This is a genomic window from Hydrogenophaga pseudoflava (assembly GCF_031020795.1).
GTDB lineage: Bacteria > Pseudomonadota > Gammaproteobacteria > Burkholderiales > Burkholderiaceae_C > Hydrogenophaga > Hydrogenophaga pseudoflava_A.
Window position 1 is genome coordinate 296,170 of record NZ_JAVHJP010000004.1, and the last position, 109,425, is coordinate 405,594.

Annotated in this window: 112 protein-coding genes, 1 other RNA gene and 2 pseudogenes (2 of these 115 cut by a window edge); 62 read left to right on the top strand and 53 right to left on the bottom strand. The window is 66.9% G+C overall.

Translation table 11 applies throughout. From position 1 onward, the window contains the following. Positions 1–2,239: the 5' portion of a DNA gyrase subunit A gene (gene gyrA / locus RCO38_RS14940; protein WP_308329134.1), read on the bottom strand. The gene continues 398 nt to the left of window position 1, outside the view; only the first 2,239 of its 2,637 coding nucleotides appear in the window; its start codon is at positions 2,237–2,239; the stop codon falls past the left edge of the window. Between the two features lie 250 nt (positions 2,240–2,489). Between gyrA and ompA the strand changes: the two genes are divergently transcribed. The 8 genes from ompA (at position 2,490) to RCO38_RS14980 (ending at position 9,079) form a co-directional block, all read left to right on the top strand. After that, complete coding sequence (gene ompA, locus RCO38_RS14945) at positions 2,490–3,161, top strand: outer membrane protein OmpA (protein WP_308329135.1); 672 nt, start codon at positions 2,490–2,492, stop codon at positions 3,159–3,161. 168 nt (positions 3,162–3,329) lie between these two features. After that, a complete protein-coding gene (locus RCO38_RS14950; protein WP_308329136.1) occupies positions 3,330–3,722 on the top strand; it encodes a hypothetical protein in 393 nt (130 codons plus the stop codon). After that, entirely contained in the window at positions 3,719–4,921 is a 1,203-nt protein-coding gene (locus RCO38_RS14955) for a hypothetical protein (RefSeq protein ID WP_308329137.1), read from the top strand. The genes RCO38_RS14950 and RCO38_RS14955 overlap by 4 nt, the downstream gene beginning before the upstream one ends. Positions 4,922–4,942: 21 nt before the next feature. Further along, positions 4,943–5,647, top strand: coding sequence for a bifunctional 2-polyprenyl-6-hydroxyphenol methylase/3-demethylubiquinol 3-O-methyltransferase UbiG (gene ubiG / locus RCO38_RS14960; protein ID WP_308329138.1), 705 nt, complete (start codon positions 4,943–4,945; stop codon positions 5,645–5,647). Continuing rightward, positions 5,644–6,315: an HAD-IA family hydrolase gene (locus RCO38_RS14965; protein ID WP_308329139.1), complete on the top strand. Its 672-nt coding sequence runs from the start codon at positions 5,644–5,646 to the stop codon at positions 6,313–6,315. Before ubiG ends, RCO38_RS14965 begins: the two co-directional genes overlap by 4 nt. 14 nt (positions 6,316–6,329) lie before the next feature. Then, positions 6,330–6,718, top strand: a transfer-messenger RNA (tmRNA) gene (ssrA, locus tag RCO38_RS14970). A gap of 195 nt (positions 6,719–6,913) precedes the next feature. Continuing rightward, entirely contained in the window at positions 6,914–8,164 is a 1,251-nt protein-coding gene (locus tag RCO38_RS14975; protein ID WP_308329140.1) for a tyrosine-type recombinase/integrase, read from the top strand. 384 nt (positions 8,165–8,548) lie between these two features. Beyond that, positions 8,549–9,079: a hypothetical protein gene (locus RCO38_RS14980; RefSeq protein ID WP_308329141.1), complete on the top strand. Its 531-nt coding sequence runs from the start codon at positions 8,549–8,551 to the stop codon at positions 9,077–9,079. Positions 9,080–9,194: 115 nt separating this feature from the next. Here RCO38_RS14980 and RCO38_RS14985 read toward each other — a convergent pair whose 3' ends face one another. Next, positions 9,195–9,677 (bottom strand): hypothetical protein, encoded by a 483-nt coding sequence (locus RCO38_RS14985; protein WP_308329142.1) that lies wholly within the window; start codon positions 9,675–9,677, stop codon positions 9,195–9,197. Positions 9,678–9,692: 15 nt separating this feature from the next. After that, the gene (locus RCO38_RS14990) at positions 9,693–10,742 is read right to left on the bottom strand and encodes a hypothetical protein (protein WP_308329143.1); all 1,050 of its coding nucleotides are present in this window, start codon (positions 10,740–10,742) and stop codon (positions 9,693–9,695) included. 387 nt (positions 10,743–11,129) lie between these two features. Between RCO38_RS14990 and RCO38_RS14995 the strand changes: the two genes are divergently transcribed. The 13 genes from RCO38_RS14995 (at position 11,130) to RCO38_RS15055 (ending at position 21,280) form a co-directional block, all read left to right on the top strand. Further along, positions 11,130–11,369: a hypothetical protein gene (locus RCO38_RS14995; RefSeq protein WP_308329144.1), complete on the top strand. Its 240-nt coding sequence runs from the start codon at positions 11,130–11,132 to the stop codon at positions 11,367–11,369. A gap of 3 nt (positions 11,370–11,372) precedes the next feature. Continuing rightward, entirely contained in the window at positions 11,373–11,681 is a 309-nt protein-coding gene (locus RCO38_RS15000) for a hypothetical protein (protein ID WP_308329145.1), read from the top strand. 3 nt (positions 11,682–11,684) lie between these two features. Continuing rightward, the gene (locus RCO38_RS15005) at positions 11,685–12,023 is read left to right on the top strand and encodes a hypothetical protein (protein WP_079365230.1); all 339 of its coding nucleotides are present in this window, start codon (positions 11,685–11,687) and stop codon (positions 12,021–12,023) included. After that, a complete protein-coding gene (locus RCO38_RS15010) occupies positions 12,020–12,337 on the top strand; it encodes a hypothetical protein (RefSeq protein ID WP_308329146.1) in 318 nt (105 codons plus the stop codon). The genes RCO38_RS15005 and RCO38_RS15010 overlap by 4 nt, the downstream gene beginning before the upstream one ends. A gap of 32 nt (positions 12,338–12,369) precedes the next feature. Beyond that, on the top strand, positions 12,370–13,131 hold the full coding sequence (locus RCO38_RS15015) for a hypothetical protein (RefSeq protein ID WP_308329147.1): 762 nt from the start codon (positions 12,370–12,372) through the stop codon (positions 13,129–13,131). 215 nt (positions 13,132–13,346) lie between these two features. Continuing rightward, positions 13,347–13,625 carry a helix-turn-helix transcriptional regulator gene (locus tag RCO38_RS15020; RefSeq protein WP_308329148.1) on the top strand — a complete coding sequence of 93 codons (279 nt, stop codon included), beginning with the start codon at positions 13,347–13,349 and terminating at the stop codon, positions 13,623–13,625. Beyond that, on the top strand, positions 13,622–13,966 hold the full coding sequence (locus RCO38_RS15025; protein ID WP_308329149.1) for a hypothetical protein: 345 nt from the start codon (positions 13,622–13,624) through the stop codon (positions 13,964–13,966). Before RCO38_RS15020 ends, RCO38_RS15025 begins: the two co-directional genes overlap by 4 nt. Continuing rightward, positions 13,963–14,295, top strand: a complete 333-nt coding sequence (locus tag RCO38_RS15030; RefSeq protein ID WP_308329150.1) for a hypothetical protein — start codon at positions 13,963–13,965, stop codon at positions 14,293–14,295. Before RCO38_RS15025 ends, RCO38_RS15030 begins: the two co-directional genes overlap by 4 nt. Beyond that, the gene (locus RCO38_RS15035; RefSeq protein ID WP_308329151.1) at positions 14,288–14,644 is read left to right on the top strand and encodes a hypothetical protein; all 357 of its coding nucleotides are present in this window, start codon (positions 14,288–14,290) and stop codon (positions 14,642–14,644) included. The genes RCO38_RS15030 and RCO38_RS15035 overlap by 8 nt, the downstream gene beginning before the upstream one ends. A gap of 198 nt (positions 14,645–14,842) precedes the next feature. After that, on the top strand, positions 14,843–16,054 hold the full coding sequence (locus RCO38_RS15040; RefSeq protein ID WP_308329152.1) for a S49 family peptidase: 1,212 nt from the start codon (positions 14,843–14,845) through the stop codon (positions 16,052–16,054). 42 nt (positions 16,055–16,096) lie between these two features. Then, positions 16,097–17,218 carry a hypothetical protein gene (locus RCO38_RS15045; protein WP_308329153.1) on the top strand — a complete coding sequence of 374 codons (1,122 nt, stop codon included), beginning with the start codon at positions 16,097–16,099 and terminating at the stop codon, positions 17,216–17,218. A gap of 217 nt (positions 17,219–17,435) precedes the next feature. Beyond that, positions 17,436–20,393 (top strand): DUF927 domain-containing protein, encoded by a 2,958-nt coding sequence (locus RCO38_RS15050; RefSeq protein WP_308329154.1) that lies wholly within the window; start codon positions 17,436–17,438, stop codon positions 20,391–20,393. A gap of 368 nt (positions 20,394–20,761) precedes the next feature. After that, complete coding sequence (locus tag RCO38_RS15055) at positions 20,762–21,280, top strand: hypothetical protein (RefSeq protein WP_308329155.1); 519 nt, start codon at positions 20,762–20,764, stop codon at positions 21,278–21,280. 46 nt (positions 21,281–21,326) lie between these two features. Here RCO38_RS15055 and RCO38_RS15060 read toward each other — a convergent pair whose 3' ends face one another. Then, the gene (locus RCO38_RS15060; RefSeq protein WP_308329156.1) at positions 21,327–21,455 is read right to left on the bottom strand and encodes a hypothetical protein; all 129 of its coding nucleotides are present in this window, start codon (positions 21,453–21,455) and stop codon (positions 21,327–21,329) included. Positions 21,456–22,382: 927 nt separating this feature from the next. On the opposite strand from RCO38_RS15060, the gene RCO38_RS15065 reads away from it, so the two are divergent. Then, positions 22,383–23,117, top strand: coding sequence for a 16S rRNA pseudouridine(516) synthase (locus tag RCO38_RS15065; protein WP_308329157.1), 735 nt, complete (start codon positions 22,383–22,385; stop codon positions 23,115–23,117). Between the two features lie 21 nt (positions 23,118–23,138). On the opposite strand, the gene RCO38_RS15070 is transcribed toward RCO38_RS15065, so the two are convergent. Beyond that, a complete protein-coding gene (locus RCO38_RS15070) occupies positions 23,139–23,870 on the bottom strand; it encodes a DUF2726 domain-containing protein (protein ID WP_308329158.1) in 732 nt (243 codons plus the stop codon). 222 nt (positions 23,871–24,092) lie between these two features. Further along, positions 24,093–24,908, bottom strand: a complete 816-nt coding sequence (locus tag RCO38_RS15075; protein ID WP_308329159.1) for an alpha/beta fold hydrolase — start codon at positions 24,906–24,908, stop codon at positions 24,093–24,095. A gap of 55 nt (positions 24,909–24,963) precedes the next feature. Here RCO38_RS15075 and RCO38_RS15080 point away from each other — a divergent pair, with 55 nt between their 5' ends. The 6 genes from RCO38_RS15080 to ntrC all read left to right on the top strand — a co-directional run bounded on the left by RCO38_RS15080 (position 24,964) and on the right by ntrC (position 31,839). Further along, positions 24,964–25,854, top strand: a complete 891-nt coding sequence (locus RCO38_RS15080) for an EI24 domain-containing protein (protein ID WP_308329160.1) — start codon at positions 24,964–24,966, stop codon at positions 25,852–25,854. A 3-nt stretch (positions 25,855–25,857) separates the two neighbouring features. Beyond that, a complete protein-coding gene (locus tag RCO38_RS15085) occupies positions 25,858–26,688 on the top strand; it encodes a competence/damage-inducible protein A (protein ID WP_308329161.1) in 831 nt (276 codons plus the stop codon). A gap of 246 nt (positions 26,689–26,934) precedes the next feature. After that, the gene (glnA, locus tag RCO38_RS15090) at positions 26,935–28,350 is read left to right on the top strand and encodes a type I glutamate--ammonia ligase (RefSeq protein ID WP_308329162.1); all 1,416 of its coding nucleotides are present in this window, start codon (positions 26,935–26,937) and stop codon (positions 28,348–28,350) included. Positions 28,351–28,523: 173 nt separating this feature from the next. Beyond that, complete coding sequence (locus RCO38_RS15095; protein ID WP_308329163.1) at positions 28,524–29,114, top strand: hypothetical protein; 591 nt, start codon at positions 28,524–28,526, stop codon at positions 29,112–29,114. A 53-nt stretch (positions 29,115–29,167) separates the two neighbouring features. Further along, positions 29,168–30,256, top strand: coding sequence for a nitrogen regulation protein NR(II) (glnL, locus tag RCO38_RS15100; RefSeq protein WP_308329388.1), 1,089 nt, complete (start codon positions 29,168–29,170; stop codon positions 30,254–30,256). A gap of 38 nt (positions 30,257–30,294) precedes the next feature. Then, entirely contained in the window at positions 30,295–31,839 is a 1,545-nt protein-coding gene (gene ntrC, locus RCO38_RS15105) for a nitrogen regulation protein NR(I) (protein ID WP_308329164.1), read from the top strand. A gap of 6 nt (positions 31,840–31,845) precedes the next feature. Here ntrC and xth read toward each other — a convergent pair whose 3' ends face one another. Next, the gene (gene xth, locus RCO38_RS15110; RefSeq protein WP_308329165.1) at positions 31,846–32,610 is read right to left on the bottom strand and encodes an exodeoxyribonuclease III; all 765 of its coding nucleotides are present in this window, start codon (positions 32,608–32,610) and stop codon (positions 31,846–31,848) included. A gap of 133 nt (positions 32,611–32,743) precedes the next feature. Between xth and RCO38_RS15115 the strand changes: the two genes are divergently transcribed. The 5 genes from RCO38_RS15115 to RCO38_RS15135 are packed head-to-tail and all read left to right on the top strand — an operon-like array spanning position 32,744 to position 37,077. Next, on the top strand, positions 32,744–33,391 hold the full coding sequence (locus RCO38_RS15115; protein ID WP_308329166.1) for a thermostable hemolysin: 648 nt from the start codon (positions 32,744–32,746) through the stop codon (positions 33,389–33,391). Further along, on the top strand, positions 33,388–34,842 hold the full coding sequence (locus RCO38_RS15120) for an AMP-binding protein (RefSeq protein WP_308329167.1): 1,455 nt from the start codon (positions 33,388–33,390) through the stop codon (positions 34,840–34,842). The genes RCO38_RS15115 and RCO38_RS15120 overlap by 4 nt, the downstream gene beginning before the upstream one ends. A gap of 20 nt (positions 34,843–34,862) precedes the next feature. Beyond that, complete coding sequence (locus RCO38_RS15125; protein ID WP_308329168.1) at positions 34,863–35,555, top strand: TenA family transcriptional regulator; 693 nt, start codon at positions 34,863–34,865, stop codon at positions 35,553–35,555. Then, a complete protein-coding gene (locus RCO38_RS15130; RefSeq protein WP_308329169.1) occupies positions 35,552–36,373 on the top strand; it encodes an SDR family oxidoreductase in 822 nt (273 codons plus the stop codon). Before RCO38_RS15125 ends, RCO38_RS15130 begins: the two co-directional genes overlap by 4 nt. Positions 36,374–36,396: 23 nt before the next feature. Continuing rightward, on the top strand, positions 36,397–37,077 hold the full coding sequence (locus RCO38_RS15135; RefSeq protein WP_308329170.1) for a tetratricopeptide repeat protein: 681 nt from the start codon (positions 36,397–36,399) through the stop codon (positions 37,075–37,077). A 21-nt stretch (positions 37,078–37,098) separates the two neighbouring features. Here RCO38_RS15135 and RCO38_RS15140 read toward each other — a convergent pair whose 3' ends face one another. Genes RCO38_RS15140 through RCO38_RS15150 form a run of 3 tightly spaced genes read right to left on the bottom strand, consistent with a single transcriptional unit; the run spans position 37,099 to position 39,371 of the window. Then, complete coding sequence (locus RCO38_RS15140; protein WP_308329171.1) at positions 37,099–37,611, bottom strand: dihydrofolate reductase; 513 nt, start codon at positions 37,609–37,611, stop codon at positions 37,099–37,101. Then, positions 37,604–38,518, bottom strand: a complete 915-nt coding sequence (locus tag RCO38_RS15145; protein ID WP_308329172.1) for a DMT family transporter — start codon at positions 38,516–38,518, stop codon at positions 37,604–37,606. Before RCO38_RS15145 ends, RCO38_RS15140 begins: the two co-directional genes overlap by 8 nt. Positions 38,519–38,528: 10 nt before the next feature. Beyond that, positions 38,529–39,371 carry a thymidylate synthase gene (locus RCO38_RS15150; RefSeq protein WP_308329173.1) on the bottom strand — a complete coding sequence of 281 codons (843 nt, stop codon included), beginning with the start codon at positions 39,369–39,371 and terminating at the stop codon, positions 38,529–38,531. A gap of 84 nt (positions 39,372–39,455) precedes the next feature. Between RCO38_RS15150 and RCO38_RS15155 the strand changes: the two genes are divergently transcribed. Both RCO38_RS15155 and RCO38_RS15160 read left to right on the top strand, forming a co-directional pair. Beyond that, positions 39,456–40,085, top strand: coding sequence for a glutathione S-transferase family protein (locus tag RCO38_RS15155; protein WP_308329174.1), 630 nt, complete (start codon positions 39,456–39,458; stop codon positions 40,083–40,085). A 64-nt stretch (positions 40,086–40,149) separates the two neighbouring features. Beyond that, complete coding sequence (locus tag RCO38_RS15160; RefSeq protein WP_308329175.1) at positions 40,150–42,006, top strand: O-linked N-acetylglucosamine transferase, SPINDLY family protein; 1,857 nt, start codon at positions 40,150–40,152, stop codon at positions 42,004–42,006. 10 nt (positions 42,007–42,016) lie between these two features. Here the strand turns inward: RCO38_RS15160 and RCO38_RS15165 are convergent, their stop codons facing one another. After that, complete coding sequence (locus RCO38_RS15165; protein WP_308329176.1) at positions 42,017–43,438, bottom strand: FAD-binding oxidoreductase; 1,422 nt, start codon at positions 43,436–43,438, stop codon at positions 42,017–42,019. Next, the gene (locus RCO38_RS15170) at positions 43,435–43,923 is read right to left on the bottom strand and encodes a DUF2069 domain-containing protein (protein WP_308329177.1); all 489 of its coding nucleotides are present in this window, start codon (positions 43,921–43,923) and stop codon (positions 43,435–43,437) included. Before RCO38_RS15170 ends, RCO38_RS15165 begins: the two co-directional genes overlap by 4 nt. 21 nt (positions 43,924–43,944) lie before the next feature. Between RCO38_RS15170 and RCO38_RS15175 the strand changes: the two genes are divergently transcribed. Both RCO38_RS15175 and RCO38_RS15180 read left to right on the top strand, forming a co-directional pair. Beyond that, positions 43,945–45,177: a YihY family inner membrane protein gene (locus tag RCO38_RS15175; protein WP_308329178.1), complete on the top strand. Its 1,233-nt coding sequence runs from the start codon at positions 43,945–43,947 to the stop codon at positions 45,175–45,177. Between the two features lie 49 nt (positions 45,178–45,226). Further along, positions 45,227–46,090 (top strand): hypothetical protein, encoded by an 864-nt coding sequence (locus tag RCO38_RS15180; RefSeq protein WP_308329179.1) that lies wholly within the window; start codon positions 45,227–45,229, stop codon positions 46,088–46,090. A gap of 21 nt (positions 46,091–46,111) precedes the next feature. On the opposite strand, the gene RCO38_RS15185 is transcribed toward RCO38_RS15180, so the two are convergent. Then, a complete protein-coding gene (locus RCO38_RS15185; RefSeq protein WP_308329180.1) occupies positions 46,112–47,398 on the bottom strand; it encodes a cytochrome P450 in 1,287 nt (428 codons plus the stop codon). Between the two features lie 32 nt (positions 47,399–47,430). Further along, positions 47,431–48,939, bottom strand: coding sequence for an aminotransferase-like domain-containing protein (locus tag RCO38_RS15190; protein WP_308329181.1), 1,509 nt, complete (start codon positions 48,937–48,939; stop codon positions 47,431–47,433). Positions 48,940–49,134: 195 nt separating this feature from the next. Here RCO38_RS15190 and RCO38_RS15195 point away from each other — a divergent pair, with 195 nt between their 5' ends. Next, complete coding sequence (locus RCO38_RS15195; protein WP_308329182.1) at positions 49,135–49,503, top strand: DUF2917 domain-containing protein; 369 nt, start codon at positions 49,135–49,137, stop codon at positions 49,501–49,503. On the opposite strand, the gene RCO38_RS15200 is transcribed toward RCO38_RS15195, so the two are convergent. From RCO38_RS15200 to RCO38_RS15210, 3 genes are all read right to left on the bottom strand, one after another. Continuing rightward, entirely contained in the window at positions 49,487–52,807 is a 3,321-nt protein-coding gene (locus RCO38_RS15200) for a two-component regulator propeller domain-containing protein (protein WP_308329183.1), read from the bottom strand. The genes RCO38_RS15195 and RCO38_RS15200 overlap by 17 nt on opposite strands. Before the next feature lie 130 nt (positions 52,808–52,937). Next, complete coding sequence (locus RCO38_RS15205; RefSeq protein WP_308329184.1) at positions 52,938–53,762, bottom strand: alpha/beta fold hydrolase; 825 nt, start codon at positions 53,760–53,762, stop codon at positions 52,938–52,940. Beyond that, positions 53,762–55,072, bottom strand: a complete 1,311-nt coding sequence (locus RCO38_RS15210; protein WP_308329185.1) for an O-acetylhomoserine aminocarboxypropyltransferase — start codon at positions 55,070–55,072, stop codon at positions 53,762–53,764. The genes RCO38_RS15205 and RCO38_RS15210 overlap by 1 nt, the downstream gene beginning before the upstream one ends. 122 nt (positions 55,073–55,194) lie before the next feature. Here RCO38_RS15210 and RCO38_RS15215 point away from each other — a divergent pair, with 122 nt between their 5' ends. Next, the gene (locus RCO38_RS15215; protein WP_308329186.1) at positions 55,195–55,665 is read left to right on the top strand and encodes a CBS domain-containing protein; all 471 of its coding nucleotides are present in this window, start codon (positions 55,195–55,197) and stop codon (positions 55,663–55,665) included. A gap of 61 nt (positions 55,666–55,726) precedes the next feature. On the opposite strand, the gene RCO38_RS15220 is transcribed toward RCO38_RS15215, so the two are convergent. Next, positions 55,727–56,944: a polyhydroxyalkanoate depolymerase gene (locus RCO38_RS15220; RefSeq protein WP_308329187.1), complete on the bottom strand. Its 1,218-nt coding sequence runs from the start codon at positions 56,942–56,944 to the stop codon at positions 55,727–55,729. Between the two features lie 130 nt (positions 56,945–57,074). On the opposite strand from RCO38_RS15220, the gene RCO38_RS15225 reads away from it, so the two are divergent. Further along, positions 57,075–57,731, top strand: a complete 657-nt coding sequence (locus RCO38_RS15225) for a glutathione S-transferase (RefSeq protein WP_308329188.1) — start codon at positions 57,075–57,077, stop codon at positions 57,729–57,731. 1 nt (position 57,732) lies between these two features. Here RCO38_RS15225 and RCO38_RS15230 read toward each other — a convergent pair whose 3' ends face one another. After that, positions 57,733–58,167 carry a cupin domain-containing protein gene (locus RCO38_RS15230; protein WP_308329189.1) on the bottom strand — a complete coding sequence of 145 codons (435 nt, stop codon included), beginning with the start codon at positions 58,165–58,167 and terminating at the stop codon, positions 57,733–57,735. A gap of 101 nt (positions 58,168–58,268) precedes the next feature. Here RCO38_RS15230 and aroC point away from each other — a divergent pair, with 101 nt between their 5' ends. Beyond that, positions 58,269–59,369, top strand: a complete 1,101-nt coding sequence (aroC, locus tag RCO38_RS15235) for a chorismate synthase (RefSeq protein WP_308329190.1) — start codon at positions 58,269–58,271, stop codon at positions 59,367–59,369. Further along, a complete protein-coding gene (locus RCO38_RS15240) occupies positions 59,323–60,531 on the top strand; it encodes an MFS transporter (protein ID WP_308329191.1) in 1,209 nt (402 codons plus the stop codon). Before aroC ends, RCO38_RS15240 begins: the two co-directional genes overlap by 47 nt. On the opposite strand, the gene RCO38_RS15245 is transcribed toward RCO38_RS15240, so the two are convergent. Next, on the bottom strand, positions 60,528–61,316 hold the full coding sequence (locus RCO38_RS15245) for an IclR family transcriptional regulator domain-containing protein (RefSeq protein WP_308329192.1): 789 nt from the start codon (positions 61,314–61,316) through the stop codon (positions 60,528–60,530). The genes RCO38_RS15240 and RCO38_RS15245 overlap by 4 nt on opposite strands. 163 nt (positions 61,317–61,479) lie before the next feature. Here RCO38_RS15245 and RCO38_RS15250 point away from each other — a divergent pair, with 163 nt between their 5' ends. Both RCO38_RS15250 and RCO38_RS15255 read left to right on the top strand, forming a co-directional pair. After that, complete coding sequence (locus RCO38_RS15250; RefSeq protein WP_308329193.1) at positions 61,480–62,400, top strand: 4-hydroxyphenylpyruvate dioxygenase; 921 nt, start codon at positions 61,480–61,482, stop codon at positions 62,398–62,400. A gap of 3 nt (positions 62,401–62,403) precedes the next feature. Continuing rightward, a complete protein-coding gene (locus RCO38_RS15255; RefSeq protein WP_308329194.1) occupies positions 62,404–63,315 on the top strand; it encodes a sugar phosphate isomerase/epimerase family protein in 912 nt (303 codons plus the stop codon). 15 nt (positions 63,316–63,330) lie between these two features. On the opposite strand, the gene RCO38_RS15260 is transcribed toward RCO38_RS15255, so the two are convergent. From RCO38_RS15260 to RCO38_RS15275, 4 genes are all read right to left on the bottom strand, one after another. Beyond that, complete coding sequence (locus RCO38_RS15260) at positions 63,331–63,672, bottom strand: rhodanese-like domain-containing protein (protein ID WP_308329195.1); 342 nt, start codon at positions 63,670–63,672, stop codon at positions 63,331–63,333. A 15-nt stretch (positions 63,673–63,687) separates the two neighbouring features. After that, a complete protein-coding gene (chrA, locus tag RCO38_RS15265; RefSeq protein ID WP_308329196.1) occupies positions 63,688–65,052 on the bottom strand; it encodes a chromate efflux transporter in 1,365 nt (454 codons plus the stop codon). A gap of 90 nt (positions 65,053–65,142) precedes the next feature. Continuing rightward, the gene (locus RCO38_RS15270; RefSeq protein WP_308329197.1) at positions 65,143–66,720 is read right to left on the bottom strand and encodes a methyl-accepting chemotaxis protein; all 1,578 of its coding nucleotides are present in this window, start codon (positions 66,718–66,720) and stop codon (positions 65,143–65,145) included. Positions 66,721–66,902: 182 nt separating this feature from the next. Then, positions 66,903–68,159, bottom strand: a complete 1,257-nt coding sequence (locus RCO38_RS15275; protein WP_308329198.1) for an Hsp70 family protein — start codon at positions 68,157–68,159, stop codon at positions 66,903–66,905. A gap of 185 nt (positions 68,160–68,344) precedes the next feature. Here RCO38_RS15275 and RCO38_RS15280 point away from each other — a divergent pair, with 185 nt between their 5' ends. Both RCO38_RS15280 and RCO38_RS15285 read left to right on the top strand, forming a co-directional pair. Then, positions 68,345–68,809, top strand: a complete 465-nt coding sequence (locus RCO38_RS15280) for a (2Fe-2S)-binding protein (protein ID WP_308329199.1) — start codon at positions 68,345–68,347, stop codon at positions 68,807–68,809. A gap of 2 nt (positions 68,810–68,811) precedes the next feature. Continuing rightward, complete coding sequence (locus RCO38_RS15285; RefSeq protein ID WP_308329200.1) at positions 68,812–70,962, top strand: xanthine dehydrogenase family protein molybdopterin-binding subunit; 2,151 nt, start codon at positions 68,812–68,814, stop codon at positions 70,960–70,962. A 32-nt stretch (positions 70,963–70,994) separates the two neighbouring features. Here the strand turns inward: RCO38_RS15285 and RCO38_RS15290 are convergent, their stop codons facing one another. The 4 genes from RCO38_RS15290 to RCO38_RS15305 all read right to left on the bottom strand — a co-directional run bounded on the left by RCO38_RS15290 (position 70,995) and on the right by RCO38_RS15305 (position 75,096). Then, positions 70,995–72,053 (bottom strand): 3-keto-5-aminohexanoate cleavage protein, encoded by a 1,059-nt coding sequence (locus RCO38_RS15290; protein ID WP_308329201.1) that lies wholly within the window; start codon positions 72,051–72,053, stop codon positions 70,995–70,997. A 30-nt stretch (positions 72,054–72,083) separates the two neighbouring features. After that, positions 72,084–72,932, bottom strand: a complete 849-nt coding sequence (locus tag RCO38_RS15295; protein WP_308329202.1) for a TauD/TfdA dioxygenase family protein — start codon at positions 72,930–72,932, stop codon at positions 72,084–72,086. A 23-nt stretch (positions 72,933–72,955) separates the two neighbouring features. Continuing rightward, a complete protein-coding gene (locus RCO38_RS15300) occupies positions 72,956–73,936 on the bottom strand; it encodes a quinone oxidoreductase family protein (RefSeq protein WP_308329203.1) in 981 nt (326 codons plus the stop codon). A 119-nt stretch (positions 73,937–74,055) separates the two neighbouring features. Then, positions 74,056–75,096 carry an AraC family transcriptional regulator gene (locus RCO38_RS15305; protein WP_308329204.1) on the bottom strand — a complete coding sequence of 347 codons (1,041 nt, stop codon included), beginning with the start codon at positions 75,094–75,096 and terminating at the stop codon, positions 74,056–74,058. Between the two features lie 138 nt (positions 75,097–75,234). On the opposite strand from RCO38_RS15305, the gene RCO38_RS15310 reads away from it, so the two are divergent. From RCO38_RS15310 to RCO38_RS15325, 4 genes are read left to right on the top strand one after another with little or no spacing between them, the layout of a single operon-like run. Further along, positions 75,235–76,215, top strand: coding sequence for a tripartite tricarboxylate transporter substrate binding protein (locus RCO38_RS15310; RefSeq protein WP_308329205.1), 981 nt, complete (start codon positions 75,235–75,237; stop codon positions 76,213–76,215). Between the two features lie 17 nt (positions 76,216–76,232). Next, complete coding sequence (locus RCO38_RS15315; protein WP_308329206.1) at positions 76,233–77,267, top strand: YeiH family protein; 1,035 nt, start codon at positions 76,233–76,235, stop codon at positions 77,265–77,267. Positions 77,268–77,324: 57 nt separating this feature from the next. Further along, positions 77,325–78,038, top strand: a complete 714-nt coding sequence (locus tag RCO38_RS15320; protein ID WP_308329207.1) for a YebC/PmpR family DNA-binding transcriptional regulator — start codon at positions 77,325–77,327, stop codon at positions 78,036–78,038. Beyond that, positions 78,038–79,468: a phospholipase D-like domain-containing protein gene (locus tag RCO38_RS15325; RefSeq protein WP_308329208.1), complete on the top strand. Its 1,431-nt coding sequence runs from the start codon at positions 78,038–78,040 to the stop codon at positions 79,466–79,468. Before RCO38_RS15320 ends, RCO38_RS15325 begins: the two co-directional genes overlap by 1 nt. Before the next feature lie 7 nt (positions 79,469–79,475). Here RCO38_RS15325 and RCO38_RS15330 read toward each other — a convergent pair whose 3' ends face one another. Beyond that, positions 79,476–80,360 carry a pirin family protein gene (locus tag RCO38_RS15330; RefSeq protein WP_308329209.1) on the bottom strand — a complete coding sequence of 295 codons (885 nt, stop codon included), beginning with the start codon at positions 80,358–80,360 and terminating at the stop codon, positions 79,476–79,478. 67 nt (positions 80,361–80,427) lie between these two features. Next, entirely contained in the window at positions 80,428–81,027 is a 600-nt protein-coding gene (locus RCO38_RS15335) for an FMN-dependent NADH-azoreductase (protein ID WP_308329210.1), read from the bottom strand. Between the two features lie 95 nt (positions 81,028–81,122). Between RCO38_RS15335 and RCO38_RS15340 the strand changes: the two genes are divergently transcribed. Next, positions 81,123–82,091 carry a LysR family transcriptional regulator gene (locus RCO38_RS15340; protein WP_308329211.1) on the top strand — a complete coding sequence of 323 codons (969 nt, stop codon included), beginning with the start codon at positions 81,123–81,125 and terminating at the stop codon, positions 82,089–82,091. 18 nt (positions 82,092–82,109) lie between these two features. Here RCO38_RS15340 and RCO38_RS15345 read toward each other — a convergent pair whose 3' ends face one another. Continuing rightward, positions 82,110–82,901: an IclR family transcriptional regulator gene (locus tag RCO38_RS15345; RefSeq protein ID WP_308329212.1), complete on the bottom strand. Its 792-nt coding sequence runs from the start codon at positions 82,899–82,901 to the stop codon at positions 82,110–82,112. A 111-nt stretch (positions 82,902–83,012) separates the two neighbouring features. Here RCO38_RS15345 and RCO38_RS15350 point away from each other — a divergent pair, with 111 nt between their 5' ends. Genes RCO38_RS15350 through RCO38_RS15360 form a run of 3 tightly spaced genes read left to right on the top strand, consistent with a single transcriptional unit; the run spans position 83,013 to position 85,191 of the window. Beyond that, positions 83,013–84,017, top strand: coding sequence for a TRAP transporter substrate-binding protein (locus RCO38_RS15350; RefSeq protein ID WP_308329213.1), 1,005 nt, complete (start codon positions 83,013–83,015; stop codon positions 84,015–84,017). Positions 84,018–84,032: 15 nt separating this feature from the next. Beyond that, positions 84,033–84,479 (top strand): type II 3-dehydroquinate dehydratase, encoded by a 447-nt coding sequence (locus RCO38_RS15355; protein WP_308329214.1) that lies wholly within the window; start codon positions 84,033–84,035, stop codon positions 84,477–84,479. A 22-nt stretch (positions 84,480–84,501) separates the two neighbouring features. Then, positions 84,502–85,191 (top strand): DUF4286 family protein, encoded by a 690-nt coding sequence (locus RCO38_RS15360; protein ID WP_308329215.1) that lies wholly within the window; start codon positions 84,502–84,504, stop codon positions 85,189–85,191. Positions 85,192–85,197: 6 nt separating this feature from the next. Here RCO38_RS15360 and RCO38_RS15365 read toward each other — a convergent pair whose 3' ends face one another. The 6 genes from RCO38_RS15365 to RCO38_RS15390 form a co-directional block, all read right to left on the bottom strand. Then, the gene (locus RCO38_RS15365) at positions 85,198–86,028 is read right to left on the bottom strand and encodes a DUF3047 domain-containing protein (protein ID WP_308329216.1); all 831 of its coding nucleotides are present in this window, start codon (positions 86,026–86,028) and stop codon (positions 85,198–85,200) included. 107 nt (positions 86,029–86,135) lie between these two features. Beyond that, positions 86,136–86,693, bottom strand: a complete 558-nt coding sequence (locus RCO38_RS15370; protein ID WP_308329217.1) for a dihydrofolate reductase family protein — start codon at positions 86,691–86,693, stop codon at positions 86,136–86,138. Positions 86,694–86,721: 28 nt separating this feature from the next. Next, positions 86,722–87,147 (bottom strand): GFA family protein, encoded by a 426-nt coding sequence (locus RCO38_RS15375; protein WP_308329218.1) that lies wholly within the window; start codon positions 87,145–87,147, stop codon positions 86,722–86,724. Positions 87,148–87,175: 28 nt separating this feature from the next. After that, positions 87,176–87,628, bottom strand: a complete 453-nt coding sequence (locus RCO38_RS15380; protein WP_308329219.1) for a hypothetical protein — start codon at positions 87,626–87,628, stop codon at positions 87,176–87,178. A gap of 160 nt (positions 87,629–87,788) precedes the next feature. Next, a complete protein-coding gene (locus RCO38_RS15385) occupies positions 87,789–88,613 on the bottom strand; it encodes a DUF6602 domain-containing protein (RefSeq protein WP_308329220.1) in 825 nt (274 codons plus the stop codon). 107 nt (positions 88,614–88,720) lie between these two features. Continuing rightward, on the bottom strand, positions 88,721–89,593 hold the full coding sequence (locus tag RCO38_RS15390) for a LysR family transcriptional regulator (protein ID WP_308329221.1): 873 nt from the start codon (positions 89,591–89,593) through the stop codon (positions 88,721–88,723). A gap of 71 nt (positions 89,594–89,664) precedes the next feature. Here RCO38_RS15390 and RCO38_RS15395 point away from each other — a divergent pair, with 71 nt between their 5' ends. From RCO38_RS15395 to RCO38_RS15420, 6 genes are all read left to right on the top strand, one after another. Then, positions 89,665–90,360, top strand: a complete 696-nt coding sequence (locus RCO38_RS15395; RefSeq protein WP_308329222.1) for a class I SAM-dependent methyltransferase — start codon at positions 89,665–89,667, stop codon at positions 90,358–90,360. Between the two features lie 112 nt (positions 90,361–90,472). Beyond that, positions 90,473–91,027 carry a hypothetical protein gene (locus RCO38_RS15400; RefSeq protein ID WP_308329223.1) on the top strand — a complete coding sequence of 185 codons (555 nt, stop codon included), beginning with the start codon at positions 90,473–90,475 and terminating at the stop codon, positions 91,025–91,027. Between the two features lie 25 nt (positions 91,028–91,052). Next, positions 91,053–91,433 carry a hypothetical protein gene (locus RCO38_RS15405; RefSeq protein WP_308329224.1) on the top strand — a complete coding sequence of 127 codons (381 nt, stop codon included), beginning with the start codon at positions 91,053–91,055 and terminating at the stop codon, positions 91,431–91,433. Between the two features lie 20 nt (positions 91,434–91,453). Continuing rightward, the gene (locus RCO38_RS15410) at positions 91,454–91,747 is read left to right on the top strand and encodes a hypothetical protein (RefSeq protein ID WP_308329225.1); all 294 of its coding nucleotides are present in this window, start codon (positions 91,454–91,456) and stop codon (positions 91,745–91,747) included. A 20-nt stretch (positions 91,748–91,767) separates the two neighbouring features. Further along, positions 91,768–92,175 carry a DUF2141 domain-containing protein gene (locus RCO38_RS15415; protein WP_308329226.1) on the top strand — a complete coding sequence of 136 codons (408 nt, stop codon included), beginning with the start codon at positions 91,768–91,770 and terminating at the stop codon, positions 92,173–92,175. 11 nt (positions 92,176–92,186) lie between these two features. Beyond that, entirely contained in the window at positions 92,187–93,746 is a 1,560-nt protein-coding gene (locus tag RCO38_RS15420) for a carotenoid oxygenase family protein (protein WP_308329227.1), read from the top strand. Between the two features lie 245 nt (positions 93,747–93,991). Here RCO38_RS15420 and RCO38_RS15425 read toward each other — a convergent pair. Continuing rightward, positions 93,992–94,639, bottom strand: a pseudogene (locus RCO38_RS15425) (patatin-like phospholipase family protein); the annotation flags it as partial. Next, positions 94,639–95,424: an SDR family oxidoreductase gene (locus RCO38_RS15430; protein WP_308329228.1), complete on the bottom strand. Its 786-nt coding sequence runs from the start codon at positions 95,422–95,424 to the stop codon at positions 94,639–94,641. The gene RCO38_RS15430 and the pseudogene RCO38_RS15425, both read right to left, overlap by 1 nt. A 104-nt stretch (positions 95,425–95,528) precedes the next feature. Between RCO38_RS15430 and RCO38_RS15435 the strand changes: the two are divergent. Continuing rightward, positions 95,529–96,444, top strand: a pseudogene (locus RCO38_RS15435) (AraC family transcriptional regulator). Between the two features lies 1 nt (position 96,445). On the opposite strand, the gene RCO38_RS15440 reads toward RCO38_RS15435, so the two are convergent. From RCO38_RS15440 to RCO38_RS15495, 12 genes are all read right to left on the bottom strand, one after another. Continuing rightward, on the bottom strand, positions 96,446–97,306 hold the full coding sequence (locus tag RCO38_RS15440) for a DMT family transporter (protein ID WP_308329229.1): 861 nt from the start codon (positions 97,304–97,306) through the stop codon (positions 96,446–96,448). 25 nt (positions 97,307–97,331) lie between these two features. Continuing rightward, positions 97,332–98,165: a shikimate dehydrogenase family protein gene (locus tag RCO38_RS15445; protein ID WP_308329230.1), complete on the bottom strand. Its 834-nt coding sequence runs from the start codon at positions 98,163–98,165 to the stop codon at positions 97,332–97,334. A 164-nt stretch (positions 98,166–98,329) separates the two neighbouring features. Then, positions 98,330–98,806 (bottom strand): type II 3-dehydroquinate dehydratase, encoded by a 477-nt coding sequence (gene aroQ / locus RCO38_RS15450; RefSeq protein WP_308329231.1) that lies wholly within the window; start codon positions 98,804–98,806, stop codon positions 98,330–98,332. A gap of 66 nt (positions 98,807–98,872) precedes the next feature. Continuing rightward, positions 98,873–99,871: a TRAP transporter substrate-binding protein gene (locus RCO38_RS15455; RefSeq protein WP_308329232.1), complete on the bottom strand. Its 999-nt coding sequence runs from the start codon at positions 99,869–99,871 to the stop codon at positions 98,873–98,875. A 95-nt stretch (positions 99,872–99,966) separates the two neighbouring features. Then, entirely contained in the window at positions 99,967–101,247 is a 1,281-nt protein-coding gene (locus RCO38_RS15460) for a TRAP transporter large permease subunit (RefSeq protein WP_308329233.1), read from the bottom strand. A 24-nt stretch (positions 101,248–101,271) separates the two neighbouring features. Further along, positions 101,272–101,805, bottom strand: a complete 534-nt coding sequence (locus RCO38_RS15465) for a TRAP transporter small permease (protein WP_308329234.1) — start codon at positions 101,803–101,805, stop codon at positions 101,272–101,274. Positions 101,806–101,896: 91 nt separating this feature from the next. After that, positions 101,897–102,580, bottom strand: a complete 684-nt coding sequence (locus RCO38_RS15470) for a TetR/AcrR family transcriptional regulator (protein WP_308329235.1) — start codon at positions 102,578–102,580, stop codon at positions 101,897–101,899. Positions 102,581–102,659: 79 nt separating this feature from the next. Next, complete coding sequence (aroE, locus tag RCO38_RS15475) at positions 102,660–103,481, bottom strand: shikimate dehydrogenase (RefSeq protein ID WP_308329236.1); 822 nt, start codon at positions 103,479–103,481, stop codon at positions 102,660–102,662. A 9-nt stretch (positions 103,482–103,490) separates the two neighbouring features. Next, positions 103,491–104,717, bottom strand: a complete 1,227-nt coding sequence (locus RCO38_RS15480; RefSeq protein ID WP_308329237.1) for a CaiB/BaiF CoA transferase family protein — start codon at positions 104,715–104,717, stop codon at positions 103,491–103,493. A gap of 18 nt (positions 104,718–104,735) precedes the next feature. Next, positions 104,736–105,203, bottom strand: a complete 468-nt coding sequence (locus tag RCO38_RS15485) for a MaoC family dehydratase (RefSeq protein WP_308329238.1) — start codon at positions 105,201–105,203, stop codon at positions 104,736–104,738. Positions 105,204–105,206: 3 nt separating this feature from the next. After that, positions 105,207–105,617, bottom strand: coding sequence for a VOC family protein (locus RCO38_RS15490; protein ID WP_308329239.1), 411 nt, complete (start codon positions 105,615–105,617; stop codon positions 105,207–105,209). 13 nt (positions 105,618–105,630) lie between these two features. Continuing rightward, positions 105,631–106,560, bottom strand: coding sequence for a ketopantoate reductase family protein (locus tag RCO38_RS15495; RefSeq protein ID WP_308329240.1), 930 nt, complete (start codon positions 106,558–106,560; stop codon positions 105,631–105,633). Positions 106,561–106,667: 107 nt separating this feature from the next. Between RCO38_RS15495 and RCO38_RS15500 the strand changes: the two genes are divergently transcribed. Continuing rightward, positions 106,668–107,618, top strand: a complete 951-nt coding sequence (locus tag RCO38_RS15500; RefSeq protein WP_308329241.1) for a LysR family transcriptional regulator — start codon at positions 106,668–106,670, stop codon at positions 107,616–107,618. On the opposite strand, the gene RCO38_RS15505 is transcribed toward RCO38_RS15500, so the two are convergent. Together RCO38_RS15505 and RCO38_RS15510 are read right to left on the bottom strand one after the other, a co-directional pair. After that, positions 107,587–109,167: an acyl CoA:acetate/3-ketoacid CoA transferase gene (locus RCO38_RS15505; protein ID WP_308329242.1), complete on the bottom strand. Its 1,581-nt coding sequence runs from the start codon at positions 109,165–109,167 to the stop codon at positions 107,587–107,589. The two genes, RCO38_RS15500 and RCO38_RS15505, sit on opposite strands and share 32 nt — an antisense overlap. Before the next feature lie 13 nt (positions 109,168–109,180). Further along, a protein-coding gene (locus RCO38_RS15510; protein ID WP_308329243.1) for an acyl-CoA dehydrogenase family protein crosses the window boundary here: on the bottom strand, positions 109,181–109,425 show its end. The gene runs 919 nt beyond the window's last position; only the last 245 of its 1,164 coding nucleotides appear in the window; its start codon lies beyond the right edge, outside the window; it ends in the stop codon at positions 109,181–109,183.

The window sequence follows — 109,425 nt, forward strand, 5'->3', positions numbered from 1 at the left end:
TCTGGCCGTCTTCGATCATCATGCCGCGGACGCCGCGAGCATTTCGGCCCATCGGGCGCACATCGTTCTCGTCGAAGCGCACGGCCTTGCCGCCATCGCTGAACAGCATGACATCGTGCTGGCCATCGGTCAGTGCGGCACCGATCAGGAAGTCCCCTTCGTCCAGGTCCACGGCAATGATGCCGGCCTTGCGCGGGTTGCTGAACTCGTCCAGCGCCGTCTTCTTCACCGTGCCCATGCTGGTCGCCATGAACACGTAGTGGTCGGCAGGGAAGCTGCGGAACTCGCCGGTCAGCGGCAGAACCACGTTGATCTTCTCGCCTTCCTGCAGCGGGAACATGTTCACGATGGGGCGGCCGCGCGAACCGCGGGAGCCGGCAGGCACTTCCCACACCTTGAGCCAGTACAGGCGGCCGCGGTTGGAGAAGCACAGGATGTAGTCGTGCGTGTTGGCGATGAAGAGCTGGTCGATCCAGTCGTCTTCCTTGGTGGCCGTGGCCTGCTTGCCGCGGCCGCCGCGCTTCTGGGCGCGGTATTCGGACAGCGGCTGGCTCTTGATGTAACCACTGTGGGACAGTGTCACCACCATGTCGGTCGGCGTGATCAGGTCTTCGGTCGACAGGTCCTGGGCGCTGTGTTCGATCTCGCTGCGGCGGGCTCCCAGCTTGGTCTGCCCGAACTCGGTCTTCACCGCCACCAGTTCCTCGCTGATGATGGTGGACACGCGCTCGGGCTTGGCCAGGATGTCCAGCAGATCGTCGATCTCGGCCATCACGTCCTTGTATTCCGCGACGATCTTGTCCTGCTCCAGGCCGGTCAGGCGCTGCAGGCGCATCTGCAGGATTTCCTGGGCCTGGGTTTCGCTCAGGCGGTAAAGGCCATCACCCTGCATGCCGAACTCGCGTTCCAGACCTTCGGGGCGGTAGTCGTCGGCGTTGACGGTTCCGCCGTCGACTTTTGCGCGGGTGAGCATCTCGCGCACCAGCTGACTGTCCCAACTGCGCGTCATCAGCTCGGCCTTGGCCACCGGGGGGGTGGGACTCTCGCGGATGATCTTGATGAACTCGTCGATGTTGGCCAGTGCGACGGCCAGGCCTTCGAGCACATGGCCGCGGTCGCGCGCCTTGCGCAGGTTGAACACCGTGCGGCGGGTGACGACCTCGCGGCGGTGCTCCAGGAAGACGGTGATCAGGTCCTTGAGGTTGCACAGCTTGGGCTGACCGTCGATCAGCGCCACCATGTTGATGCCGAAGGTGTCCTGCAGCTGCGTCTGCTTGTACAGGTTGTTGAGCACCACCTCGGGCACTTCACCGCGCTTGAGCTCGATCACCAGGCGCATGCCGGATTTGTCCGACTCGTCCTGGATGTGGCTGATGCCTTCCAGCTTCTTTTCATGCACCAGCTCGGCGATGCGTTCCTGCAGCGTCTTCTTGTTGACCTGGTAGGGGATCTCGTCAACGATGATCGCCTGGCGCTGGCCCTTGTCGATGTCCTCGAAGTGCACCTTGGCGCGCATCACCACGCGGCCGCGGCCGGTGCGGTAGCCGTCCTTGACGCCGTTGATGCCGTAGATGATGCCTCCGGTGGGGAAGTCCGGCGCGGGAATGATCTCCATCAGCTCGTCGATCGAACAGTCAGGGTTCTTCAGCGAATGCAGGCAGGCGTCCACCACCTCGTTGAGGTTGTGCGGCGGGATGTTGGTGGCCATGCCCACGGCGATGCCGCCCGAGCCGTTGACCAGCAGGTTGGGCAGGCGGGTCGGCAGCACCAGCGGCTCTTTCTCCGAGCCGTCGTAGTTGGGACCGAAGTCCACCGTTTCCTTGTCGATGTCCGCGAGCATCTCGTGCGCAATCTTGGACATGCGGATTTCGGTGTAGCGCATGGCGGCGGCGTTGTCGCCGTCGACCGAGCCGAAGTTGCCCTGGCCGTCCACCAGCATGTGGCGCAGAGAGAAATCCTGCGCCATACGCACGATGGTGTCGTACACCGCACTGTCGCCGTGCGGGTGGTATTTACCGATCACGTCGCCGACGATGCGGGCCGACTTCTTGTACGGCCGGTTCCAGTCGTTGTTCAGCTCGTGCATCGCGTACAGCACACGGCGGTGCACCGGCTTGAGGCCGTCCCGCGCATCCGGCAGGGCGCGCCCCACGATCACGCTCATCGCGTAGTCGAGATAGCTGCGGCGCATTTCCTCTTCAAGGCTGATCGGCAGGGTTTCTTTGGCGAACTGGGTCATGAGCGTTGAAGGGGTCCGTGACGGAGAGGGAAATCGGACAATTTTAGTGGACGGGTCGGTCGCCGCTCCCGGCGCTGCCATGTTGTGCGTGGGCAACGTGCAGGCGGCCCTGGCGGGCGGGCTTGTCCCCGCGCCGACCTTGGTATTCCAGAGGCTTGTGGCACAATGATTTGAGCATTGCGGATGGTGGTCATTCGCAACGCGCTCAATCAAAAATCGGCCGTCTGCGGCTTACTCCAAGAGGAAAACCATGAAAAAACTGAACTCAGTGGCAATGCTGTTCGCAACCGCCGCCATGGCATCGGCTGCTTTCGCTGCTCCCTCGAGCGGGACTGCGACGAACGACAACTGGCGCAGCGGCCATGGCAACCTCCAGTGGAAGAACGGCGATGGCACCCTGTGCTGGCGCGATGCCAACTGGACGCCTGCCACTGCAGCCAAGGGGTGCGATGGCGCCATCGTCCCGGCTCCTGCACCGGCTCCTGCCCCGGCTCCCGCACCGGCCGCAGCACCTGCTCCGGCTCCCGCACCGGCCCCCGCTCCTGCCCCGGCTGCTCCTGCCGCCACCAAGGTGACCTACGCCGCCGATGCCTTCTTCGATTTCGACAAGGCTGTGCTCAAGCCCGAAGGCAAGGCCAAGCTGGATGATCTGGCCGACAAGGTCAAGGGCATCAACCTGGAAGTGGTGATCGCCGTTGGTCACACCGACGCCACCGGTTCTGACGGCTACAACCAGAAGCTGTCTGTCCGTCGCGCCGAAGCCGTCAAGGCCTACCTGGTGAGCAAAGGCATCGAAAGCAACCGCGTTTACACCGAAGGCAAGGGCGAAGGCCAGCCTGTGGCCGACAACGGCACCAAGGAAGGCCGCGCCAAGAACCGTCGCGTTGAAGTGGAAGTGGTGGGCACCCGCGCCAACAAGTAAGACTTGCCCGCCTCGTCTGTTCTCCAAAGCCCCAGGCATGCAAATGCCTGGGGCTTTTTGCTGGGCGGCGTTCGCTCCGCCCTCCTGGTCTTCGCCTGGCTCCCGGCAGCTCCGTTGCAGGCGGGGGGCGCTGACGCTCTGCCACAGGCGTGCCTTGAGGCGGTGCAGATGCCCGGGGGCAGTCGACCGACGGTGGTGGTGGTGTTGTCTCCCCACATGGTGTACAGCGTGACCGAGTGGCCACGGATGAAGTCGGCCGCGGAGGCAGACGGTTTCGAGGTCGTCGCCTGGTGGTTGCCGGACCTCACCGACGACGAGCGCACAGGGGCTGCAGAAAGGGCCGGTTGGCCGGTCGCAGAAAGAAGCCGAGTCCATCGGGTGCCCCCCGAGTGCGCCGCGTGGGTGGGGCGTCCCAACCACTATCCCTACACCCGGGTGCTGGACCAGGGCCGGCTGCATGGCTGGCCGATCTGGGGGGTGATGTCGAACCAGGCTTGGCTGGACTCCTTGCGCTCGCGCTTGCATGCGCTGCGGCAGCCCACAGAGCGACGTTCGCCATGACCAAGATCGCGAGGGAGCCTCTGGCCGCATGGGCATTGGTCTGGTTCACGGGCCTGGCGTGGTCCGCGGACGCCTCGGAGACCTCCTGCATTCCTGCGGTCAGCTACCTGCCATTGGATGCAGCGGTCGTGGGCACTGACTCTAACGGCCTGGCCGCCCTGGGAGCCTATGAGCGCATCAGCCCGGACGGGCGGTTTGTGCTGCGCTCGTTTTCAGGTCGGCGCCTGGGTGAGGTGTCGCTGATGGAGCTGCCGTCCGGGCCGGGCGGCCGGATTCGCGCCTACCGGACACCCCTGCGCAACGAAGCCTTTCCTGTGCAGGGGAGCTGGCGGTATCTGGTGGATGTGGACGGACGCCACTTCCGGTTGCGCGACGTGCTGGCGTCCGAGGCGGGGGCCCAACCGCTGTTCCAGGGCGGGATGCGTGGTTTCTATGCGGCGGCGTCCGAACTGGATGCTGATGGAGCGCCGGATCCGTCCCTGGTCTGGATCCGGTCCATGAGCTGGCCGCAAGGGGACCGTTCCGGCCAGGGCACGGGGCCGTTGCAGGTCCGGACCATCGCGGTCCGTGATGATGGTCGAAACGCAGACCTCGTGTCCGACACCGGTCCCCAGTTCATCTGTGGCTCGCGACGGGCTGTCGACGGTGGCGTGTACACGCTGCCCATGATTTCGGTGGACGGGCGGGAGTTTTCGGCCATCCCCATCAATCCGAAGGTCGGCCAGCCCTCCATGCGCGTGTATGGGTTGTCAAGCGGGACGCCCGGGGCGGATCATGGATGCAGTCTGAGCATGGACCTCAGGGCATCCCCGGGCAAGGCGGTGTTCGCGTTCCCGGGCCGTGCTTCCGGCATGCTCGCCTACACCGACAACGCCAGTGTGTTCTTCGTTGACCGACGCTCCCTGCTGCAGGACCAGGTGTTCCGCATCGACGATGAACGTTCGCAGGTGTTGGCCAGCGCGTTCCCTGGATTCACGCGCGACGGGCGCATCGTGTTTGCCGCCAGCTGGCGTGACTGCTCGGTCGAGGGTGTGTGTCAAAGCCAGGCCGGCTATGTGGTGGCCGATCCCTACCAGAACGCCGACTATCGGCAGCAGGTCCAGCGTCTCGGTCTGCCGCAGGAAAAAGTCTGCATCACGCACGCCGATGTACTGAGGGAGCGCCGGATCTTCGCGTCCGAGCGCGGGCTCGCGCCCTGAGCGCGTGGGACAATCAAAAGCATGAACAACGTCAATGCCGACCCGGCCGAACTGGCCAAATTCTCCGATCTGGCGCATCGCTGGTGGGACCCTGAGAGCGAGTTCAAGCCCCTGCACCAGATCAACCCCCTGCGTCTGGGCTGGATCGATGGACTGGTTCCGCTGGCAGGTCAGCGGGTGCTGGACATCGGATGTGGTGGTGGCATCCTGTCCGACTCCATGGCGCGCAAAGGTGCCGACGTGACGGGCATCGATCTGTCGAGCAAGGCGCTGAAGGTGGCCCAGTTGCACGCGCTGGAAGCGGGCACCCGGAATGTCTCGTACCGCGAGGTCAGCGCCGAAGCGCTGGCAGGGGAGCAACCGGCCAGTTTTGACGTCGTAACCTGCATGGAAATGCTCGAGCACGTACCGGACCCCGCATCGGTGGTTCGTGCATGCTCCGCCCTCGTGAAGCCTGGCGGATGGGTGTTTTTCTCGACCATCAACCGCAATGCCAAGTCGTTCCTGTTCGCGATCGTCGGCGCCGAGTATCTGCTGCGCATGCTGCCCAAAGGCACCCACGAGTACGCCAAGATGATCCGCCCCAGCGAGTTGGCGGCGCACTGCCGCGCTGCCGGCCTGTCGCTGGAGCAAACCCGGGGCATGGAATACAACCCCTTGACCCAGCGCTACTGGCTCAGCAGCGACACCAGCGTGAATTACCTGGTGGCCAGCCGCAAGCCATGACGGCTTTCGCAGGTGTCCGGGCGGTGCTGTTCGACCTGGATGGCACCCTGGTCGACAGTGCACCTGACCTTGCAGGGGCAGCCAATGCCATGCGCCTTGGCCGCCAGCTCGCGCCTCTCCCCCTGGAGCACTACCGGGCGCACTCGGGCTCCGGAGCGCGCGGCATGCTGGGGGTCGCATTTGGCGTCGCGCCGGGGGATGAGTGCTATGAAGTCCTCCGGCAGGAGTTTTTCAGCCACTACCAGGATCGGTTGCTGCAGCATACCCGTCCTTTCGACGGTGTTGAGAGGTTGCTGGAGGTGCTGGTGGCCAGCGGGGTTTTCTGGGGAGTGGTGACCAACAAGGGGCAGCGCTTCACCCTGCCGCTGACCATGGCCCTGCCGCTGTTTGCAGGGGCTGCCACGGTCATCAGCGGAGACACCACGCCCCACAGCAAGCCCCATCCTGCTCCGCTGCTCGAAGCCGCCCGCCGCATCGGGATTTCCCCGGCGGAGTGTCTCTATGTGGGCGATGACCTTCGCGACATCCAGGCGGGGCGCGCCGCCGGCATGCGCACCGTCGCAGCTATGTACGGTTACCTCGGTCCTGGGGCCGACGTTTCGAGCTGGGGCGCCGACAAACTCATTGAAACGCCTGTCGGGCTCTTGAAATGGCTGGGTCTGCCTTAAACTACGTGATCCTTGGGGCTGCACTGGTTTCGACGTGGGTTCGGACACGCAGCAGGGCATGTCGAGGTTCTGTCACCTCGTAAAACAGCAGAAAAAAACTAACTGCAAACGACGAACGTTTCGCACTCGCCGCTTAATTGCCGGTGAGCTTTGCAACAGCAGGCCTATGGGCTGGGCAAGGGTCCGATCAGCGCAAGCTGTGAAGGTCCAGGCTGCAAAGTTATTGACATAGGCTGGTCGCGCGACGGGCAACTTGTCTCGCGGTGAGATCCAAGGTTGCTGGCGTCCTGGGCAGCGTGCCGCTGCGCGGTCCAGGAGGCGAGATCCAAAACAGACGGCTACACATGTAGAACTGCTCGAAGAAGGCTTGCGGACGGGGGTTCAAATCCCCCCAGCTCCACCATAAAGTCGATCAAGGGCATGCATCCGCATACGGTGCATGCCCTTTTTCATTGGAGAATCAAGGCGTTTCGGTACAGGGCCATCCATACGCATCCACCCCGAGCCAGCCGGTCTAGGGGGTACAAATGGGGGTACATCCCCCCTTTCGTCCGCAAATGGTGGTGCTTGTACCCCCACTTTCTGAGGGACGCCCCCCATGCTGACCGATCTGCAGTGCAAGAACGCTACCTGTCCCCCCGACAAGAAGCACGCCCGTTTCTATGACTCCGGGGGGATGTATCTCCAGGTGAGCCCGGCCGGTTCCAAGCGCTGGTTTTGGAAGTACCGCATCGGCGACAAGGAAAAGCAGCTGGCACTTGGCAGCTATCCGGCCGTGGGGTTGATGGCTGCTCGCAAGGCCAGGGACGCGGCCAAGGTGCTCAAGGACTCCGGGCAAGACCCGGTTTCCGTCCGCCAGGCGGAGCGTAACCCGCCGCCACCGGTTCCCGATGGGGGCGACAGCTTCCGCCTGGTGGCCCTGGAGTGGTACCGCATCAAGTCCGGCCAGTGGAGCGACGTTCACGCCGAACGCATGCACCGCCAGTTCGAACGCGACCTGTTCCCCTGGATCGGTGACAGGGGAATCGCCAGCATCACCCGCGTCGAGCTGCTGGCCTGCCTTCGCAAGATCGAGGAGCGGGGCGCCATCGAGACCGCCGACCGGGCGTTGATGCTGTGCGGCCAGGTGTGGCGCTACGCGATGGCCACCGGCCGTACCGACAAGGATGTGACCATCGGCGTCAAGGATGCGCTGACGCCCTACCGTGGCAAGCACTTTGCCGCCATCACGGAGCCCGCCGACCTGGGCACGCTGTTGCGAGCTATCCAAGCCTATCGGGGCGGCCCCATCGTGCGTGCGGCCCTGCAGCTCGCCCCCATGCTGTTCCAGCGCCCGGGCGAGCTGCGCGGCGCTGCCTGGGGGGAAATGGACCTGGACGGGGCTCTGTGGACGATCCCCGCCATGCGGATGAAGCGGAACAAGGAGGGCAAGGAACACGGGGAGGCCCACTTGGTGCCTCTGCCCCGCCAGGCGGTGGAGATCCTGCGCGAGCTGCACCGCTACACCGGTCACCATGCGCTGGTGTTCCCCGGGGAGCGGGCCAGGGGGCGACCCATATCCGAAAACTCGGTGCGCACAGCCCTGATCTCCATGGGCTACACGCCCGACAAACAGACCTGGCACGGCTTCCGGGCGACGGCACGCACCATGCTGGCGGAGCGCCTTGAGTTCGACCCGCTGGTGATCGAGGCGCAGCTCGCCCACGGGGTGCGCGATGCCAACGGCCGGGCCTACAACCGCACCACCTACCTGGCCCAGCGCACAGCCATGATGCAGGCGTGGGCGGACTACCTGGACAAGCTCAAGGCCGGCGCCGACGTGGTGAAGATGGCCCGTCGCGCCCGTTGAACAGACCGTCCACAGTCCTTCGGCGGTGATTTTTCTGGGAAACCACCGGGGCACCGGGGCAAAACTTCAGAAAGTGAGGATTCGTGCGGGGTTGCGGCGGGGCAGAGCACCGGGGCAAGACCGGGGATAAACCGGGGCGGAATAGGGGCAAACATAGAAGGAAGAGGGAGGTCCTCACTCAGAGGGAGAGGGGTTTCAGCGTCTGTTCTGTGCCCTGGCAGATGCCCTTGCACACCTTTGGCGGTCTGCGCAACGCCGCGGAAAAAGGAATCTCCGGGCCACCCCCTCTTTGGGCGCTGTCTTCCGGATTTGCGCATAGCGTGGATACGCGTCCTGTCATTGCGGCACACTGTTGAGATTCAGCGGCCGTTCCGCAGGAGCGCAATGTCAACAGAATCCAAACAACAGAGTGGCGCCCTCGATCTTGCCGAGCTGCACAGCTCAGCGGCCGCTGCCTTCAGTTACGAAGGGGTGAAGGAAGCTCGGCAACGTGCAGCGACGTTGCTGGGCCTACTGATCGGAGGAGGAGGTGCCCTGGGCGGCTTTGGCCTTTCCCAATGGGATCAGAACAAGACAGTGGCCATCGCCGCCTTGGTCGCAGCCGTGTACTGGTTTTGCCTCGCTGCCAATCTCGCCTATTGCGCACTTCGAACCGCAACCGTTCGTTCTTGGCACACCGTCGGACTGGTGGACGATCTTCCGAGGTGGGAGCGGTACGCGTCGGAGTTGGCCGCAGAAGGAGAGAGCGCGAACGGCTTGGACGAGTTGAGAAAGAGTGCCGTCAGAAACATGGAGCGCGCCGCAGCAGAGTACCGAGGCGTCAGCACTGACGCGTTCAGGGCTATCGACTGGGTCTATCTCTTGATGGCTCTCACACCCGTTGTGTCCCTCGCTGCTGCTCTGCTGTCAGCTTAGGACGTGAGGCGCTTCGGTGCCGGCCTGGGCTGATCTCTGAACGGCTGTCTGTCTCTCCGTTCGACTGGAGACGGTTGATCATCTGGTCGGGTTGCCATCTATAGACTCCAGCTAGTCACGCGCCAAGCTTTGCGAGTTCCTCGGCTCGCCTCTGCCGATCAACTACCCGATCATGAGCGTTTGCGACAAAGTCGTGAATCTCACTGAGCCAAAACGGCGCCAGTGCGATGTAGGAGAGGCAGATCCCGACCAAAAATCCAGCCGCAGCTGCATAAACAGGCGACTGAACCGGCAGACCAAGCATCGCAAGCGCCCAAAGCACCAGGATGGCGACCAGGCTAACCGCGCACATGTAGTAGATCCGATGCTTGGCGTCAGTGATCTTCATGCGCAGATAGTCTCTCTCCTTCGTGTCGAGTCCATTGACCGAATGCAGATCAGTGACCTTTTGGAACAGATAGGCTTCGACACCCGCAAAGATCACCATGAGTCCGATCAGCCAAAGAATTGCTTCTTTGCCGATCAGTTCAGGCGTGGCGTACCACGCTGCCCAAGAAAGCAGCGGGGAAACCACAAGGAAAAAAAGCCGGAGGAACACTCGCACTTGAAAACTTCAGGGGTCTACGGTTCCGTTCTGAATCTGAGTGGTCAGCCAGTTGACCATGGACTCGTACAGCTTGCTCTCGTCGGGGAGATTGTGCTGCAGGACAGCCACTTCGACACTACCGCTTATCTTGAGTTCCTTGCCTTCAACCTTGTTGCCGTCTGACAGCTCAAGCGAAACCTGATCTCCCTCGATGTCACGCAAGGCGAGCCCCAAGGTGTCCATGAGCTTCACTGAGTCCTCTGGACGGGAGCGAATGCGTTTTGGATATCGAATCTGGACCCAAACTTCGAGGTTCCCCTCGTACACATCATGAAGCCCCAGCTTTGCGAAGTCCTCCTCGTTCTCGAAGATGGTCTTCAGCACATCAAGCATGGGGCCATGTGGTCGAAAACGAGTGACCTTTTTCTGGCTACTTTTCCGGCCCGATGGTTGGGGCGCTTCAGCTTTGGCGGTCGGTGCATCTTCCACCACCGTAGTCATTAGAGGTTGGCCAATTGAAATTGCTCGGACATGCGACTTTTTGATTTTCGCTTTCGTCGCCTTTTGTGCTTCATCCGAAAGCGCGAACGGAGTTGTGGCTGGAAGTAGCGAAGTCTTGCTCTTCAGGAGCCAATTCAGGTGCGTCTCCAGCGCCGTCGCTCGCATGGACATGCTCTGCACCACTGCAACGTGGTTGTTAAAAACGGCGAAGAAGAGAACTCCAGGAATGAACTGTTCTTGCGGCTTACCGGCCTTCGCTTTTGGAGGCGCCAGAGCGTTCAACGCTAGCTTTGACGCTCCGGGGTCATCGGCGATCACGGGCTGTGCGGCGCCTCGTTCGAAGGTCGTGAGGTACCCGCAAAGGCAATTGCTCGTGATTTGTGTTGAAGCAATGCAGCGAATTTCCGAACTTGCCGCATTCAACGGTTCATAGCGATCCCCAGGCTTCGGAAATTTTTTAAGAGCAGCTGTCATGAGCTGCTGCAGTGTTTGTCCCGGGTTGGGATTGGCGGTGAACCGCCGATAGAGGATTGCTCTGGTCGTAGTTTTTTTGTCGCTCGCCAATCCTGTAGCCATGACCTCTCCTTTGGGCTTTGTGGTACCAATCAATGGTGGTTTGTGACTTAGTGTAAACAAGCTTGCCGCAGCTTTGGCGCTTGACAGGACCTGTTCGCGCTGTGACACTTGGTACCAACCCGAAAGGGCCGGTGCTTGAAAACACCAAAGGTTAAGCGGTTGCAGCCCCCACCGATAAGCGGGGTTTTGTCACGCCCATACACCGGCGGCATGGCCTTGCGCCATCGCGCCACTGTGCCCTCACAAGGGCACCCGCTTATGGACGGGATGAGCCTACCCGCAAGGATGGCTGCACGGCTTAACCCGTGTTTTCAACATCCCGTCCACCCGTTCGCGCTTGAAAACGCGGCCGAGTGGTTTCCAAGTCTCGTTAAGGAGTCTGAAGCCATGCCCACGGTCACCGACCTGGCCAGCCGCCGCGCTGCGCCGCCCGCAACCATTCCCACCGAACCGCTGGAGCTGATCCAGCTCCACGCCCAGGCGCACAACGCGCTGTCCACGGCGCTGCACTGCCTGCAGCAGCCCGAGTGCTCACCCCAGCACATCAAGACCGCCACGGCCCGAGCCATGCGCGCCGCCACGCTGCTGAAGCGCGCCAGCGTTGCGGCCAACCAGGTGGAGGCTTGAACCATGAACACCCCCAGCATTGACGCATTGCGTAGCACGTTGGAATTGGTGGACAGCGTTTCTCAAGACGCCTTCCGCCGCATCAGGTCACTGTGCGCAGTGACCCTGCTTGCCATGGAGCAGCAGGGGAAGGCGCTTGACATGGAGCACCTGGCGCAAGTTCTGAAGCAGATCGAGCAGGCCTCCGACGAGGCCCATAACTACATCAACTCCGAGGCGGAGGGCGTCGGATGCAACTACAAGGACGAGCGGTGGTATCGGCGCATTGATGCTCGCAATGCCTGGCGTTCGGCTGCGAAGGCGGAGGGCTGAGCGATGGCCACGATCATGACAAACGCACCCCACAGCATTGCGGCGCCTGCGCTTGATCTCACACCGATGGAGGCTTTCCGGTGGCACCGTCCAAGCATCGCCGGAAATCCACCGACCGTGTTGGTCAACTCAGCCGCGACCTTCAGTCAGAAAACCGCTCTCGCGTGCGCCATGGTGGTTGATCTGCAGGCTGTCGCAACGCTGGCGGATGTGCTGGCGAACACAGACACGAGCCAAGCCTGTGACGCGCTGCCGCTGCTGTCTGAGCGGCTGCGGCAACTTGCTGTGGTGATGGACCACCTGGGCCAGCAGGCCGCGGCCATGGAAGGGGCTGCACCATGAACGCCCGCAAGCTAACAGCAGAACAGATCGGTTTCGCGCTGGGTGACTTGTCGCAGTCACTCAAGGCGCTTGAACGCATCACCATCATGTTGCAGGCCGGTCTGATTGAAGACGAGCGCGACGTCGATGCCCTTCATTGGGTCACACAGCACACACTGCAACGGGCCAGCCTTGTTGCTGAAAGTGTTGCCCTGGGCTGCGGGGCTTCCACTTCCTTGATGCCTTGTGGGGCAGATGTGTGGGAGAACTTCATGCCGCCTCTGTTCTTCCCGGATGCGACCGATGTGGAGCACCGGGAGGGGGCGATCGGGTAGGCTTTCGCGTAGTCGTTTTCTTTGCCGCCTCCATGTTCCAGATGAAGCACTCAGCGCCACCGCAAGACCGGCCGCAAGCCCCTTGGGATACCGCCATCAAGCGAGACATTCCAGGCGGTCGCCGTTCTGCATTGGTGCTGTTGGTGGACCTGTTCCGCTGGGTCGCTCAAACAGAGCGGCTCGGAGGTCAGGAAGCCTTGTCGGACATGCTGCTGCGCCTCGAAGCAAACCCGCAGGTACACCTGTATCTCGCGTGGGACTTCCAGCCGGTGGAGTTGATCGAAAAACAGGAGTTCGGTTTGCGCACCCCTGACGGTACCGACCATGCCGAGGCCCTGCTAGCAGGCGTGCCCATCCGTAGTGGTCTCCCTGAGGGTGTCTCGCCTGGACGGTCTGCAGCGTTGTTTCGCTTTCGTCGTGGGCTTCAAGACGTGTTCACCGTGAAGGATCTGGACTCGGAACTCGATTTTTTGAGTGGCAACGACAGAGACCTTCAGAAACACCATTGGGTTTTCATGGCGGTAACGGCCGATGACGCCTGTCTCTTGTTTGGCGCAGCTGGGGACCAGTTCCACTCAATCAGCACTTACAACGACCTGGTCGTCATGGTGAGCAAGTTGAAAGCCGCAGATGCCGGCGCGCGCATTCCATGGACAGCCGAGGCCCGCTCGGTGCTTCGGGATGAGATTGAGCGACGGGAAAAGCGGGTCGGCTTGAGCGCTGCACAAACGCAGATCGGGTTCGAACTCGGGGGCCTCACCCGCGCGGCCGTTGCCCTACAGGCAAAGAAGTAACGACTACACACAGCCTGCCGTCCAAGTCATTGACGGCAGCTTGCAGACGGTTTTCAAAAGCTGTCTGGCAACCAACTTTGTTTACAGCAGGGGCGCGGAACTGAGGCCCTGAAAGCTGTTTGCAAGTTGCCGCCTTTGACTTGCCGCACCTATGGTCCGGCTGCCAACGCACATAGCCAATCAGGGCAATGCGTAGCAGCTCAAGGAGAAACATCGTGCAGCTTGTCAACCAAACCCAGACTGTCGCGCCCCAGATGCGGGATGCGCTGTTGTCTCGCAAGGAAACCGCCCGGCGCACATCGCTGTCGGCGTCGTCCATCGCCGCCATGGCGAAAGCCGGGCTGTTCCCGCGGCCTGTGCCATTGACTCCCAGCGGGAGCCGTGTGGCCTGGCTTGAATCTCAGGTGAACGCGTGGATACAGGAGCGCGCAGAGCAGGCAGCGGAAGCTGTGCGCGCCAAGGGTCCGCGTTCGTGCGCGAGGGCCACCCAATGACCTGGAACGGACCTCACCCCCAGCCCAGCGAGGAAAAGATCGCCTCGATGGTTCTGGAGTTCGCGAAGAAGCGCTTCTTCATCCGCACCTTCGACCGTGACGATCCGCTGTGGCGGTGTGCTCTGGTGTTTCCGAAGCTGGGCAAGCACGTGTACGTCGAGCTGATGCCTTCGCTGGCCCTTCGCGTAAGGGACACCAGCACGGGCGAGATCCTGGCGCAGTCCATGCCGGGCGACTTCGACACCCTGGACGTTTCCGCGCCAGCGGTCGAGGCGATGTTTCAAACATGGCAGGCCGCTCGTGCACAGACGACATGCGGGCAGGAAGGCGGTGGCGAATGAACAGAGCGCAATCCAGATCACATGGAAAGGAGCGGCCAGTCCCGGCGCTGTGCCAAGGGCCGCGGTACTTCAACTCTGAGCTGCTGGACGAGCAAGAGGCTGGCCGCTTCTATCACCGCTGCATCAAGGCGCTGGGCTCGTCGGCGGTCAACGGCCAGGCGTCCGGAATCTTGCGAGTGGGGTGCTACCACGCGCAGATCTACGCGATCTACAGCGGCCCGGGTCGTCTGTTGCGCTTCTGGTTGCGCACGCTCAGTGACAACCGCCTGGTGATCGTGGGCAATCGCAACGGACTGCTGCCTTTGGACGTGGAGTCGATCCATGGATGAACAGCAGAAAGCGCGGGCCGACGGCTTGGTCGAGTACCACTTGAACCTGCTTGGTCAGGCCCTCAAGGCTCGCGAGCGGTACGCGCAGACCGGCGAACTGACACCACAGGCCGAAGTCCCTCACGTCGTTGCAGCGTGGCATGCAGCTGCTGCCGCGGTGAGCTACGCCAAACGGATCTCAGCCAAGACCAGCGAGCTGCCCAAGCGCTTCGAGTGGCTCGGCGCTGAATTCCTGTTGGTGTTCACGCCCCACAAGACGGTCGAGATCGCCACGAGCAACCCGCTCAACAGCATCAATCTTTGCTACGGCATCGAAGGCTGGATTGATCCGATGAAGGTCACTCGATAGGCCGGGTGAGAACGGACTCCACCACACACACAACCAATTTTCTGAACCATGAACACACCTCACACCCATTCGGCTGAACATGGGGACGCCGCAGCCCTGCAAACCCTTTTCCCTGGCGGCGTGGCCGCCTTGGATGCGAGCCACATTCGCGCACTGCTGACCGAGTACACGGACGCGCGCGCCCGCTACAGCGGCCCCATGGAAGCGACCGCCGCACGCATCGGTCTCGCGCCGAGCGCCGGGGGAGGTGCGCCCTATGAACTGCGCCCGGGGGGCGTGGCGGTGATCGAGCTGGGCGGCCTGATGCTGCAGCGGCCCGGCTTCCTGGCGCGCCTGTTTCTGGGGGCAGTTGACACGGTCGAGATTGCTGCCGCAGTTGACGCGGCTGGTCGGGACAATGCGGTGCGCTCTGTCCTGCTGCTGATCAACAGCCCGGGCGGTGCTGTGCACGGCACCGCTGAGCTGGCGGCCGCAGCGGCTGAAGTGGCGCAGACAAAGCCAGTGGTGGCATTGACCGAGGGCAGCGCGTGTAGCGCCGCCTATTGGGTGGCCAGCGCCTGCAGTCAGGTGTATGGCAGCTCCTCCAACGTCATGGCGGGGTCCATCGGCGTGGTCAGTGTTCACGTCTACACCCCCAGCGCCACGGGTTCTGTGGTCACCGAGATCAAGAGCGGCAAGTACAAGACGGTTGGCAGCAGCAGTAAGCCCTTGTCTGGCGACGACCTTGCACACATTCAGGAGCGCATCGACTACCTTGCGACTCAGTTCATCACGGCCGTGGCGAAGAACCGGAGGTTGTCGCCCGCTGCGGTGGCGGCACAGGAGGCGCGCATCTACATCGGCCAGCAGGCCGTTGATGTCGGGTTGCTGGACGGGTTCATGAGTATGGGCGAGCTGGAGCGCCAGCTTGCTGCAGATCCCGGCCGGTTCATGCGCCGCCGCGCAGGTGCGCCGGCCAGCGGCCTGGCCCCTGTGAAAGCCGCCAGCCCTGGAGCGGCCACCACCTGGCCGCCCAAGACGCAGCCGGTGGCGTCGGTGGCCTCCCCTGAGTCGATGCTTGAGCAGACCGGACAGGCCGAAGAAGACATGCGGGCTGAAGCGGCAGAGGTTGTGCGCCTGCACCGGCTGCGCACCGGCCGCATGCCCACTGTCATGAACTGGAAGGGCTGGGAGCGTGCAGGCGCTGCGCGCGCACAGAAAGACGGCTGCACGCTGGTCGAGGGCATCAAGCGTGAGGGGTATCTGCACCCCTATGTGAGTCTCCCCGACTCGCCCAAGCGCAGCGCGGCTGGCGTCAAGCCATCAATGCAGCTGTCCAAACAGCAGATCGCGGAGCGCGCTGCCGCGTGGGCTCAGTTCAAAGGCATCGGCGTTGTCGAGGCTTGCAAGTGGCTCGGGGTTCGCTTCTGACCCCCCACAAATTCCCGTTCACCAATCCAACGAAAGTACACCATGAATCTCAAGTCCCTTTTCGGCCTGAAGACCGCTTCCGATGTGTCCCCTGAACTGCAGGCCATGGCCGAGCGTGTATCCACTGCAGCCGGCTGCGAAGCGCTCGCGGAGGAGCTGGAACAGCAGTTGTCCCAAAACGCTGCGGGCGACATTCCCCGCAACAGCGTGTTGCGTCGTAAGCTGGCCGAGCTGGCGCGGCTGCGCAAGGCCCATGCGATCGCACAAGATCGGGTGCGCGTGGCAGCTGTCGTCAAGCGCGACCAGGACACCGCCAGCAAGGCCCTGAAGGCAGCAGAGGCCAAGTTGAAGGCAGCGGGCGAGGCCACAGCCAAGGCGGCGGCTGCGCTGGCTGACCGGACGGCCGAAGTTGATCGCATGAAGCAAGACCTCACCGAACTGCATGCGGCTGCAGACAAGGCCGTCGAGATCGCCCGCAAGGGCTTCGCTGATGCGGTGGCTGCGGATGATGTGAGCGCGGAGGGCGAGGCCGCTGCGTTCGCCGCGGTGAAGAAAGCGCAGGCGCACCGTGAGACCTGCGGCGAGCTTCAGACCGCACGCATCAAGAGCCGCGAGGCTGGTCTCTCTGACCTCCAGCGAGCGAGCGCCGACGCTTCTGGCGCCATCGCACAGGCGCAGGACGATTTGAGCTTGGCACGCCTTCAGCTGGCGCTGGTCGAGTACGACCAGGCGGCCCAATCGATGGTTGATGCCTACATCAAGCAGCTGTCTCTGAGCTCCTTCGGCAGCGACGGCAGGGCCTTCAAAGGGAGCGCGATTCACGAACTCGATCTGACGTTTGCGTCCGCCGAGCGGGCGGTGCTGGGCTCGCGGCTGATCGGCGAAAGCGGGCGGGTGCGTGGCTATGCCCTGGCGGACATGGCTACGGCGCTGAAACCGGTAGACCTTGCGCTGTTGACCACCGAGATCCCGGCGCCGAAGCAGCTCGAAAGGCCGCTGGATCTTCCGAACCCGTTCATGCACGTGGAGGGGTCGGTTGATCACGGGCAGGTCATGGGTGAACTGAAGCGAGCCACCGTCGGCATGAGCGAGGCGGAGTTCTATGGCCTGTGCGATCGGCTTCGGGCGCAAGCCGGCGTAGCGATCCCGGGGCGTTCCTGGTAGCCGCTGGCTCTGTGAGCATATGGCCGGCAACACGCCGGCCATCGCGTCCCCGGCGCGCTCGCGGGCGCCGACCAAACAACACCAGTTGAAGGGCTCTCATGGCCACCAGCACCCAAACAAACAGATGCGCTATAGCAGTGGCAGCACTGCACGATGAACAGGCGAAGCGTCCAGGAGGATATGTTCAGAGGGCTCGGTCCTCTGTGCGGGGGTGATCTTGTCAGGGCATGACGTCACCCCCGAATTGATCCGCGCCGCACTGGCGCACATCCCGGCAAGCCTCCCGCGCGACGAATGGGCGCGGGTTGCGATGGCCATCAAGAGCGAGTTTCCGGACGGTACCGGGTTCGAGCTGTTCGACACCTGGAGCGCCAGCGATGCGGACCGGTATGACCCCAAGGCTGCGCAATCGACCTGGAGGAGCGTGAAGCCGGGCGGTGGTGTGTCGGTGGCCACGCTGCTGCACCTCGCCAAGGAACACGGTTTCACCCAGCCGAAGGACGGGCATGCACCTGCAGCGCTCACGGCTGCAGAGCAGGCCGAACGCGAGCAGCAGCGCGCGCAGCGACTTCAAGAGGAAGACGCTGAACGCGAGGCTGCACAGGCAATGGCAGCAGATCAAGCGTCCGCACAGTGGCAACGGGCCAGCGTGAGCGGCACCTGTCCTTACCTCGTGCGAAAGGGTGTGAGGCCCTACGGCGTTCGTTTCGCGGCCGGTGGCTGGTTGCTGGTGCCCCTGCGCGATGGCGCCGGCAAGCTGTGGAACCTGCAGCGGATCGCGCCAGCGAAGCCCGCCAGCGGGTCGGACAAGCTGTTTCTGAAGGGTGGCCGCAAGTCTGGGCTGTGGCACCTGGTGGGCGAGCTGGCCAGCACCGAGGCGGACGGCCCGGCCGTGCTGTTGATCGCTGAAGGCTACGCGACAGCCGCCACTTTGCACGAAGCCACCGGCTACCCGGTGGCGGTGGCGTTCGATGCCGGCAACCTGCAGCACGCAGCGCGCGCGCTGCGGCAGCTACACCCTGCCGCGCTGCTGGTGGTGTGCGGTGACGACGACCAGGACACGGAACAGCAGACCGGTGCGAACCCGGGCCGGGTCAAGGCCACGGCCGCAGCAAAGGCAGTGCGCGGCCTGGCCGTTTTCCCCGAGGGCTTGCCGCCTGGTGGCAGTGACTTCAACGACCTGGCCGCCCATGTGACGATCGAGCGCGGTGCCGGCGATGGCCTGGAGGCAGTGCGCGCCATCGTGGCCGCTGCGATCAAGGCGCACACAGCTGCGCAGGCGGCCGCAGAGAGCGCGAAGCCGCCCAAGGGCAAGGGACAAGCCGGGCAGCGCCGGAAAAACGGCGCCAGCGGGCCGCCAGAAGGCCCGACCGGCAATCCCGAGAGCGGTGATGACAAACCGGCGCCCGACTGGGACCGGTTCACGGTCTCCGATGCCGGCGTGTTTCACCAAGGCGTGGACCGCGATGGGGAACCGACGAAACCCGAATGGGTGTGCAGCCGCCTGGACGTGGTGGCCCTGACCAACGACCAGGACGGCAACGGCTGGGGCTACCTTCTGAACTTCGCCGACCCGCTGGGGCGCCGCAAGCAATGGGCGATGCCCTCGCGCATGTTGGCCGGCGACGGGTCGGAGTATCGCGGCGCCTTGATGGGCATGGGCCTTCGCATCGCCACCAGCCCGCGCGCCCGCAACCTGCTGACGCAGTACATCCAGACCCGCCAGCCGGGGGCGTTCGCGACGTGTACCGATCGCATCGGGTGGCACGGCGGGGCCTTTGTGCTGCCCCATGAGACCGTCGGCGACGAAGCGGATAGGGTGGTTTTCCAGAGCGAGAGCGCGCAGGAAAACACCTTCCGGGTCAAGGGTACGCGCGAGCAGTGGCGCGACCGCGTGAGCCTCGCCTGTGCTGGCAACACCCGGCTGGTGTTCGCAGTCTCTGCGGCCTTTGCTGGTCCCTTGCTCAAGCCGGCCGGCATGGAGGGCGGGGGGTTCCACATGCGAGGCGACGGCAGCACCGGAAAGTCCACGACGCAGGTGGTGGCCGCCAGCGTGTACGGCAACCCCGAGCGGTTCAAACAGTCATGGAAGGCGACCGACAACGCCTTGGAGGGCGTGGCCGCGCAGCACAACGACTGCCTGTTGATCTTGGACGAGATCGGGGAAGTAGACCCCAAGGTTGTCGGGGAGTGCGCCTACATGCTGGGCAACGGCCAAGGCAAGGCGCGCGCCGCACGCACCGGGGTGCCACGGCCGCGCCTGTCCTGGCGCTTGCTGTTCCTGAGCAGCGGGGAAAAGTCTCTGGCCGATCACATGCAGGAAGTGGGCAAGCGCACGCGGGCCGGGCAGGAAACCCGCATGGCGGACATTCCGGCCGATGCCGGCAAGGGCATGGGGGCGTTCGAGAACGTGCACGGACACGAAGGCGGCGCCGCTTTCTCCCGGCACCTGGTGGCACAGGCCAGCGCCTGCCATGGCGCGGCGGGCCGCGCCTGGCTGCTGTGGCTGACCGAGAACGCCGAAGGCCTGCGGGAACGCATCCGCACGCTGGCGCAGCGCATCGAGCTGCAGATCGTCCCCGAGCTGGGAAGCGGCCAGGTGCAGCGAGTGGGCGCCCGTTTCGCACTCGTGGGCGCTGCTGGTGAGCTGGCCACTGAGGCGGGCCTCACAGGCTGGCACAAGGGCGAGGCAGAGCAGGCGGCGCGCGAGTGCTTCAACGCCTGGCTGGTGGCGCGCGGTGGCATCGGCAACAGCGAGGAAACCATGATGGTGCGCCAAGTGCGCCACTTCCTGGAGGCCAATGGAGACGGTCGATTCATGACCTGGCACCGTGCCCACGACGATCATGCGCCGCGCGTCGGGCTTCGCGCAGGGGTGAGGCGGTTGATCGGTTCGAACGGGCTGCCGATAGGGGTTCGCAAGACACCAGAGTTTGCCCACGAGATCAGCGACCCCGAGGGCGAGAGCGTGGAGTTCTTCATCTTCCCCGAGGTGTTCAAGTCCGAGATCTGCAAGGGCTACGACCCCGAGGCGGTCGCGCGCGTGTTGCGCGACCGTGAGTGCCTGCAGGCCAAAGAGCCGGGGCGGTTCACCGTGAGCATGAGCCTGCCGGGCGGCATCGGTAAGGCGCGGGTCTATCACGTATCCGCACGCATCTTCGCGCTGGACACATGAGCGCAGCGAAGCGAAGCCACGCGGGCCGCCGATGGGGCGGGGGGAAAGCTTTCCTTTTTGCGCGCTGTTCCGCTGGTGTGCACTTCCAAGCGAATCAAGGGCGGGCCTTGGGTCGCTTCCTTCGGCTGTGCACTGGCGTGGTTGCCGTGGCTGTAGATGGGCCGTGGTTCGCTGCTGGTCCGGCCGTGCCTGGGCGGGTGTGCGCACAGCGCTGCCACCGACCGGCGTGGGGTGGGGGTACCCCCCTATAGGTACTCCTGGAGGGAAAAGCCACCGGGGTAATTCGGCCCCCGCACGCACGCTAGTGGCAGGCCCGGCCAATTTGTCAATTTGTCAACGATTCGGGGTCTTGTCGATACATGAAAGCTATGAAGAAACCCACTCAGGCCGCCCTTGCGGCGGCCCTCGGAATCAATCCTTCCCTGGTGACACGGGACAAGCGTCGCGGGATGCCGGTTCACAGCATCGAAGCGGCGCAGCAGTGGCGAGACGAGAACCTGCGGGTCCGGTACACCCCGGAAAAGGACCGCGAGGCCGTTACGCGGGCCATCAAAGGCGAAAGCGCAGCCCAGCGCGTGACGTCTTTGCACCAGGCTGCTGGCGCGCTGCTGGAAAGCGGTGGAGACGTGTATCCGATGCTCCCTATGATCAGCCAGGCCATGGCAGATGTGCCACCGTCTCAAAGAATGCGGGTAGGCGTGGTGTTCGAGGTCATGGACCTCCTGACCGCAGACGTGCGCCGCGTCCAAGACCAGGGCGGCGACGTGCTGGAACTGACGGAAGGCCCCTTCTACCCTTGCGACAAAGAGGGTGGAGACAGTTCCTTCATGGGCGCATTTTGGTATTCGGTCGCGGCTGGTGAAGTGCGCATGAAGGCGGTCAAATAGAAAAGAGAAGAGCCCACCAACTTGGTGGTCGGTGGGCTCTTCGGTCTTAGCGTTTGACGCCGGACCGTAGAACGATCTTCCAAGGCTTTCCATCCGGGCGGCGGATCTTGCGACCGCCGCGCGTGATGGTCATCCGAAAGATCACGGATTCAAAGTCTTTGAACTCTGTTTCCATGGTGCTCTCCTATAACAGTTGAGCGCCCCGATCATGCTGCCTCTTCCGAATCCTCAAACACGTATGTATGATGGATTTGCGTACGTCGGATCTGGTGTGGGGAGCCTTTTCCCACCAGCACTCGGCAGCAGCGGGGAAGCCAGGTCAGAGCGGCTTCCCCGTTTTTTTCGCCGAGCGGCATGCGTCAGTTATAGCTAGAGCGAACCTCCTTGCCAAACCGTCGCTTCCAGAAATGCTAGGCTGATCGCAATGGATAAAATTCAAGAGTTACACATTGTTAACAATTAACTGACTGCGTTACTGTTGTGTTGCATTTGGGCAGTTCAAGTGCCGATCCAACTTGAATATCTGCCTCTTTTGTATGCAGTCTCGTGAAACTCCGTTGCAGTTGGTTGGCGATCCATATAGGGCTCATCCCTTTTCGCTGGAACGGCGTGACTGTGAAGGTCATTCCGCCACTGTAGTGGACAAGAAAATGCCCCCGACTTGCCCTGGCCAAGACCGGCGGTCGTCAAACCTTGGAGGTGCATGGGATGTCGCCAGTGCTGTGGTGACGAGCTTCTCAATCAATAGGCTGTCGCGCTTTGCCCCGGTTGCCCCGGTACATCGAGCGAATGCCCCGGTTCACCCGGGGCATCCTTTTTTCAATGGCGACAAGGACTTACAGAACAGTGCCCCGGTTGCCCCTATTGCCCCGGTAAAAAACAGCAAGGGGGGAAGCAAATCAGCTACGATTCCCGAACTTTTGGGGGTACGTGTCCCCACGTGGCTCCCGTTCCGCGGGGGTACAAGTGGGGGTACAGGGTGCAAATCCGCAATCCGGTATCCATATAAATCAACAGGTTGGGGCATCGTTCGGGTGTCCCCAGCCCACCATCCATCCAACCCCAGCCGTCGCCGGCTGGGGTTTTTCATTGCCGCTTCGTCATGCTCGCGTTGCAGGACATCCTTTTCAGTCAGGGATTCGGAACCCGCCGCGTGTGCTGCGGGCTGGTGCAGCAGGGCTTTGTGGACCTGGGCGAAACGCGTGAACCCTGCAAGGACCCCCTGACCATTCTTGAAGAAGATGGCCTGGTGTTCTGGGTTCAAGGTGTGCGCTGGACCTACCAGGAGCGCGCCTACCTGATGCTGCACAAACCGGCCGGTTTCGAATGCTCGCAGAAGCCGGGATCGCATCCGAGCGTGTACACGCTGCTGCCGGCACCGCTGCGCCAGAGGGGTGGTGGTGCCGCTGCCGGAGTGCAGGCGGTGGGGCGGCTGGATCAGGACACCACCGGTTTGCTCCTGTTGTCCGACGATGGCAAGTTCATTCACCGGATGACCTCGCCCAAGCATCACGTGCCCAAGGTGTACCAGGTGCAGGTGAAGCACCCTCTTGATGAGCGCCAGACGACCCGTCTGATGGGGGGTGTCGTGCTGGACGACGACCCGAAGCCGGTACGTGCGGCGGCGTGCCGGGCCCTGGGGCCAACCCATCTCGAGCTGACGCTGACCGAAGGCAAGTACCACCAGGTCAAGCGCATGGTGGCCGCGGTGGGCAACCGGGTGGAGGGCTTGCACCGCTCGCGCATCGGGATCATCGAGTTGACCGATGAGCTCCCCTCCGGCCAATGGAGATGGCTCACGGCCGAGGAGGTGGCCGACCTGAGCCGCAAACACTGAGTTCCCTGTCGGGAGGGGTGGTCAGAGCAGATCGCCCTTGCGGCTGTCGAGGGGCATCAGGAACGAGTTGTCCTGCCATTGGGACCCCAAGTCGCTGACGCGCGAGTCGCCCGTGGTGCTGCCGGGCCAGGTCGAGAGGGGGCTGAAGTCGCTGTGACGGGTGCTGCGCTGGCGGTTCAGCGCCGAGCGCAGATTGGCCTGTGCCGCGATGATGGCCCGTTCTTCCTGCTCGTGCTCACGCATGCTCTGTGCGGTCGGGGTCTCGCCGAGAAACTCGCTGCGAACTTCAGAGACGGTGGGCAGGCTGGACGCACGGACCACCCAATAAGGAAGACCGCATTGCGTGAGCAAGGAATGTTTGAGTTGGCGCGTGCTCCTGGGGATGCCGGCCCTTCCCGGCACATCCAGACACCCGACCACCCGTCCATCGGATTTGCAGATGGTGAACGTGCAGTACACACCACCGAGCAGCCGGTACCAATCCATCCCTTGCTGTTTCTCACGGGGCAGGGTAAAGCGGGTGACCGGAAGTTTGATCATCACATGATGATCGTAGAAGGCCCGTGACAGCCAGTGCCACACCTGCAATTCTTCGGAGTTCGCGATCACCCTCGTGTCCAGCGGCCACCGCTTGGGAATCCTGCGCTGGGCCCGGGCCTTTCGGTTTTCCCATGCGCGGTACATCCCCGCGCCGGATGCCAGCAAAGCGGGCACCAGCACGGAGAGCAGCCAAGGGTTGTTCCAGGCGGTCATGCAAGTCAAAGTGTCGGAATGTGACTAAATGTAGTCGGATGATCGTGCAAACGGACGGTTTTGTCGCAGTTTGACACTTCGTTTGCGTGATTTCCTTGGGATTGGTGGCACCTGCCAGCCAGGGCTGGGCGTCCGGAAGACGTCATCGATTCGGGCTTCCGAGCGGCCAACCCGGCATTTTGCCGCTGTGTGCGGTGTGTCGCCATCCCATAAACGGGGGATTCAGGGCTGCCCGGACAGGAAGTCTGCCACTGCAGTCAGCACGGCTTCTGGCTGGTCGCGGTGGGGGCTGTGTCCGCAGGCCTCCAGCACCAGCTTGAAGGCAGGGGCATGCTGTGGCGCAACGTCCTCCACCTGCTGCAGACTGCCGTACTCGTCATTCGCTCCCTGAATGACCAGCACTGGCGCTGAAATGTGTCGGCATTCGTTGCGGATGTCAAAGCGCTGGAACGCTGGGTCGAGCCAGATGTCGTTCCATTGCCAGAAGGCATTGTCCACATCGTCGTGGTAGCGCGCCAGGCGCGAGCGCAGGCCCTGTTCTTTTGTATCCAAGTAAGCGGCGCGGGCCCTTTCAATGGACTGGATCGAGATCTCCTCGACAAACACATGGGGCGCCATGACCACGCAGGCGGTCACCGGATGATGGCTGGCATGCAGCAGCGCAATGCTGGCGCCGTCTGAGTGACCGACCAGCACTGGCGTCTTGATGCCCAAGGCGTCCAGCAGGGCCGGCAGCACATCCAGGGCCTCACGGTGCATGTAGTCCGGTTCATGCCGGCCGGTGTGCCAGAACTCTGTGTCGTGGGGCGCTCCGCGCACGTCCGGCACAGGGTCCGAGCGCCCATATCCCCGGCGGGAGTACACCCAGCCAGGCCGCCCGGTGATGCGGCACAATTCCAAGGGCCAGTCGCGGCCCCTCTGGGTCCACATGGCCACGCTGCCAAGGCCCTCATGCAGGAACACCAGGGGAGCACGGATGGCAGGGCCCGGAATGTGACGAACCTCCAGGCGGGTGCCGCGAATGATGACGCAGTCCATCGTGTCTCCGGATCTCGTGCTGCCGGGCTGGCGGGAAAACCGGTATTCTCGTTGCATGACTCAGCTGTTTGATGCGTTCTGGCGGGCCGTGGCGTACTGCATGCACCCGCGGGTGATCGGCCTGTCGTTCTTGCCACTGGTGCTGATGGTCGCACTGTCGTTCGGCCTGGGCTATTTCTTCTGGGACACGGCGGTCGACGCGGTCACGCAGTGGTTGCAGGCCTACGAACTGGTTCAAGGCTTCCTGGGGTGGCTGGACCGCGTCGGTCTGGGCTCCATGCGGACGGTGTTCGCCCCGCTGGTGGTTCTGGTGCTGGCCACCCCGGTGATCGTGTTGCTGTGCCTGCTGCTGGTGGCGCTGTTCATGACGCCCTCCATGGTCGAACTGGTCGAACAGAGGCGCTTTCCCCTGTTGGAGCGAAAGCGCGGCGGATCCTTTCTGTTCGGGCTGCTGTGGTCACTGGGGTCCACCATGGCGGCCCTCGTGGTGCTGGTGCTTTCGATGCCACTGTGGCTGGTGCCGCCGCTGGTGCTGATCCTGCCTCCATTGATCTGGGGCTGGCTGACCTACCGCGTGTTTGCCTACGACGCGCTGGCGCAGCATGCCAGCAGCGCAGAGCGCAAGACCATCCTGCGTGAGCATCGCGGCAGCCTGCTGGTCATGGGCATCCTCAGCGGCTATCTGGGCGCGGCGCCCAGCCTGCTGTGGGCGTCGGGTGCCATGTTCGTGGCGCTGGCCCCTCTGCTGGTGCCGGTGGCCATCTGGATCTACACCCTTGTGTTTGCTTTTGCGTCCCTGTGGTTCGCGCATTTCACGCTGGCCGCGCTGCAGCGGATGCGGGCGGCCGGGACGGTGGAAGTGCTCGGTCCCGAGCCCCGAATATTGCCCGCCGATGCGATGGAAACGCCTGCACCAACAACCATTCTGCCGCCGCCCGGCGCTTGACCCATGAACACCAGCAAGCACAGTTCCCCGGTGTTTGGACTCATCATCGTCGGTGACGAAATCCTGTCGGGCAAACGGGCCGACAAGCATCTGCCCAAGGTGATCGAACTGCTGGCTCAAAGAGGCCTCTCGCTGGCGTGGGCGCGGTTCATTGGCGATGACCGCGAGCGCATCACAGCCGCCTTGCACGAAGCCTTTGCCAGTGGTGATGTGGTGTTCAGTTGCGGCGGTATCGGCGCCACCCCCGACGACCACACGCGCCAGTGTGCGGCGGCGGCACTGGGGGTCGACCTGGCACTCCACCCCGAGGCCCGCGAACTCATCGAACAGCGGATGAAGGATGTGGCCGCCGAGAAGGGGGAGGTGCACGACCCGGGGCGTCCCGACAACGTGCACCGGCTGAACATGGGGGTGTTCCCGGTCGGTGCCCGGATCATTCCCAACCCTTACAACAAGATTCCAGGGTTCAGCTGCGACGGACCCGGGGGTGGCTCGGTGCATTTCGTGCCCGGATTCCCGGTCATGGCCTGGCCGATGATCGAGGCGCTGCTGGATGGGTCGTACCGCCACCTGCACCGGTCAGGCGCGTGGCAGGAGCGTTCGGTGGTTGTCATGGGGGCCATGGAGGCCTCCCTGACGCCCCTGATGGAAACGATCGAGCGCGAGCATTCTGTGAAGGTGTTCAGCCTGCCCAGCGTGGATCACCCGGAGTACGGGCGGCACATCGAACTGGGCGTGAAGGGTGCGCCGGATGCGGTGTCGGCAGCGTTTGCTTCACTGCTCGATGGGCTGGCGCGATTTGGTGCGAAGCTTGGCCCCGAGTTGGTGCGTTGACTAATTGCACCAAGTTTGTGCTTTATGTCGATGTGCACCAAAAAAGGCATCACCCAAGGGTGGCAAAGCGCTCATCCCAAATAGTCCACCACTGTTGTCTGTGGAGCACAACGCTGCGCCATAATCTGCGCCGCCTTGGGGCTTGGCGCGTCGTTGGACGCGTCCGACGGCACAACTTTGGCACAGAAACTGCTTGATGCCCTCGTCGAATTCAATTTTTTTCTCACACCGCAACAGGAGTATTTGATGGCCAAGACCGTCGCAGACGTGATGCAAATGGTGAAGGACAACGAAGTCAAGTTCGTTGACTTCCGTTTCACCGACACCCGTGGCAAGGAACAGCACGTCACCGTGCCGATCTCGCACTTCGACGAAGACAAGTTCACCTCGGGCCACGCGTTCGATGGTTCCTCGGTGGCTGGCTGGAAGGGCATTGAAGCGTCGGACATGCAGCTCATGCCCGACCCAAGCACCGCCAACATCGACCCGTTCTTCGAAGAGACCACGCTGTTCCTGCAGTGCGACGTGATCGAGCCGGGCGACGGCAAGGCCTACGACCGCGACCCCCGCTCCATCGCCAAGCGAGCTGAAGCCTACCTGAAGGCCTCGGGTCTGGGCGACACCGCCTACTTTGGTCCGGAGCCCGAGTTTTTCATTTTCGACGGCGTGCGTTGGAGCAACGAGCCCGGCCGCGTGTTCAGCGAAATTGAAGAGTACGAAGCCCCCTGGAATTCGGGCGCCAAGCTCGAAGGCGGCAACCGCGGCCATCGTCCGACCACCAAGGGCGGCTACTTCCCCGTGCCCCCCGTCGACAGCACGCAGGACATGCGCGCCGAGATGGTCCTGATCCTCGAATCCCTGGGCATTCCGGTCGAAGTGTTCCACCACGAAGTGGCGGGCGCCGGCCAGAACGAAATCGGCACCAAGTTCTCGACCCTGGTCGAGCGCGCCGACTGGACCCAGGTCCTGAAGTACGTGGTCTGGAACGTGGCCAACGCCTACGGCAAGACGGCCACCTTCATGCCCAAGCCCTACGCTGGCGACAACGGCTCCGGCATGCACGTCCACCAGTCGATCTGGAAGGATGGCAAAAACCTGTTCGCTGGCGACGGCTATGCCGGCCTGAGCGACTTCGCCCTGTTCTACATCGGCGGCATCATCAAGCACGCCCGCGCCCTGAACGCCATCACCAACCCCGGTACGAACTCGTACAAGCGTCTGGTGCCCGGCTTCGAAGCCCCCGTCAAGCTGGCCTACTCGGCCCGCAACCGCTCGGCCTCGATCCGCATCCCGTACGTGGCCAACCCGAAGGGCCGCCGCATCGAGGCGCGCTTCCCCGATCCTTCCGCCAACCCGTACCTGGCCTTTTCGGCCCTTATGATGGCCGGTCTGGACGGCGTGGAGAACAAGATCCACCCGGGCGAAGCCGCCACCAAGGACCTCTACCACCTGCCGCCGGAAGAGGACAAGCTGGTGCCGACCGTCTGCCACAGCCTGGACCAGGCGCTGGACTACCTGGACAAGGACCGTGCCTTCCTGACCAAGGGCGGCGTGTTCACCGACTCCATGCTGGACGCCTACATCGAGCTGAAGATGGGTGAAGTGACCCGCTTCCGCATGGCGCCGCATCCGGTCGAATTCGACATGTACTACAGCCTGTGATGGCGGGCCCGGTGTCCGGGCCTTGCTTCCAGACAGAAGGACGGCCCTGCCGTCCTTTTTTTTTGTCCGTTCGGGTGGGTGCGCGGGCATCCCGTCCCGGCGGGTACCATGCGGCCTGTTTTTGGGCCATACTGAAAAATGATCCTCAACGCGCCCCCGCGCCTGGAGCCTACGTGTTGTCGAAGCTGAACCTTGTTGCCGGAGTCCACCGTGTCCTGATCATCTCCACCGCCGTGGTGTGGTCCTTGCCGTCCGTGGCGCAGGAACGCATCTATCGATGTGGCAATGAGTACACCAACAACGCCACGGTGGCGAAAGACAAGGGCTGCAAGCTCATGGAGGGCGGCAACATCACGGTCATTCAAGGCCCCTCGCCGCAGGCAGCGCCTCGAGCGGCAGTGTCGTCCGCACCCCGCAGTGCGCCTCGCAGCGACTCTCCCGAGCAGCGTTCGAGGGACAGCGATGCCCGACAGATCCTCGAGCTGGAGTTGAGAAAGGCCGAAGAGCGGCTCGCACAGGCCCAGAAGGCCTACGCCAACGGGCAGCCCGAAAAAGAAGGCATCGAGTCGCGCAACCATCAGCGCTACCTTGACCGTGTGGCCGAACTCAAGGCGGCGGTGAGCCGCGCCGAGGCCGATGTGAACGGTCTGCGGCGCGAGCTGGCCCGCATGGGCGGGGCGCCGGTCGCGCCGCCGGCGGGGCCGGGCCCCGCGGTGCCGGCGCCAGCGGGTGCGTCCGGGTCGCCCGATCCTGTCGCAAAATGACCGGCTTGAAAAAGCCGGACCTTTCTCCCACCTTGTCCCGAGTCGCTGCGGCCATGCTGCCGGGCAAGGCTGCGCAGCGCGCCGCCTCGGCGCACGGCAGGTTCCAGTCACTCGATCTGCTGGCCACGCTGGTGGCGGTGGTGTCGCTCGACGGTCAGGTGCTCTTTGCCAATGCAGCGCTGGAGGATGCCCTGGGCATGTCCCGCCGCAGCATCACGGGCACCCTGCTGCAGGAGTGCTTTACCGAACCGCAGCTGCTGCAGAACGCGCTCAGCGGTGCCGCTGGCAACGAGTTTGCCGCCCTGCGCTACGACGCCTGGCTGCGGCGCCTTGCCCACGAACCACTGCCGGTCCACGTGGTGGTGGCGCAGACCGACACGGCGGGGGAGGTCATTGTCGAGCTGCTTCCGCTGGAACAGCAGGCCCGGCAGGAGCGGGAAGAGCGCCTGATTGACCAGGCCCAGGCCAACAAGGAGCTGATCCGCAATCTGGCGCACGAGATCAAGAACCCGCTGGGCGGCATCCGCGGCGCTGCGCAGCTTCTTGAACTCGAACTCGACAACAAGCAGCTGACCGAGTACACGCAGGTCATCATCCACGAAGCCGACCGCCTCCAGTCGCTGGTGGACCGCCTGCTGGCGCCGCACCGCAGGCCTCACGTGGTGGGCGATGTGAACATCCACGAGGTGTGCGAGCGCGTGCGCTCGCTGATCGTGGCCGAGTTTCCCCGCGGCCTGAAGGTGGTGCGCGACTACGACACCTCCATTCCCGAGTTCCGCGGTGACAAGGAGCAACTGATCCAGGCGGTGCTCAACATCGCGCACAACGCGGCGCAGGCGCTGGCCGACCGCATCGCAGCGGGTGATGCGCAGATCACCCTGCGCACGCGCGTGGGTCGCCAGGTGACCTTCGGCAAGCAGCGCTATCGCCTGGCACTGGAATTGCATGTGATCGACAACGGGCCTGGCGTGCCCGATGCGATCAAGGACCGCATCTTCTTCCCGCTGGTGTCGGGTCGTGAGGGAGGTTCCGGGCTGGGGCTGACCCTGGCCCAAACCTTTGTGCAGCAGCACCACGGACTGATCGAGTGTGAGAGCGCGCCGGGCCACACGGATTTCAAATTGCTGATTCCGTTGCCATGAAACCGAAACGCCTCGACTGAGGAAGGGAAGACGCACACATGAAGCCGATCTGGATAGTGGATGACGACCAATCGATCCGCTTCGTTCTGGAGAAGGCACTGCTGCGGGAGAACCTGCCCACCCGCAGCTTCACCAATCCGCAGGAAGTTCTCAAGGCGCTGGCCGAGACGCCCGAAAGCGAGGGCCCCCAGATCCTTGTGAGCGACATCCGCATGCCGGGAGGTTCGGGGCTGGATCTGCTGGAGAAGGTCAAGGAGAAGCTGCCCGGGCTGCCGGTCATCATCATGACTGCGTTCTCGGATCTGGACAGCGCCGTGTCCGCATTCCAGGGCGGCGCGTTCGAGTACTTGCCCAAACCCTTCGACCTGCCCAAGGCGCTGGAACTGATTCACCGCGCAGTGGAAGAGAGCCAGCGCGAGGAGGTGGCGCAGGAGTCGCTGTCGGCCGCGCCCGAGATGCTGGGCCAGGCGCCCGCCATGCAGGACGTGTTCCGCGCCATCGGACGCTTGTCGCAGAGCAACGTGACCGTGCTGATCACGGGCGAGTCGGGCTCGGGCAAGGAACTGGTGGCGCGCGCGCTGCACAAGCATTCGCCGCGCGGTGGCGGTCCGTTCGTGGCCATCAACACGGCAGCGATTCCCAAGGACCTGCTGGAGTCCGAGCTTTTCGGCCACGAGCGTGGTGCTTTCACCGGCGCACAGACCATGCGCCGGGGCCGCTTCGAGCAGGCAGAGGGCGGCACGCTGTTCCTCGACGAAATCGGTGACATGCCGTTCGACCTGCAAACGCGCCTGCTGCGCGTGCTGTCCGACGGCCATTTCTACCGTGTGGGAGGACACAGCGCCGTCAAGGCCAATGTGCGCGTGATCGCGGCAACCCACCAGAACCTGGAGCAACGCGTCAAGGAAGGCGTGTTCCGCGAGGACCTGTTCCACCGCCTCAACGTGATCCGCCTGCGCCTGCCCGCCCTGCGCGAGCGGCGCGAGGACGTGCCCATGCTCACGCGCTTTTTTCTGCAGCAGAGCGCCAAGCAGCTGGGGGTGGAGCCCAAGCGCATTTCGGACGCTGCGCTGCGCCTGCTCAGCGGTTTCGACTTTCCGGGCAACGTGCGGCAGCTGGAAAACGTCTGCCACTGGCTGACGGTGATGGCGCCGGCCCAGATGATCGAGGTCAAGGACCTGCCACCGGAGGTGTTGTCCGTGGTCGGCGATGCGGTGCCGCCGGAGGTGCATGCGCCTGCCGAGCCGGTGCCGGCTGCCTTTGCGGCCCCAGCGCCGGCGCCGTCGGTGGCCCCGGTGGAGTGGGCTCCAGCGGTACCCGAGGTATCTGTGGTGGCCGCTGTGGGCGCGCCCGCAGCGCCTGTCCCGGTGGCGGCCTGGGAGCTGGGCCTTCAGGCCGAGGCGCGGTCGTTGCTGGAGGCTGGGCGCACCGACGTGTGGGACGTGCTCACGCGCCGCTTCGAGACCGGCCTGATCCTGACCGCTCTGGCCAACACCCGCGGGCGCCGCATCGAGGCCGCGCACAAGCTGGGCATCGGCCGCAACACGATCACCCGCAAGATCCAGGAACTGAATCTGGAATGACCGCGCTCAGGCCAGCGTCAGCACCACGGGTGCGTGGTCGCTGGGCTGAGGGTTCTTGCGGGGCGCGCGGTCGATCTCGCAGGCGGTGGTGCGGGCTTTGAGCGCGTCGCTGACCAGGATGTGGTCGATGCGCAGGCCCCGGTTCTTCTGGAACCCCAGCATGCGGTAGTCCCACCAGCTGAAGGTCTTGGGCGGGTGCTCGAACAGCCTGTGGGCGTCGTGCAGGCCCAGACCGATCAGGCCTTGCAGGTGCGTGCGTTCCTCTGTCGTGCAGTGGATGGTCTCGCGCAGGCCCACCGGGTCCCAGACGTCGGCGTCGTCGAAGGTGATGTTGTAGTCGCCCATGAGCACCAGCTGCGTGTGCACCGCCATCTCGGCCCGCACCCACTCGCGCAGCGCGTCCAGCCAGCGCATCTTGTAGGCGAACTTGTCGCTGCCGGGCTCCTGACCGTTGGGAAAGTAGGCCCCGATCACGCGCACGCCGTCGATGGTGGCGCAGAGCACGCGCGCCTGGCCGTCGTCCAAGCCCGGGATGTTCCTGATGACGTCCTCTGCTGGCGCCTTGCTCAGCAGGGCCACGCCGTTGTAGGTCTTCTGCCCGAACCACTGGGCGTGGTAGCCGGCATCGGTGAAGGCCTGCACCGGGAACTTGTCGTCGGTGAGTTTGAGCTCCTGCAGGGCCAGCACGTCCACCGGGTGGGCGGACAGCCAGGCCAGCACCTGGGGCAGGCGCACGTTGAGGGAGTTGACGTTCCAGGTGGCGAGTTGCATGGCGTTTCCGAGGCGATCAAAGAGCCGCATTCTAGGGAGTGGGGGCACTGTTACGTCTCCCATAAGACTCGCTTAATCTGGTCCACAGACCATGCGCCCGTGTCCGGCCGAACCGGCTGGAAAAGGAAGCCCGATGTCTCTGGCCATTGCCACCGCCGGTGGCCCATGCGCCCCCTCGTTCCCCGCGACGAATCCGACGCCTTCGCTCTGCGTGTGTGCCGAGTCCGATCCGGGGCGCGAATCCGTGGAGCGCTTCATCCATCGGGTGTTTGCGCGCCGTTTTGGTGCACGTGTGCAGCGCTTCGCCCCCGAACTGGTGTGCCTGCGCGACCCGGCCAGTGGCGACATTCTGGCTGCGGCCGGCTACCGCTTTGCCGACCAGGGGGGACTGTTTCTGGAGCGCTATCTGGACCGGCCGATCGAGCAGTGCCTGGGCGACCCTGGCCAGCCGGCGGTGGCCCGTGCGGGCATCGTCGAGGTCGGGCATCTGGCGTCGGAGCGGGCCGGTGAAGGCCGCCGCCTGATCGTGCGATTGGCCCACCACCTGGCCGCACAGAACGCGCAGTGGGTGGTCAGCACGCTGACCGAAGAACTGCGCCACCTGTTCGTGCGCATGGGGATCACGCCGCTGGCCTTGGGCCGGGCCGACGCCACCGCGCTGGGCGCGCAGGCGGGCGAGTGGGGCCGCTACTACGAACATCACCCGGTGGTGCTGGCGGGGCAGATGCAGCCGGCGCTGCGCTGGCTGCAGCGCCGGCACGCCCGGGGGCTGGACGCATGAGCGCGACCGAATCCGAGATCGCTCTGGGCAACGGCCGAGCCGGCCTGACCCGCGACGAGCTGGCCACCGAAGTGGCGGCACTGGTGGCACGGCTGCAGCAGGCCGGCACCCGGGTGCTGGCCACGCTGCTGGACAACGGCATGCCCTGGGTCGTGGCTGATCTCGCGGCGGAGCAGGCCAGGGTGGTGCACGTGCCGCTGCCGCTGTTTTTCACACCCGAACAGACCGCGCACGCGCTGCAGGCGGCTGGCGTCGACACGCTGCTCACGTTTGCGACTCTGGCCGCGCGCTGGCCGCAGGCACCGTGCGAGCCATGGACCGTGGCGGGTGAACCGGTGTGTGCGCTGCGCCTGCCGGCGCAGGGCCTGCCCATGCCGCCCGGCACGGCCAAGCTGACCTTCACCTCCGGCACCACCGGCACGCCCAAAGGCGTGTGCCTGGGCAGCGCGGGCCTGCACCGGGTGCGCGATGCGCTGGTGCAGGCGCTCGAGCCGCTGGACATCCGCCGCCACCTGTGCGCACTGCCGCTGGCGGTGCTGCTGGAGAACGTGGCCGGGGTGATGGCTCCGCTGGCGCGCGGCACCGAGTGCCTGGTGCCGCCGCTGGCAGAGCTGGGGCTCAGCGGTTCGTCCTCGTTCGACCCCGCTGTGTTCAACGCCGCGGTGGAGCGCCACCGGCCACACAGCCTGATCCTGCTGCCGCAGATGCTGCGCGCCTGGGCGGGCTGGCTGGCGGGGCAGGGGCGCCGGGCTCCCGACGGGCTGCGCCTGGTCGCGGTCGGAGGCGCTGCCGTGGGCTCGCCGCTGCTGCTGGCGGCGCGACAGCTCGGCATCCCCGCTCATGAAGGCTACGGCCTGTCCGAAGGCTCGTCGGTGCAGACGCTCAACCTGCCCGGAGCCGACCGGCCGGGCAGCGCCGGGCGTGCCCTGCCACATGCGCGTCTGCGGGTGAATGAACACGGTGAGATCGAGGTGGCTGGCGGCCTGATGCTGGGTTACCTCGGCCAGCCGCCGCTGCAAGGCGACTGGTGGCCCACAGGCGACCTGGGCGAGATCGATGCCGACGGGTTTGTGCACGTGCGCGGCCGCCTCAAACACGTGCTGATCACCGCCTTCGGTCGCAACGTCTCGCCCGAGTGGGTCGAGACCGCGCTGCGCAGCGGCCGCACCATGGCTCAGGCGGTGGTGCTCGGTGATGGCGAGCCGGCCCTGTGTGCGGTGGTCTGGCCGGTGCATGAGGCCCTGCCCGATGCGGCCATCCAGGCCGAGGTCGACGCCGCCAACGCGGCGCTGCCCGACTACGCGCGCGTGGCCCGCTGGGTGCGGGCACAGGCGCCGTTCACCGCCGGCAGTGGCATGGCCACCGCCAATGGCCGGCCGCGCCGCGACGCCATCCTCGCCCTTCATTCCCCTCTGCTCGGTCTCACCGCCCGCGATGCGGTGACCGCCTGAGCTTTTTTCCAGGAGTCCCCATGTCCTTTCACGCCCAACTGCTGCAACAGACCGAACAGGCCCGCATGGGCCTGCTGTCCGCACCCATCATCCAGGGCTGCCTGCGCGGCGAAGTTTCGCTGCCCAGCTACATCGCCTTCCTCACCGAGGCCTACCACCATGTGAAGCACACCGTGCCGCTGCTGCAGGCCTGCCAGGCCGCGCTGCCGGCGCACCACGCCTGGCTGGCCCCCGCTCTGGACGAGTACGTCGAAGAGGAAAAGGGCCATGAGGAGTGGATCCTGGACGACATCCGGGCCTGTGGCGGTGATGCCGAGGCGGTGCGTCGCGGCCGGCCAGGCCACGCGGCCGAGGTCATGGTCGCCTACGCCTACGACACCATCCACCGCGGCAACCCGCTGGGTTTCTTCGGCATGGTGCATGTGCTCGAAGGCACCAGTGTCTCGCTGGCGCTGCTGGCGGCCGACAGCATCCAGAAGCCGCTGAACCTGCCCGACGCGGCCTTCAGCTACCTGCGCTCGCACGGCACGCTGGACCAGGAGCACACGGCCCACTTCCAGCTGCTGATGGACCGCATCGAGGATCCGCAGGACCAGGCCGACATCGTGCACGGCGCCAAGGCGTTCTTCCGGCTCTACGGCGACGTGTTCCGCGGCCTGCCGTTGCCCCGGACGAACACTGCGAAGCCGATACACGAGGCGGTGGCTGCATGAAGGCCGCGCACGCGCGTGTGGTGATCACCGGCGCCGCCGGTGGCATTGGCGCCGCCAGCGCCGAGGCGCTGCTCAAGGCCGGGGCGGCGGTGATGCTCGTGGGGCGTTCGGCGTCCCGGCTGGAGGATCTCGCGCGCGATCTGGGCCGGACCACCGGCGCCCATCCCGCGCGGCTGGCCTTGCGGGTGGCGGATCTGACGCAGCCCCAGGATCTGGAGAGTCTGTCGGCGCAGGCGGCGGTCTGGGGCTGCAACGTGCTGGTGCACAACGCCGGGCTGCCGGCGTTCGGGCGCCTGCAGGACCAGACCCCCGAGCAGATGGCGGCGGCGCTGCAGACCAATCTGTTGGCGCCCATGCTGCTCACGCGTGGCCTGTTGCCGCACCTGCTGGCCCAGCCGGCGGCGCAGGTGATCTGCGTGGGCTCTGCCCTGGGGGCCATCGGCCTGCCGGGCTTCAGCGTCTACAGCGCGGGCAAGTTCGGCCTGCGCGGCTTTGCGCAGGCGCTGCGCCGCGAACTGGCCGAGACGCCGGTGGCGGTGCAGTACCTCGGCCCGCGCACCACGAAGACGGCGTTCAACAGCGAGGCCGCCGAGGCCTACAACCAGGCCACCGGCACCGCCAGCGACCGTCCCGAACAGGTGGCGGCCGCGCTGGTGGCGCTGCTGGAGAGCCGGGCAGGCGAGCGTTTCCTGGGCTTCCCCGAGAAGTTCGCCGCCCGCCTCAACGGCCTGGCGCCTGCGCTGCTGGACGGCAGCTTCAAGCGCCACAGCCGCCACCTGCAAACCACCGGTCTTGTCCGGCCGGTCCTGAGTTCCTGAATCACATTCCCGGAGGTCCTTCCATGTCTGTTCCGTTTCCGCTGTCCGTCCCCGGTGCGTCGCGCCGCCGCCTCACGTTCGCGCTGCTGGCGCTGTCGGGCCTGTCCCTGCTGCCCGCGGCGCAGGCGGCCACGGTTGAAGAATCCGTGGCCGAGCTGCAGCAGGCCTGGGAGGTCATCAACTACAAGACACCCGCGGCCGAGAAGGAAAGGAAATTCGAGGCGCTGGCCGCCCGCGCCCACAAGGTCAGCGAAGGCTTTGCCGGCCGCGCCGAGCCCATGGTCTGGGAAGGCATCATCCTCAGCTCCTGGGGCGGTGCCAAGGGCGGCCTGGGCGCGCTGGGCCTGGTCAAGCAGGCCAAGGTGCTGTACGAGCAGGCGATCCAGATCGACGGCAACGCGCTCGACGGCTCGGCCTACAACAGCCTGGGCGTGCTCTATTACAAAGTCCCCGGCTGGCCGATCGCGTTCGGTGACAAGGACAAGGCCCGTGACCTGCTGCAGAAGGCCCTGGCCGTGAACCCCAAGGGGATCGACGCCAACTACTTCTATGCCGACTACCTGGTGGAGACGGGCGAGCCGCAGAAAGCGGTGGCGCACCTGGAGAAGGTGATGCAGGCGCCGCCCCGCGCCGGCCGCCAGATCGCCGACGAAGGCCGCCGCGCCGAAGCGCGCGAGCTGATGGAAAAGATCAAGTCGAAGTGAGCGCCGCCGGGCGGCGGACGCTCAGGCGCCCGCGCGCCGGTAGGTGACGAAGGCGAAAGGCAGGCCGCTGGCGCTGACCTGCTCTTCGCGAGCCACCTCGTGCCAGTCGCTGCCCAGCACGGGCGCGAAAGCGTCGCCCTCGAAGTGATGCGCGATCTCGGTCACCACCACCTCGCTCGCCAGCGGCAGCGCCTGCGCATAGATCTGCGCGCCGCCGATCACCCAGGCGGTGCTGCCGGTGGGGCAGAGGTCGCGCGCGTCCTCCAGCGAGTGCGCCACCGCGGCCCCGTCAGCGGCAAAGCCGGCATCGCGCGTGACGACGATGTTCAGCCGACCGGGCAGCGGGCGGAACTTCGGCGGCAGCGAGTCCCAGGTCTTGCGGCCCATGATGACCGGGCAGCCCAGCGTGGTCCGCTTGAAGTGCGCCAGGTCTTCGGGCAGGTGCCAGGGCAGCCGGTTGTCCTTGCCGATCACGCCGTTGGCGGCGCGGGCGTAGATGAGATGAAGGCGGGCGGGGGCGGAGTTGTCAGGCATCGGGCGATTGTGCCGTGCCCGTTTGCCGCTTCAGAACGCCGGCCGGCAGCAGCACGCTGGCGATCGCCACCATCACGAACACCATGGCCAGCCAGTCCTGCCAGTGCGGCACCTCGCCGGTGATGAGGGTGGCGCTGAGCGTGCCCACCAGCGGGATGGCCATCACGCTCATGGCGCTGGTGGCCGGTGGCAGGTCTCGCGCCATGCCGAACCAGATCAGCTGCGCGAAGCCGTAGTTGATGAGCACACCATAGGCCAGGCTGACCCACATCAGCGGCGTGAAGCTGGCCGGCTGCGGCAGCGGTTCGAGCGACAGCGCCAGCCCCCAGAGCACGCCGCTGCCCAGCAGCAGCATCCACACCGTGACCACCAGCGGCGAGAGCGTGAGGTGGGCGCGGCGGAACATCAGCGTGCCCAGCGCCCAGCAGGCCGCGGCGCTGAGCATCCAGGCCACACCCGCGGGCCGGCCACTCAGGCGCTGCAACTCGTGCCACAGCAGCAGGCCGATGGCCAGGCTCACGCAGACCAACGCCAGCCGCACGCGCGGCGTGATGCGCTCCCCGAAGAAGGCCGCACCGATCAGCACAGTGAAGATGGGCATGGTGAAGCCCAGGATGGCGGCGCGGCCCGAAGCCAGCTCCTGCACACCGAAGATGGACAGCGTGTGCCAGCCCAGCACGTTGGGCAGGCCCAGCCAGGCAATCGCCAGCCACTCGCGGCCCGCCGGCCGCATGCGTTCGCCCTTGGCGGCCACGTAGGCGAACAGCCAGGCGGCCCCCAGCAGCATGGTGCTGGCGCGGAAATACAGCGGCGAGAGCTGCTGCAGCGAGAGTTTCATCATGGGCCAGTTGACCCCCCACATGAGCGTGAGGGCCAGCAGCGCCCAGAGCTGGCGGCGCGAGATCACGGAAACAGGGTCAGACCGCGACGGGTGCCTTGATGGCCGGGTGGCACTCGTAGCCCACGACTTCGAAGTCTTCGTACGCGTAATCGAAGATCGAGGCCGGCTTGCGTTTGATGTGCAGCGTCGGGTAGGCGAAAGGCTGGCGGCTCAGCTGCAGTTCCACCTGTTCGTGGTGGTTGCTGTAGATGTGGCAGTCGCCGCCGGTCCAGATGAAGTCGCCCACGTCCAGGTCGCACTGCTGGGCCAGCATGTGGGTCAGCAGAGCGTACGACGCGATGTTGAACGGCACACCCAGGAAGATGTCGGCGCTGCGCTGGTAGAGCTGGCAGCTGAGCTTGCCCTTGCCCCCGGGCTCGGTGGCGGGCGCCACATAGAACTGGAAGAAGGCGTGGCAGGGCATCAGCGCCATCTGGTCCAGGTCGGCCACGTTCCAGGCGCTGACGATGATGCGGCGGCTGTCGGGGTTGGTCTTGAGCTGTTTGACGACTTCGCTGATCTGGTCGATGTGGCCGCCGCCCGGCTTGGGCCAGTTGCGCCACTGCACGCCGTAGACCGGCCCCAGCTCGCCGTCTTCACGCGCCCATTCGTCCCAGATGGTGCAGCCGCGTTCCTGCAGCCACTTCACGTTGGAGTCGCCGCGCAGGAACCACAGCAGCTCGACGATGATGGCCTTGAGGAACACCTTCTTGGTGGTGACCAGCGGAAAACCCTCGTTCAGGTCGAAGCGCATCTGGTGGCCGAACACGCTGCGCGTGCCGGTGCCGGTGCGGTCGCCCTTCTGCACGCCGTGCGTGTAGACATGGCGCATGAAGTCTTCGTACTGGGAGCGGATCGGGCGGGTGGTGGGGGCGGACATCCCGCCATTTTGCCTGCATGGTTGTAGCCCCCCGGACCAGCGGCTAGGATGGCCCTTTGCCACCACCGACCACAGGAGGACGCCATGAGCGAACTGGTTTTCTACACCAACCCACAGTCCCGGGGCCGCATCGTGCACTGGATGATGGAAGAGGTGGGCCAGCCCTACCGCACGGTCTGGCTCAACTTCGGTCCCGAGATGAAGACACCCGAGTACCGCGCGGTCAACCCCATGGGCAAGGTGCCGGCCCTGCGGCACGACGACGTGGTGGTGACCGAAGCCGCCGCGATCTGCGCGTACCTGGCCGATGCCTTTCCCGAAACCGGTCTGGCGCCCGTGCCGGGCGACCCCTTGCGCGGCACCTGGCTGCGCTGGCTGTTTTTCGGCGCCGGGCCGCTGGAGCAGGCGGTGACGGCCCGGGCGCTGGGCTGGCAGGTGCCCGCAGGCCGGGAGGGCATGGCCGGTTTCGGCTGCTACGAGGACACCCTGAACGCGCTGGAAAAGGCCCTCCAGCCCGGCCCCTTCGTCTGCGGTGAACGCTTCACCGCCGCAGACGTGTACCTCGGCTCCAGCCTGGCCTGGGGTCTGATGTTTGGGTCGATCGAGAAACGGCCCGCGTTCGCCGACTACGTGCAAAGGCTGAAAGAGCGCCCGGCCGCACAGCGCGCCGACCGCCTCAACGAAGAGCGCCTCAAGGCCCAGCAGGCGGGCTGAACCGCCGTTGTCCATGGTGCCATCCGCCTCCGATCCCTCGCCGCCTTCTTCAGTTCCGGCCGAGGTGACGGTCCGCACCCGGCCGGGGGTCGTCGTCACCGGGCAGATCACGCGTCAGGGCGCCCGTCCGTCCCCACCGGTGCCTGCGTCCGCCAGCGATGCCGCGGCGTCCCCAGTGGCCCATGCGCACCGCCTGTCCGGTCAGGGGCGTTACCACGAGGCGGAGCAGGTGCTGCTCAAGGCGCTGGCTGCGGACCCGGCGTCCGTGCCGGTGCGCCGGGCCCTCTCCGTGGTGTTCCTCGCGCTGGCCCGTCACCGCGAGGCGCTGTCGGTGCTCCGGCCTCTGGTGCAGGAACGGCCCGACGACGAGCTGGTGCTGCTCAACCACGCAACCGCGCTGTTCAAGCTGGACCAGCTGCACGAGGCCCACATGGCGCTGGAGGATCTGGTGCGGCGCTTCCCGGCCAACGTGCAGGCGCGCGTGAACCTGGCCTCGATCCACCTGAACAACCTGCGCGACCCGGCGCAGGCGCTGGCGGTGCTGCTGCCGGCCGGGTCGGCGCCGCACGCCGGCCTGCAGTTCGGCCTCGGCTGCGTGTACGGCAGGCTGGGCGACTTTGAGCGGGCGTTGCCGCACTACGAGCGCGCCCTGGCGATCCAGCCCGGCCACGCCGAGTCGCTGAGCAACTACCTGTTCTCGCTGCATTACCGCTGGCCGCTCGACCTGGACCGGGTGCGCGAGGTGAGCCGGCTGCACGGACGCGCGCTGCAGGCCGACGCAGTGCGCCGCAGCCTGGCGTGCCCGCCGGCGCCCGCCCGGGCGGTGGGGCGGCGGCTGCGGGTGGGCCTGCTCTCGGCCGATCTGCGGCAGCACCCCGTGGGGCACTTCCTGGAGACGGTGCTGGACGCGTTGCGCCAGCGCGAGGTCGACCTGTTCGCCTATGCGAACCAGGCGCCGGGCGCCGTGGTGCCTCCACGCATCCGGGCCGCGTTCGCCCAGTGGCGCGACATCCTGAATGAAACCGACCAGCGCGTGGCCGAGTCCATCGCGGTGGACGACCTGGACGTTTTGCTGGACCTCAGCGGCCACACCACCGGCAACCGGCCTGGCGTGCTGGTGCGCAGGCCTGCGCGGCGCCAGGTGTCCTGGCTGGGCTACTTCGGCACCACCGGGCTGCCCTTCATCGACGCGGTGATCGCCGACCCGCACTGCGTGCCCGCCCAAGAGGCCCGCTTCTTCAGCGAACGGGTGCTGTATATGCCGCACAGCCGCCTGTGCCTCACGCCGCCCGAGAACGCCCCGGAAGTGGTGCCCGAACCACCCATGGCCGCGCTGCCGTGGATCACCTTCGGCTGCTTCCAGAACGCCAGCAAGATCAACGACCCCGTGCTGGCGCTGTGGCGGCGGGTGCTGGACGCCGTGCCGGCCTCGGTGCTGCGCCTGCAGAACAGCCGTTTCGAGGAAGAGCAGCAGCTGCTGCGCATGCGCGAGCGGCTGCGCGCCGCGGGCATCGACCTGCGGCGCGTGTTCATGGCGGGCAACCTGCCGCGAGAGCACTACCTGGGCCAGTACGCCGAGGTGGACGTGCTGCTCGACACATTTCCCTACCCGGGCGGCACCACCACCGCCGAGGCGATCTGGATGGGGGTTCCGACGCTGTCGCTCGCCACGCCGGGCATGCTGGGGCGCCAGGGGCAGGCCATGCTGGACAACGTGGGGCTGGGCGACTGGGTGGCCCGCAGCGAGGACGGGTACGTGGCCAAGGCCGCGGCGCTGGCCGCGGACCGTCCAGTGGCCGTGGCCCGGCTGCGGGCGCTGCGCCAGCACCTGCGCGAGACCGCGCGAACGAGCCCGCTGTTCGACGCCGAGACCTTCGCCGCCGAACTGGAGCGGCTGCTGCGCGACTTCTGCGCGAACTGAGCCCGGCGGCTCAGTTCAGTACCCGGCCGGGGTTGAGGATGTTCTGCGGGTCCAGCGCCCGCTTGAGCGATTTCATCAGCGCCAGCGCCACCGGGTCCTTGTACTGGGGCAGCGTGTCCACCTTGAGGCTGCCAACACCGTGTTCGGCGCTGATCGAGCCATCGAAGCGCGCGACCTGGTCGAACACCAGGTGGTTGACCCGCTCCTCCTGTTCGCGCAGGAAGGTGGCCGGATCGATGCCTTCGGGCGCCTGCACGTTGTAGTGCAGGTTGCCGTCGCCCAGGTGGCCGAAGTTGACCAGGCGCACGCCCGCCACCTCGCGCTGCAGCAGCGCGTCGGTCTCGGCGCAGAAGGCGGGGATCTTCGAGACCGGGATGCTGATGTCGTGCTTGATGTTGAGGCCTTCTTCGGCCTGCGCCAGCGGGATGCTCTCGCGGATGTGCCACAGCGCGTGCGCCTGCTGCAGGCTCTCGGCCACCACGGCGTCGCTCACCACGCCGCTTTCAAACGCGGTCTCCAGCAGGCGCTCGAACTGACCGCGCGCATGGTCCTCGGACTCGCTGTCGCTGTTTTCCAGAAGTACGCAGTAGGGGTGATCGGCCCACAGGGGCACGCGCTGCTGGGGGAAGTGTTGGGCCACCAGCGAAAGCGCGAACTGGCCCATGACCTCGAAGCCGGTCAGGCCCGCGCCCAGGTGCCGGTGCGCCAGGCCCAGCAGCTGCACCGCCGCTTCCAGCGACGGCACGGCGGCCCAGGCGGTGAGCTGCGCGGCGGGCAGGGGATAGAGCTTCATGGTCGCGGCGGTGATCACGCCCAGCGTGCCTTCGCTGCCCACGAAAAGGTCGCGCAGGTCGTAACCGGTGTTGTCCTTGCGCAGACCCGAGAGGCCGTTCCAGACCTCGCCCTGCGCCGTCACCACCTCCAGCCCCAGGCACAGCTCGCGCGCGTTGCCGTAGCGCACGACCTGCGTGCCGCCGGCGTTGGTGGCGAGGTTGCCGCCGATGGTGCAGCTGCCTTCGGCCGCGAGCGAAAGAGGGAACAGGTAGCCGGCTTTTTCCGCCTGTTCCTGCAGCACCTGCAGCACGCAGCCGGCCTCGACCGTCATGGTGAGGTTGTCGCCGTCGATCGCGCGCACGGCGTTCATGCGCGTCAGGCTGAGCACCACCTGGGAGCCGCTGTCGTCGGGCACCGAGCCGACCACCAGGCCGGTGTTGCCACCCTGGGGCACGATGCTCACGCCGGCCGCGGCGCAGGCCTTCACCACCGCCGCCACCTCGGCCGTTCGGCCGGGTCGCACCACGGCCAGCGCCCGGCCTGTGGCGCGCTTGCGCCAGTCCTGTTCCCAGGCCGAGAGGTCGGTCGCGGGATCGTCGTGGGTCAGCACCTGCCCGGCGCCGACGATGCCCTGCAGGATCTTGATCAGGTCGTTCATGGTGATTCCGAAGGACGCACCGGGTCGGCCGCATAGCCCGCCTCGACGGCACGCCGGGCGGCGTCGGCGGCAATCGCCTCCTTGCCCGCGGCGCGCAGGCGGGTGCGGATGTGCCAGGTGCAGGCCACGAAGAGCACGACACACAGCAGCAGTTCAATGCCGGCGAGCAGGGCCGAGACAGAGTTGGTGTCGCTGGTCAGGCGCACCGCACCCTCGGCGGCGTACAGCCAGACCAGCAGGCTGAGCCAGCGGTAGGTGTACATGCGGTTGCTGAGCAGACCGGCCAGCGGGAGGGTCAGCGGCAGCGCCTTGAGCGCCAGCCATGAGCCACCGGGCCGCAGCGGCGCCAGCCACAGCTCCCAGGCCAGGCACAGCGCGGTCAGCGCCACCAGGCTGGCCACCGCGAGCTGGCGGGAGCGGGCCACGCCCGCAGGCGCCGAAGCCATGGCGGTCGCAGGAGAAGAGGGGGAGAGCGGGTCTGTCATGGCGGGTGGCATGATACCGGGATGACTGTTTCCGAGCGCCTTGCCGACGCCCAGACCCTGCTGGCCGAGCTGTGGCAGAACCTGCTGCGTTTCCCCTGGCGCACCACCGCGCTGACCCTGCGCGAGCGCTTTCGCGAAGACCGCCTGGGCGTGACCGCCTCCAGCCTCACCTTCACCACCACCATCTCGCTGGTGCCGCTGTTCACGGTGGCGCTGGCCATCTTCAGCGCCTTCCCGATGTTCGGCCGCCTGCAGCTCACCCTGCAGCGCTGGCTGGTCGAAAGCCTCGTGCCCGACAACATCGCCAAGCAGGTGCTGAGCTACCTCAACCAGTTCGCGGCCAAGGCCGGGCAGATCGGCTGGGCGGGCGCGCTGGTGCTGCTGTTCACCGCGCTGGCGCTGATCCTGACCATCGACCGCAAGCTCAACGACATCTGGCGCGTGCGCACGCCGCGGCCGCTGACGCAGCGTGTGCTGGTCTATTGGGCCGTGCTCACCCTGGGCCCGCTGCTGCTGGCCGCGAGCCTGACCGCCACCTCCTACGCCTTTTCCGGGGGCGGCGTGGTGCGCTCGGGCAGCGTGCGGGTGCTGCTGGATTCGCTGCAGTTCGTGCTCATGACCGGTGGGATGGCCGCGCTCTACCGCTTCGTGCCCAATACCAAGGTGCGCTGGTCGCACGCGCTGGTGGGCGGCCTGTTCACCGCCGGTGCGCTGGAACTGGCCAAGGGCGTGCTCGCCTGGTACCTCGGCCAGGTGCCGACCTATTCGGTGGTCTACGGCACCTTTGCCACCGTGCCCATCCTGCTGGTCTGGTTCTACGTGGCCTGGGTGATCGTTCTGCTGGGCGCGGTGGTCGCGGCCTACCTGCCCAGCCTGCTTTCGGGCATCGCCCGCCGCGGCAACTACCCCGGCTGGCGCTTCCAGCTGGCGCTGGAGACGCTGGTGCAGCTGCAGGTGGTGCGCGAGGCGCCGGCACGGGGCCTGAGCCTCGATGCGCTGGCGCAGGCGCTGCAGGTGGACCCGCTGCATCTGGAGGAACCGATCGGCGCGCTGGTGGCGCTCGACTGGCTGGGCCGGCTGGACGAATCGGACGAGCGCTACGTGCTGCTGCAGGACCCGGCGAACCTGCCGGTGGCCCCGCTGGCGCAGCGCCTGCTGTTGCCCGACTCACCCAGTACCGAGGCCTTCTGGGCGGTCAGCGGGCTGCGCAGCATGACGGTGGCGCAGGCGCTGGCGACGCCGTCGGTGCCTTGAGGTGCCGGGCGCATGTACAACGCTCACACAACAGTTTTGGAGGAATGAAATGGGCAACCCATTCAGCGGTCGTGCACGGGTGTGCAGCCTGGCCTTGGCTTCTCTGGTCTGCAGCTCACCCGCTTGGTGTGATGGTCTGACAGACCAGGTGATCCAGCGGTTGCGCGCCGTCGATCCTCAACTGGAAATCAAAGAAGCCGGACCGAACGACATCCAGTTGAAGAAAGCAGGCAAGGAGTTTCAGGTCTACCTCGACAATGTGCGTCGGATTTGCGGCCAAACCCCCGACGCGTGTGATCAGCAGACTGACCTGCTGGTGCAAATGTCGTTGCGCATGCTCTCGACGGAAGGGGGGCGCACGGCGGAAGCGTCGCGGCTGCGTGTCGTGATCCGCGGCAAAGACTATGTGGAGGGACTGACCCAGACCCTGTCGAAAGGTCGGGAGGCGCCACGGGGTCTGGTGATCAGGCCACTTTCCGGCGACCTGGTCGCCATGTTGGTGGTGGACATGCCGGAGTCGGTCTCTCCCTTGATGGACGACGAGCTGGCAAAGATGAACCTCGGCGAGGCGAGCGCCTGGGACCGTGCGGCCCACAACAACCATCAAGCGCTGGCAGGACTCCGGCTCAACCAGCTGGACACCCATGTGTTCGGATTGGGCGGGGACTTCTTCGCACCGGCCTGGCTGCTGTCATCGCATTGGGAGACGTTTGCACGGGACAAGCAGATCAGCGTGGCCTGGGCTTGCGTCTATGACGCCGACGAGGCGATCTTCGTGATTGACAACCCCGACCAGAAGGAGAAGGTCCAGCGTGCCTGCACCCGGTTTGTCCAGCGGGCTCGCAAGCCGGTCTCGGATCAGCTGATGGTCTGGAAAAAAGATCAGCCCCGATGGAGCAACATGGGGCGGTGAAACAGCACGTCAGGGTTTCGCTCAGACGCAGGAAAACGGCGCTCGCAGAAACCCCCGGAACCGTGCCCGCCCGCCGCGCACCGGCGGCGCGCTGAGCTCAAAGCGGGGGAAGCGGTCGAGAAAACGTCCGATGGCGATGCGGCCTTCGAGCCGCGCCAGGCTCAGGCCCGCGCACTGGTGAATGCCGAAGCCGAAGGCGAGGTGTTTGTTGCCCTCGCGGCGCAGGTTCAGGGTCTCGGGATGTTCGTACACCGCGGGGTCGCGGTTGGCGGCGCCGATGCACAGCGTGACCAGCGTGCCGGGTGCCAATGCCAGACCGCCGACGGTGGCCGCCGACAACGCGCGCCGGTTGCCCAGCTGGTTGGACGATTCGAAGCGCAGGCACTCGTCCACCGCCAGTGTCAGCACCTGTTCCTTTGCGGCGGCGTCGCCGGCCGCGCGCAGGTCGGCCAGCAGTTGCGCGCGCTGCTCCGGGAATTCCTGCAGCAGGATCAGGCCGTTGCCGATCAGGTTGGTGGTGGTTTCGTGGCCGGCGTTGAGCAGGAAGATGCAGTTCTGCAGCAGCTCGACCTCGCTGAGTTGCTCGCCATTGGCCTCGCCCTGGATCAGGCGCGTGAGCACGTCGCGCTCCGGGTCGCCCGGGGCCCGGCGACGCTCGGCCACCAGCGTGCGCAGGTAGGCCAGCATCTCGGTCACGCTGCGGTTGCCGGTGGCGTGCTGTTCGGGCGTGGGCACGGGTTCGAGCGCACCCAGGATGGCCAGCGACCAGTCGCGCAGCGGGCCGCGGTCGTGGTGCGGCACGCCCAGCAGGTTGCCGATGATCTCCACCGGGATGGCCGAGGCGAAGTCTTCGACCAGGTCACCACCGCCCCGCGCCTCGATGCGGTCGAGCAGCTGGTCGACCAGCGCGACCAGGCCTGGCTCCATGTCGGCGATCGCGCGGCGGGTGAGGGCGCCCATGATGAGCTTGCGCACCCGCGTGTGCAGCGGCGGGTCGTTGAACACCAGGCTGGTGGTGTGGTGCTCGTACAGCGGAGAGTCCACGCCGTACTTGGGCGCGAACTCGACGTGCTTGTCGGAGCTGAACACGGCCGCGTCGCGGTACACCGCCATCAGGTCGGCGTGGCGCGTGAGGAAGAGTGATCCGTCGGGCATGCGCCGCACCGGTTCGTGTTCTCTCAGAAGCGCATAGACCGGGAACGGGTTGGCCAGGAAGTCGGCGGGCAGGGCGCGCAGGTCGAAGGACGTGGCGATTTCGTGCGCCCGTTCGGCGCCCATGGGTGGGGTGATCTGGGACGGCTGGATCATGGTGCGGCCATTCTGGCGCCGCCGGGCGGTGCTCAGGCGCGCTTCTTCTCGGGGTTTTCCTGCAGCATCTGGCGCGCGATCTCGCCGATGCGCGCCAGCGCCTGCATCTCCAGCGTGGTCCACGGACCTGAGAAGTTCAGACGCAGGCAGTGCCGGTAGCGGTCGGTGGCGGTGAAGAACCCGCCCGGACCGAAGGTGATGCCTTCGGCGGCGCAGCGGCGGAACAGTTCCATGGCCGAGAGGTCCGGCGCCAGCTCCAGCCACAACGTGTCGCCCGAAGGCGGGTTGCTCACCTTGGTGCCCGGCGGGAAGTGGTGCGCGATGAGGCGGCGCGCCTCGTTGCGGCGCTGGTTCATGTAGGTGGTCAGGCGCCGCAGGTGGGCCTCGTAGCTGCCCTGATTCAGCAGGTCGGCCAGGGCCTCTTCAAGCACCACGGGTGTGGCGGCGCCCTGCAGCCGCTTGTGCGATGCCACGCTGTCGCGCCAGCGGCCGGCCTCGACCCAGCCCAGCCGGATGCCCGGTGTGAGCGTCTTCGCGAACGAGCCACAGACCATCACGTTGCCGTCGGTGTCGAAGGACTTGGCGGCCTTGCGTCGCTCGTCGCCGGCCAGCAGGTCGTTGAACACCACGTCCTCGATCAGCGGCACGCCGCGCTGCGCCAGCAGCTTCACCAGCTTCTGTTTGGCACCCATGGGCATCACCGAGCCCAGCGGGTTGGACAGCGTGGGCGCGGCCAGCACCGCCTTGACCGGCTGCGTGTCCAGCGCGAGTTCGAGCGCGGGCAGGGACAGACCGGTGGCGGGGTGGGTGGGAATCTCCAGCACGCGCAGGCCCAGCGACTCGATCAGGTCGAGGTAGCCGAAGAAGGTGGGCGACTCCAGCGCGACCACGTCGCCGGGCTGGGTGACGGCGCGCAGGCAGAGACTGACCGCCTGCGTACAGCTGGCGGTGATGACGATGTGCGCCGCGTCCAGCGCGCAACCCAGGTGCAGCGCGCGCCGGGCCACCGCCTGGCGCAGCGCGGGGCGGCCGGCATCGGCCTTGTTGTATTCGGTCAGGCTGTGACGGTGCACGCGGGAGGCGCGGCCGATGGCGACGCGCAGGCGCTCCTCGTCGAACAGGGTGCTCTGTTCGGGCGCGAAGCCGCCGAAGCTGGCCCGGTCGCCCGGCTGGTGCAGCATGGCGAAGCCTTCGGAACGGGTCTGCCGCTCCACCAGAAAACTGCGCTGCGGCGGGGCGCTCAGGCCGGGCTGGGCGATGCGTTGCGGGCGCCGCACGAAGTAGCCGGCCTTGGGGCGCGCCTGCGCCAGGCCCTGTTCTTCGAGCTGGCGGTAGGCTTGCAGGGCCGTAGAGATCGATACGCCATGCGCCACCGAGGTTTCGCGCACCGAGGGCAGGCGCTGGCCGGCCTTGAGGGTGCCGCCGTGGATGAGCTGTGCCAGGGCCTGCGCGATCTGCTGGTAGAGCGGCAGGTCGGACTCAAGGGGCGGCGGAACCGGTGGAACCGGGCGCAGCGCAGGGGGCTGGGTGGGCTCGGGCATGGGCGGTCCATGCTAACCGAGCCCCGGCCGTCCGGGCGCCCAGATGGTCTCCCGCCGACCAGCACAGTTGGGCGGCAAACCGACCACACAGATGCGGATCTGTGTGGTGCTGAGCGGACATGCTGCCAGCGACCTGTGTCTGTTTCGATGGGGCGGAACACCGGACAGTGGGGCCTCATTCAAGAAAGGTCCGACATGTCCTCCAGCCAGCCCACCCCCACCCGCCTGTTTCCGCTGCAGACCCGCGTGATCCACGCCAGCGCCGGCATGCGCCTGCGCGTGGTCAGCGGCCGGCTCTGGCTGACCCAGCCGAACATGGCGCAGGACCTGTTCCTCGGGCCGGGTTCGGTTGTCGACCTGCTGCAGGACTGGGTCGTGATCGGCGCCGACGCCGAGCCCAGGCCGCAAGGTGGTGCGCCCGAGGCGTACAGCGAGTACCAACTGGTGTCGCTGGTGCCTGCGCGCCCACGCCCGCGCATCCTGGTGGCGCTGCAAGGGATGTGGGCGGCCATGGGGCGCAGGCTCGGTGCGCTGGGCCCGGCCCTGGTCAGGCGCTCTTCGTAGGCAGTGAAAAATAGAAGGTCGCACCGACGTCGACTTCGCCTTCGGCCCATGCCCGGCCTCCGTGCCGGGACACCACCCTGAACACGGTGGCCAGACCGATGCCGACGCCGTCGAACTCCTCCATGCGGTGCAGGCGCTGGAAGACACCGAACAGTTTGCCGCGGTACTGCATGTCGAAGCCCGCGCCGTTGTCTTTGACGAAGACCACCACCTCGTCGGGCTGCCCGGGCAGGCAGCCGATGGTGATCTCTGCGCGCTCGCGCTTGCGCGTGTACTTCAGCGCGTTGGCGATCAGGTTGACCAGCACCACGCGCAGCATGGCTTGGTCACCGGTCACCACCGGCAGTTCGGCAATGTTCCATTGGATGTCCCGACCGCTGGTTTCCTGTGCCATCTCGGCGAGCACATCGGCCACCAGACCGCCCAGGTCCACGGCGGTCTTTTGCATCTCCTGGTTGCTCATGCGCGAGAAGGACAGCAGATCGTCGATCAGCAACTTCATGCGCTGGGTGGCCTTGAACATCATGTCGACATACCGACGATCCTCGTCGCCCAGTACCGGCCCGGCGCTGTCCTGGAGCAGGGACAGGTAGCCGTCGATGTGGCGCAGCGGTGCGCGCAGGTCGTGCGAGACGGATGAGGAGAAGGCCTCCAGCTCCTTGTTCTTGGCAGCCAGCTCCGCGGTGCGCTCGGACACCTGCCGCTCCAGCTGCTGGCTGTATCGCCGGATGCGGTTGATGCGCAGGCGGTCGGCGCTGTAGACCGCGCCCAGCAGCAGCAACAGCGCGAGCCCCAGGAACCACCAGGCGGCCCACCAGGGCGGGGTGATGGTGATGGCGAGTTGGGCGCCTTCGTTGTTCCACACGCCATCCTCGTTCGATCCCTGCACCTGGAACAGGAAGTTGCCGGACGGCAGGCTGGTGTAGACCGCCAGGCGCTCGGTGCTGTTGACCTCCCGCCAGTCCGTTTCGAAGCCTTGCAGCCGGTAGCGGTACCGGTTTCTGGTCGGTGCGACGTAGCTCAGCGCAGCGAACTCGAACGACAGGCTGTTCTGGAAGTGGGGCAGGGTCAGCGACGCCGTCCGGTTGATGTTCTTCTCCAGCACCGACTGTCCGCCGACGGGCACGGACTTGCCGAACAGCCGGAAATCGGTGAGCACCACCGGCGGCACAAACGGGTTGTCCGCTATGTGTGCCGGATCGAAGACGTTGAAGCCGTTGATGCCGCCGAAGTACATCTCGCCGGTCCGCTCGCTCTTGTGAAAGGCCGTGAAGACGTTGAACTCGTTGCTTTGCAGTCCGTCCAGCACGTCGTAGTTGCGGAAGGTTCCTGTCTCGGGGTTGAAGCGGGACAGACCGTTGTTGGTGCTGATCCAGAGGTTGCCCCGCTTGTCCTCCAGGATGCCTTCGATGGTGTTGTTCGGCAGCCCCTCCTTCTGTGTGTAGACCACCGTGCAGCTGCCTTTGCCCCGGTCGAACACGCACAGGCCGCCCGAAGTGCCTACCCAGAACCGGCCGCGCTGGTCTTCAAGCAGGACCCGCACGGCGTCGTCGGGCAGGCTGGCCAGGTTTTTCGGATCGCTCCGGTACCGCTGGAAGGTCTCTGTCACCGGGTCGAACCGGTTGAGTCCACCACCTTCCGTCGCCACCCACAGGGTCTGTGCCCGGTCTTCGTAGATGTCGGTGACCGAACCGCCTCCCAGACTGTCCGGGGTGCCGGGGTCGTGCCGGAACTGCCGGAACGTTTCCGAGCTGCGATCAAAGCGGCTGAGTCCGTTGTTCCAGCCTCCCGCCCAAAGGACGCCCTTGGAGTCGCGGAAAAGCGCGCGGATGATGTCGTCGCTGAGGGCATGGGGGTTGCTCGGGGACGCCCGGTAGGCCCTGAAGCGGTTGGTCCTGGGGTCGAAACGGTTCAGCCCGCCGTTGTAGGAGCCGAACCAGAGCGTGCCGTCCGGGTCCTCCTGGGTGGCCGTCACCGAACCATTGGAGATGCTGGTCGGATCATTGGGGTCGTTGCGAAAGGTCCGCCAGGTGTTGGTCGAGCGATCCCATCGATTGAGGGTTCGGTCGTTGCCGATCCACACGATGCCGTTGCGGTCCTCGAAGACGGACAGGATGAAGTTGTCGGCCACACTGTTGGCGTTCTGCCCGTGCCGGTGGCGGTCAAACTTGGGAGGCCTTGTGGAGAGCTTGTTCGCCCCGCCGCCCAGGGTGCCCACCCACAGCGTCCCGGAGGGGTCTTCCAAGAACGAGCTGATGAAGTTGTTGCGCAGGCTGTGGGGGTCGGAAGGGTCGTGCTTGTATTGCACGAGTTGGCGCTGTGCCGGGTCGAATTTCAGGACCCCTGCGCCTTCGGTGCCCAGCCAGAGGATGCCCTGTGCATCCTCATGGAGATCCTTGACCGCATTGAGACTGGCCGCGTCCCGCAGTCCGGTCGCAATGGGGTGGCGTGTGAATCGGCCGGTGGGGCGATCCAGCGAGGCCAAGCCCCCGCTCGTCAACACCCAAAACCGCCCGGCGCGGTCCTCGTGGACCGCATGCACGCGCGGGTCCGGCAGCGTCTGCGGATCTTCGGGGCGCGAGGTGTACCGGGTGACCCTGCCTGTGACCGGATCCAGCCGGTTGAGTCCCGCGTCCGCCGTCCCGATCCAGAGTGTCCGCTCCGAGTCCTGGTAGACGCTTTCGAGGTTGTTGCTGCTCAGGCTGTTGGCGTTTTGCGGGTCGTGGCGGAAGTAGGTCACGGCACCGGTGCGCAGATCGATCCGGTTGAGGCCGCTGTCGTTGGTGGCCACCCAGAGCACACCCTGCGGATCCTCCACCAGGCCTTTTCTGGAGATGCTGTTGCTGCTCAGACTGGTGGGGCTGGTCGGGTCGTGGCGATAGTGCGTGAAGGTCTCGGTGGCGGGGTCGAACCGGTCGACCCCGCCACCGGTGGTGCCCAGCCACAACACCCCGTTTCGCCCGGGGAGTATGGAGACGACGGTGTTGTGCGCCAGGCTATCGGGGTTGTTGCGATCAAACCTGAAGTTTCGAAAGGCATAGCCGTCGTGGCGGCTCAGACCGTCGCCGGTTGCAAACCACAGGAAGCCCTGGGTGTCCTGGGACATGCCATACACATTTCCAGAGGGCAGCCCCGCTTCCCCATTGAGAGCGGTGAACTGACTGTCCTTGCCGGTCATGACGACCAGTTGAACGACATCCGGGTTGCCACGGGCATGGACCGGGGTGGCCGCCGAGCCCACCAGCGCCAGCACCACAAGAAAGGGCGCGATCAGCGCTGCCAAGGATGCGGAAGCGTTCGTCACTTGTGTCACCAATCAGGTGCAGTCTGGCATTTACTTTTCGCTACATGTCAGTATTGCAGTCCTGCCGGTATTTGACAAATGGCCACGCGTCCTGCTGGCGAGGTGTCGGGCACACCCCGCCTTCCGGATGTCAGCGGTTGAGCTTGAGGAAGTCGCGGATCGCGAACAGGGTCAGGTCCGGGGTCTCGGTCATCTGGTGATGGCCGACCGGCAGGGTCACGACCTGCACCGCCTTGCCGGCCTCCCTGGCGGCCTTGATCAGGCCCTGTGCCGCCTTCGGTTGCGTCATCTGGTCCTGGCCGCCGAGCAGGAACAGCACCGGGCAAGTGAGTGCCGCCATGGCGGCCTCACCGCCCGCGTAGCGGTCGCAGGCCACGAAGCCGCGGTGGAACACATTGACCTTGGGGTTGCTGCGCAGCACGCGCCGGCCCAGCGCCATGCCGGCGCCGTAGACCCAGGTGCCCGGGCCCAGTGCCGAGGGCGGCGCTGCCAGGGTCGAGCGCGAGAACACGTTGACCATGGTCAGCGCCTTCTCGGGCTCGTTCAGCGAAGCCTCGATCAGTGCCGGTGACACCTTCATCGGGAAGGCCGTGCCGACCAGCACCGTGTGGGTGATGCGGTCTTTCAGGCGCGCTGCCGCTTCCATCGCGATCAGCGAGCCCCAGCTGTGGCCGACCAGCGCGGCCTTCTGAACACCTGCGGCGTCGAGCAGGGCGCCGATGAAATCGGCCGCTTCTTCCACCGTGGACGGCGCTTCGCCGCCGCTCCTGCAGTGGCCCGGCAGGTCCACAGCCAGCACGTTGAAACCGTGGTTCGCGAGGTAACGGCTTTGCAGGCCCCAGACGCTGTGGTCGTTGAGCACGCCGTGGATGAAGACCACGGTGGGCTTGGCAGGGTCGAAAGGCTTGCCGCCGGTGTAGCAATAGGTGTGGACACCGTGGACTTGGAGTTCCATCACGCACCTGCCTTTTCCGCGGCCTTGAGCGCGCGCTTGAGGTCGTCGATCAGATCATGAGGGTCTTCCAGGCCGATGGACAGACGTATCGTGCCCGGGCCGATGCCGGCGCCTGCCAGCGCCTCGTCGCTCATGCGGAAGTGCGTGGTCGAGGCCGGGTGGATCACCAGCGATCGGCAGTCGCCCACGTTGGCGAGGTGGCTGAAGATCTTGAGCGCTTCGATGAAGGCCTTGCCCTGTTCGCGGCTGCCCTTGATGTCGAAGCTGAACACCGAGCCGGCCCCTTTGGCGCCGTGCCGGAGCAGCTTGTTGGCCAGCGTGTGGCTGGAGTGCGAATCCAGCAGCGGGTGGCCGACGCGGCCCACCAGCGGATGGCTGGCCAGGAACTGCACCACCTTCTCGGTGTTGGACATGTGGCGTTCCATGCGCAGCGAGAGGGTTTCCAGCCCCTGAAGGATCAGCCAGGCGCTGTGCGGGCTCAGGCAGGCGCCGAAGTCGCGCAGGCCTTCGCGGCGCGCGCGCAGCAGGAAGGCGCCCACCGTGCTTTCTTCGCTGAAGGTCATGCCGTGGAAGCCGTCGTAGGGTTCGGTCAGCCCGGGGAATTGGCCCGAGGCGTCCCAGTCGAAACTGCCGGCGTCGACCACCACGCCTCCGATGACGGTGCCGTGGCCGCTGAGGAACTTGGTGGCCGAGTGGTAGACCAGGTCGGCGCCGTGCTCGAAGGGCTTGATCAGGTAGGGCGTGGTCAGCGTGCTGTCCACCAGCAGCGGCACCTTGGCTTCGTGCGCGATCTGCGCCACGGTCGGGATGTCCAGCACGTCCAGGCCCGGGTTGCCCACGGTCTCGCCGAAGAACAGTTTGGTGTTGGGCCGCACAGCGGCCTTCCAGCCGTCGATGTCGCCGGGCTTCACGAAGGTGGTTTCGATGCCGAAGCGGCGCAGCGTGTAGTGCAGCAGATTCTGGCTGCCGCCGTACAGCGCGGTGCTGGCGACGATGTGCGAGCCCGCGCCCATGAGGGTGGCAATGGAGAGGTGCAGGGCGGCCTGGCCGCTGGCCACACTGATGGCGCCGATGCCGCCTTCGAGCGCCGCCATGCGCTGCTCGAACACCGCGTTGGTCGGGTTGCTGATGCGGCTGTAGACGTGGCCGGCGCGCTCCAGGTTGAACAGGGCCGCGGCGTGGTCGCTCGATTCGAAGACGAACGAGGTGGTCAGGTGGATGGGCACGGCGCGGGCGCCGGTGGACGGGTCGGGGGCGGCGCCGGCGTGCAGCGCGAGGGTGTCGAAGCCGGGGTCGGAATGGCCGGGCATGCGTGTGTCTCCGAAGGTAACGTGTCCGGGCGAACCCGGTGTGTTGTTCGCGCCGATTGTGGGCTATATTCATTGCCACGCCTGCTCAGCCGGCGACAGCATCCATCCTGAGGAGAAATGCCATGAAGGTCAGCGACATCCTGCGCGTCAAGGGCAACGCCCTGTACACCGTCACCCCCGAGGACACCCTGGCCGACGCCGTCAAGCTCATGGACGAGAAGGACATCGGCTCGCTGGTGGTGATGTCCAATGGCCTGGTGGTGGGCATGCTGACCTTCCGCGAGGTCATCAAGACGCTGGTCAAGAACGGCGGCCAGTTGGGCGGCACCACCGTCTACCGAGCCATGGACCCGGGTCCGCTGACCTGCACCATGGCCACCGAGATGGACGAAGTGCGCCGCATGATGCTCGACCGCCACGCCCGCTACATGCCGGTGATCGAGAACCGCATGCTCATGGGCGTGATCAGCTTCTACGACGTGGCCAAGGCCGTGGTGGACGCCCAGAACTTCGAGAACAAGATGCTCAAGGCGTATATCCGCGACTGGCCGGAAGAAGAGCCCGAAGGCAAGAGCGAGCCGAACTTCCCCTGATCCGTTGGTGACTGGATGAAAAAACGCCCCGCTTGCGGGGCGTTCCTGTTTGTGGAGCGGCTCAACCCGATGCGCCGTGGATGTGCTCGCGCACGCGCGGGTAGATCTGCTGGTTCCACTTGCGGCCGCTGAATACGCCGTAGTGGCCCACTCCGGTCTGGATGTGGTGGGTCTTGAGGTAGGGCCGCACGTTGACGCAGAGGTCCTGCGCGGCCACGGTCTGGCCTACCGAGCAGATGTCGTCGCGCTCGCCTTCCACGGTCATCAGCGCGGTGCGGCGGATGGCCGCAGGGTTCACGGTGCGTCCCCGGTACTGCAGCGTGCCCACGGCCAGGTCGTAGGTCTGGAACACCTTCTCTACCGTTTCCAGGTAGAACTCGGCCGGCAGGTCGTTGACGGCCAGGTACTCGTCGTAGAAGGTCTGGATCGTGCGGGCTTCTTCGGTGCGGCCCTCGACCAGATGTTCGTACAGGTGCCGGAAAGACTGCTGGTGGCGCTCCAGGTTCATGCTCATGAACGCCGAGAGCTGCACGAAGCCAGGGTAGACGCGCCGCATCACGCCCTTGTGCGGGAGCGGCACGTGGCTGATCAGGTTCTTCTCGAACCATTCGATGGGCTTGCTGGTGGCCAGCCGGTTGACCTCGGTCGGGTTGATGCGGCAGTCCACCGGGCCAGCCATGAGCGTGAGGCTGCGTGGCGTGGCCGGGTGCTGCTCCTCGGCCATCACCGCGGTGGCGGCCAGGGCGGCCACGCAGGGCTGGCACACGGCGACGACATGGGCGCCTTCGCCCACGGCTTCCATGAAGCGGATCATGTAGGCGATGTAGTCATCCAGACCGAAGGCCCCGTGGCGCAGCGACACGTCGCGTGCGTTGTGCCAGTCGGTGATCCAGACCTCGTGATCCTGCAGCAGCGTGCGCACCGTCTCGCGCAGCAGGGTGGCGAAATGCCCCGACAGCGGGGCCGCGAGCAGCACCCTGGGCTGTCCGGCCAGCGAGGGGTCGTCCCTGCGGAACCGCAGCAGGCTGCCGAAGGGCAGCTTCAGCACGTTTTCTTCGATCACCGGGACGCTGCGCCCGCCGATCTGGACGGCATCGATGCCATAGGCGGGCCGGGTGTGGGTCAGGCGCAGGCGCGAAATCACCTCACAGGCCGCGGACACCTGCCGCAGCAGGCTGCGCTCGGTCTTCTGCAGCCAGAGGGCGGCGCTCAGGTGCTGGGCCATCAGGCGCAGCGGGGAACCCAGATCGGTCTGGAGCTGATAGGCCTGGTAGAGCATGGTGTTTCCTGGTGGGATGAGCGGTCGCAGGCAATTCCCGGGCCAGAGTGCTCTGCACCGCACCGGTGCGCGGCTCTTGCCCATCCATGGCACAGGGCTTGCGAGACCTCGGTGCACAGAGGAGCACGTCATGGCCAAAGCGGTACTCACCATCAGCAGCAAGAACTATGGCGCCTGGGCCTTGCGTGGATGGCTCATGTGCAGGCTGGCGAAGCTGGACTTCGACGAGCACGTCATCCCGCCCGACGACCCGGCCATGAAGGCCGAGATGCTGCTGCTTTCGGCGTCCATGCGCGTGCCCTCGCTGGACCACGACGGCATTCACGTCTGGGACACGCTGGCGATCGGCGAATACCTCCACGAGGTCAGGCCCAAGGCCGGGCTGCTGCCGGCCGACCGCAAGGCGCGCGCACATTGCCGTGCCATCTGCGGCGAGATGCATTCGGGCTTCTCGGCCCTGCGCAGTTCGCTGCCGATGAACATCAAGGCCCACTTTCCAGGCTTCAAGGTCTGGTCGCGCGCGCAGGCCGACATCGACCGCATCGAGGCGATCTGGAACGAGTGCCTCGACACCTACGGCGGGCCTTATCTGTTCGGAGACAGACCCTGCATCGCCGACGCCATGTTCGCGCCGGTGGTGACGCGCTTCATCACCTACGACGTGGCCATCGACTTGCCCTGCGTCGCCTACTGCGAGACCGTCATGGCCTTGCCGGCGATGCAGGAGTGGGTGAAGGCGGCGGAAGAAGAGCCCGACGAGATCGACGAGCTCGACGCGGAGTTCTGACTCAGGGTTCGGTCCAGGTCGCCAGTTCCGGGATGTCGCAGACCGGGTCCACATCCACGGTCTTGAAGTCGGCCGGCGAGACGATTTCCAGGTACTCCATGTCGGGCGAGTAGTCGAACAGGTAGTGGCGGATGCCCGGGCGCTGGTGCACCACGTCGCCGGCCTCGACCAGCGTCACCTGGTCCTCGTACATGAACTTGGCCCAGCCCTTGGTCATGATCACGATCTGGAAGTCGGCCTCGTGCCGGTGCCAGCCGGTGCCACCGCTGTTCTCCGGCGGCAGGTTGGCCTTGACCAGATGGGCGACCACCTTGCCGTGTGTGGCCTGCGCCACGCCCAGGTCGCGGTAGAGGAAGAAGTCGCGCAGGCCGCCGCCCTGAAATGAGGTGTCCGAAGGCTTGACGTGCGAGAAGAGGGTGCCTGTCTTGTCCAGCATGGTGCGCTCCTTCCGTGTGTGGGGCAGCGAAATGGCTGCGCGCTGCGCGATGCACGAAGCGCGCCAAAGCCGCCAGGGGCCTCTGGGATAATCGGGTCCCTATGAGCGGCAACACCTTCGGCACCCTGTTTTGCGTCACCAACTTCGGTGAATCCCACGGCCCGGCCATCGGCTGCGTGATCGACGGCTGCCCGCCGGGCATGGCATTGACCGAGGCCGATATCCAGCACGACCTGGACCGTCGCCGGCCCGGCACCAGCAAGTTCGTCACCCAGCGCAACGAACCCGACGCCGTCGAGATCCTCAGTGGTGTCTACGAAGGGCGGACCACCGGCACGCCGATCGCCCTGTTGATCCGCAACACCGACCAGCGCAGCAAGGACTACGGCAACATCCTGCAGACCTTCCGTCCCGGCCACGCCGACTACGCCTACTGGCAGAAATACGGCATCCGCGACCCGCGCGGCGGTGGCCGCAGCTCGGCCCGCCTGACGGCGCCCACGGTGGCGGCCGGCGCGGTCGCCAGGAAATGGCTGAAGGAAAAATTCGGCACCAGCTTCCACGCCTGCATGACGCAGATCGGCGAGCTGCCGATCGGTTTCGAGAGCTGGGACCACGTGCCCGAGAACCCGTTCTTCGCCCCGGTGGCCGACGTCTCGGCGCTGGAGGACTACATGAATGCGCTGCGCAAGAGCGGCGATTCGTGCGGCGCGCGCCTGCGCGTGGTGGCCAGGAACATGCCGGTGGGCCTGGGCCAGCCGCTGTACGACAAGCTGGACGCCGACATCGCCTACGCCATGATGGGCCTGAACGCGGTCAAGGGTGTGGAAATCGGCGCCGGCTTCGCGTCGGTGGCCGACAAGGGCTCGACGCACGGCGACTCGCTGACGCCCGGTGGCTTCGTGGGCAACAAGGCCGGCGGCGTGCTCGGCGGCATCAGCACCGGGCAGGACCTGGACGTGTCGGTCGCCATCAAACCCACCAGCTCCATCCTCATCCCGCGCGACTCCATCGATGTGGCCGGCCAGCCGACCGAGGTGATCACCAAGGGCCGCCACGACCCCTGCGTGGGCATCCGCGCCGCGCCCATCATGGAAGCCCTGCTGGCCCTGGTGGTGATGGACCACGCGCTGCGTCATCGCGCGCAGTGCGGGGATGTTCAGGTCACCACACCCGACATCGCTGCCGCCGGTCGTGCCTGAGCAGCGCAAGCAACTGCTGCCGTTTGCTGCTTTATCGGCCAGCTACTTCGCGCACATCGGCTTCTTCAATCCCTACCTGCCGCTCTGGCTGAAGGACCTGGGGTTCGGGCTGCTGGCCATCAGCGTGCTGACCTCGGTGCAGTCGGCCACGCGCCTGTTTGCGCCCTATGCCTGGGGCACGCTCTCCGACCGCACGGGCGAGCGCGTCAAGCTGCTGCGCTACGGCGCCACCGCGGCGCTGCTGTTTTCGCTGGCGCTGTGGTTCCCGCTCGGGCCGGTGGCGCTGTTCCTGGTGCTGCTGCTGATGTTCACCCACACCAGCGCCATGATGCCCATGAGCGAGGCGGCGCTGGCCCACCTGGTCAGCCAGGGCGGAGCGTTCGATGCCCGACGCTACGGGCGTGTGCGGCTCTGGGGCTCGCTGGGCTTTCTGGTCACGGTGATGGTGGCCGGCGGGTGGTTCGAACACTTCGGCCTGGGCCACTTCCCGGCCTGGACGCTGGTGACCCTGCTGGCGGTGGTGGCCAGTGTCTGGTGGCTGCCCGACCACAAGGAGGCGGGGCACCACGAGGACGACCACCCGGCCATCTGGCCTTTGCTCCGGCAACCGGCGGTGCGCTGGTTCTTTGCGTCGGTGTTTTTCCACATCCTCTCGCACATCGCGATCTACGTCTTCTTCTCGCTCTATCTGGACAGCCTGGGCTACAGCAAGACGGTGATCGGCCTGCTGTGGGCGGTGTCGGTGCTGATCGAGATCGGCTGGTTCTTCACCCAGGGGCGCTGGCTGCCGCGGCTGAGTCTGACCGGCTGGCTGGTGCTGGCCTCGGCGCTGATGGCGCTGCGCATGGGCCTCACCGCCGGCTTGCCACAGGTCTGGCCGCTGCTGCTGGCGGCGCAGGCGCTACACGCGATCACCTTCGCGGCACACCACACGGTGTGCATCGCGCTGATCTCGCACCACTTCCCCGGCCGGCTGCGTGGGCGCGGCCAGGCGCTCTACACCGTGATCGGCTACGGCCTGCCGGGCACGCTGGGCGGCCTGGGCGGCGGTGTGCTGTCCTCGGCACTGGGCTTGGCCAGCGTGTTCTGGCTGGCCGGCGCGCTGGCAGGGGTGGCCACGCTGTGCGCCTGGCGCCTGCGCCGGCTCGACCACCGCGCCTAGATCAGGTTGCGCAGGCCGCGCGCCGCCTCCTGCAGCACCGGCAGCACCCGCTTGACCGCGTCTTCGCTGCTTTCTTGGTTGATCGGCATGGTGATGCTGATCGCGCCGTGCACCTCGTTGTTGCGGTCCAGCAGCGGCACCGCAATGCCGCGGTGGTTCAGCTCCAGCTGCTGTTCCGACAGCGCCCAGCCCTGGCGCCGGCAGCGCTGGAGCTCGCTGCGCAGCTGGTCTTTGCTGGAGACGGTGAAGGAGGTGAAGGCGCGCAGCGTGTGCTGCTCCAGCCAGGCGTCCGACACCGCCTCGCCCGCGGCCGAGAGAATGGCCATGCCGGCGGCCGTCACCTGCGCCGGCACACGCGAACCCAGCATGTAGCCGGCGTACATGTGGCGCTGCGAGCCGCTGCGCGCGATGTAGACCGCGTCGTCCCCGTCGATCACGCCCAGGTAGGCGATTTCCTGCGTGCCGCCCGCGATGCGCTGCAGGAAGGGCTGCACCAGCCGCGGCAGGCGTGCCGACTCGAGGTAGGCGTGGCCCAGCCGCATGATGCGCGGCGTGAGCCAGAACAGCTTGCCGTCGGTGCCCACATAGCCCAGGTGCGCCAGCGTCAGCAGGTAGCGCCGGGCGGCGGTGCGCGTGAGGCCACAGCGGGTGCCGGCCTGGCTGGCGGTCAGGCGCGGGTGCTGGTCGTCGAAGGCTTCGATGACCGCCAGACCTTTTTCAAGGCCGGCGATCCAGTCGCGCTTCTCCAGCGGCGGGGCGTTCCAGGTGGGCAGGTTCAGAGACATGAAAACCCTGATATCGTGCGATGAGCGAAATGGAGCGTTCGATTATCGAACCAAAGAACGTCGCACCGAAGCCCTCCCGCGACGCCTGGCGCCTACAGTGAGGTCTGGCATCCCAAGCGGCGTGCGGCGTGGCCGCGCCCCCAACCCTGATGGAGACCGGAACATGAGTGATCTGCTGCTCAACCACGCAGCCAGCCGCGAGCCCCTGCAGGCGTCGTTCAGCGACGCCGCCAACCCGCTGGGCCTGGACGGCATCGAGTTCATCGAATACGCGACCACCAAGCCCCAGGCTTTGGGCCAGGTGCTGGAGATGATGGGGTTCCGCCCGGTGGCGCGGCACCGCTCGCGCGAGATCCTGCTCTACCGGCAGGGCGACCTGAACATCGTCGTCAACGCCCACCCCAGCGACGCCCAGGGCGCCAGCCACGGCAGCGACGTGCCCTCGATCTCGGCCATGGCGCTGCGCGTGCGCGACGCCCGCGCGGCCTACCACTATGTGATCGAGCGCGGTGCCTGGTCGGTGCCGACGCACGCCGAGGTGATGGAACTGAACATCCCGGCCATCCACGGCGCGGGTGGCAGCCGCATCTACTTCGTGGACCGCTACAAGGAGTTCTCGATCTACGACGTGGACTTCGTGCCCATCCCCACCGTCGACCAGCACCCGCCGGCCACGGCCGGCATCCACTTCTTTGGCGTCGTGCAGTACATCGGCCCCGAGCGCAGCAACGACTGGATCGCCTTCTACGACGAACTGTTCGGCACGGAACTGATTCCCGACGACCAGCGCTTCGGCATCATGCCCAAGGGCACGCTGCTGCGCACCCCGGCGCTGGACCCGTCCAAGCGCTTCATGCTGCAGCTGGTCGAGCCGCCGGTGAACGTGCACGACGCCGACGAGAAGCTGCAGCGCATCGGCCTGGGCGTGCCCGACGTGTTGGCGGCCGTGAAGGCGCTGCGGACGCTGGGCGTGGAGTTCGTCGAGACCGAGGCGGCCCACACCGAACAGCGCGGCGCGATCACCAAGACCTACCTGGGCTCGGTGGTGTTCGAGCTGGTGCACAGCGAGCGCGCCGGAGGCTGAGCGATGAAACCCACCCAAGCCGCCATCGCCGAGGCCATCGCCGGCTTCGGCATGGACACCATCACGCTGGCCGGCCCGCTCGAAGCCAAGCTCGCCGCCATGAAGGCCGCGGGTTTTTCGCAAGTCATGCTCAAGGCCAACGACATCAACGGCCACCCGGGGGGCATCGAGGCCGCCGTCGCGGCCGTCAAGGCCAGCGGCCTGCGCGGCACCGGCTTCCAGGTGCTGCGCGATTTTGAGGGCCTTTCGGGCCACCTGCACCACTACAAGATCGACATCGCCAAGGCGATGCTGGAGATGTGCGCGGCGCTGGACTGCAAGGTGCTTCTGGCCTGCTCGTCCACCTCGGCCCACGCCACGCAGGATCCTGACCACCTGGCGCGTGACCTGCGCAAGCTCGCCATGCTGGCGCTGCCGCTGGGCATCCGGATTGCGTACGAAGGCCTGTCCTGGGGGCGCACCATCAACGAGTTCACCACCGCGTGGGACGTGGTCTGCCGCGCCGACTGCCCCAACCTCGGCATCGGTCTGGACTCGTTCCACATCTTCGCGGCCAAGACCGCGCTGGACGAGATCGACTACCTCGACCCGAGCAAGATCTTCCTGGTGCAGCTCTCCGACTTCATGTGGCAGGAGACCAAGACCTTCGAGGAGCGCATGGCGACCGCGCGCACCTTCCGCGTCTTCCCCGGCGAGGGCGTGCACAGCGAGCAGATCGTGGACCTGGTGCTGCGGCTGGACAAGCTGGGCTACGCGGGCGACTACAGCTTCGAGGTCTTCAACGACGATTACCAGCAGATGCCGCTGCCCATGGTGGCCGAGCGCGGCAAGCGCGCCGCGCTCTGGCTGGCCGAGGACGTGCTGCGCCGCTCGGTGCCGTTGCCCAACCAGATGCGGTTGAAGTCGGTGGACTGAAGCCAGCGCAGACGTTCATCCGGCCGGCGGCAGCGGCTCGCAGACGCCACCGGCGTTGGTCCACGCGGCGTAACCGCCTTCCAGAAACACGGCCCGCGCCCCCAGGACCTGCAGCGCGGTGGTCAGCGCCTGGCTGATCTCCTGCCCGTGGGCGCAGTAGAGCACCACGGGGCACAACCGGCCACGCGCGGCGACCCCGTCTTTCCACTCCAGCCACAGGGCGGGGTCGCGCCATTCGGCGCCGGCTATTTGCCGACCCGACTGGTTTCTCGCAGCGGCACGCCGCACGTCCAGCAGCAGCGGTGCAGGGTCGCCCGACAGGGCCTGGGCCAGGGCTTCGGATGAGAGGGCATTCATGGTGGAGTGCCGGGCTCAGGTCAGCGAATGGGCCAGCAGGCCCAGCAGCGCGCAGGCGGCGATCACATGCACCACCTTCTGCTGGTAGCGGATCAGTGCCACCGCCGCCAGCAGCGAAAGGCCCACGGCCACCCAGTCGACGCCGCCTTCGGCCCCCCGGGGCCACCAGGTGTGCCAGGCGAAGAACAGCGCGAGGTTCAGGATCACGCCGACCACGGCGGCGGTGATGCCGGCCAGCGGGGCGGTGAATTTCAGGTCGTCGTGCGTGGACTCGACCAGCGGACCGCCCGCGAGGATGAAGATGAACGAGGGCAGGAAGGTGAACCAGGTCACCAGCGCGGCGGCCATGGCGCCGGCCAGGAACAGCGCGTCCGGCCCGAACAGCGCTTTCGTGTAGCCGCCGACGAAGCCGACGAAGGCCACCACCATGATCAGCGGGCCGGGCGTGGTCTCGCCCAGCGCCAGGCCGTCGATCATCTGCGTGGGCGTGAGCCAGCCGTGGTGCACCACGGCACCCTGGTAGACATAGGGCAGCACGGCGTAGGCGCCGCCGAAGGTCAGCAGGGCGGCCTTGGTGAAGAACCAGCCCATCTGGGTGAAGGGGTGTGTCCAGCCGAAGCCGGCTGTCAGCAGCCCCATCGGCACACACCACAGCAGTGCTCCCGCCAGCAGCACCACTGCCAGCCGGCCCCAGCGGAACCGGGCGTGGTCGGGCGTGGGCGTGTGGTCGTCGATCAGCGCGGGCCGGCCGGTGGACTTGGCCGAGCCATGTCCGCCGCCACCGCGGAACGCCTGCGGCGCGACACGGCTGCCGACCCAGCCCACCAGCGCCGCGCCCGCGACGATGGCCGGGAAGGGCACCTGCAGCGCAAAGATCGCGATGAAGGCCGCCACCGCGATGGCCCACATCCAGCCGTTGCGCAGCGTGCGCCCGCCGATGCGGTGCACCGCCTGCACCACCAGTGCCACCACGGCGGGCTTGATGCCGTAGAACAGCCCGGCCACCAGCGGCGTGTCGCCGAAGGCCAGGTAGATCCACGACAGCGCGATCAGGATGAACAGCGAGGGCAATACGAACAGCGCCCCGGCCAGCACGCCGCCCCAGGTGCGGTGCATCAGCCAGCCGATGTAGGTGGCCAGCTGCTGCGCCTCCGGCCCGGGCAGCACCATGCAGTAGTTCAGCGCGTGCAGGAAGCGCTTCTCGGAAATCCATCGCTTCTCGTCCACCAGGTCGCGGTGCATGAGCGCGATCTGGCCGGCCGGGCCGCCGAAGCTGAGGAAGCCGAGCCGCAGCCAGTACGGCACGGCCTGGGCCAGGGTGACCGGCGCGGGGGGCGGGGTCGGCGAAAGATCAGGGGCTTGACGCTGAGGCTGGTCCACAAACAGTTCTCCATCGGGCGGGGAGCCCGGATTGGAGCAGACCTTGGACGAAGGCGTCTTGAAGCGGGGAGGCTGCCGGATCCCCGAGGATCAGGCGCGGATCATATCGGGCTGGTTGCGGAGCGGCAAACGAAAACCCGCCACCGCCTTCACCAGCCGGCTGGCCTGGTCGCGCAGGCTGGCCGACGCCGCGGCGCTCTGTTCGACCAGGGCGGCGTTCTGCTGCGTGGTCTGGTCCATCTGGCCGACCGCCACGTTGATCTGCTCCAGCCCGTCGTTCTGTTCCCGGATCGAGGTGCTGATCTCGGCCATCAGCTGGCTCAGACGCTGGATGGCCGCGGCGGAATGCTGCACACTGGCCGCGGCGTGGGTCGTCAGCTCCGTGCCCTGTTCCACCTGTTCGTGGCTGCTGTGGATCAGGCTGCGCACCTCGCGCGCCGCCTCGGCGCTGCGCTGGGCCAGCATCCGGACCTCTCCTGCGACGATCGCGAAGCCCCGCCCCTGTTCACCCGCCCGGGCGGCCTCGACGGCCGCGTTGAGCGCCAGGATGTTGGTCTGGAAGGCGATGCCATCGATCACTCCGACGATGTCGGTGATCCGGTTCGAAGCGGCGTCGATGGCCTGCATGGTCTGCGCCATGCGCGCCACCAGTTCGCCGCTCTCCGCAGCGTCCGCAGCCGCCTTGCGCGCCAATCCGTCGGCCTGTGCCGCATGGTCGGTGCTGTGGCGCACGGTGGCACTGATCTGCTCCATCGAGGCGGCGGTTTCCTCCAGCGCGCTGGCCTGTTCTTCCGAGCGCTGACTCAGGTCCTGTGTGCCCTGGGCGATTTCGCCGCTGGCCGTGCTGACACTGTCGGCGTTGTGTCGGACTTCGGCCACGATGCGGGCCAGGTTCCGGGTCATGTTCTGCATGGACGCCATCACGCTCGATTCGTACCCGGGACGCACCTTGATTGCCCGGGTGAGGTCACCGTCCGCGACCGCTTCGGCCACGGCCCGCACCTCGTGCGGCTCGGCACCCAGCTGGTGCGTGAGGCGCCAGGTGATCCACAACGAGGCCGCCACGCCGAGAGCGACGGAGGTCATGGTGGCACCCACCATGCCCAGCACCAGCGTCTGGACCCCGGCCTCCGATTCGCTGTACATGGCTTCCGAGACCCTCAGCTGCAGGCCGATCAGGTCGCCGATCACCCCCTGCATCGGATCGAACACCGGGTACATCTCGCGCTCGCGGAAATGGGCCACCCCTTGCCGGTCATTGGCGTCGATCAGCTTCATCAGCGCAGGCAGCGTGGCGTCAGCGGCGGCCATCAGGGGCTTGAGGCGGTCGATGATCACCGTTTCCTCCGGCACGAGATAGGTCGACAGATAGGCCTTCCACTCGGTGTCGATCGCCGTTCGCGCCTGCTCGACCGATGCCCTGGCCTGGGCGGGGGTGAGCGATCCGTCGGCGAACTTGTGGGCGGTGTCGACGATGTTGACCGCGTACATGTCCGAGATCACCTTGATCTGGCGCAGAGGCACCACGCGGTCCGCATACATCGAGCGCATCGACCGGCTCTGGGTCATCGCCTGCCCGAGGCCAAAGGCGCCAATCCCCATCAGAAGAACGATGAACATCGCGCACAGCAGCAGCAACTGGGTGCGAACGCGAACCGGTTGATTCATGGGATCACTCCAGGAGCACGTTCGGAGGACTCGCGCGCCGGAATGGCGCCGGTCATGTGGCGTGCTTTCAACCAGTATCGGCCAGCAGTCGTTTGACTTAACTCCGAAATACGCAGGTCAAACCCTGCCAGTTCCGGCGACGACCGCTGCGCCCCGGCCGGTGTTGCCGACCGGCTTCCGGTTCACACCCGGGAGTACGCCAGCCCGGAGGCCACCCCACCGAACAGATCCCCTTCGACGAGTGGCACACCCGGGAACGCCGCGCGCAGCGTCTGCTGGAACGGCCGAAGGGCCGACGAGCCACCGGTGAGGTAGACCGCGTCCAGCGGCTGGTCCCGCAGGCCGGCGCGCTGCACGCATTCGCGCGCGCAGGCCACGGTGCGCTCCAGCAGGGCGCCCAGGTGCTCGCGCAGCGCGGCCGTGCCCAGCGGCGCGGTGAGGGCGGCTTCCACGATGGACAGGTCGACGCTGGTGTCGGCGTCGGTCACCGAGCAGCGGATCTTGGCCTGCTCGACCTCGTGGGCGATGTGGTGGCCGTGGCGCTCGCGCAGCACGCGCATCAGCCGCTCGTGCAGGCGCACGTCGCTGTAGTTGACGCGCAGCGACTGCGCCTGGCTCACCGCCTTGGGCAGGTAGAGCCACTGGATCAGGTGCCAGGTCGAGAGGTCGAAGAAGGTGCGGCTGGGCACCTCGCGCCCTTGCGGGCCGAGGTGGCGGTAGCCCAGGAGCGGCATCACCTGTTCCAGGCTGAGGCGGTGGTCGAAGTCGGTGCCACCGATGTGCACGCCGGTGGTGGCCAGCACATCGTCCGCGCGGTCGGGTCGCGCGATGCGGTCCGGCCCCAGGCGCACGACGGTGAAGTCGGAGGTGCCGCCGCCGATGTCCGCGATCAGCACCAGGGACTCGCGGTCCAACCGGCGCTCGTGGTCGAGCGCGGCGGCGATCGGTTCGAGCTGGAAGCTCACCTCGCTGAAACCGGCCGCCTGCGCGGCTTCGAGCAGCGACTGCTGGGCCGCCGCGTCCCGTGCCGGGTCGTCGTCCACGAAGTGCACCGGCCGGCCCATCACCACGCGCTGCGGCGCGCTGCCCAGCGAGCGGGCCGCGCGCTCGCGCAGTTCGGCCAGGAAGGTGGTCACGATCTCCAGGAAGCTGACCGGACGGTGGTTGACTTCGGTGCTTTCGTGGATCAGCGGGCTGCCCAGCAGGCTCTTGAGCGAGCGCATCAGCCGGCCTTCGGTGCCGGCGAGGTACTGGGCCACGGCGTCGCGGCCGAAATGGGTGCGGTGGTCTTCGCTGTTGAAGAACACCGCGGTGGGCATGGAGACTGCGTCTCCTTCGAGCGGAATCAGGCGGGAGGAGCCGTGGGCGGCGGCCCAGGACATGGCGGAGTTGGAGGTGCCGAAATCGATGCCGAGGGTGCCGTGGGAGTCTGGGTGCATGGGAGAGGGCCAACAAGGGGAGCGGCATTCTGCCACCGCGCCGGGTGGTCCGAAACGGAACAGCTTGTCCCTACAGCGTCGTCGGACAAGGGTTGGTCCGGCCAGGGGCAGGCTGTGCTGCTCGTTACATTGGGGAACGACCTTGGCGCCTTGATCGCCGGGCGAACCTCACAGGAGACACCCCCATGATGAACCTCACTGTCAACGGGAAAGCCGCGTCCGTCGACGCCGAACCCGACATGCCCCTGCTCTGGGCGCTGCGCGAAGACCTGCAACTGACCGGCACCAAGTTTGGCTGCGGCATGGCGCTGTGCGGCGCCTGCACCGTGCACCTGGACGGCCAGCCCGTGCGCTCCTGCACCACCCCACTGTCGGCCGCCACCGGCAAGAAGGTGGTGACCATTGAAGCCGTCGGCGCCAGCAAGGCCGGCAAGGCGGTGCAGGCCGCCTGGGTCAAGCACGACGTGCCGCAGTGCGGCTACTGCCAGAGCGGCCAGATCATGAGCGCCACCGCGCTGCTGACCGCCAAACCCAAGCCCAGCGACAAGGACATCGACGAGGCCATGAGCGGCAACATCTGCCGCTGCGGCACCTACAACCAGATCAAGGCGGCCATCAAGGACGCTGCGACCGCCCTGCAGGGAGCCTGATCATGAGTACCACCGTTCACAACGATTCCAACGCCTTCGAGACCAGCCGCCGCGGCTTCATGGCCGGTTCCGGCGCCGCGCTGGTGGTCGGTTTCACCCTGCCCGCCATGGGCGGCCGCGCGCTGGCGGCCACCGACACTGCCTTCACGCCCAACGCCTGGCTGCGCATCACGCCCGACAACCGCGTCACCGTGGTCTGCGGCAGCTCCGAGATGGGGCAGGGCGTGCTGACGGCGATCCCGCAGCTGATGGCCGAGGAACTGGACGCCGACTGGGCGCAGGTGCGTGTGGAGCAGGCACCCGTGAGCCAGGCCTTCAACAACCCGGCCTTCGGCATGCAAGCCACCGGTGGCTCGACCACGGTGCGCGCGCACTGGGACGTGATGCGCAACGCCGGCGCCACCGCGCGCGCCATGCTGGTGGCGGCGGCCGCCGAACAGTGGAAGGTGCCGGCCGCCGAATGCCGCACCGAGGCCGGCCAGGTCATCCACGGCAGCAAGAAGCTGAGCTATGGCCAGCTCGCCGAGGCGGCCTCGAAACAGAAGGCCCCGGAGAAGGTGGCGCTGAAGGACCCGAAGGACTTCAAGATCCTTGGCCAGCGCAAGGCGCGACTGGACACCGGGGGCAAGACCAACGGCTCGGCGAAGTTCGGCATCGACGTGCAACTGCCCGGCATGCTGGTGGCGGTGATGGCGCGCGCGCCGCTGCCGGGCGTGAAGGTGGCCAAGGTGGACGACACGGCGGCCAAGGCGGTCAAGGGCGTGAAGCAGGTCATCACGCTGCCGACCGGTGTGGCGGTGCTGGCCAGCGGTTACTGGGCGGCCAAGAAGGGCCGCGACGCGCTCAAGGTGGACTGGGACTTCGGCGACAAGGCCGGGCTCGATTCGGCCAAGGTCACGGCCATGCTGACCGACGGCGCCAGCAAGGCCGACGCGGTGGCGCTCAAGGCGGGCGACGCCGGCGTCACCCCGGCCAAGGTGGTCGAGGCCACCTACGAGGCGCCGTACCTGGCCCACGCCTGCATGGAGCCGATGAACTGCACGGCCTGGGTCAAACCCGATGGCGTCGAAATCTGGGCTGGCACCCAGAGCCAGGGGCCGGTGCAGGGCATCCTGTCGCAGGTGGCTTCGGTGGACCCGGGCAAGGTCAAGGTCAACACCATGCTGCTGGGTGGCGGCTTCGGCCGGCGCTTCGCGCCCGACTTCGTGATCGACGCGACCCTGCTGTCCAAGATCAGCGGCGCGCCGGTCAAGCTGGTCTACACCCGCGAAGACGACATGGCCGCCGGCTTCTACCGCCCGGCCTCGGTGGCCAGGTTCACCGGTGGCCTGGACGCGAAGGGCAACGCGGTGCTGCTCAAGGCGGGCGTGGGCTCGCCGTCCATCATGGCGGCCTCGGGTTTCATGAAGATTCCCGAGAGCGGCGTCGACAGCTTCGCGATGGAGGGCATCAACGACCACCCCTACAGCGTGCCCAACCAGCTCATCGCCTACGGCCGGCGCGAGCCGGGGCCGCAGGTCTGGTTCTGGCGCTCGGTGGGCCACTCGCAGAACAGCTTCTTCATGGAGGGCTTCATCGACGAGATGGCGCACGCCGCGGGCAAGGACCCGTTCGAGTTCCGCCGCGCGCTGATGGACCAGCAGCCGCGCTACAGGCAGGTGCTGGAAGTGGCGGCCGAGAAGGCGGGCTGGGGCAAGCCGCTGCCGGCGGGCGTGTTCCGCGGCATCGCGGTGGTGCAGAGCTTCGGCAGCTACGTGGCCGAGGTGGCCGAGGTCTCGGTGGCCGCCGACGGCACGCCCCGGGTGCACCGCGTGGTGGCCGCCGTGGACTGCGGCATGACGGTGAACCCCGCCATCATCGAACGCCAGGTCGAGGGCGCCATCGTCTACGGCCTCTCGGCGGCGCTCTACGGGAAGGTCAGCCTCAAGGACGGCCGGGTCGAACAGGGCAACTTCCACGACTACCCGGTGCTGCGCCACCACGAGATGCCCAAGGTCGAGGTGCACATCGTCAAGAGCACCGAGAAGCCCGGCGGTATCGGCGAACCCGGCACGCCGCCGGTGGCACCGGCCGTGGCCAACGCGATCTTCGCGGCCACCGGCAAGCGCCTGCGCAGCCTGCCCTTCGACACGGCGCAGCTCAAGAAGGCCTGAGCGCACCAAGGGGGCCAGTGGCCCCCTTTTTTTCACGCCACCTTGCGCAGGAAGCCCTGCTGGCGCCCCGGCGCGTTGGGCGAGAAGCCGTTGGCCGCCAGGGTTTCTTCCACGGTGTCGTAGAACACGCCGATCTTCAGGATCTCGCGCGCCTGCTGGCCGTTGGCGATGGGGCGGCCGAACTCGTTGGCCACCCGCACCAGCTGCTGAATCTGCTGCACGGTGGTCATCTTCTCGGTGCGGCTCTGGTTCCAGAGGTTGTCCTCGATGCCGCAGCGCACGTGCAGGCCCATGGCCATGCCCATCATGTTGATCGGCAGCGTGTTGCGCATGCTGCTCTCGACGGTGAGCATGGTGCCGTCGGGGATGGCGCGCAGGAAGTTGGCCAGGTTGTAGATGTTGGGCGCGTCCATGCCGCCGCTGATGGCGACCCAGTTGCACACCAGCGGGCCCTTGTAGACGCCGCGCCGGATCAGGCGCTCCACGGTCTCGAAGCTGTTGAGGTTGTAGAACTGGAAGGCGCTCTGGATGCCGGCCGCGGACAGGCGCTTCACGTGTTCCTCCACGAAGCTGGGCGTGGAGGGCACCACCATCTCGGTGTAGGCGCGGCGGCCTTCGGCCGTGGCCATGGAGGTGCCGGCGATGTCGGCCTCTTCCATGTGCTCGGTCACGTTCATCTGCGTGGTGTTGACGGTCACCGTCACCTGGTCGGGCTTGGGCGTCAGCTCGGCCAGCATGTGCCGCGTGTCGTCGGACAGCCACTTGGCGATCTCGCCTTCGCCGACCGGCGCGAACGAGATCGAGCCGCCGACCTGGATCACCATCTCGGGCACCGCCTCGCGCACGCCGGCGATCAGCTCGTTGAACTTGGACAGGCGCTTGCTGCCCTTGCCGTCGAGTTCGCGCACATGCAGGTGCAGCACGCTGGCGCCGGCGTTGTAGCAGTCCACGGCTTTCTGCACCTGTGCCTCCATGGTCACCGGAATGTCCTCGGGGAAGTCCGAGGGAATCCACTCGGGGCCGTAGGGCGCGGCGGTGATGACCAGGGGCTGCTGGTTTTCCGGGAAGAGGTGGCCGTCGAGGAAGTTCATGGGTGTCTCCTGGGTCAGTGAAGGTGGTGGTCAGAAGGTGGGTGTGCCGATGATTCCGGCGCGCTCCATCTTTCGGTGGCAGGGCGGGTAGTCCATCACCGCGTAGTGCTGGGTGGCGCGGTTGTCCCAGATCGCGACGCTGTTGGGCTGCCAGCGCCAGCGCACCTGGTATTCGGGAATGGCGGCCTGGCTGATCAGGTACTGCAGCAGGGACGAACCGCCCTGTGTGAAGTCCTGGCCGTAGCGCACGTTCTCCGGCGTGTGGTAGTTCGTGAAGTGGGTGGTGAAGCCGTTGACGAACAGCACCTTTTCGCCGGTCTCGGGGTGGGTGCGCACCACCGGGTGCTCGGCGTCGGGGAAATGGGCCTTGAGCGCCAGGCGCCGCTCGATGGGCATGGCCGCGCCGAAGGTGCACTCGATGCTGTGGCGCGCGCGCAGGCCGGCGATCTGCTGCTTGACCTGCTCCGGCAGCCTTTCGTAGGCCAGCGCCATGTTGGCCCACATGGTGTCGCCGCCCACCGGCGGGCATTCCACGCAGCGCAGCACGCAGCCCATGGGCGGCACCTCGCGCCAGGTCGCGTCGGTGTGCCAGGAGTTCTCGTAGCGGTCGTTGGGCTGGTCCGGGCTCTTGTAGATGCGCACCAGACCCGGGTGCTCCGGGTCGCTGCCGGCCACCGGGTGGTCCTCCAGCTCGCCGAAGCGGCGCGCGAAGGCCACGTGGTCGGCGCGCGAGATGGCCTGGTCGCGCAGGAACAGCACCTTGTGCCGCAGCAGCGCGGCCTTGATCTCTTCGTACAGTGCGTCGTCGCGCGCCGCGTCGGCCAGACTCACACCGCTGATCTGTGCGCCGATGGCGCAGGTGAGGGGTTCGATCTTCATGCTTTTTTTCTCCTCGGGGTGGCTCAGATCACGAACACCGACGAACCGGTGGTCTGGCGCGATTCGAGGTCGCGGTGCGCCTGCTGCGCGTCTTCGAGTGCGTAGCGCTGGTGGATGTCGATGCGGATGCGGCCGGCCGCCACGTGGCCGAACACCTCGGCCGCGAGTTCGGCCTTCTCGGCCGGGTCGGCGATGTAGTCGGCCAGGGCCGGGCGCGTCAGGTAGAGCGAACCCTTCATGGCCAGCAGGTTGGGGTTGAAGCCCTCGATGGGACCGCTGGCCGTGCCCACGCAGACCATCAGGCCGCGGCGCTTGAGCGAATCGAGCGAGGCCATGAAGGTGCTCTTGCCCACGCTGTCGAACACCACGTCCACGCCCTTGCCACCGGTGAGTGCCTTGACCCGCGCGGCCACGTCCTCGTGGCTGTAGTTGATGGTGTGGGTGCAGCCGTGGGCGCGGGCCACCTCGGCCTTGGCGTCGGTCGACACGGTGCCGATCACGGTGATGCCCAGCAGCTTCGCCCACTGCGAGACGATCAGTCCCACGCCGCCGGCCGCGGCGTGCAGCAGCAGCGTGTCGCCGGCCTTGAACGGGTGGATGCGGCGCATCAGGTAGGCCGAGGTCAGGCCGCGCATGGTCATGGCGGCGGCGGTCTCGAAGCCGATGGCCTCGGGCAGCCGGATCAGCGGCGCGGCCGGGATCAGCCGTTCGGTGCTGTAGGCGCCCAGGGTGTTGAGGAAGCCGGTGTAGGTGACGCGGTCGCCCACGGCCACGTTCGTGACACCTTCGCCGATGGCCTCGACCACGCCGGCCGCCTCGACGCCCATACCAGCGGGCAGGGGCATGGGGTAGGTGCCGTTGCGGAAATAGGTGTCGGCGTAGTTCAGGCCGACGGCGGCGTGCCGCAGGCGGACCTGGCCCGGACCGGGTTCGCCGACCTCGACCTGTTCGAGCTCCAGCACCTCGGGGCCGCCGGTGCGGTGCATGCGGATGGCTGTGGCCATGGGGGGTGTCTCCTTCGTGCGTTCGGGGCGCCGGGTGTCCGGGCCATGGAGCGCATCGTAGAAGTCACCGCTGTTTGTCGCTTGTCAAAATGGGACACGAACTTTCGAATCTGGGACAGTCAGGGTTCACCCTGACGCACCGCCGCTTTCGCCTTTTCCTGTGCGCGCCAGGCGGTGACGCTGCAGCCGAAGGTGTGGCGGAACCAGTGCGAGAACGCGGCGGGCGCTGCAAAGCCCAGGAGCTGCGCCACCTCGGACAGCGGCAGGTCGCTGTCCTGCACCTGGCGCAGCACCAGCTCGGAACGCACCGACTGCAGCAGCGTGGCGAAGCTCTCGCCTTCGCGCGCCAGGTGGCGGTGGACGGTGCGGCGGTCCACGCCCAGGTGCTGCGCCACCTGTTGCGAGGTGCAGCGTCCGCCGGGCAGCAGGGCGGCCACCAGTTGCTGCACCGTGGCCTTGGTGCTCTGGTGGCGGCCCGAAAGCGCGCGGTCCAGGTACTGCCGCGCGAAACGCGCCATCTCGGGGTTGTTGCCGGGCAGCGGGGTCTGCAGGTCGGCGGCGGTGCAGACGATGCCGTTGAACTCGCCGTTGAAGTCCACCGCGGTGCCGAAGAAGGCCTTGTGTGCCTTGGTGTCCATCGGCGGCCGGTGCTTGAAACAGACGCGCACCGGCTTCCACGGCCCGCCCAGCAGCTCGCGCACGATGCGATACATCACTCCCACCGCCAGCTCCATCGACTGCCGCGTGCTGGACGGCTGGTCGACCAGCAGCTCCTCGCGGATGATCACCATGGGACCATGGTCTTCCACGCGTGTGAGCAGCGAGGCGTTGAGCAGGCGCAGGTAGCGGCAGAGCGTGTCCAGCGCGGCGCGCGCGGTCGGCTCTTCCTTGAGCACCAGGCTGATGGGGCCGAGGTTCGCCAGGTGGCGCCGCGCCGCCATGCGAAGGCCGAAGTCGTCCACCCCGCTGGCCTGCGCGCTGTCTTCCAGCAGGGCGCGCACGGCGGCGGCGCTCAGCGGTGTCTCGGGGTCGTCCAGCGCGCGCGGCGAGAGGCCGGCCTTGCGCAGCAGGGCGCGCGCGTCCAGTCCCAGCGACTGCGCCAGATCGACGTAGCCGGCGAGGCTGGCGCTGCGCACGACAGGCACGTAGGGGTAATCCATGAATGTCCCAGTTTCGAAAGTAGTTGTCCCAATTGGACAAGCACAGTCGGGTGGTGCGCACCTAGTATTTGCCCCACGGTCCGACACCCGGGCCGCGACAGGCCCGCCCGATGGCCTGCGCCACACTGGAGACACGCCATGACAGCCTTCCGCTTCTCGCCGCTGCGCCGCACCGTCTGCGCTGCCGCCCTCGCGCTCACCCTGCCGGCCGCCATGGCCTGGACCGACAAACCCGTGCGCATGCTGGTGCCCGCGCCGGCCGGCGGCACCATGGACGTGGTGGCCCGCATCGTGGCCGACCAGCTCGCCGCCGACATCGGCCAGCCGGTGGTGGTGGAAAACAAGCCGGGTGCCGGCGGCGCCATCGCGGTGCAGGCCATGCTCGCCGCGCCGCCCGACGGCCACACCATCATGATGACGGCGAGCAACATCCTCACCGAGATCCCGCACGTGATGAAGACGGCCTTCGACCCGCTCAAGGACGTCAAGCCGGTGACCGCCATCGCGCGTGCCACCATGGTGATGGTCGGCGCGCCCAGCGTGCCGGCCAAGGACGTCAAGGGCGTGGTGGCCTGGGTCAAGGCCCATCCGGGCAAGGTCAGCTTCGCCTCCTACAGCGCCGGCACCAGCTCGCACTACGCCGGCATGATCCTCAACCAGAAGGCCGGGCTGGACATGCAGCACGTGCCCTTCGCCGGCTCGCCGCCCGCGCTGGCCCAGCTCATGGGCGGGCAGGTGCCGCTGATGTTCGACGGCATGGCCACGTCCAAGAAGATGATCGAGGCCGGCAAGATCCAGGCCTTCGGCGTGGCGGCCAGGAAGCGCTCGCCCCACCTGCCGGACGTGCCCACCATGGCCGAACAGGGCTACCCCGATGTCGACTTCAGCAACTGGGTCGGCATCATCGTCGCGAGCGGCGTGCCGTCGGCCATGGTGCAGAAAATCAACGCCGCGGTGGACAAGACGGCGGCCTCGCCCAAGGTGCGCGACCGCCTGCTGGCGGCGGGCTTCGACGCGGGCGGTGACGAGAGCGCCGAGCAGATGGCGCAGTCGCTGCGTGCCGACTTCGAGCGCAACGCGGCCATCGTCAAGAGCTTCGACATCAAGCTCAACCAGTGAACCCGCTGGTGCAGCCGATGAGCACATCCCTTGCACGCCCGGGCTGGCCCCGGCTGCGCGCCCACGCGGGCGAGCTGGGCCCTGGCGTCACCCTCAGTGCCGTGGTGGCGGTGGCGGCCATGGCCCTGGGCGCGCACTACGGCGCGCCGGTGATGCTGTTCGCGCTGCTGCTGGGCATGGCACTGAACTTCCTCTCGGCCGAAGGCAAGGCCGGGCCCGGCATCCAGTTCACCGCGCGCACCCTGCTGCGCCTGGGCGTGGCCCTGCTGGGGCTGCGCATCACCGTGGCGCAGGTGGCGGCGCTGGGCTGGTCGCCGGTGCTGATGGTGCTGGTCTCGGTGGCCGCGACGATTGCGGTGGGCATGGTGCTGGCGCGGCTGATGGGCTTCCGCCTGTTCTTCGGCCTGCTCACCGGTGGTGCGGTGGCCATTTGCGGCGCGTCGGCGGCGCTGGCGCTGTCGGCGGCCATGCCGGCCCACCCGCTCAAGGAGCGCGCCACGCTGTTCACCGTGATCGGCGTGAGCACGCTCTCGACGCTGGCCATGGTGCTCTACCCCATGCTCACCCACGCGCTGGACATGCCGCCGGTGATGGCCGGCTTCTTCATCGGCGGCACCATCCACGACGTGGCCCAGGTGGTCGGTGCGGGCTACAGCCTGTCGCACGACGCGGGCGACGCGGCGACCCTGGTCAAGCTGATGCGGGTGGGGATGCTGCTGCCAGTGATCGCGCTGGCGGCGGTGCTCGCGCGGCGCTATGAGCGTGAGCAGGGCGGCGATGCGCCCGCCGGCCCGCGTCCGCCGTTGCTGCCCTGGTTCGCGGTGGCCTTCGCCGTGCTGGTGCTGGTCAACAGCAGCGGCTGGCTGCCGGCGGCGCTGGTGCAGGCGGGGCAGGGCGCGTCGCAGTTCCTGCTGGTGGCGTCGATGGCGGCCATCGGCATGAAGACCCAGCTGCGCGAGATCGTCACCGTGGGCTGGAAGCCGGTGGCGCTGATGGTGCTGGAGACGGCCTTCCTTGCGGCGCTGTTCTGGGGGCTGCTGCAGCTGCCGTAGCCCGGCGCCCCATACCCGCGCCACTACACTTCCGGGTTCACACGGAAGGGGAATCCCATGGGCGCGCAATGGAAAGCCAAACACAAGGACATCGCGGCGAACGCGAAGGGCAAGCTGTTCGGCAAGCTGGTCAAGGACATCATCATCGCGGCCCGCAACGGCGCCGACCCCGCGGCCAACGCCCGTCTGCGGCTGGTGGTCGAGCAGGCGCGCAAGGTGTCCATGCCCAAGGACACGCTGGAGCGCGCCATCAAGAAGGGCGCCGGCCTCACCGGTGAGGCGGTGCACTACGAGCACGTGATCTACGAAGGCTTCGCGCCGCACCGCGTGCCGGTGATGGTGGAGTGCCTGACCGACAACGTGAACCGCACCGCGCCCGAGATGCGCGTGCTGTTCCGCAAGGGCCAGCTGGGCACCAGCGGCTCGGTGTCCTGGGACTTCGACCACGTGGGCATCATCGAAGCCGAAGCCACAAACAAGGACGCCGACGCCGAGGTCGCGGCCATCGAGGCCGGCGCGCAGGACTTCGAGCCCGCCGACGAGGAGGGCGTGTGCACCTTCCTCACCGACCCGACCGACCTTGATCTGGTCAGCCGCGCGCTGCCGGCCCAGGGCTTCACCGTGCTCTCGGCCAGGCTGGGCTACCAGCCGAAGAACCCGGTGGACCCGGCCAGCCTGAGCGCCGAGGCGCTGGAGGAGGTGGAGGCCTTTCTGGCGGCGCTGGACGAACACGACGACGTGCAGAACCTCTTCGCCGGGCTGGGCGGATGATGGTCTGGCGGCTCGTCCGGTGGACCGGCATCGCGCTGCTGGTGCTGCTCATCGGTGTGCCGGTGGCGTTCGCCGTCGCCTTCCTCGGCATCCAGGAAGCGAGCGAACGCCAGTGGCTGGGCCAGGCGCCGCAGCACGCCGCCATCGACGTGCGTTCGCGCGAGCCGCACGCGGTGGCGCTGCTGGACGTGGGCTTCGACTCGCTGGCTGCCCGACTCAAGCTCATCGAGGAGGCGAAGGAGTCGATCGAGCTGGAGTTCTTCATCTACGAACTCGACGAATCCAGCCGCCTGATCAGCCAGGCGCTGGCGCGCAAGGCGGCGCAGGGCGTGAAGGTGCGCATCCTGGTGGACTTCGCGATGCCGGTGTTCAAGCTCGCGCCGCAGGTGGCGCGCACGCTGGAGCAGGCGGGCGTGCAGGTGCGCTACTACAACACCTCGGGCATCGCGCGCTTCTTCGCCATGCAGCACCGCACCCACCGCAAGCTGCTGGTGGTGGACCGGCGGAAGGCCATCGTCGGCGGCCGCAACATCGGCAACGACTACTTCGACCTCTCGCCCCACTACAACTTCCTCGACAGCGACCTGCTGATCCAGGGGCCGGTTGCAGGCGCCATCGTCGACAGCTTCGAGCTGTACTGGGCGTCCGACTGGGTGACCCACCCCCGGGACATCGCGGTGGACGAGACCGATGCGCCGCGCATCAACCTGCTCGGCAACCGCACGGTGGCCGAGGAGCGCATCAGCGCCGAGCTGCGGCAGCACACCGCGGCGCCGCGGTTCAGCACCTGCCGCGACACCCACTTCGTCACCGACTACCCCGGCTCGGGCGTGGAGCGGCGCAAGGTCTACACGGCCATTGCTGCATTGGTGCAGGAGGCGAAGACGAACATCGTGGTCGAGAGCCCTTATCTGGTGCTGCGCGACGACGGCGTGGCGCTGATGCAGGGGGTGCTCAAGCGCGGCGTGACGCTGCAGTTCCTCACCAACACCCTGCATTCCACCGACGCGTTCTACGCCGTCGCCAGCCTGGCCGACTCGCTGGACCGTTTCTCGCTGGCCCATCTGGAAGTCTGGGGCTACGACGGCCGGCCGCTGAAGCAGAACGCCCGCCCGCCGGCGTCCCAACGCTGGGGTGTGCACGCCAAGCGCGCCGTGTTCGACGACCGCACCGTGGTGGTCGGCACCTACAACATGGACCCCCGCTCGGCCAACCTCAACTCCGAGCTGATCGTGATCTGCCGCGACAACCCCGAGCTGGCCGCGGCGATGACCGCCAGCCTGAAGGCGCGGCTGGCGCAGTCGCGCGCCATCACCGGTACCCCGGGCGCGCGCGGCTACGACGCGCTGGTCGAAGGCGCGGAGCCGGACACCATCTTCCAGATGCGCATGGTCCGGCCCTTCGCCAGCTTCCTGGACTTCCTGCTGTAAGCGCCGCTCAGGCCGCGGCGCGCTGCTCGCCCAGGCGGCCGTCGCGGAAATCGGCCAGCGCCTGGTAGATCTCGTCGGTGCTGTTCATCACGAACGGACCGTACTGGGCGATGGGCTCGTTCAGCGGCTGGCCGGCGATCAGCAGCGCTTTGGCGTCGGCGCTGGCCTCGATGCGCACGCCGTCGCTGGCCGGGTCGTTGGCCAGCAGCGCCATGCGCTGCACCGGCACCGACGTGCCGTTCACGCTCACCTCGCCTCGGTAGACGTAGACGAAGGCGTTGTGCGTGCCCGGCAGCGCCTGCTCGAAGTGCGAGCCCGCGCCCAGGTGCAGGTCCAGGTACAGCGGCTGGGTGACTTCGCGCGTCACCGCGCCGGTCACGCCGTGGCTCTCGCCGGCGATCACCGTCACCGCCACGCCTTCGGGCGTGGTGAACTGCGGCAGGTCGGCGTTGGCGAAGTCGCGGTACCAGGGCGGGCACAGCTTGTCGCGCGCGGGCAGGTTCAGCCAGAGCTGGAAGCCTTCCATCAGGCCTTCTTCCTGCTGCGGAATCTCGGAATGGACCACGCCGTGGCCGGCGGTCATCCACTGCACGCCGCCGTTTTCCAGCAGGCCTTCGTGGCCGGCGCTGTCCCGGTGCAGCATGCGGCCCGCGATCATGTAGGTGATGGTCTCGAAGCCGCGGTGCGGATGGTCGGGGAAGCCGGCGATGTAGTCGTCGGCCTGGTCGCTGCCGAAGGCGTCGAGCATCAGGAACGGGTCCAGCCGGCGCTGCAGGTTCTGCGTCAGCACGCGGGTGAGCTTGACGCCCGCACCGTCGGAGGTGGGTATGCCCGCCACCAGCCGCTCGACGCGGCGGGGCTGCTGCAGGCGGGGGGTGAGGGTGGCGGTCATGGCGATCTCCTGAAGGGCGGGGTGTTCAAAAGAGCGGCCACCCCGCGCGGCCGCGGTGGAAGCGTGTTCAGCCGATGGCGGCGGCCAGGTCGGCCTCGGCCTGGGCAAAGCCCTTGGCGGCGGCCTCGGGGCCCATGTTCAGGCCTTCGGCGTAGATCAGGCGCACGTCGGTCAGGCCCAGGAAGCCCAGCACCGTCTTGAGGTAGGGCGTCTGGCTGTCGTGCGGCTGGTCGCGGTAGAGGCCGCCGCGGGCCAGCGCCAGGTAGACCGTCTTGCCCTTGACCAGGCCTTCGGGGCCCTTCTCGGTGTAGCGGAAGGTCACGCCGGCGCGGGCGACGGCATCGATCCAGGCCTTGAGCTGCACCGGCACGCCGAAGTTGTACATCGGCACGCCCAGCACGATGGCGTCGTGTGCCTGCAGCTCGGCGATCAGCGCGTCGTACTCGGCCACCAGGGCGGCCTGGCCGGCGCTGCGCTGTTCGGCGGGGGTGAACAGGGCGCCCAGGGCGGTTTCGTCCAGCACGCTCACCGGGGTGGTGCCCAGGTCGCGCAGGGTGACGGTGCTGCCCGGGTGGGCAGCCACCAGGCGTTCGCTCACGTTGTTGGCGAGCTTGGTGGAGTTGCCGGCTTCGCGGCGGGGGCTGGCGTTGATCTGCAGAATCTTCATGGCGGGCTCCTGGACGGGGTGTTGGGGGTTACGACCATTGGTTGATCGATGGACTCAACTTTATGGATTGCCAATGCCCCTGAAAAGCCGTTGAAATGGATAAGATTGTTTCCATGGTGGAACAATCAATGCGCGAATGTGGTCCGGACGCCATCGAGCCGACCGACCTGCTCATCTTTGCCCGCGTGGCCGAACTGGGCAGCTTCAGCCAGGCCGCGGTGCGCCTGGGCCTGCCCAAGTCCACGGTCTCGCGCCGCGTGGCCGCGCTGGAACGGCTGATGGGCGAACGCCTGCTGCTGCGCACCACGCGGCGCCAGTCGCTCACCGAGTTCGGCCTGCAGCTGCTGGAACACGCGCGGCAGGTGGTGGCCGAGCTGGAGGCGGTGCACAGCCTGCGCGAGCAGCGCCGCGCCGCGCCCAGCGGCCGGCTGCGCGTGTCCATGCCCAGCGACTTCGCCAACCTGATGCTGGCCGACAGCCTGGCCGCCTTCACCGCGCTGCACCCGGCCATCACGCTCGATCTGGACCTCTCGCCGCGCCGGGTCGACCTGCTGGGCGAAGGCTTCGACGTGGTGGTGCGCATGGGCGAGCTGTCCGACGACAACCTGCTGGTGGCCACGCGGCTGGCGGTGTTTGCCAACGGGCTGTATGCCGCGCCGGGCTATCTGCAGGCGCGCGGCGAGCCGCAGCACCCCGACGATCTGGTCGGCCACACCGCGCTGCGGCTGCTGCGCGGCAACGGCGAGCCCGCCGTCTGGCCGCTGCGCCGGGGCGATGAGCGATGGTCCGCGGTGCCGAGCGGGCAGGTCAGCGCCAATTCGCCCGAGCTGCTGATGCGCATGGCGCGCGCCGGCGCCGGCATCGCCGCACTGCCCACCCATTTCGCCGAGGAAGCGGTGAACGCCGGCCAGTTGCGCCGCGTGCTGCCCGACTGGTGCCTGCCCGAAGCGCCGGCCTGGGCGGTCTACCCGGGGCGCAAGCTGGTGCCGCCCAAGACCCGCGCCTTTGTCGACATGCTCAAGGCCGCGCTCGCGCGCTGCGACTCGGCGCGCAGCGGCATCTGAACCCGGGCCTGCGGGCGTTCAGCCCTTGCCCAGCGGCGGGCGGCCCATCAGGCTGTTGGTGCTGAAGATGGGGCCCAGCTCGGCGGCGGCGGCCAGCAGCCCGGGCGCGAATTCGTGCATGCGCTCGGGCGTCAGGCGCTGGCGCGGGCCGGCCACGCTGATCACGCCGATGGCCTCGCCGCGCCGCAGCACCGGCACCGCGATGGCGCTCATGCCGGGCGCGAACACCTCGTCGATCACCGCGTAGCCGCGCACCCGCGCCGCGTGCAGGAAACCCAGCAGCGCCTTGACGGTGGTGGGCGCCCGGGGGCCGTAGTCGGCCGGCTCGCCCAGGCCCTGGCGCATCACCAGCGTCAGCGCGTCCTCGTCGCTCATGGTCAGCAGCCAGGCGTGGCCCGAGGCGGTGCAGGACAGGCGCGCGTCCTGGCCCATGTCGGGGTCGTAGCGCAGCCCCTTGCGCACGCCCTGGGCCTTGGCCACCCAGGTCAGGCGATCACCGTCGACGATGGACAGCCGCACCAGCTCGCCGGTGCGCTGCGCCAGCCGCTCCAGCAGCGGCTCGGCGATGTCCACCACGCCCGCGCCGCTCAGATAGCCCAGCCCGAGCGAGGCGAGCCGGGTGGTGAGCAGGTAGTCGCCCTGGGCGCGCGCCTGGCGCACGTAGCCACGGGCCTGCAGCGTGGCCAGCAGGCGGTGGCAGGCGCTCAGCGGCATGTCCAGCTCGGCCGCCAGCGAGGCCAGGGGCACGCCGTCCGGGTGGGCGGCCAGGTGTTCCAGCAGGGCAAGACCGCGGTCCAGGGCAAGGCTCATTTTTGTATGGAGAAAAGAGTTTCCAGTCGGGAAAGACTTTCCCATGGGCTTCCAAGAATACGGCGCAACGGCGCGCAGCGGGCGGGCCGGTCCATCACACAGGAGACAGACATGAAACTTCCGCTCACCCTGATCGTCGCGGCCGCGGCCCTGCTGGCCGGCGCTCCCGCACAGGCGCAGGACATCCAGGAACGCACCATCAAGTTCGGCCACCTCAACAACACCGATCACCCGGTCAGCCTCGGCACCCAGCGCTTTGCCGAACTGGTGGCGGCCAAGAGCGGCGGCAAGCTCAAGGTGCAGGAGTTCCCGTCGTCCACCCTGGGCAACGAACTGCAGCAGCAGGCCGCGCTGCAGGGCGGGGTGCAGGAGATGAGCGCGCCGGCCACGACCTCGCTGGCCGGCATCGTCAAGGAGTTCGGCCTCATCGACTTCCCGTTCGCAGTGGGCAGCTTTGCCCAGGCCGACGCGCTGCTCGACGGTCCGTTCGGCCAGGCGCTGATCGCGAAGCTGCCCGAGAAGGGCCTGGTGGCGCTGGGCTACTGGGACCTGGGTTTCCGCAACGTCACCAACAGCAAGCGCGCGATCACCCGGCCCGAAGACTTTGACGGCCTGAAGCTGCGCGTGATTCCCAACCCGGTGTTTCTCGAAACCTTCAAGGCGCTCAAGGCCAACCCGGTGCCCATGCCGTTCGCCGAGCTGTACGGTGCGCTCGAATCGAAGGCGGTGGACGGGCAGGAGAACCCGTTCTCGGTGATCCTCTCGAACAAGTTCCACGAGGTGCAGAAGCACGTGAGCGCGACCAACCACGTCTACGCCGCCAACATCCTGCTGGTCAGCAAGCGCTTCTGGGACAAGCTCTCGCCCGCCGAGCAGCGCATCCTCACCGAAGCCGCCACCGAGAGCCGCGCCTACCAGCGCCAGGCCAGCCGCGCCGCCGCGCAGAAGGCCGTGGGTGAGCTGCAGGCCAAGGGCATGGCGTTCAACGAAGTCAGCGCGGCCGAACGGCAGCGCATCGGCCAGATGGTCAAACCGGTCACCGACAAGATGGCCGCCGCCTACGACCCCGAGCTGGTGAAGCTCTACCAGAGCGAACTGGCCCGCACCGCGCGCTGACCACGGGAACCGCCCATGAACATCCTGATCCTGCACGGCCCCAACCTCAACCTGTTCGGTCGCCGCGAACCCCACATCTACGGCCACACCACACTGGCCCAGATCAACGAACGCCTGCAGGCCCTGGCCGCCGAACTGGGCGTGACGCTGGAGATCCTGCAGTCCAACCACGAAGGCGTGCTGATCGACAAGCTGCACGAGCGCATCGACACCGCGCAGGGCGCGCTGCTCAACCCCGCGGGGCTCACGCAGCACGGCGTGCCGCTGCACGACGCGATCAAGGCCATGCCCTTTCCGGTGATCGAGGTGCACCTGTCCAACATCGCCGCGCGCGAGCCCTGGCGGTCGCACTCCATCATCTCGCCGGCGGTGCGCGGCACGGTGCAGGGGCTGGGCTGGCGTTCGTACACGGCGGGGCTGCGCACACTGGTCGAGCTGTTGCGCGACACTGAAAGCCGCTGACACCACACACCAAGGAGACACCATGCGCACCCGCGGACAGGCCCAGCTCGCCATCTGGAGCGACATCGAAGCCGACCAGGAAACCGACTACCTGCACTGGCTCACGCGCGAACACGTGCTGGAGCGTGTGGGTGTGGACGGCTTCCTCTCGGGCCGCGTGTTCCGCGCCGAGGCCGGCGGCCAGCGCCGCTTCTTCATCACCTACGAGCTGCAGGACACGGGTGTGCTGGCCGGCCCGTCCTACCTGGCCCGGCTGAACGCGCCCACGCCCTGGTCGCAGCGCACCATGCCCATCCTGCAGAACTTCGCGCGCGGCGGCGGGCCGGTGGTGGCGCGTGCCGGGCTGGGCAACGGCGCGGTGGTGGCGCCTCTGCGGCTGGACCTGGCCGCCGCAGGGCTGCTGGATGCGGAGGCTCAGCAGGCGCTGGTGCAGAAAGTGGCCGGGCTGGACGCCGTGGCCCAGGTCTGGCTGATGCAGGTGGACGCCGCCGGCACCGGCGTGCAGACAAAAGAGAAGTCCATGCGCCGCAGCGTGGAGGGCGTGTTCGACGGCGTGCTGGTGGTCGAGGCGCTGCACGCCGCGGCCGCGCAGGCGGCGCTGGACGGGTTGCTGATCGGCGGGCTGGGGAGCGCGGTAGTGGCCGACCGCCAGCTCTTCCACGCCTGCTTCCAGCTCGACCGGCGCCTGGCCGGGCTGGAGGGCGCGGCCTGAGCCAGTTCAGTTCACCGGCGCCGACATCGTCAGCTGCAGCGGCCCGTACCAGGCGGTGACGGCGGCGCCCGAGTTGTTCGAATCGGTCATCAGGCCAAGGCCGATCATCGGCCCCGGTGCCTCGCCGAAGGCCAGCCGGAAGTCGGCCTCGACGTCGCGGTCGAAGTCCACCCACTGGTTCAGCCGCGCCGGCCCCGACTCCACCACGATCTGGCGGATGCGCCCGGTGTAGGGGTTGGGAATCACCGTGCCGGCCGGGTAGCGGTTGTCCCACACATACATGATCGACGCGTAGGGCAGGGGCTTGCCGGCGATCAGGCCCGACAGCTCCGAGACGATGTGGTCGCGCGCCTTCCAGGTGCCGTTGTGGCGGTCGCCGTCGAAACTCAGGATCAGCCGCGCCACCGAATCGTCCTCGCCCTTCTCGCCCAGGTCGAACGCCGGGTTCAGCGCCGGCACGAAGAGCGAGAAGTGCAGGCGCTTGGCCTGTGCGCCGGGTGCCGGCTTGAGCAGCAGGTTCAGCGTGCTGTTGGAGCCCATGGCCTCGGCCCGCACCGCCGGCCGCCCGGCGTGCTCGGTGGCCTGGTAACGCGTGGGACGACGGCTCACGAACACCTGGTGCTCCCAGGGCGTGGCCGGCGCGGCGCCGTCGATGTGGTTGCTGGCCTGCCAGGCCGTGCCATCGAGGATCACCGGGCGCTGCTTGGGGCTGGCCTCGTCGGCCTCCGCGGTGGTCTCGTCGGCCGAGGGGGACGGACCGCTGGCACAGGCGCTCAGCAGCAGGGCCAGCAGGGACACCCGGAGGCGGGGCGAGCGTGGGGAGAGAGCAGAAGACATGGGGGACGCAGGGGGCAGCGGCGAAAAAGCCGGGGCGTATTGTGACGCCGGGGCACGGGCGGGATGGGTTACGAGTTGTGCCGACCGGTGGCCGCGCACTGATTCGGTCAGCGCCCGCGCCGGTAGTGCATGGCGACCGCGCCGCAGCGCAGCGGCGTCGCAGAGATCAGCTCCAGCCGGCGCGTGGCGGGCAGCCCCCCCTCGTACAGCCTCGGGCCATGGCCCGCTATTCGGGGGTGGACGAGCAACTGGTATTCGTCGATCAGATCCAGCCGGTCCAGTGCGGTGGCAAGCTGGCCGCTGCCGACGAGCACGCCATCCGGGGTCGCGTCCTTGAGCGCCTGCACGACCGTGCGCAGGTCACCGGCTAGGTGGTGGCTGTTGGTCCACGGGAAATCCTTGCGCGTCGACGACACCACGTACTTCGGCTTGGCCTCCAGCTTCACCGCCCATTCGCGCAGCGCCGGTGGCGCCTCGACCTCGCCACGGGCCACCGCCGGCCAGTAACTTTCCATCATCTCGTAGGTGGTGCGCCCCCACAGCATCGCGCCGCACCCGTCCATGAGGCGCGTGAAAAAGGCGTGGGTCTCGTCGTCGGCAATGCCCTCCTGGTGGTCGACGCAGCCGTCCAGGGTGACATTGATGCTGAAGGTCACGAGTCCCATGGTGTTCTCCCGCTGGAAGGGTGAGGCCTCACGTCTTCGGCTGCGGCGCCACCACCGGAGGGCCATCGAATGGCTCCAGCGATGGATCAACGCAAGCCCAGCTGGGCGCACTGGCCACCCAGATGTTGGTGGTGGGTTTGACGGCCGATGGCTCGTCCAAGGTGCCCACCCGAACCACCGTCAGGCCCGGGCGACCGCTGGAGTCGGAGAACAACTGGGTACCGCAATTTGGGCAGAACCGGCGGGTCACCGTGTTGCCGCTGTCGGCGGTCTTTTCGTGCTGGCCCGGCGTTCCCGAGATCTTGATGGCGTCGCTGGGGAAGATGACGTTGACCGTTCCGTTGGACGCGATCTTCTGGCAGTCCCTGCACCAGCAGATCCTGGATGGGCCGGCATCGGCGGTGATCTCGTATCGAATCTCGCCACAGAGGCAACCTCCGGTGAATGACTTCATGTGAGCTCCTTGCAAATCTCAAACCTAGTTAGTCCGCAATGGCATACGCCTGTGCGACGTTTCGCTGTATTGCGAGTGTTTCTGCCCCGATGAGGAGGCTGCCCCACGGCTCACTGCGCCAGTCATCATGAAGGACCACGATCACCTGGAAGTCGGCGAAGTCGCCCGACAGCAACTGCTGAAGTTGCTGGAGCAGGGCTGGATGGAATGTTTTACGAAGGATGTAGATGCATCGTCTGCGATCATCATTCCAGTCCCAGTTTTGCATCTGAACCTTGGATGCGCCTTCCTCTGGTCCGACTTCTCGTTCAAGCAAGTCCTTGATGGCAACTGCGACCCTGAAGTTAAGTTCGTACTCTGCCTCCGCTAGAGATCCCACTGGGGTGTTCTTGCTTGTCTGCATCTGGTCGCAGAAATCCCAGAATGCCTCATCATCTGTGAGGATCTTCACTGTTCTGAAGGCACGGAGGAACTGAAACATGGTTGCTTGCGACTTGTCTTTGCAAGAAGTCTGTCTTTTAACGGTGGAGGCCTGCAGCAACAGCTGTCTGTAGCGGCTGGGCCGATTGGTTAAATGCAAATGGATTGGCGGAGGATCAATAAGCGAAGACTGAGAATGGTTTTGCTTTATGAATCACTAGTTAGACACAGTCTCCGAGTCTCAGAGTAACAACTCGTCCAAGCTTGGTAAGGATGCGCCTCATGATGGACTCTGAAATTCCAGCGACCGCTGGAAATGAGTACTCAAGTGCAAGCAGTAGACCAATTGGAGTGGCTTCGCCCCATGTCTCGAAATACCATCCGGTGTTTTTTCCGATAGGGGGCATTGCGCCGTACACGTTTAGTTCAGCATGTTTGATGTTTTTTAACAAGCCGACTCCGTTGATGATGATTGCGTCCAGTTGTTCTTCAAGTGGTATGGAGTTTTTTGCGTAATACGATGTGATTTCTCGCAACATTTCCGTTGGCTCAAAGGCTTTGAGGGTAAAGACGTAAAACGGTATGCGCTGAGAGTGTTCGATTATGTGTGGCGGTGATGAGTATGCAAGCAATATAGGTGTTTGGCTACGCTTTACGTTTTTGACGCTCTGTCCTTGACGCAAGCTCCGATGTAGTTCATCTGTGCGGGCTAGATTTGGCTTAACCTCAATTGCTGCATCACACCCATCTGAGAAGATGAGTCGAAATTTTCCCTGCGAGTCCAAAATATTCGGGTGGGCCGGATTGAGAATTAGGCAATCAATCGAGTCGGATTGATTGCCGTCGAGGTCGGTAATCTTGCCTTTCGATACTATGTGACTCTGTGGCAAAAATCTTTTGATAAAGCTTTGGACTGCGTGCTCGCGAAAATCCGCTACTTCCTGTGGTGTGCCCTCTCCCTGCTCTGATGCTAATTTGAATTCTTCTGTAATAAGTCGACCCTCTGCCTTCAGAATTTCAATAAGCTTATTCATTTTTGACTTCATTCAGTGTTTTGAGGTTCGGATGGTATGCCGATACAGGTTGTGCCGGTAATGTGTCGCTGTGGAATATCAAGGAGGCAGGCTGCTCGGCTTTGAAGTTGTTTTGTCTTTTACCCCAACCCCTCCGCCAACGCCTCAAACACCACCCTGATTCGCCTGGATGTCCGCAACTCCCGGTGCGTCACCAGCCAGACCGGGAACCGGATGGGTGGCAGGTCGTCGAGCACGCGGACCAGGCCCGGCATGTCGTGGGCAATTTCTTCCATCATCGCGCCGATGCCCAGGCCTTGTTGCACCAGCGCCCAGTGCGTCACGGTGTGGTCGGCGTAGCAGCTGAAGTTGGCTTCGCTGACGTTCAGGCCGTGCATGCGCAGGTAGCCCAGGTAACGGCCCTGGCGGTCGGAGCCGACGAAGGGCAGGTGGGCGGCGTCTTCGGCGGTGCGCGGGTGGCCGTGGGTCTTCACCCAGGCTTCTGACGCATAGAAGTGGGCCGTGGCTTCGCGGATGAAGCGGGCGATCAGCTCGGGCTGCTCGGGCTTGACGTGGCGCACAGCGATGTCGGCCTCGCGGCGCAGCAAGTCGCTCAGCGCGTTGGACGGGATCACCTCGACGGCGATGCCCGGCTCGCGTTCGCGCAGCTGCTTCACCAGTGGCGGCAGCAGGACGGCGGCAACCACGTCGCTGGCCGAGACCGAGACCACGCCGCCCACCGCCTGCGAGCGGCCGGTGGCGGCCAGGCTCAGCGCATCGGCGGCCGCGCCCATGGCGCGCGCGTGCTCCAGCAGGTCCATGCCGGTGGGGGTGAGCGCCATGCTTTTGCCCACCCGCTCGAACAGGGTCACGCCCATGCGCTGCTCGATCGCGGCCACCTGCCGGCTGAGCGTGGGCTGGGTCAGGCCCAGCTTGCGCGCGGCGGCCGAGAGCGAGCCGGTTTCGGCGGTTTCAAGAAAGGCCTTGAGCTGGTTCCAGTCGAGGTTGTTCATGCGTTTATGTATATGTCCGCTGCAATTTACCGCAGTTCCTATCGAGCCTGTGCATGGATAGGATGCCGGTCATGCCGCTGTCCACCACACCCTCCCTCGACACCCAGAGCCCGCTGCCGAGCGGCGACTCGGTGTCCCGCAAGGCCCGCTTCTGGGACCGCATCGCGCGCAAGTACGCGGCCGACCCGATTGCCGACATGCCGGGTTACGAGGCCACGCTGCGGCGCGTGCAGGGTCTCCTGACCCGGGAGATGAACGTGCTGGAAATCGGCTGCGGCACCGGCAGCACCGCGCTGCGCCTCGCGCCGTTCACGCGGCGCCTGCTGGCCACCGACGTGTCGGCCGGCATGATCGCCATCGCCCGCGAGAAGCTGGCGGCCGAGCCCATCCCGCAGCTGGCGTTTGCGCTGGCCGACGCCGACGCGCCCGCGATCGGCCCGGGCGACTACGACGCGGTGCTGGCCTTCAACCTGCTGCACCTGGTGAGCGACCTGGACGGCGCGCTGGCCTTGGCGGTGCAGGCTCTGAAGCCGGGCGGCCGGCTGATTTCCAAGACCGCCTGTGTGGCCGAGATGAACCCGCTGATCCGCTGGCTGGCGATTCCGGTGATGCAGGCCATCGGCAAGGCGCCCCACGTGCTCCTGTTCGACGCAGACACGCTGCAGGCCGCCATGGTGCGCCAGGGCCTGGTGATCGAGGCGGTCGAGCGCCACGGCACCAAGGGCAAAGACATCCGCGTCTTCATCGTGGCCCGCAAGCCGGGCTGAGCTTCTCCCGCTTTCCTCTACCACCACCCACCCGTTCCGGGCGGGGCGCCGGTCGCCCTGCCGGGGGGCGTTCGTCCGCGTTTTTCGTTTCGATCACCACAGGAGCTGTTTCATGCCACGCCTTCGCCCGCTGCCCGGCCTTGCACGCCGCCCCGCCACCGTTCTGGTGCTGCTCTCCGCCCTGGCCCTGGGGGCTTGCGGGGGCGGGGGCGGCGACGACACGCCCGACGGCGGCTCGGGCGGGGAGACGCCCTCGGCGTCCCTCAGCGCGCTGGCGGGCGACTGGGTGCAGAAGGGCTGCGTGACCACCGGCGGCCAGTCGTACAAGAAGATGCTGCGCGCCCGCGTGACGGGCGCGAACACGCTGGACTACTACGAAGGCGTGTTCACCTTCGGCGGCAGCGAATGCGCCGGCGGCGGGCGCCTGACCGGCCCGTCCAAGCTGGGCACGCTGAGCTTCGACCGTTCCGAGGCGGGCGCCGGCGTGGCCGCGCACTGGGGCGTGTACCGCACCGTCATCGGCACGCGCCACGGCGCCATCTGGGCGCTGCGCTCGCCGCCGCTGCTGTGCCTGCTGGGCGACGAGATCCCAAGCATCCAGCCCACGCTGTCGGCGGTGTCGGCCAGCCTGGCGACCGTGCCCGCCGACAACTGTTTTGTCCGATGAACCTTGCCCACCCTTGGAGCCTTTGATGCACCTTCGATCTTTCGTCCCCGCCGCCGCCGTCCTGGCCTTGCTCACCGGCTGCGCCGCCACCATCGACCAGAGCGGCCTGGAGCAGCGCACCGCTCAGGCCATCGGCCGCACCGTGGGCCAGTTCACCATCAGCGACCGCTCGGAAGAAACCGGCGGCCGCATCAACTACAGCGTGCAGACCCGCGACGGCGCGGCCTACCGCTGCTACCTCTACGGGGTCACCGGCTTCCAGAAGGCCATGAGCTTCGGTCAGATTCCGAACTCCGACGCCATCTGCACCGCCATGGTGGGCAGCAAGGGCAGTGCGCCCGCCGCAGCGCCCAAGGCCACGGGCCCCGAGTGCAACGCGCTGCTGCGCGCGGCCGGGCGCTGCTGAACCCGCTGAAGGAGCGAGCGATGAACGTCCGGAAACTCGCCGCACTGGCCCTGCTGGCGCTGGCCAGCGCGTCCGCTGTGCCGGCAGAGCCCGATGCCGCCGAGCGCAAGTTCATCCGCCAGGGCATGGGGGAAGGCGAGGTGGTGCTGAAGATCGGCCCACCGGACCACGAGGCCGTGCACCGCGCCGTGCGGGGGCAGCCCGAAGAGAAGTCCTGGACCTACTTCCCCCATCCCCGCGACCCGCAGACCCTGACCGTCATCCGCTTCCACGCGGGACGGGTCGCCGAGGTGGAACGCAAGATTTCGCGCTGATGCGCGGTGAAAGGACCTTGATGAAAGCAGCCCTTGCATGCGCCGCGCTGGCGATGCCGATGGTGGCGGTTGCGGCCGAACTGCGCGTGACGGTGAGCAACGGCCCCAGCGCCCCTGCCACGCTCTACCTCGCCGTGTTCGACGGTGCCGAGGCGTTTGCCAGCGGCCAGGCCGTGTGGTCGCAGAAGGTGGAGATGGTCGACGGTGCGGCGCAGTGGGTGTTCAGTGGTGTGCCGCCGGGGCGCTACGCGGTGAAGTCCTTCGCCGATGAAAACGGCAACGCGAAACTGGACACCAACCTGTTCGGTCTGCCCGTCGAACGCTACGGCTTCTCGAACAACGCGCGGGGCCGCATGGGGCCGCCGGGCTTCGAGGCGGCGGCGGTGGAGGTGGACGCTGACCGCAGCATCAGCGTCGAGCTGAAGTGACGAGGCCCCACATGCAACGCCGTGAGCTCCTGACCCGGGCGCTGACCCTCGGGGCTGTTCCCTGGCTGGCGCCGATGGTGTCGCGCGCCGCGGAACCGGAGAACTGGCAGGCACAGTTCGCCGCGTCGCGCGAACCCTGGGCCCCGGCCTTTGCCACACCGGCCGGCGACTACCCGCTGACCAAGGCCAGGGTGCGCGGGCGCTTTCCCGACGCAGTGACCGGCACGCTCTACCGCAACGGGCCGGCGGGCCACGATCTCGGCGGCGAGCGCTACCACCACTGGTTCGACGGCGACGGCATGGTGCAGCGCTTCGTGATCGAAGGCACCGAGGTGCACCACCAGGGGCGCTACGTGGCGACCGCCAAGTGGGTGGCCGAGATGAAGGCCGGGCGGCGGCTCACCGAAGGCTTCGGCACCGTGTTCAGTGGGCGCGACGAAGTGAGCGCGCCCGACGACATGAACGTGGCCAACATCGGCGTGCTGCCGCTGGGCGGCGAGCTGCTGGCGCTGTGGGAGGGCGGTTCCGCGACCCGGCTCGACCTGCGCACGCTGCAGACGCGCGGACCCAAGACCTGGCGCGCCGATCTCGCGGGCGCGCCGTTCTCGGCCCACCCGCGCACCGAGCCCGACGGCACGGTCTGGAACTTCGGCGTCTATGCGCAGCGCAGCCTGCTGCTGCTCTACGAGATCGCGCCAGACGGCGCGCTGCGGCGGGCCGACGCCCTGGCGCTGGGCGAGACGCCACTGGTGCACGACTTCGTGGTCACGGAGAAACACCTGGTGTTCCTGCTGCCACCGCTGGTGTACGACGCACAGCGCCGGGCCGCGGGTGCGAGCGTGCTGGACGCGCACGTGTGGCGGCCCGGGCGCGGCCTGCGCGCACTGGTGATTGACAAGGCCGACTGGGCGCGGCGGCAGGAGTTTCGCCTGCCCCCGGGCTTCCTGTTCCACCTGGGCAATGCCTGGGAAGAAGAGACGGCGAGCGGCACCGTGATCCACCTGGACTTCGCGCGTTCGGACGACGCGCGTGGCCTGCTGGTGGACACGCGCGAGCTGATGCGCGGCCGCGCGGGCGGCACGCCGGGGCCGCGGCTGACGGTGGTGGAACTGCGGCTTCGCAGCGGCGAGGCCACGCAGACCGACCTGGGCATTGAGGCGGAGTTTCCGGTGATCGACCCGCGGCGCGTGGGCCGGCAGCACCGCCAGGTGTTCCACGCGACGGGCACGCCCGGCGGGCTGCCGCTGTGGAACGCCATCGCGGCCACCGACGTGACGACCGGCGCTTCGCAGCGCTACAGCCACGGCCCTCAGACCATCGTGGAAGAACACCTGTTCGTGCCCGACGGTTCAGGCCCGGGCTGGCTGATCGGCACCGTGCACGACCTGGCGCAGAAGAAGACCGTGCTGTCCTGCTTCGCAGCCGACGCCTTGAGAGATGGCCCGGTGGCGCAGGCCACGCTCCCGTATGCGCTGCCGCTGGGTCTGCACGGTGCGTTCGTGTCGGAGCCGCGGCTGGCCGATGGGGTGGTTTGTGATCGGACCGATTGCCAACGCGCCAGGGCCGCCTGAGTGGCGCTGTACCCCGACTCAATCGCCCGCTCCTGTGAGGCGCGGTCGGACATGCCCGGTGCTTCCACCGCGGGCTCGACCAGCACATCGGCCTCGGCCTTCTCCTGCGTGGCGATCAGGCAGCTCTGGGTCTGCAGGACCTTGCCGAGAATGGATGGCGCGTTCACGGCGGTCGTCCGCGGGCTCTGGCAATAGATGTCCACGGCGATCACGATGTCGGCGCCCATGGCGCGGGCCATCCGCACCGGCACCAGGCTGGTGACGCCTCCGTCGATCAGGTGCCCACCCGGGTACGCCACCGGCACCTGTGCGCCTGGCACGGCCGAAGAAGCCTGAATGACCCGCCCGGCCGAGCCCCGGGCCAGCAGCACGGCTTGTGCGCTCTGGAGGTCGGTGGCGACGGCGGCAAACCGGAGCGGGAAGTCCTCGATGCGGGTGCCGCCGACGACGGTGTCGACCCAGTGCGCCAGCCTGTCGCCGCGGATCAGTCCGCCGGGTTGCCAGGTGAAGTCGAGCAGCGACGACACCTTCACGGCGAGCGCCGCCTGCCGGATCTGCTCCACGCTCAGGCCGCTGGCGTAGGCCGCCCCCACGACCGAGCCTGCCGACGTGCCGACCACGATGTCGGGGCGCAGGCCGGCCTCTTCGAGCGCTTGCAGGGCGCCGATGTGGGCGAACCCGCGCAACCCGCCACCGCCCAGTGCAACCGCCACCGTCGGGCCGTGCGCGCGGGCGGGTGTCTGGCGCTGGATGCCGGACAGTGCTTGCGGCTGCAGGTCGGCTGTCGCAGGCGGTCCGCCGGATGCGCATCCCGACTGCAGCAGGGCGGCAAGCACCGCCGCTCCCAGGCCAAGGGCTTTCAGTGGCGTCTTCATGGCGGCGTGCCCTGGCATCACACGGCGCAGGCGGGCTCGCGCTCCTCGCCAGCGAACAGGGGGCTGCGCGCCGCCAGCGCCACGGCGTCGGCACCGGCCGGGTAGCGCAGCGTCGGGGCGCTGTCGTTCGCGGCCCGCCAGACCGCTTCGGCCACGTCGCGTTCGCTGGTCACCGCCGCGGGCTGTCCCAGCGCGGCGAAAACCGACTGGGCGTAGGGCGCGTAGGCCTCGGGCACGAGGCCTTGCATGCGTTCGGCGCCGTTGGCCGTGAACCGGGTGGTGGGCGCGTAGCCGGGCTCGACGAGTTTCACGCGCACGCCGAACGCGGCCAGTTCGAAGGCGAGCGAGGCGGTGAACCCCTCGATCGCGGTCTTGCTGGCGGTGTAGGCCGCCACCAGCGGCATGGGCGCGAGCGTGGCGCTGGAGGTTACGTTCACCACCAGGCCGGATCGGCGGGCGCGGAACTGCGGCAGCACGGCCTGTGTCATGGCCATGGTGCCGAAGGTGTTGGTCTCGAAGATGTCGTGCACGGTGGCCATGGGCGTGGCCTCGAAGGCGCCGAAGAGGCCCAGGCCGGCGTTGTTCACCAGCACGTCGATGGGGCCGGCGGCGTCCAGCGTGCGGGCGATGCTCTCGGGCTGCGTCACGTCCAGCGGCAGCACCCGCAGGCGGGGCGAGGCGGGCAGCAGGTCGGCGCGGGGGCGGCGCATGGTGGCCACCACCTGCCAGCCCTGGGCGTGGAAATGGCGGGCGGTTTCAAGGCCGTAGCCGGAAGAACAGCCGGTGATGAGTACGGTTTTCATGTCGGGACTCCTGTCGGGTTGGTTGAGGGATGGCGCAACGATATCGGGCGGAGTCCGGATTTAATACAATCAAAAGTCCATTTTTAATTTGTATAAGTCCGAAGATGGCCGATCCTCTTGCCGAAGTCATTGCCCTGATGCGCCCGCGCGCCGTCTTCTCCAAGGTGATCAGCGGCGCCGGCGCCTGGGCGGTCCGCTACTCGGCCTTCGGCCAGCCCAGCTTCTGCACGATGCTGGAAGGCGAGTGCGTGCTGGCGGTGGACCAGCAGGCGCCCGTCGAGCTCGCCGCGGGCGATTTCGTGCTGATGCCGGCCACGCCGGGGTTCACCCTGTCGGGCCGGGAACCGGCTGTGCCGGTGTTCCTCGACCCGCACGCTGCGCAGGGCGGCACGGGCGAGTTGCGCCACGGACGGCCGTCAGGGCCGCCGGAAGTGCGCATGCTCGGTGGCTACTTCGAGTTCGAATCGCCCGACGCCGCACTGCTGGTCTCGCTGCTGCCGGTGCTGCTGCATGTGCGTGGCGTCGAGCGCCTGCCGGTGCTGGTGCAACTGGTCAGGGACGAGTCGCTCGACACCCGGCCCGGCCGCGAACTGGTGCTGAGCCGGCTGGTGGAGCTGCTGCTGATCGAGGCGCTGCGCTCGACCACGGGGGACGGCGCACCACCCGGCCTGCTGCGCGGACTGGCCGATGCGCGCGTGGCGATGGGGCTGCGCCTGATGCACGAGACCCCGGCGCGCACCTGGACCGTGGATGCACTGGCCAGGGAGGCCGCACTGTCGCGCTCCACGTTCTTCGAGCGGTTCTCGCGCGCCGTCGGAATGCCGCCGATGGAATACCTGCTGGCATGGCGCATGGCGCATGGCCCTGGCCAAGGACCTGCTCGGGCGCCGTGGTGTGGCGATTGCGGACGTGGCCGAGCGCGTGGGTTACAGCTCCGCCAGCACGTTCAGCACTGCGTTCAGCCGCCATGTCGGGCAGCCGCCCGGCCAGTACGTGCGTGGGCTGGCGGCGGCGGACTGAATCAGCGCGCCCGCACGCCGAGCACCCCGCACACCGCGATCAGCGCGATGCCCAGCACGGTCCACACGTCGGGGGCGTAGCCGAACACCACCCAGCCGGCCAGCGTGGCGAACGCGATCTGGGTGTACATGTAGGGCGTGATGCGCGAGGCGGGCGCCTTCTGGTAGCCCTTGATCATGAAGTAGTGGCCGAGCGAGCCGAACACCCCGATCAGCCCGACCAGCAGCCACAGCATCGGGTCCTGCATCGGCGCCCAGCTCCAGGGCAGGGCCACGGTGCCGAACACCAGGCCGGTCAGGCCGGTGTAGAAGTGCATGGTGCCGGGGTCTTCGGTCTTGACCATCTTGCTGGTGACGATCTGGTAGAGCGCGTTGATGACCACCAGCAGCAGCGGCAGGAACATGCCGATGTTCAGGTCGCTGCCCTTGGGGCGCACCACGATGAGTGCGCCGGTGAGGCCGCCGGCCACCAGTAGCCAGGTGAGCGCGCTCACGTGTTCGCGCAGCAGCACCGCGGCCAGCAGGGTGATGACCAGCGGCACCAGCATGAGGATGGCGGTGAACTCGCCCACCGGCACATGCTGCAGGCTGATGTAGGCGACGGTGCCCGAGGTGACCATGAGCGCGCCGCGCAGCAGCTGCCACCAAGGGGCGCGGGTGACGAACAGCGAGCGGCCCTGGCTGGGCCAGAGCATGGCGGCGGTCATGCCGGCCTGCACCACGAAACGCAGCCACACGGCCATCATCACAGGCACCACGCCGCCCACGTACTGGCTGGTGGTGTCGAGCAGGGCGAAGCAGGCGGTGGCAAGGATGGCCAGGGCGATGCCCCGGCCGGGGTGGGGGTAGTGGGGGTCGGACAACGCGGGGGCCGCGAGGGGCTCGCGGTCAGTAGCTCAGGCGGGCCACCGCGCGAAGCTCTTCGGCGCTGGTGGTGGGGAAGCCGAAGTATTCCAGATAGGCGGGAATCATCTCGAACAGCATGTCGGAACCCACTTGCACCTGACAGCCTCTGGCCGCGGCAGCGGTGAGGAAAGCGGTCATCTCGGTGCGCATCACCACCTCGCCGACGAAGGTCCTGGCGTCCAGGCGCGAGACGTCCAGTGGCAGCGGATCGCCTTCGTTCATGCCCATGGGCGTGGCGTTGACGACGAGGTCGAAACCGGCCGGGTCGTTGCTTCCGGTCTTCACGTCGATGGCGGGGTAGTTGTCGCGGATGCGCTGGCCCAGGGCATCGGCCGAGGCGGTGTTCACGTCGTAGAGGCTGATGTGGGCGATGCCCGCGCCGGCCAGCGAGGCGGCGATGGCGCAGCCCACGCCGCCGCTGCCCACCACCAGCACGCGTGCACCGGCCAGCTTCAGTCCCTTGCGCAGCACGCCGCGCACGAATCCGGCACCGTCGAACTGGTCGCCCACGAGACGGCCGTCGGGCAGGCGCTTGACCGCGTTGCAGGCACCGGCCACGCGCACCGTGGGCGTCACCTCGTCGAGCAGGGCGACAGTGACCACCTTGTGCGGCATGGTGATGAGTGCGCCGCGGATGTTGGTGAGCGTGAACACGCTCCTGAGAAAGGCCGGGTAGTCCTCGGGCTTGCAGCCGAAGGGCACCACCACCGCGTTGATCCCGTGCTTCTCGAAGAAGGGGTTGTAGATCATCGGCGACTTGAACGTGTGCGTCGGGTAGCCGATGTGGGCGATGAGTTCGGTGTTGCCGTTGATCATGGTGGGCGGGACTGTAGGAGCGCGGGGCGCAGAACGGGCGGTATGGCGGGTTTGGTCTGTCTGCTCAGCGATCGCCCGTGTTCGTTAATCGCGCAGTTTGCGGGAAAACCCGCATGCGTCGAAGACGCCGCGGATCGGTGCGTCAGGGCCTGTTCAGAGTCTCTTCAGGGCTTCTTTGTGGCCGCCGAGTTCACGAACTTGCGCACCAGGCCGTCCATGGCCACCAGGTAGCCGTCCACGCCAAAGCCGACCACGATGCCGGCGGCCGCGGGCGAGACCCATGAGTGGTGGCGGAAGGCCTCGCGCGCATGCACGTTGGAGATGTGGCACTCGATGACCGGCATCGGCTCCACGCCCTTGATGGCGTCGTGCAGGGCGATGGAGGTGTGGGTGAGGGCGCCGGGGTTGATGACCACGCCCAGCACCTCGCCGGCCTTGTACAGCCGGCCGTACTCGTGGATCTTGTCCAGCAGAGCACCTTCCCAGTTGCTCTGGAAGCACTCCACCTCGTAGCCGGTCTTCTCGCCATGGGCCTTGCAGAAGGCCTCCACATCGGCCAGCGTGGTGTAGCCGTACTGAGCGGGCTCGCGCGTGCCCAGCAGGTTGAGGTTGGGACCGTTGAGGATGAGGATCTTTTTCATGGCGGAGAGTGCGGGTGGTCGTGTCCGGTGAGCATAAACCGGGCGCTGGAGCGCCCGGTTCATGCATCACTTCCTGGCTTTTGCGAGCTCGGCGAGCAGATCCGACACCGTGGCCTCGCCGACGGCACCGGCGTGCTTGGTGATCACCGGCTTCATCTTCTCGACCAGCTTGACCTGCTCGCCGGGGGCCAGTTCGGAGACGGTCATGCCGGCTTTCTTCAGGTTCTCCAGTGTGCTGGCCACCGAGGCGCGCGCCTGCTGGCGCTGGAACCTGGCGGACTCGGCCACGGCGTCGCCGATGATCTTCTTCTCGTCGGCCGACAGGGTGTCCCAGAACTTCTTGCTGATCACCACCGACTGCGGGTTGTACTGGTGGTTGGTCAGGGTCATGTGCTTCTGCACCTCATATAGCTTGGCACCGTAGATGGTGGCAACCGGGTTCTCCTGGCCGTCCACGGCCTTCTGCTCCAGCGCGGCGTACACCTCGGGCCACGGCAGGGGCGTGGGGTTGGCGTCCAGCGCCTTGACCCAGTCCACGTTGATCGGGTTGGGGATCACGCGCAGCTTCAGGCCGGCAATGTCCTCCACCTTGGTGATGGGGCGCTTGCTGTTGGTGATGTTGCGGAAGCCCAGCTCGTAGTAGCCCAGGCCGACCAGACCCTTCTCTTCCAGCTTGGCGTGCATCTTCTGGCCGAAGGGGCCGTCCACCACGGCGTCGGCTTCCTTGCCGTTGGCGAACATGAAGGGCAGGTCGTACGCCGCGAATTCCTTGACCTGGCTGGCGAAGATGCCCGAGTTCATCGAGGCCATCTCCAGCGTGCCGCCCTGGAGGGCCGAGACGTTGGCCTGGTCGCTGCCCAGCTGGCCGCCGGGGAACACGTTGACCTTGATCTTGCCGCCCGACTTGGCCGCGACGATCTCGGCGAACTTCTCCATGCCCTGGACGATGGGGTGGCCCGCGGCGTTCTGGTTGGCGAACTTGATGACCTTGTCCTGGGCGGCGGCGATGCCGACGGTGGCCAGGGCAGCGGTGGCGACGAGGGTCTTGATGAACAGACGTTTCATGGTTTGTCTCCAGCGATCAGGGATGGGACGCAGATGAAAAAATCCCCTTGCCTTGGCGTGCCCGTTCCGGGCAAGGGTGTGGAAAACAGAAACGGTCAGCCGTAGAACCAGCCCAGCGGCACCAGCACGATCTGGGGGAACAGCACCATCAGGAACATCAGCGCGAACTGGGCGATCATGAAGGGCCAGACGCCGCGGGTCACGTCGTCCATGCTGATCTTGCCGACGCCGGCCACCGTGTTGAGCACCGTGCCCACGGGCGGGGTGATCAGGCCGATGGCGTTGTTCATCACGAACAGCACGCCGAAGTAGACCGGGTCGATGCCGGCGGCTTTGACGATGGGCATCAGCACCGGCGTGAGGATGAGGATGGTGGGCGTCATGTCCATGGCCGTGCCCACGATGATCACCAGGACCATGATCGCGAACATCAGCAGGGTGGGGCTGTCCAGCAGCGGCTGCAGCAGGGTCACCAGCTGGGCCGGCAGCTGGGCCACGGTGATCAGCCAGGCCGAGACCATGGCGGCGGCCACCAGGAACATGATGACGGCGGTGGTCTTGGCGGCGGCCAGGAACAGGCCGTAGAGCTGGCCGACCTTGAGTTCGCGGTAGACCACCAGCGAGATGAACAGCGCATAGACGGCGGCGACCACGGCGGCCTCGGTGGGTGTGAACACGCCGAACTTCAGGCCCACCACCACGATGACCGGCAGGCCCAGCGCCCAGAGTGCGTCGCGCAGTGCATGGAAGACTTCGGCGCGGGTCTTGCGGGCTGGCGGCTGGACGTTCTCCTTGCGCGCCACCCACCACCAGGTGAAGCACAGCGCCACACCCAGCAGCACCCCCGGCACGATGCCGGCCATGAACAGCTTGGAGATGGACACGTTCGCTGCCACGCCGAAGATCACGAAACCGATGGAGGGCGGGATGATGGGCGCGATGATGGACGCGGCCGAGAGCAGTCCGGCCGAGCGCGCCTTGTCGTGGCCGGCGGTGTGCATCATGGGCAGCAGCAGGGCGGCCAGCGCCGCGGCGTCGGCCACGGCCGAGCCGGAGAGCGAGGCCATGATCACCGCGGCCATGATGGCCACATAGCCCAGGCCGCCGCGCACATGGCCGACCAGCGACATGGCGAAGGCCACGATGCGCTTGGACAGGCCGCCGGCGTTCATGATCTCGCCGGCCAGCATGAAGAAGGGCACGGCGAGCAGCGGGAAGCTGTTGGAACCTTCGATCAGGTTCTGCGCCAGGATCTGCGCGTCGAACATGTTCAGGTGCCACATCAGGGCAGCGCCGCACAGCAGCAGCGAGAACGAGATGGGCACGCCGATCATCATGGCGGCGATGAGCGAGCCCAGGAAGATGGCAATCGTCATGTGAATGTCTCCGTGGGGCTCGGGTCAGGGGTGCGGGTCGCCGTGCGGCATGTCGTCGGACTCGCGGATGCCGATCAGCTCGCTGTCGTGCATCTGGCCGGTGAACAGGCGCACCAGGTTCAGCAGCAGGACCGGGGCGGCGAGCACGGCGAACACCACGCCGCTGGCGTAGAAGTAGCCCATGGAGGTTTCCATGACGGCGCTGGTGGAGTCCCAGTTGATCCTGGTCTGCTCCAGCGCACCCTTGAAGACCAGCCAGCAGATGAACAGCATCAGCAGCAGCGACAGGCCCAGACAGACCTTCTGGCCGGCCACCGGCAGCCGCGCGATCAGCGAGTCGGTGCCCAGGTGGCCGCGCTCGTTGATGGCGACCACGGCGCCCAGGAAGGTCATCCACACGAACAGCCAGCGCGAAAGCTCTTCGGAGAGGGTGATGCCGGAATTGAAGCCGTAGCGCATGACCACGTTGCCGAACACCATGACCACCATCGCCGCGAGCGACAGGACCATGAGCACGGCCAGCAGCCGGCAATAGCCGTTGATGATTTTCTGGACCAAGGGTGTCTCCGAATCGTTGGAGTTCGTAATGTACGAACTGGTTAGTTTTTCAGATATCAGGGATTTCCCTAGCTCCCCCACCGCAAGGGGGTTACTTTTTGACGAAGCGCACCACCATGTCGACGATGGACGCGCGGCGGTGCGTGGCGATCGTGGGCGAGGCGTAGTCGCGCTTGAAGATCAGCCCGAAGGTGTGGCGGTTGGAGACGTTGAAGAACGACAGCGCCGAGATCGAGGCGTGGATGTCCACCGGGTCCAGGCCGGGGCGGAAGATGCCCTGCTCGACGCCGCGGGCGTAGAGCTTCTCGATGGCCGAGATGGCCTTGAGGTTGAGCGCCTGGATGCTCTTGCTCTGGGCCAGGAACTGGCCGCGGTTGATGTTTTCCGACATGACCATGCGGATGTAGGGCTCGTTGCCCGCATGGTGGTCGAAGGTGAACTCGACCAGGCGGCGCAACGCGGCCTCGGGGTCCAGGTCGTCCAGCCTGAGCTCGGATTCGGTGGTGCGCACCCGCCGGTAGGCTTCTTCCAGCGCGGCCAGGTACAGGCCTTCCTTGCTCTGGAAGTAGTAATAGATCATGCGCTTGGAGGTGTGCGTCTCGTTGGCGATCTCGTCGATGCGCGCGCCCGCCAGCCCCTTCTCGGCGAACTCCTTCATGGCCACCTCGAGGATGTTGGCCATGGTGCGTTCGGGGTCGTTGGTGCGGCTGGGGGCCTTGGCCGTGTGCGCCGTGCCTCGAACCGCTTGTCTCCGGGAATGTACTGGTTCGTCCATTCCCGCAGTATAGGCCGCACCGGACCTGGTCGGCCTTCCGGTGCCGCTCGTCAAGAGGAGGTGGGGCGGCGCGCATGGCTCACGTCAAGGGAACCGTGAGCCGTTCGATCACCGGCCCGGTTTCCGGGCGCACCCCGCGCCACCAGGCGAAGGCCTCGGCGGCCTGCTCCACCAGCATGCCCACGCCGTCGGCGAGACGGTCCACGCCGGTCTGCCGGGCCAGACGGAGAAAGGGGGTGAGGCCCTTGCCATAGGCCAGTTCGTAAGCCAGGGCTCCGGGCTCGAACACCGAGGCGGGCACGGGCGGCAGTTCGCCGCGCAGGCTGGCCGAGGTGGCGTTGAACACGATGTCGAAACGCCGGCCCTCCAGATCGGCATAGCCGCAGGCGCTGACCGGGCCGTGGGCGGCGGCCTCTTTCGCCAGCGCTTCGGCTTTCTCTAGTGTGCGGTTGGCAATCACCAGCGTGGCCGGCTGCTGTTCCAGAAAGGGCAGCAGCGCGCCGCGGGCCGCGCCGCCCGCACCCAGCACCAGCACGCGCGTTCCTTTCAGCGGACAGCCCAGGTTGTGCACGACGTCGCGCGTGAGACCCACGCCATCGAAGTTCTCGGCGATCACGCGCCCGTCTTCGAACTTGAGCGCGTTCACCGCGCCGGCCATCTGCGCGCGCGGCGAGCGCTCGGTGGCGTAGGCAAAGGCCTCGAGCTTGAACGGCGCGGTGACGTTCATGCCCCGTCCGCCGGCCGCGCGGAACGCGTCCACATCGGCCGCGAACTGGCCGATGCGGCCTTCGATGGCGGTGTAGACCAGGTCCTGCTGCGTCACCTCGGCGAACAGGCCGTGGATCAGCGGCGACTTGGTGTGGCCGATGGGGTTGCCGATGACGGCGTAGCGGTCGGTCATGGGATCTCCTTACTTCGAGAACAGCACGCCGTCGGCCTGCAGCGTGGCGATGTCGGCGGCGCTGTAGCCCAGCGTGGCCGCGACGGCGGCGTTGTGTTCGCCCAGGTCGGGCGCCACGCGCTGCATGGGCGCGCCGGTGTCGCAGTCGGAGAAGCGGAACGGCAGGTTGGGCAGGCGCAGCGTGCCGTAGCGCGGGTGCTGCTGCTCCAGCACCATGCCGCGGGCCCGGATCTGCGGGTCGTTCAGCACCTCGTCGATGCGCTGCACCTTGGCGCAGGGCACGTCCACGGCGTCCAGCAGCGCCAGCACCTCGGCCACGGTGCGCGCCGCGACCCAAGGTCTGACCACCGCCAGGATGGCTTCGCGCGCCGCGTTGCGCCCGGCAGCGTCGTGGTAGCGGGTGTCGGCGGCGAAACCGGCGGGCCCGCCGTGCTGCTCGACCTGGGCGGCGAAACGCTTCCAGGCGTCGTCCACCTGTGCGGCCAGCACCAGGTCACCGTCCTGCGCGCGGAACACGCCATACAGGGTCGAAGTCGGCATGTCGTGCCCGGTCTGCTGCGGCAGCACGGTGCCGCCCGAGAGCGTGTAGCACTGCACCGCGTACTCGTGCATGGAGACCAGGGTGTCGTACAGCGCCATGTCGATGTGCTGGCCCTTGCCGCTGGTGACGCGGCCGAGCAGGGCGGCGTTGATGGCCGCGACGGCGTGGATGCCGGTGTACATGTCGCCCAGCGAGATGCGCAGCAGCGGCGGTGCTTCCCCGGGTGTGCCCACCATCTGCATGATGCCGCTCTTGGCCTCGGCGATCAGGCCGAAGCCGGCGCGGTGCGAATCCGGGCCGGTGTGGCCATAGGCCGAGATCGAGCAGTACACCAGCTTCGGGTTGCGGGCCGAGAGTTCGGCGTAGCCCAGGCCCAGCTTGTCCAGCGCGCCGGGGCGGTAGTTCTCGATGAACACGTCGGCGCTGTCGCAGAGCTTCTGCATGAAGGCCTTGCCGCGCGGGTCCTTCATGTTCACGCTCACGCCCTGCTTGCCCATGTTGAGCTGCAGGAAGTAGCCGCTTTGCTGGTCGTCGATGATGTGGGCGTGCTGGCGGCCGGCGTCGCCGCTGCCAGGGCGTTCGACCTTGATGACTTCGGCACCCAGCGCAGCCAGGCAGCGGCCCACGTAGGGGCCGGCCAGGAAGTGGCTGTAGTCGATGACGCGGATGCCGCTGAGGGGAAGGGCTTGGGTCATGGTGGGTTCGCGTTTCGCTCAGAAGGCTCCCGGGCGGCGCGGGATCATCAGGCGGTGTTCACCGCGCTGGACCACTTCGCCCTTCTGGTTGATGAGTTCGGACGGCAGGACCACGATGCCCCAGCCCGGACGGCTCTTGCTGGCGCGCAGGCCGCTGACGCGGAACTTCACGTGCAACACGTCGTTGACCTTGATCGGCAGCAGGAAGTCCCAGGTCCAGCCCAGCGACATGCCGGGCAGGAAGCGGTATTCGCTCTGCGTCTTCAGGCCGTCGGCGATGGACAGGCCGAACAGCCCGTGCGCGACGATGCAGCCGAAGTGGCTGGCGTTGGCGTAGGCCTCGTCCACGTGCACCGGCGTGTGGTCGCCGGTGAGGTCGGCGTAGGCCAGGATGCGTTCCTTGGTGACGGTGTAGCTCGGGCTGGTGCACTCGTCGCCGTCGCGGGCGTCGTCCCAGTACTTTTCGGGTGTGGTGGGTGTGGTCATGGTTCAGCCCCGGGGTTGGACGGCCAGTGCCGCGCTGACGCTTCCCGGCGCGGCCTGGATGAGTTCGACCGCCAGACCGTCGGGCAGCTGCAGCCAGTTGCGGCCTTGCGGCAGCGCCTTGACGCCCCAGGGTTCGGCGGCCTTCAGGGCAGCCTCCAGGTCGTCCACCATCACGCCCAGGTGGGCCAGCCAGCCGGCGTCGTTGCTCGGGGGCGCTTCAAAACCGGGCGTGGCCATCAGCTGCAGGCCGCCGAGCGTCCAGTACTGGCGCGGGTCGTCGGTCGGGCCGTCGATCTCGCGCACGTCCATGCCCAGCACCTCGTAGAAGAAGCGGATGTGCCAGTGGATGTCCTTGACGCGCACGGCCACGTGCTCGACGTAGGCTTTGGTGGGGGGTGTGAAGGGAGTGCTCATGGTGTTCGGTGGTTCAGTGGGCCTGCAGGGCGCGTTCCACGCCCTTGATGCAGGCGACCAGGGTGGCGTTGACGGGGGTGGCCACGCCGCAGCGCTGGCCCCAGCGCACCACGGCGCCGTTGATGAAGTCGATCTCGGTGACCGAGCCTTTCTCCAGGCTCTGCAGCATCGAGGTCTTGAAGTCGTCGGGCAGCCCGGCACGGGCCTTGAGCCAAGCGTCCCGTGGATCGGTGTAGCTCAGCCGCACGCCGGCTGCTTGTGCCACATCCATGGCCTCACGCACCGCGGCCACCGCGGTGGCTTCGATTTCCGGGATGCCGTACAGCGGGCCGTAGGTCAGGCGCGTGATGCCGCTGACCGCGCCGGTGGACACGTTGATCAGCAGCTTGTCCCACATGGTGCCCAGGATGTTGTCGCTGACGGTGGTGGTCAGCCCCGCGGCGTTGAAGGTGGCCGCGATGTGTTGCGCACGCTCGCTGATGCGCCCGTCCAGTTCCCCGATGAGGGTTTCCTTGCCTTCGGTGCCGCTGATGATCTGGCCCGGCGCCAGCAGCACGCCACCGACGTAGGTCTTGCCGGCCAGCACGTGTTCGCGGCCCACGATCTGCGCCAGCACGTCTTCGTGGCCCAGGCCGTTCTGCAGCGAGAGCACGGTGGTCTGCGGTCCGACCAGGGCGGTGGCGGCCGACATGGCGGCCTCGGTGTGAAAGGACTTGACCAGAACGATCACCAGATCGACCGGACCCAGGCCGGTGGCGCTGGTGGTGGCGGCGGTGCGGACCGTCTGCTCACCGGCCGGTGTGCGCATCCGCAGCCCCTGGTTGTTGATGGCCTCGACGTGCGCCGCATTGCGGTTGATCAGCACCACGCTGTTGCCGGCCTGCGCCAACGCGCCGCCGATGGCACAACCCAGGGCTCCTGCGCCCAGCACCGCAATCTTCACAAGCTGTCTCCTGTTGGAACGACTGCGGATTCTGGAGACGCGTGCCCATGCCGTCCATGGAATGGAGACAATACTAAGTATTGAAATTCTCAATATGGAGCGCCGCCATGTCCCAGGAAAACGTCTTGCAGGACCCCAAGCTCCTACGCCTGCTGGACGCGATGGTCAGCACCGGCAGCGTCACCCGCGCCGCCGAGCAGCTGGGCCTGAGCCAGCCCACGGTCAGCATCGGCCTGGGACGCCTGCGAACGCAGCTGGGCGACCCGCTGTTCGTGCGCACGCCGCAGGGCATGCAGCCCACGCCGCGCACCGAGGCGCTCATCGGCACGGTGCGCGAGGTGCTGGACGGTCTGCGGCGTCTTTCGGAAAGCGAAGCCCGGTTCGACCCGGCCACGGCCCGGCGCAGCTTTCGCATTTACATGACCGACGCCAGCCACATCACCTTGCTGCCCAGGCTGTTCACCCATGTGCGTGCGCTCGCCCCAGGGGTGCAGCTGGAGGCGGCGGGCATCGGTCCGGAAATGGCGCACGCCCTGCAGGCGGGCCACGCCGATCTGGCGCTGGGTCTGATTCCCGGGCTGGAAGCCGGCTTCTACCAGCAGGCCCTGTTCGACCAGGACTGGGTCTGCCTGGCGCACCCCCACCACCCGCGCCTGCGCACCCACCGCTTCTCTCTCAGGCAGTACAGCCAGGAGGCGCACGTGGGCATCGTGTCCGGCACCGGCCAGCAGCTGCTGGAGGCGGCGGTGAAGGCACAGGCGGTGCACCGGAACGTGGTGCTGCGGCTGCCCGGTTTCCTCGGTCTGTCGGCCATTCTGTCGACCACCGATCTGGTGGCGACCTTGCCCAGACACATCGGGGAAACGCTGGCGCGGGTGGGCGGTCTGCGGGTGCTGCCGTGCCCGGTGACCATCCCCGGCTTCACGGTCAAGCAGCACTGGCATGCGCGCTACCACCACGACGAGGCCAGCCGCTGGCTGCGCGGAGTGTGTGCGGAGCTGTTTCTGAGTGCGGGCAGGGCGCGGGTCAGCCCACGCAGAAATGCGCCGCGTCCATGACCTTCAGGTCGGCCGCCACCCGCGGCGCAAAGTCCATCTGGTCCAGGATGTCGCGCTGCAGCTCGATGCCCGGCGCGATCTCGAACAGCTCGATACCGTCGGGCGTGAGGCGGAAGCTGCCGCGCTCGGTGAGGTAAAGCACCTGCTGTCCGCGCACCAGACCCTGCGGGCCGCTGAAGGTGATCTGGTCCACCTTCTTCACCAGCTTCTTCACCGCGCCCTGCTGCAGCACGCGCATCCGGCCGTCGCCGGTCTGCAGCTTCACGCCCTTGGCCGCCAGGGTGCCGCAGAAGACGACCTTCTTCGCGTTCTGCGCGATGTCGATGAAACCGCCGGGGCCGACGGTGACGCCGCCCAGGCGCGAGACGTTGACGCTGCCTTCTTCGTCGAACTCGCCGAAACCCAGGCAGGCCACGTCCAGCCCGCCGCCGCCATAGAAGTCGAACTGCGTCGCAGCGTCCAGCATGGCGGTGGCGTTGCGCGCATAACCGAACAGCACGCCGTCCATCAGCGTGCCGCCGTAGGTGCCGTGTTCGATGGTCTGGTAGATGCGGTGCTGCTCGTTGCGCGCCGCGATCAGCTTGGCCACCGCGTCGGGCACGCCCACGCCGTAGTTGATGACCGGGCGGGCCTTGCCGGTGTTGAAGAGTTCCACGCAGGCGCGACGCGCCACGGCCTGGCGTTCGCTGAAGGCTTCCTGTGACGCGGCGAGTTCGCGCGCGTGGTCCTCGGCTTCGCTGGCGGCACGGGCCTCGCCCGTGAGTTCGCCGCTGAAGGCCGGGTCGAAGGGGATGGCGTAACTGGTCTGCTGTGCCGGGTCCACCACGATGGCGTCCACCCAGGCCGATGGGATGCGCACCTCGCGCGCCTTGAGCGCGCCCTTCGGCACCCGTTCCTTGACCTGCACGATCACCGTGCCGCCGCTGTTGCGCGCCGCCAGGGCGAGCGACTGCGCGTCTAGGTTGGCGGCCTCGTGCTCGAAGCTGATGTTGCCGTCCTCGTCGGCGGCGCTGGCGCGCACGATGGCGACGTGGATGGGGAAGGGTTTGTAGCGCAGCCATTCGCGGCCGTCGATCTGGATCACCTCGGCCAGGTCTTCGTTGGCCGCGTCGTTCATGCGCCCGCCGCCGAAACGCGGGTCGCAGACCGTGCCCAGACCCACGTGCGAGATGAGGCCGGGGCGGCCGGCGCCGATCTCGCGCATGAGCTGGCTGCTGACGCCACCGGGCAGGATGTAGGCCTCAATCTTGTTGCTGAGCGCCAGCTGCTGCATGGCGGGAGACCACACCCAGTGGCCGCCGATGACCCTCTTCACCAGGCCCTCGTGCGCGAAGCAGTTCATGCCCTTGGTCTTCTTGTCGCCGATGCCCAGGGCGTGCATCACCGTCAGGTTTCGAGGGGTCTGTGTGGACAGGTAGCGCGCCTGCACCGCCTCGAACACGTGCGTGGCCTCCATCAGGCCGCCGCCGCCGCCCATCAGGCCGACTGTGTCGCCATCCCTGATCAGTTGCACCGCCTCGGCGGCGCTCATGAACTTGCTGCTGCTCATCGCGTGTCTCCGTTCAGCGGTTCACGTCGAAGAGCTGCGCGCCTTTCCTGAGTGCGCTCTTGGCGATCACGCCACGGTGGATCTCCGAGGTGCCGTCGAAGATGCGGTAGATGCGCGCATCGCGGTAGTAGCGTTCGATCGGCAGTTCCTTGCAGAAGCCCATGCCGCCGAAGACTTGCACTGCGCGGTCCACCACGCGGCCCAGCGTCTCGGCCGCGTGCACCTTGACCATGGCGATCTGCTCGCGCGCGTCCAGCC

What these genes read in the sequence shown, in the direction of transcription:
- RCO38_RS15400 (WP_308329223.1), top strand. Translation starts at nt 90,473, where the DNA reads ATGCCACGCCTTCGCCCGCTGCCCGGCCTTGCACGCCGCCCCGCCACC.
- aroQ (WP_308329231.1), bottom strand. Translation starts at nt 98,806, where the DNA reads ATGAAAAAGATCCTCATCCTCAACGGTCCCAACCTCAACCTGCTGGGC.
- RCO38_RS15250 (WP_308329193.1), top strand. Translation starts at nt 61,480, where the DNA reads ATGAGTGATCTGCTGCTCAACCACGCAGCCAGCCGCGAGCCCCTGCAG.
- ompA (WP_308329135.1), top strand. Translation starts at nt 2,490, where the DNA reads ATGAAAAAACTGAACTCAGTGGCAATGCTGTTCGCAACCGCCGCCATG.
- RCO38_RS15225 (WP_308329188.1), top strand. Translation starts at nt 57,075, where the DNA reads ATGGCCAAAGCGGTACTCACCATCAGCAGCAAGAACTATGGCGCCTGG.
- RCO38_RS15420 (WP_308329227.1), top strand. Translation starts at nt 92,187, where the DNA reads ATGCAACGCCGTGAGCTCCTGACCCGGGCGCTGACCCTCGGGGCTGTT.
- RCO38_RS15365 (WP_308329216.1), bottom strand. Translation starts at nt 86,028, where the DNA reads ATGTCTTCTGCTCTCTCCCCACGCTCGCCCCGCCTCCGGGTGTCCCTG.
- RCO38_RS15345 (WP_308329212.1), bottom strand. Translation starts at nt 82,901, where the DNA reads ATGAGCCTTGCCCTGGACCGCGGTCTTGCCCTGCTGGAACACCTGGCC.
- RCO38_RS15460 (WP_308329233.1), bottom strand. Translation starts at nt 101,247, where the DNA reads ATGACGATTGCCATCTTCCTGGGCTCGCTCATCGCCGCCATGATGATC.
- RCO38_RS15455 (WP_308329232.1), bottom strand. Translation starts at nt 99,871, where the DNA reads ATGAAACGTCTGTTCATCAAGACCCTCGTCGCCACCGCTGCCCTGGCC.
- RCO38_RS15180 (WP_308329179.1), top strand. Translation starts at nt 45,227, where the DNA reads ATGGGCAACCCATTCAGCGGTCGTGCACGGGTGTGCAGCCTGGCCTTG.
- RCO38_RS15025 (WP_308329149.1), top strand. Translation starts at nt 13,622, where the DNA reads ATGACCTGGAACGGACCTCACCCCCAGCCCAGCGAGGAAAAGATCGCC.
- RCO38_RS15045 (WP_308329153.1), top strand. Translation starts at nt 16,097, where the DNA reads ATGAATCTCAAGTCCCTTTTCGGCCTGAAGACCGCTTCCGATGTGTCC.
- aroE (WP_308329236.1), bottom strand. Translation starts at nt 103,481, where the DNA reads ATGACCGACCGCTACGCCGTCATCGGCAACCCCATCGGCCACACCAAG.
- RCO38_RS15295 (WP_308329202.1), bottom strand. Translation starts at nt 72,932, where the DNA reads ATGAAGATCGAACCCCTCACCTGCGCCATCGGCGCACAGATCAGCGGT.
- RCO38_RS15170 (WP_308329177.1), bottom strand. Translation starts at nt 43,923, where the DNA reads ATGACAGACCCGCTCTCCCCCTCTTCTCCTGCGACCGCCATGGCTTCG.
- RCO38_RS15085 (WP_308329161.1), top strand. Translation starts at nt 25,858, where the DNA reads ATGAACACCAGCAAGCACAGTTCCCCGGTGTTTGGACTCATCATCGTC.
- RCO38_RS15280 (WP_308329199.1), top strand. Translation starts at nt 68,345, where the DNA reads ATGATGAACCTCACTGTCAACGGGAAAGCCGCGTCCGTCGACGCCGAA.
- RCO38_RS15205 (WP_308329184.1), bottom strand. Translation starts at nt 53,762, where the DNA reads ATGGAACTCCAAGTCCACGGTGTCCACACCTATTGCTACACCGGCGGC.
- RCO38_RS15505 (WP_308329242.1), bottom strand. Translation starts at nt 109,167, where the DNA reads ATGAGCAGCAGCAAGTTCATGAGCGCCGCCGAGGCGGTGCAACTGATC.
- ubiG (WP_308329138.1), top strand. Translation starts at nt 4,943, where the DNA reads ATGAACAACGTCAATGCCGACCCGGCCGAACTGGCCAAATTCTCCGAT.
- RCO38_RS15245 (WP_308329192.1), bottom strand. Translation starts at nt 61,316, where the DNA reads ATGTCTCTGAACCTGCCCACCTGGAACGCCCCGCCGCTGGAGAAGCGC.
- RCO38_RS15310 (WP_308329205.1), top strand. Translation starts at nt 75,235, where the DNA reads ATGACAGCCTTCCGCTTCTCGCCGCTGCGCCGCACCGTCTGCGCTGCC.
- RCO38_RS14990 (WP_308329143.1), bottom strand. Translation starts at nt 10,742, where the DNA reads ATGGCTACAGGATTGGCGAGCGACAAAAAAACTACGACCAGAGCAATC.
- RCO38_RS15395 (WP_308329222.1), top strand. Translation starts at nt 89,665, where the DNA reads ATGCCGCTGTCCACCACACCCTCCCTCGACACCCAGAGCCCGCTGCCG.
- RCO38_RS15320 (WP_308329207.1), top strand. Translation starts at nt 77,325, where the DNA reads ATGGGCGCGCAATGGAAAGCCAAACACAAGGACATCGCGGCGAACGCG.
- RCO38_RS15350 (WP_308329213.1), top strand. Translation starts at nt 83,013, where the DNA reads ATGAAACTTCCGCTCACCCTGATCGTCGCGGCCGCGGCCCTGCTGGCC.
- RCO38_RS15315 (WP_308329206.1), top strand. Translation starts at nt 76,233, where the DNA reads ATGAGCACATCCCTTGCACGCCCGGGCTGGCCCCGGCTGCGCGCCCAC.
- RCO38_RS15065 (WP_308329157.1), top strand. Translation starts at nt 22,383, where the DNA reads ATGCTCGCGTTGCAGGACATCCTTTTCAGTCAGGGATTCGGAACCCGC.
- RCO38_RS15340 (WP_308329211.1), top strand. Translation starts at nt 81,123, where the DNA reads ATGGATAAGATTGTTTCCATGGTGGAACAATCAATGCGCGAATGTGGT.
- RCO38_RS15080 (WP_308329160.1), top strand. Translation starts at nt 24,964, where the DNA reads ATGACTCAGCTGTTTGATGCGTTCTGGCGGGCCGTGGCGTACTGCATG.
- RCO38_RS15165 (WP_308329176.1), bottom strand. Translation starts at nt 43,438, where the DNA reads ATGAACGACCTGATCAAGATCCTGCAGGGCATCGTCGGCGCCGGGCAG.
- RCO38_RS15185 (WP_308329180.1), bottom strand. Translation starts at nt 47,398, where the DNA reads ATGATCCAGCCGTCCCAGATCACCCCACCCATGGGCGCCGAACGGGCG.
- RCO38_RS15430 (WP_308329228.1), bottom strand. Translation starts at nt 95,424, where the DNA reads ATGAAAACCGTACTCATCACCGGCTGTTCTTCCGGCTACGGCCTTGAA.
- RCO38_RS15270 (WP_308329197.1), bottom strand. Translation starts at nt 66,720, where the DNA reads ATGAATCAACCGGTTCGCGTTCGCACCCAGTTGCTGCTGCTGTGCGCG.
- RCO38_RS15000 (WP_308329145.1), top strand. Translation starts at nt 11,373, where the DNA reads ATGAACACCCCCAGCATTGACGCATTGCGTAGCACGTTGGAATTGGTG.
- RCO38_RS15500 (WP_308329241.1), top strand. Translation starts at nt 106,668, where the DNA reads ATGTCCCAGGAAAACGTCTTGCAGGACCCCAAGCTCCTACGCCTGCTG.
- RCO38_RS15040 (WP_308329152.1), top strand. Translation starts at nt 14,843, where the DNA reads ATGGAAGCGACCGCCGCACGCATCGGTCTCGCGCCGAGCGCCGGGGGA.
- RCO38_RS15115 (WP_308329166.1), top strand. Translation starts at nt 32,744, where the DNA reads ATGTCTCTGGCCATTGCCACCGCCGGTGGCCCATGCGCCCCCTCGTTC.
- RCO38_RS15150 (WP_308329173.1), bottom strand. Translation starts at nt 39,371, where the DNA reads ATGTCCGCCCCCACCACCCGCCCGATCCGCTCCCAGTACGAAGACTTC.
- xth (WP_308329165.1), bottom strand. Translation starts at nt 32,610, where the DNA reads ATGCAACTCGCCACCTGGAACGTCAACTCCCTCAACGTGCGCCTGCCC.
- RCO38_RS15390 (WP_308329221.1), bottom strand. Translation starts at nt 89,593, where the DNA reads ATGAACAACCTCGACTGGAACCAGCTCAAGGCCTTTCTTGAAACCGCC.
- RCO38_RS15330 (WP_308329209.1), bottom strand. Translation starts at nt 80,360, where the DNA reads ATGACCGCCACCCTCACCCCCCGCCTGCAGCAGCCCCGCCGCGTCGAG.
- RCO38_RS14975 (WP_308329140.1), top strand. Translation starts at nt 6,914, where the DNA reads ATGCTGACCGATCTGCAGTGCAAGAACGCTACCTGTCCCCCCGACAAG.
- RCO38_RS15190 (WP_308329181.1), bottom strand. Translation starts at nt 48,939, where the DNA reads ATGCCCGAGCCCACCCAGCCCCCTGCGCTGCGCCCGGTTCCACCGGTT.
- RCO38_RS15490 (WP_308329239.1), bottom strand. Translation starts at nt 105,617, where the DNA reads ATGAGCACTCCCTTCACACCCCCCACCAAAGCCTACGTCGAGCACGTG.
- RCO38_RS15120 (WP_308329167.1), top strand. Translation starts at nt 33,388, where the DNA reads ATGAGCGCGACCGAATCCGAGATCGCTCTGGGCAACGGCCGAGCCGGC.
- RCO38_RS15370 (WP_308329217.1), bottom strand. Translation starts at nt 86,693, where the DNA reads ATGGGACTCGTGACCTTCAGCATCAATGTCACCCTGGACGGCTGCGTC.
- aroC (WP_308329190.1), top strand. Translation starts at nt 58,269, where the DNA reads ATGAGCGGCAACACCTTCGGCACCCTGTTTTGCGTCACCAACTTCGGT.
- RCO38_RS15220 (WP_308329187.1), bottom strand. Translation starts at nt 56,944, where the DNA reads ATGCTCTACCAGGCCTATCAGCTCCAGACCGATCTGGGTTCCCCGCTG.
- RCO38_RS15140 (WP_308329171.1), bottom strand. Translation starts at nt 37,611, where the DNA reads ATGCCTGACAACTCCGCCCCCGCCCGCCTTCATCTCATCTACGCCCGC.
- RCO38_RS15300 (WP_308329203.1), bottom strand. Translation starts at nt 73,936, where the DNA reads ATGGCCACAGCCATCCGCATGCACCGCACCGGCGGCCCCGAGGTGCTG.
- ntrC (WP_308329164.1), top strand. Translation starts at nt 30,295, where the DNA reads ATGAAGCCGATCTGGATAGTGGATGACGACCAATCGATCCGCTTCGTT.
- RCO38_RS15240 (WP_308329191.1), top strand. Translation starts at nt 59,323, where the DNA reads ATGTTCAGGTCACCACACCCGACATCGCTGCCGCCGGTCGTGCCTGAG.
- RCO38_RS15155 (WP_308329174.1), top strand. Translation starts at nt 39,456, where the DNA reads ATGAGCGAACTGGTTTTCTACACCAACCCACAGTCCCGGGGCCGCATC.
- RCO38_RS14995 (WP_308329144.1), top strand. Translation starts at nt 11,130, where the DNA reads ATGCCCACGGTCACCGACCTGGCCAGCCGCCGCGCTGCGCCGCCCGCA.
- RCO38_RS15410 (WP_308329225.1), top strand. Translation starts at nt 91,454, where the DNA reads ATGAACGTCCGGAAACTCGCCGCACTGGCCCTGCTGGCGCTGGCCAGC.
- RCO38_RS15285 (WP_308329200.1), top strand. Translation starts at nt 68,812, where the DNA reads ATGAGTACCACCGTTCACAACGATTCCAACGCCTTCGAGACCAGCCGC.
- RCO38_RS15125 (WP_308329168.1), top strand. Translation starts at nt 34,863, where the DNA reads ATGTCCTTTCACGCCCAACTGCTGCAACAGACCGAACAGGCCCGCATG.
- RCO38_RS15015 (WP_308329147.1), top strand. Translation starts at nt 12,370, where the DNA reads ATGTTCCAGATGAAGCACTCAGCGCCACCGCAAGACCGGCCGCAAGCC.
- RCO38_RS15035 (WP_308329151.1), top strand. Translation starts at nt 14,288, where the DNA reads ATGGATGAACAGCAGAAAGCGCGGGCCGACGGCTTGGTCGAGTACCAC.
- RCO38_RS15030 (WP_308329150.1), top strand. Translation starts at nt 13,963, where the DNA reads ATGAACAGAGCGCAATCCAGATCACATGGAAAGGAGCGGCCAGTCCCG.
- RCO38_RS15470 (WP_308329235.1), bottom strand. Translation starts at nt 102,580, where the DNA reads ATGGACGAACCAGTACATTCCCGGAGACAAGCGGTTCGAGGCACGGCG.
- RCO38_RS15445 (WP_308329230.1), bottom strand. Translation starts at nt 98,165, where the DNA reads ATGATCAACGGCAACACCGAACTCATCGCCCACATCGGCTACCCGACG.
- RCO38_RS15230 (WP_308329189.1), bottom strand. Translation starts at nt 58,167, where the DNA reads ATGCTGGACAAGACAGGCACCCTCTTCTCGCACGTCAAGCCTTCGGAC.
- RCO38_RS15210 (WP_308329185.1), bottom strand. Translation starts at nt 55,072, where the DNA reads ATGCCCGGCCATTCCGACCCCGGCTTCGACACCCTCGCGCTGCACGCC.
- RCO38_RS15325 (WP_308329208.1), top strand. Translation starts at nt 78,038, where the DNA reads ATGGTCTGGCGGCTCGTCCGGTGGACCGGCATCGCGCTGCTGGTGCTG.
- RCO38_RS15010 (WP_308329146.1), top strand. Translation starts at nt 12,020, where the DNA reads ATGAACGCCCGCAAGCTAACAGCAGAACAGATCGGTTTCGCGCTGGGT.
- RCO38_RS15485 (WP_308329238.1), bottom strand. Translation starts at nt 105,203, where the DNA reads ATGACCACACCCACCACACCCGAAAAGTACTGGGACGACGCCCGCGAC.
- glnA (WP_308329162.1), top strand. Translation starts at nt 26,935, where the DNA reads ATGGCCAAGACCGTCGCAGACGTGATGCAAATGGTGAAGGACAACGAA.
- RCO38_RS15305 (WP_308329204.1), bottom strand. Translation starts at nt 75,096, where the DNA reads ATGGATTACCCCTACGTGCCTGTCGTGCGCAGCGCCAGCCTCGCCGGC.
- RCO38_RS15355 (WP_308329214.1), top strand. Translation starts at nt 84,033, where the DNA reads ATGAACATCCTGATCCTGCACGGCCCCAACCTCAACCTGTTCGGTCGC.
- RCO38_RS15290 (WP_308329201.1), bottom strand. Translation starts at nt 72,053, where the DNA reads ATGAACTTCCTCGACGGCCACCTCTTCCCGGAAAACCAGCAGCCCCTG.
- RCO38_RS15055 (WP_308329155.1), top strand. Translation starts at nt 20,762, where the DNA reads ATGAAGAAACCCACTCAGGCCGCCCTTGCGGCGGCCCTCGGAATCAAT.
- RCO38_RS15260 (WP_308329195.1), bottom strand. Translation starts at nt 63,672, where the DNA reads ATGAATGCCCTCTCATCCGAAGCCCTGGCCCAGGCCCTGTCGGGCGAC.
- RCO38_RS15275 (WP_308329198.1), bottom strand. Translation starts at nt 68,159, where the DNA reads ATGCACCCAGACTCCCACGGCACCCTCGGCATCGATTTCGGCACCTCC.
- RCO38_RS14965 (WP_308329139.1), top strand. Translation starts at nt 5,644, where the DNA reads ATGACGGCTTTCGCAGGTGTCCGGGCGGTGCTGTTCGACCTGGATGGC.
- RCO38_RS15070 (WP_308329158.1), bottom strand. Translation starts at nt 23,870, where the DNA reads ATGACCGCCTGGAACAACCCTTGGCTGCTCTCCGTGCTGGTGCCCGCT.
- RCO38_RS15075 (WP_308329159.1), bottom strand. Translation starts at nt 24,908, where the DNA reads ATGGACTGCGTCATCATTCGCGGCACCCGCCTGGAGGTTCGTCACATT.
- RCO38_RS15195 (WP_308329182.1), top strand. Translation starts at nt 49,135, where the DNA reads ATGTCCTCCAGCCAGCCCACCCCCACCCGCCTGTTTCCGCTGCAGACC.
- RCO38_RS15385 (WP_308329220.1), bottom strand. Translation starts at nt 88,613, where the DNA reads ATGAAGTCAAAAATGAATAAGCTTATTGAAATTCTGAAGGCAGAGGGT.
- RCO38_RS15480 (WP_308329237.1), bottom strand. Translation starts at nt 104,717, where the DNA reads ATGACCCAAGCCCTTCCCCTCAGCGGCATCCGCGTCATCGACTACAGC.
- RCO38_RS14950 (WP_308329136.1), top strand. Translation starts at nt 3,330, where the DNA reads ATGCCCGGGGGCAGTCGACCGACGGTGGTGGTGGTGTTGTCTCCCCAC.
- RCO38_RS14980 (WP_308329141.1), top strand. Translation starts at nt 8,549, where the DNA reads ATGTCAACAGAATCCAAACAACAGAGTGGCGCCCTCGATCTTGCCGAG.
- RCO38_RS15380 (WP_308329219.1), bottom strand. Translation starts at nt 87,628, where the DNA reads ATGTTTCAGTTCCTCCGTGCCTTCAGAACAGTGAAGATCCTCACAGAT.
- RCO38_RS15215 (WP_308329186.1), top strand. Translation starts at nt 55,195, where the DNA reads ATGAAGGTCAGCGACATCCTGCGCGTCAAGGGCAACGCCCTGTACACC.
- RCO38_RS15335 (WP_308329210.1), bottom strand. Translation starts at nt 81,027, where the DNA reads ATGAAGATTCTGCAGATCAACGCCAGCCCCCGCCGCGAAGCCGGCAAC.
- RCO38_RS15135 (WP_308329170.1), top strand. Translation starts at nt 36,397, where the DNA reads ATGTCTGTTCCGTTTCCGCTGTCCGTCCCCGGTGCGTCGCGCCGCCGC.
- RCO38_RS15360 (WP_308329215.1), top strand. Translation starts at nt 84,502, where the DNA reads ATGCGCACCCGCGGACAGGCCCAGCTCGCCATCTGGAGCGACATCGAA.
- RCO38_RS15005 (WP_079365230.1), top strand. Translation starts at nt 11,685, where the DNA reads ATGGCCACGATCATGACAAACGCACCCCACAGCATTGCGGCGCCTGCG.
- RCO38_RS15060 (WP_308329156.1), bottom strand. Translation starts at nt 21,455, where the DNA reads ATGGAAACAGAGTTCAAAGACTTTGAATCCGTGATCTTTCGGATGACC.
- RCO38_RS15405 (WP_308329224.1), top strand. Translation starts at nt 91,053, where the DNA reads ATGCACCTTCGATCTTTCGTCCCCGCCGCCGCCGTCCTGGCCTTGCTC.
- RCO38_RS15130 (WP_308329169.1), top strand. Translation starts at nt 35,552, where the DNA reads ATGAAGGCCGCGCACGCGCGTGTGGTGATCACCGGCGCCGCCGGTGGC.
- glnL (WP_308329388.1), top strand. Translation starts at nt 29,168, where the DNA reads ATGCTGCCGGGCAAGGCTGCGCAGCGCGCCGCCTCGGCGCACGGCAGG.
- RCO38_RS15415 (WP_308329226.1), top strand. Translation starts at nt 91,768, where the DNA reads ATGAAAGCAGCCCTTGCATGCGCCGCGCTGGCGATGCCGATGGTGGCG.
- RCO38_RS15255 (WP_308329194.1), top strand. Translation starts at nt 62,404, where the DNA reads ATGAAACCCACCCAAGCCGCCATCGCCGAGGCCATCGCCGGCTTCGGC.
- RCO38_RS15375 (WP_308329218.1), bottom strand. Translation starts at nt 87,147, where the DNA reads ATGAAGTCATTCACCGGAGGTTGCCTCTGTGGCGAGATTCGATACGAG.
- RCO38_RS15175 (WP_308329178.1), top strand. Translation starts at nt 43,945, where the DNA reads ATGACTGTTTCCGAGCGCCTTGCCGACGCCCAGACCCTGCTGGCCGAG.
- RCO38_RS14955 (WP_308329137.1), top strand. Translation starts at nt 3,719, where the DNA reads ATGACCAAGATCGCGAGGGAGCCTCTGGCCGCATGGGCATTGGTCTGG.